Genomic DNA, 111,188 nt, shown 5'->3' on the forward strand with positions numbered 1-111,188 from the left:
TCCCTTACGGGATGATCTCCACAAGCGGAGCCTTCTTCGCGACGGCCTCCGCGATGACCGCGCGGAGTGCGCGATCGATGTCGCCGCCCCGGTTGTAGATGTCGTGAAGGTCGAGCGTCAGCTTCATTCACTCATCCTGCATCGTGGCATCCCGGCAAACGCGACGAGAACCGGCAAGCAGGGTCAAATGGCCCGTCCGCGACCTTCCGACCTCAGCTCTCCGGGAGTTCCGTGGCAGTCGTCGGCGTCTCGTCGTGGCGCCAAGGCTCGACTGTCCTGGAGCCATACTCCTCAGGAGCGACGTCGGCGATCGACTCGGTGAATGTCCAGCGATAGCCGGCGAGGTCCGCGGCACTGTACTGTCGCTCGCCGTACATATGGTCGGTCGGCTCCTCGACGATGGCAGCGCCCGCCGCACGTGCACGCGCGCAGTGTGCCAGGGCATCCTCAACACGAACCATGATCCCTACCGGCCCTGGCTCGCCATGGCGTGGCGGATGCCGTGTACCGCTTGCCTCTGCGACGACGAACGCTCCGCCCCCGATACTCATCTGCGCGCGATGGCCGTTCCCGATGCGCACACGCTCGACCGCGCCGAACGCCGACGTCAGCCACGCCGCGGCTGCAGCCACATCGGGATAGGTGAGCACCGGGATGACTGTGACCGGCGGGATGGAACGATTGGCTTTCACGGTTGGCTTCTTTTGTCGGCTCTGGGCACTGCTCGTGCCGAGCGTAGTCCCGGGTCCGCTGGTAGCAGCCGTCTCTAGGAACGAAGGCTCTTCAGCCCTGTGCGGATTTCGTTGATCAGGATGTCGGGTTGCTCGAGCGCCGCGAAGTGCCCGCCTCTGTCGGCCTCGCCGTAGTGGATCAGGTCGTTGTAGGTCGATTCGATCCAGCTTCGCGGCAAGCGTGGAATGTCTCGGGGGAACACGGTCACTGCGACCGGAAGCGTGAGCTTCGGCCCCGCCATGGTGGCTGTCCGGTTCTCCCAGTAGATGCGGGCGGATGACGCGGCACTGTTGGTGAACCAGTAGAGCGATATCGCGTTCAGCATGTCATCGATCGCGAGCGCCTCTTCAGCGAGACCTCGATTGTCTGTCTTGGATTGGAACTTCTCGTAGATCCAGGCCGCTTGGCCGGCCGGGGAGTCGGCCAGTGCGAATCCGACCGTCTCCGGCTTCGTGCCCTGAATGTGATTCGATCCTCCGAGTTCGCCGGTGTAGCGGGCGAGCCCATCGACAGCGTATTGCTCTTCGGGAGACAACGTCTCGGGTATGCGTGGCGGAAAAGCGTAGGGAGTGTTCACGTGAATCCCGAGGAGGCCGTCTGGACGCATGGCCCCGAGCTCGGTGGTCACCACCGAACCCCAATCACCGCCCTGAGCGACCCATTTCCCGTAGCCAAGGCGCTTCATCAGCTCCGCCCATGCGGCGGCAATTCGGGAAACCGTCCAGCCCGTCTCGGTCGGCTTTCCCGAGAATCCGAATCCCGGAAGCGATGGGATGACCACGTCGAAGGAATCGTCGACGTCGCCTCCGAACGCGCCCGGGTCGGTGAGCGGACCGATCAGGCCCAGAAAGTCCGCGATCGTGCTCGGCCATCCGTGCGTCAAGATCAGCGGCAGCGCGCCCGGATTCTTGGACTTGACGTGAATGAAGTGGACATCGAGCCCATCGATCGTGGTCAAGAACTGAGGGAAGCGATTGAGCTCCGACTCGAATCGGCGCCAGTCGTACTGTCGCTCCCAGTACGTGACGAGCGACTTGGCGTTCTCCACACGGACCCCTTGTGACCAGTCCGCGACGGTTTCCGGAGCGGGCCAGCGAGTCCGGGCCAGCCGCTGTTTGAGTTCCGCGATCTCGGAGTCCGAAATAGCGACCCGGAATGGACGGACAAGGTCGGATGCTGCGGCGGTTGGTTCGGCCATGGCTTGGTTCTCCTGAACGGTTGCTATCGATGCCACGGATTGCACACTCGTGTGCAATGCACACGGATGTGCAGCGTACGCCCTTGCACATGTGTGTGCAACCATGGGGTTGTGCACAATGGCTCCGCGCGGAATCGCGCGATGAAGGACACGCGGGACCGCATTCTCGACGCCGCCCTCGAGGTACTCGGTTCCAGCCCCGACGCCGGCATGGCCGACATCGCCGCCGCAGGCGGGGTGGTTCGCCGTACCGTCTACGGCTACTTCCCGTCCCGCGCCGACCTCGTGCACGCACTTACGCAACGGGCGGTCGGCGAGATCGCGGCGGTGCTGACCGACGTCGACGTCTCCGATAGCGCTGCCGACGTGGTGTGGGCGGATTTCGTCGCGCACCTGTGGCCGGTGGCGCATCGTTACCGAGTGCTATTGGCGCTCCGACGCGGCGAGTACGGGGACGAGATCCACTCCCTGCTGGGGCCGGTTGACACGGCACTTGCCGACCTCGTGCAACGAGGTCAAGACAGCGAAACGTTCGGACGGCACCTGCCCGCCGACATTCTGAGCCAGCTCGCCCTCGCCGCCGTTTTCGCGGTAGCGGACAACGACATGTCGCGTGGGGCTCCCGGCGTGCGCGGGGCGTCGATGACGAGCCTGCTCATGCTGGGAGTGCCCGAATCACGCGCCAGAAGACTCGCGGATGCCACGACCGGTTGAGGAGGCCGGTCGCACGGCCGGTAGCGCCGACCTCATCGCGTCGCTTCTCCTTCTCGGCGTCACCTTCCTACTCGGGCTCGTGGGTGCCACCGCGATCTGGTTCGAAGCCGGCTCCTTCACTGAAAGCAGTGGACCATCGGTCCCAGCGATGTGCGCATTCGAGCAGGTAGTCGTGGTGGCCGTGCCGGTCGTTTCACTGGTCATCTTCGTCTGTGGCACGGTGTCCGTGGCCGACCGTCGACTGAGGCACCTCAGCGCCTCGCCTTCCGCGGCTATCGCAGTCGCAAGCGTTGCCCTCACGTGCGTTCTCGCGGGCTGGATCGTATACGCAGGTGCCGCAACCATGTGCCTTTCGTAACTCACTGGCGGGGATCAGGTTCGCCGGTAGACGGTCAGTATCTGCTCGGGCTGGTCGGTCACGTGGAACGACGTGTGCGTCATGAGCTGTTCGCCGCCAGACGGCGTGCGCACACGCTTGACTCCTGTCCGGCTCGATGCGATGTCGTAGCGTGGCCACCACGTGTCTGCTTCGACACTCGCGGTGCGGAGCTCGTGCTCGAGACGTTCGAAGCGCGGCGATCCTGGATGCTTGCCCGCGTTGGCTCGAAGCCGCGCGAGGAGCCCCTGCGCGACTATCGTCCAGTCCGGGAGGATTTCGCGTGCGATCGGCTCGAGGAAGACCCACCGAGCGAGGTTCGGATGAGGGCCGTCAAAGGCGCCGGCAAACAACACGGCTGCCGACTCGTTGAACGCGAGCAGGTCGTAGCTACTGCCGGTGATGTACGCAGGGTGGGGTTCGAGCATCCTGGGTACCTCTGCTACCTCCGGGGCGATGTACTCGACATCCGTGACGGGAACGGTGCCACCGGCAGCGATGGCCAGAAGATGCGCCCGCTCTGCCTCATCGAGCCGCAGCGCATTCGCGATTGCCGTCAGCACCTGATCGGAGGGGCGGACCTGCCTGCCCTGCTCGAGAAAGGTGTACCAGGTCGTGCTGATGCCGGCGAGCGTGGCCAGCTCCTCGCGGCGCAGCCCGGGAGTGCGTCGTCTGCCAGACCCGGGGAGGCCGACATCCGCAGGTGAGGTGCGTTCCCGTCGCGCTCGGAGGAACAAGCCGAGTTCGCGTCGCCGTTCACCAATCATCTCGGTCATCGTGCACCTCCTGGCAGCGCTGATACCAGCATAGGACCGCTATGGATACCACTCTGGAGGCCGCTCAGGCTAGGGGGATGAAGGCATGGACCCTTGACTCACTCGGAAGCCCACTCGAACTCGAAGAGGTGCCGGACCCGCAGCTCCGCAGCGGCGGAGCAGTCTTACGGATGCTCGCCGTGCAGGTACCGGCGTACACCCGGGCGCTGACCATGGGCGGCCGCGGCGGCATCGCGACACCAACGGTGCTGGGAATCGGCGGAATCGGACGAGTCGAGGCCGTCGCCGAGGACGTCCACACCGTGCGACCGGGCGAGCTCGCTCTGAGTACCGGTTTCCTCGCGACTGGACGCGTCGCCGAACCGGAGGAGGTGCTTCTTGGGTGGACCGGAATCGGCGGACGTGGGCATCCCTCGCCTGCCACCGACGGCATGCGGCGAGTATGGCGCACGGGCACGTTCGCGGAACGAGCGCTCATGCCGGCATCAACACTCGTCGCTCTCCCCGGCGCGGAGCGGTACCGTGACCTGGCCAGGCTCGCGTTCCTGCCCTGGCTGAGTATCGCGGCCGGGGCAGTGGAACGGAGCGGATTGAGACCCGGCGACCGCTTGGTCGTGGCAGGGGCCAGCGGGCAACTCGGCGGAGCGGCTGTGCTGCTCGCACTCGCCCGTGGAGCGGGCACCATCGCCGCGGTAGGGCGGAACGCAGGGAGCCTCGCCCGTCTGGCGGCCCTCGACGCCCGCGTCCGGCCGGTCCAGTCGGTGGGCGACCGCACGGAAGACGCCGCTGCTATTACGAAGGCACTCAATGGCGACGCCGACGTGACCATCGACGCACTCGGCCCCACGCCGAGCGCCGACCTCACGATGGCAGGATTCGACGTGCTTCGTCCCGACGGCACCATGGTGCTCCTCGGCGGGGTGCGCCAGACTCTTCCGATCCCGTACGGCGACCTGATGCGTCGCCGGATCACACTGCGCGGGTCCTGGATGACATCCAACGAATCAATATTCTCGGTCTGGCGCCAGATCGAGGCCGGCGTCTTAGACCTCGACCCGCTCGACGTGAGCACGGTCGGCCTCGATGACCCTGCCACTGCACTCGCACGCGCCGAGGCGACCAACGGGCTCAGCTTCTTAGCTTTGACGCCCTGACACACCCTCCGGCCTTCGTGCCAGGGTGCACTTCATCGGCAGACGCGAAAGCTGTGGCCATCCACGCTGACGATGTCACGGAGCTGAAGCTGCAATCGGACACCGTGGGCGCCCCTAGCGACGACGGTCAGCGGACGCTGCCGAAGAAGCTCCGCACATCGTTGACGAGCAATTGAGGGCGCTCCATCGCGGCGAAGTGACCGCCATCGTCGAAGTCGCTCCAGTGCGTGATGTTGAGACCTTGCTCGCCGTATCGTCGGATCGCGATGTCCTCGGCGAATGCCGCAACGCCCACCGGCACACTGGACCGTGACCTGCCCCAGTCGGGTTGGGCGTGCATGTTCTCGTAATACATCCGAGCGGACGAGGTCGCCGTGCGGGTAAGCCAGTAGAACATCACGTTTGTGAGGATCCGGTCAGGGCTCAACGCTTCGTCGATCGCGCCGTGCACCCAAGCGGCCATCCTGTCGACGATCCAGGTCAGCTGGCCAACAGGTGAGTCCGTCAGCGCGTAGCCGATCATCTGGGGACGACTGGCCTGGATGTTGAAGTACGCGTTTCCGCTCGCCATGAACTCTTTCAGCATGTCGAGCCGTCCCTTCTCCACGTCGGTGTAGGTGGCCAGCTCTGACTCGGGAACCTCGCCCCATGGGATGAAGCCGACGGTGGCCGCGTTGAGGTGAACTCCAGCCAGGTGGTCGGGATCGGCGTGAGCCAGTTCAGGTCCGATCAACGCGCCCATGTCACCGCCCTGCACGCCGTATCGCTCGTAGCCCAGGCGCTCCATGAGCACGGCGAACGCACGCGCCGTGCGCGCGGCATCCCATCCCTTGTCGTGAGTGGGTCCGGAGAAACCGAACCCGGGCAGCGAGGGGATCACCAGGTGGAACGCATCGCTCGCGTCGCCACCGTGCGCCGTCGGGTCGCAGAGCGGGCCGATCACGTCGAGGAATTCGGAGATCGAGCCGGGCCAGCCATGCAGAAGCAGCAGCGGCAACGCGCCCTTGTGCGGAGATCGGATGTGCAGGAAGTGGATTCGCTGACCGTCGATCGTGGTGAGGAACTGAGGGTAGTCGTTGAAGACCTTCTCCTGGTCACGCCAGTCGTAGCCGCTTTGCCAGTAGTCGACGAGACCACGGACGTACGCGAGCGGCACGCCGTAGTCCCACCCGCTGTCGGGCAGTTCATCGGGCCAGCGGGTCTGCTCGAGCCGACGGCGCAGGTCTTGCAGGTCGGATTCCGGGACATGCATCGTGAACGGCTCGATCACCGTCGTGTCTTCCGGCGCGGTTGCTCGGATATCGGACTGCGTGTCCGCGGTTGCAGCTTGTGGACTAAGGCTCTGGTCAGACATGGGACCTCCTCGGCATTTTTGACATCATGGTGTCACTGCTAGTCTGATCGCTATGACATCATGGTGTCAATACGAAATGGAGTTCGAATGCCGCGTACCGAGGCCGGCGAGGTCTTCACATCGTTCGTGGTCGAGGTGGCCATGCTTGGCCACTTCGTGACCGCTGCCGGTGAGAGGATCGCCGGGTCCGGCGGACAGACACTCGCGCGCTGGTTGGTGCTGGACGCGGTGGCCGAGCATCCGCAGACAGTCGCCCAAGTCGGCCGGCTACGCGGGATGGCCCGCCAACCGGTGCAGCGCGTTGCCGATCTGCTTGTCGACGAGGGACTTGCCGCCTTCAGCCACAACCCGCGGCATCGGCGTGCGAAGCTGCTCTCGCTGACGACCGGAGGGCGTCAGGTTCTGGACACGATTAATGCACGACAAGCAGCGTGGGCGAACGAACACGGTGACCGCCTCGGCATAGACCGGATCGAAAGCGCTCGCGCGCTCATCGCTGAACTGCGGCCGCTCGTCGAGATGCCATCGCCGTAATGGCGCTCCCAAGCATCCTTTGCTGGTGCTCATCCGACGGAGGACCGCCGGATCGGCTTTTCACGGGCACTCCGGGAATTCCCTCACCCGGGTGACAAGTACGACGCTTCAGAGGGCGCGGATGGTGTTGTTGCGAGGTGTGTGGGTGAGCTCGGCCCGACCGAGTTTCTCGAGCAGGGGTGGCAGGTACATTCCGAAACGGCCGCGGTATCCCTTGCGGAGCCCGTACCAGCCTCCGACCGGGTTGGACTCTGAGCGGCCCCAGGCTTCGACCGTGCCATCGGCGGCCGGCTTTAGTTCATCGGCAGCGCCGGGGGGTACCCAATCGCCTTGTTCGGTCAGCCACGCGTGCAGATCATCAATCGCGCGTGCCTGGTACTTCAGCTGGGTCGACCCGACCTGGCAGACGAGTTCATCGCCGTCGATATACATGACGTAGTTCGATGACCCAGGGGCTGTGGTGAGTTGCCACGGGTCGTCTTTGGTTCCTTCAGTCATTTCTCGTGCCCTTCTCTTCAGGGTGCGATGGGAGAAGAAGCGGCCCCGGCCACCCGACTCATGTCCTCCGGGCAGTGCCTACTTGCCCATGCGACTGACAGGCATCGCGCTCATGCGCCAAGCATCCCACCTAGCTACCGATTGGTGCAGAGGTCGCGAGAAATCACGCCCGGTACCCGCTCGGTTGGGAGTTCGTCAGCGCGATGTGGCAACCGGATTGCGCGCACGCCCCGCTGCAAGCCGGTGGGCTACCGACGCCCTTTCAGCCCTGTCGAGTGGGGGAGCTCGCCGGTAGCGTTGCACGATGGCGGCGTATCGGTCGAGAGTGCTCGCGTCTCAGCAGGATGATTTCCCGCGGTGGTACCAGGACGTCCTGGAGAAGGCGGAGTTGGCTGACAATGGCCCGGTCCGCGGCACGATGGTGATTCGACCGTATGCGTACGCGTTGTGGGAGCGGATGCAGGCCGAGCTTGACGCTCGCATCAAAGCAACCGGAGCCGAGAACGTATACCTGCCATTGTTCATCCCGCAGTCGTATCTGGCACGGGAGGCTGAACATATCGAGGGCTTCAGCCCGGAACTCGCCGTCGTCACCCACGCTGGCGGCAAGAAGCTGACGGAGCCTGTCGTCGTCCGCCCGACGAGCGAAACCATGTTCGGTGAGCTGATGTCCAAGTGGATCCAGTCGCATCGCGATCTCCCTCGGTTAGCGGATCCCTCATCGCGCTGGAGGTTCGAACGATGATCGCCGATACTGTCCTCCGGCGAGAATTCGCAAGGAGGACAGATGGCAATCAGCGCCGGAGCCTTAGTGGCGGTCTTCACAGCACTGTTCGTTGTCCTGGTCGTAGTGTTCCTGATCGCTCGGCGCAGGCGGTAGATCCCTCACACCAGGAACAGCGTCGCGCACAGCAGCGCGATCGCGACACCGAGGAGAGTCGCCCGCAGCGGGATGATCGACTCCCACCTGGCCTGCAGGGCGCGCGCGTCCGTGGGGATGTCGCCCGTGGACGCCGCGGCCGTGAGGACGTTGTTGATGGGCTTCGCGATCGTGGCGAAGAGCACCAGCCACACCAGCAGCAGCGCGAGACCCGTCGCCGCGAGGGCGCCGGCCAGAGGCGAGACGGCGAGGAAGGCGAGGACCACGGTCGCCGCGGTGGCGATCGTCCCACCGATCCCGATGACCGGGAACCGGCGATCGCCGTAGTAGTGTCCGCGGCCGACGACCCGGACCATCGTGCGGTCGTCGAGCTCGGCGTAGACCGCGCGTTGCACGACGGCGACGCTCATGTCGGTGCCGAAGATGACGGCGAGGCTAAGGATGGCGAGGACGGCGGTGACGCCGATGGCGATGGGCATTGCTTCTCCGATCGATGCATGCGAGACGTAGTGGTGATCTCGTGGTGACGTTGGTGCGCGTTAGCATCGCTAACTGTTAGCGCTGCTAATGTAGCCGCATGCCACGTTCAGCGCAAGACTCCGAGCGATTCGTCGAACGCGAGGCCCGCATCATCCGCACCACGCGAGAGATCGCGGAACGCGAGGGATGGCCGGCCGTGACCGTCCGTCGTCTCGCCGACGAGATCGGCGTCAGCCAGCCGATCCTGTACCGGCACTTCCGCGGCGGACGCGACGACATCGTCGCGCGCGTCGTCATGGAGGGATACGAGGATCTCGCGACGGCCATGGCGTCCGACGGCGACGGGCCGGACGCGCTCCCCGCGCTCATCGCGTCCTATCTCGAATTCGCCCGCGAGCAGCCGTCGACGTACGAGGCGATGGCCTCCGCGCGCAGCAGCATCGTTTTCGCCTCCGACGAGACCCCAGAAGTCCTCCGCCGCGGCTTCGAGATGCTCGCCCGCGCGGTCGGCGGAGTGGACGACAAAGACCGCGCGGTGCGCGCGGAACTCCTCTGGAGCACACTGCACGGCATCAGCCAGCTCGCCGCGCACGGCCGGTTGGACGCCGACCTGGACGACGTGCGGGAGGCCGCGGTCGCGGCGCTCTTCGGGCGTGACGCATCCACTTAATTCACCTATCGGCACATCCCGTCCTGACCCCGTCGCAGGGTGGAGGCAGGGTTCTGTACGGCCCAGCGCACAAGCCGGTTCTCGGCCCCACGGGCAACGACTCGATGCGGAGATACGTCACGGATCCGCCCCGCGCGCCCGGCATGTGCCGCGGAATCCGCCACCGCTCGGAACGTATAACCCGTATCGCTACATCGGCGCCATGTCGGCGAACCTGGAGAAATGGCCCTGGAAGGCGACGGTCACCGTGCGGGTGGGGCCGTTGCGGTGCTTGGCGACGATGAGGTCGGCCTCGCCAGCGCGGGGGTTGTCCTTCTCGTATGCGCTCTCACGGTGGAGCAGGATCACCACGTCGGCATCCTGCTCGATCGATCCCGACTCACGCAGGTCGGCCAGGGCGGGCAGCTTGTCGGCACGCTGCTCGGGGCCACGGTTCAGCTGGGAGAGCGCGACGACGGGAACCTGGAGCTCCTTGGCCAGCAGCTTCAGGGCTCGGGAGAACTCGCTGACCTCCTGCTGGCGGCTCTCGACGCGCTTGCCACTCGTCATCAGCTGCAGGTAGTCGATGACGACCATCTTGAGCCCCACGCGCTGCTTGAGGCGCCGGCACTTCGCACGGATCTCCACGAGCGTCATGTTGGGGCTGTCGTCGATATAGAGCGGAGCGTCGTTGATGCGCCCACGAGTCGCGGCGATCGTCGTCCAGTCGCGCTGGTCGACGGTGCCCTTGCGCATGTTCTGCAGCGGAACGCCTGCCTCTGCCGACAGCAAACGCATGGCGATCTCACTGCGGCCCATCTCCAGCGAGAAGAAGATGGTCGCCATGTCGTTCTTGATCGCGGCGGCTCTGGCGAAGTCCAGGGCGAGCGTGGACTTACCGAGGGCAGGGCGGGCCGCGACGATGATCATCTGACCCGGGTGCAAGCCGTTGGTCAGATCGTCGAGGTCGGCGAACCCGGTGGGCACGCCGGTCATCGTGCCGTCCTTGTGCTTTGCCGCCTCGATCTCGTCGATGGCCGCGGTGACGGCATCCGTCAGCGGGATGTAGTCCTCACTGTCGGTCGACCCGGTTACGGAGTAGATCTCAGCCTGGGCCTCGTTGACGAGGTCGAGCACTTCGCCCTCACCCGAGTACCCCATCTGCGTGATGCGCGTGCCGGCCTCGACCAGGCGGCGCAAGAGTGCGCGCTCCGCGACGATCTCGCCGTAGTAGCCCGCGTTCGCCGCGGTCGGCACCAGGCTCGTCAGGGTGTGCAGGTATTCAGGGCCGCCCGCGCGACTGAGCTCGCCCGTCTTGGTGAGCTCGTCGGTGACGGCGATGACGTCGGTCGGCTCTCCGCGCGAATAGAGCGAGAGGATCGCGTCGAAGATCACCTCGTGCTTCGGGATGTAGAAGTCGCCGCCGCGTACGGTCTCGACGACGTCTGCCACGGCATCCTTGCTCAGCAGCATGCCTCCGAGGGCGCTCTGCTCCGCAAGCAGGTCGTGCGGAGGGGTGCGTTCGGTCGATCGTCCTTCGGGCGCTGTGCGGCCGTCTGCCAGGCCCAGGTGAGCGATCGACACGAGACCTCCTCTTCCCTCGGGTCGGCTGACGCCGACCATGTTCTCCGCGCGGTTGCACCCCCGATCGCTCGCGCTTGCCGGGCACGCTTCTGCGGTGGTGCCCGTGCACCACTACGGTCTCAGCCACCCCCGACAAAGACCACGATTCGGGTGAACGCCGCACGTTCATACGGCGCTGACCCACCCTAGGGACGGCGGATGCTGCGCCACAACTCAGCCTGTGGATAACGATGTGGAGAGTCTGCGCGAAACGCCGAGGGCCGTGTGCAGAAGGTGTGGGAAGTTCTGGGGATAACTTACTAGTTTGTGAACCTATTAGTGGCCTGACCAGGATAAAAGTTATCCCGGGGCTGTGTGGGAAAAGTTGTCGGATGCCTGTGGTCACCCTCGAGCGCGACACTCCGGTGGGTGTGGACAAACGTTGCGGATTAGTCGCAGTGGTGATAGGCGGATCAACCTCGGCAGGGCACCGTCGTGCCCGTCCGGGCTACGCGAACGGGCCGCACCCCCAAGTGGGGTACGGCCCGTTCCTGGCGCCTTGACGCTACTTCGCAGCGACCACCTGGAGGGTGATCGTGGCGTTGATGTCGTCGCGCAGTTTGATGGTCGCCTCGTGCGTGCCGACCGACTTGATCGGAGAGCCGATCTCGATCTTGCGCTTGTCGACGGCACCGATGCCCGCGGCCTCGACCGCGTCGGCGATGTCGCCCGTCTTCACCGAGCCGAACAGGCGGCCCTCTGCGCCGGCCTTGACGGTGAGCTTCACCGTCGCCGCCTCGAGCTTCGACTTGAGGTCCTGTGCCTCTTCGATCGTCGCGTGCTCGCGAGCGGCACGCGCGGACTTGATCTGCTCGACCTGCTTCTCACCGCCGCGGGTCCACGCGATCGCGAAGCCCTGCGGAATGAGGTAGTTGCGGGCATAGCCGTTCTTGACATCGACGATGTCCCCGGCCGAGCCGAGGCCGGAGACCTCGTGCGTCAGAATCAGTTTCGACATGGGTGACTCCTAACGGCCGGAGCCTGCGTAGGGCAGAAGAGCCATCTCGCGGGCATTCTTGACTGCCTTGGCGATGAGGCGCTGCTCCTGCACGGAGACACCGGTGATGCGGCGGGCGCGGATCTTGCCGCGCTCGGAGATGAACTTGCGCAGGGTGGCGACGTCCTTATAGTCGATGACGCCAACACGGACGGTCTTCGCCGGAGCGGCGTTCTTGCCGTCCTTACCCTTGCGGATCGGCTTGCGGCGGTCGCCGCTCGACTTTCCAGCCATGGTTATTCCTTTGATGAAGCGGATGCCTGGCTTCAGGCATCCGTGAAGAGTTGTTTAGAAAGGGGTCTCGTCGCTGTAGTTGCCCGGCGCGTTCCACACGTCGGAGCTCGAGTCTGACCCGGTGGACGGCGCCCACTGCTCGTCGTTGGATGCCGCACCGCCGACGCGGCCGCCCCCCGACGACTGAGCACGCGTGACGGACGCGGTGGCGTAGCGCAGCGACGGCCCGATCTCATCGATCTCGAGCTCGATCGAGGTGCGGCGCTCACCTTCCTTCGTCTCGTAGGAGCGCTGCTTGAGCCGCCCGGTAGCGATGACCCGTGAGCCCTTGGTGAGCGATCCCGCCACGTGCTCGGCGAAATCACGCCACACGCTTGCGCGCAGGAACAGAGCCTCGCCATCTTTCCAGTCGTTCGCCGCACGGTCGAAGGTGCGCGGAGTGGACGCGATGGTGAAGTTGGCAACTGCCAGCCCATTCTGCGTGTAGCGCAGCTCCGGGTCGGCCGTGAGGTTGCCCACCACGGTGATGATGGTCTCGCCTGCCATGGGACTAGGCGCTCGCCTTGTCGGCGGACTCGACGGGCTCAGGCCTGCGCTTGCGGGCCTGCTTCTCGTCCGCTCGCTTCTGGGCGGCGGCGACCTGGGCGATCGCTTCTTCGGCACGCAGCACCTTGGTGCGGATGACTGCCTCGGACAGCTTCAGCTGGCGGTCGAGCTCCTGCGTGGCATCCGAGTTCGCCGTGAAGTCGACGACGGCGTAGATGCCCTCTGACTTCTTGTCGATCTCGTACGCCAGGCGGCGCTTGCCCCAGATGTCTACCTTGTCGATCGAACCACCATCGTTGCGAATGACGTTGAGGAACTTGTCAAGGCTGGGAGCAACGGTGCGCTCATCGATCTCCGGATCGAGGATGACCATCAACTCGTACTGATGCATGACTAACCCACCTCCTCTGGACTAGAACGGCTGCAGGCTTTCTGCAGCAGGAGGGTATGTGCATCGTCGTCCGCGCACGCAAGCGGATGCCAGGCGGGCAGACAACCCACCAAGCCTACCGGATGCCCGTCTGATCGGCCAATCCGCCCCCGGCCCACCGCTGGTTGAGTAGCCGCGTTGGCAACCCGCGGTCCCCACCGGGAACGGTCCCTAGGCTTGACGCATGACCGAGCGTCCCCTGAGCATCGCGGTGGTGGCGCTCCACACGTCGCCGTTCGCGGCGCCGGGTTCGGGCGACGTCGGCGGTATGAACGTGCTCGTGCGGGCAACCGCGGAGCGAATGGCATCCGCGGGGCATCACGTCGAGGTGGTCACGCGGCGGTTCACCCGTGACCTTCCAGCGGTGAGCACACGGCCGTCGGGTGTCGTGCTGCGGCTCGTCGATGCGGGGCCGGCGGCACTTCGGCCGAAAGGGGAGCAGGAGGCGTTCGTCGACGCTTTCCGCGCCGGTCTGGATGCCGTGGGCGGCATCGACATCGTGCACTCGCATCACTGGCTGGCAGGCATGGCCGGCCTCCCGTTCGCGCATGATCGTCACGTGCCGCACGTGCAGAGCTTCCACAGCATCGCGGCGCATCCCTCCACTGCGCTCAGCGAGGGGGAGCGGCCCGAGTCGGGCGGCCGCCTGGCCGGAGAGGCGTGGCTCGCCACCTCGTCCGATGCGATCATCGCGGTCAGTCACGCCGAGGAACGCACCATCATCCAAAGGCTCAACGCCGACCCCCACCGGGTGCGCGTTGTGCTTCCCGGTGTGGATGCGGCGCTGTTCCGCCGCGGCGACCGCCGGCTCGACCCGAGGCCCTACGTCGTCACCGCTGCGCGCCTCGAGCCACTGAAGGGCATCGACCTCGCCATCCGCACCATCGCGGCCGTGCCCGCCGGGCGGCGGCCGGAGCTCGTGATCGCCGGGGGCCCCACCGACGGGTACGAAAGACACGTCGACGACTTGCGGCACCTCGCGGCCGAGCTCGGCGTGACCGAACTGGTGCACTTCGCCGGACCCCTATCCCGCGAAGACCTCGCCGAGCTCTTCGCACACGCTTCGGCGGCGCTGGTGCCGTCGCACTCGGAAACGTACGGACTCGTCGCCCTCGAGGCGGAGGCGAGCGGCGTGCCCGTGCTTGCCGCGGCATCCGGTGGTCTCGTCGAAGCCGTGAGCCCCCGAGCGGCCGCGTTGCTCCGTTCGCGGGATCCAGAGGAGTGGGCGGCTCGGCTGACCGACATACTCGACGACGAGGCGCGGTGGCGCGCTCTGTCTGCGGCGGGCATCCGCTTCGCGCACGAGCGCTCGTGGGACCGCACCGCACGAGAGACGGTGCAGGTGTACCGGGATCTCCTCGGTCGCGCCGCGCACGACGCGTGGCGGACCTGCGCGTGAACCCATTCGGGCACGTCGACCGCGTGCTGTTCGTCCACGCGCATCCAGACGACGAGACCCTTTCCTCAGGAGGGCTCATCCTGTGGCTGGCCGGTCGTGGCATCCGGGTGGCGCTGCTCACCGCGACCCGCGGCGAGCGCGGCGAGGTCGTGCCCGCGCTGCGAGGCGAGGTGGGCGACGACGCCGACGTGCTCACGGGCATCCGTCTCGACGAGTTGCGTGGCGCCGTTCGCGTGCTCGGAATCAGCGAGGCATACCTGCTCGGCACGCCGCCCGCGCGCGCGACCGGCCTACCCGCCAGGCGGTACAGCGACTCCGGAATGCGTTGGGTCACCCCTACGCTTGCCGGACCGGTGGACGACGCCCCGCCCGATGCGCTCACGCGGGCAGCGCAGGAAGAGGTGGAGGCCGACATGCTCGCCGTCATCCGCCACGTGAAACCCGGTCTCGTGGTCGGCTACGACGACCAGGGCGGCTACGGGCACCCCGACCATGTCTGCATCCGCTCCGCCGCGCTGCGCGCGGGCGCGAGCGCGGGCGTTCCGTTCGCGGAACTCGTGTCAGCGGACACCGCCGGCGCTTTCGTCGTCGACGCGCCGGACCGAATCGAAAAGATCAAGGATGCCCTCCGCTGCCATGCGACGCAGCTCACGGTGGACGGCGACGAGGTCGTGCACTCCGGCGGGCAGCGCGAGCGGATCCGCACCGCCTACGGCGTGCGCATCGCGGCGCCGGCACACCCCACCGCCGGTTGAGTAGCACGCCGCAGGCCCGCCCCCCCACTCAACCACGGTCTATCGCTACCGCGCGGCCCACCACTCGCGCAGCAGGCGCTCTGCTTCCTCCGGGCCCACCGGACCCTCGTCGAGCCGCACGTCGAGCAGGAACTTCATGGCGCGGCCGACATCCGGTCCCGGCTTCAGGCCGAGGATGCGCATCACGTCGGTTCCGTCGAGATCCGGACGCACGGCATCCAGTTCCTCCTGCGCCTGAAGCTCCCGGATGCGCTCCTCGAGATCGTCGTAGGCGAATCCGAGCCGGTCTGCCTTACGTCGGTTGCGCGTCGTGACGTCCGCGCGCGTGAGCTCGTGCAGTCGTTCCAGCTGGTCGCCCGCATCACGCACGTAGCGCCGCACAGCGGAGTCGCTCCAGGTGCCGTCGGCGTACCCGAAGAAGCGCAGGTGGAGCTCGATCAGGCGTGCGACGGCATCCACCGTCTCGTTGTCGAAGCGCAATTCACGCAGCCGCTTGCGGGCGAGCTTGGCGCCGACGACGTCGTGGTGGTGGAAGCTCACGGCGCCGCCAGGCTCGAGGCGTCTCGTGGCCGGCTTGCCGATGTCGTGCAGCAGCGCCGCGAGGCGAAGCACGAGGTCGGGTTTCTCGCCCGGATGCCGCTCCTTCTCGTAGCCGATCGCCTGATCGACCACGGTAAGGGTGTGCCGGTACACGTCTTTGTGGTGGTGGTGCTCGTCGATCTCCAGCCTAAGGGCAGGCAGCTCGGGAAGGATGCGCTCGGCCAGCCCGGTCTCCACCAGCAGCTCGAGCCCGGCGCGCGGGTCGTCACTGCTCATGAGCTTGATCAACTCGTCTCGGATGCGCTCGGCACTGACGATCTCGATGCGATCGGCCATCTCACGCATGGCAGCCACGGTGTCGTCGCTCACCGCGAAGCCCAACTGAGACGCGAACCGTGCTGCGCGCAGCATGCGCAGCGGATCGTCACCGAACGACACCTCCGGCGAGATCGGCGTGCGCAACACCCTGCCAAGAAGGTCGTCCACACCATTGGACGGGTCGACGAGCACGACGTCCGGCACGCGAAGGGCGAGCGCGTTCACCGTGAAGTCACGACGAACCAGGTCGCCCTCCAGCGTCTCGCCGAACACCACCTCAGGCTTACGGGTCGCGCCGTCGTAGCTGTCCGCGCGATACGTGGTGATCTCCACCGTGTCGTCGCCAAACCGCGCGCCCACAGTGCCGAACTGGCGTCCGATGTCCCACCAGGCATCCGCCAGTGGTTTCACGATTGCGACAGTGCTCGCGGGCGTGGCATCCGTCGTGAAGTCGAGGTCGTTCACGGTGCGGCCCAGCAGCGCATCGCGTACGGGACCGCCGACCAGCGCAAGCTCGTGACCGGCATCCGTGAAGGCCCGGGCGAGGCGTGACACGACGGGCGACTCGGCTGTTTCGCGCAGGCGCACGAGGGACTCGGCGACGCTCTGCATAGTGCTCGACAGTCTACCGGCGGCCGCTGCTGCGCCCGGTCGGATAACGGATGCTTGTGAACCCCCGCCGAGAACCCCCTCGGCTTGCGCCGAGTCCGGGGTTCCGCGATCGTCGTCCCCGTACAATTGCCGTCATGCTCCCCGTCTACCCCTGCGCTGCCGCATGCGGCTGATGAGGGGACGGGGTCGTTGGGGTGCACTGCTTGCCGCGTGTGCCGCCCTGGCGATCGCGGTGTCAGCCCCCTCGGCTTCGGGGGCGGCGGTCACCGTCTCTGACAGCCGGCCGCAGGGATCCCACACGGACTCCGACGGCGACGGGGATTCGCCCACCGTCGCCTTGTACGCCGGGAACGCGGGAACGCAATCGGCCGGCCAGTCGGTGACCGTCACGATCACCATTGCGAACACCACCTCCAAGGTCGTCAGCCCGGGAACAGCGACCATCGCGATCACTCAGAAGCCCCTCGACTCGCGGGACGACCTGGATGCCTGGCTCAAGCCGGGCGGTGACGACCCGGCAACGCGCGTGCTCGCCTCCGTGCCCACGCAGGGCGTCACAGCTGGCACCAACCAGCGAGTCGCCACGTTCACCATCCCGGAGCAGACGGTCGGACTCTCGGGCGCGACTGCGGTGTACGGGCTCGAAGCCACCGTTACGGATGCCGGCGGGACCATCGGCAAGGGTTACTCGAGCCTCACGTACGAGGGCACGGGGGCGCAGCACCAGGTGGGTCTGGCGATTGCCATGCCCATAACGGTGCCACCGACCTCCAACGGGCTTATCGCCCCTGACGACCTCGCGACGTACACGGCGGCCGACGGCCTGCTGACCAGGCAGCTCGACCTCGCGCGCGATCACCCGTCGATGGCGATCGCGATCGACCCCATGATCATCGCGTCCATCCGGGTACTGGGCACGTCGGCGCCGCAGAGCGCACAGGCGTGGCTTTCGCAGCTCGACTCGCTCACGAACGACTCGTTCCCGCTTCAATACGGAGATGCAGACGTGGCCGCGCAACTGCAGTCCGGCCTGGCCTCGCTGCTGGCGCCGACGTCGTTCAACTACGCCATGGATCCGCGCAACTTCCCCAGCCAGCTCTCGGTGGGGGAGACGCCTGAGCCCACGCCGACGGCGACCACCAATCCGTTCGTCACACCGACCCCGACGCCCACGACACAGCAGCCGAACGTTCCGACGACCGCCCAGCTGTTGTCCTGGCCGTACACGTTCAGTGGCATCGCCTGGCCCGCGGACGGCAGCCTCCGCGCCAGCGACATCGATGCCCTTGCGGCCAATGGCTACCCCTCTGCCATCGTCTCCGGATCCAACACCAACCAGTCATCCCTCTCGGTCACCCCGAACGCTCCGATGCCGGTCAAAGGAGGCGTCGCCGTGGTCACAGACCAAGGCGTCAGCGACGCTCTGCGTTCGGTCGTGACCGCGATCGGGACCGACGAGGAGAACGCGGCACTGGCATCCGTCACAGCGCAGCTCGCCGAGATCAGCACGCAGAGCTCGGGAGGAAGCATCATCCTCGCCGGACTTGATCGCGACTGGCCGGCGAACTCGACCGAGGCCAGCCACGCGCTCGACACGGTGTTCGCACTTCCGTGGGTCACGGCATCCTCACTGCGCGACGCCCTCACGGCGCCCATTTCCAGCGGTCTGGAGCTGCAGGATGCCTCACCCGACGGAGCACGCATCGCCGCCGCGCAGGCACTCAGGAACGACGCGGGCAACCTGGATGCCTTCGCCACCCTGCTCGCGGATCCCACGGCGCTCACGGGGCAGACCCGCAACGAGCTGCTGTCGCTGCTCGGCGTCGCCTGGCGTCAGTCGGACAACAACTGGCCCGCGGCGGTCGCAGCGTTCCACGCGAAGGCGGCCCAAACCCTCGGCTCGGTGAAGATCGACCCGACGGGCAAGATCACCGTCGCAAGCGCGCAGAGCCTCATCCCGGTGACCGTGACGAACGCATTCGACCTACCGGTCAACATCGTGCTGCGTGCAACTCCGTCGAACAACAGGCTCGAGGTGGACTCGGACACGGCCAAGACCATCCCGGCGAAGGCGAGCGCCAAGGTGCTCGTGCCGGTGAAAGCCAAGCTCGGCAACGGAAGCGTACGGCTCGGGCTGCAGCTGTACAGCCCGACGGGCCTGCCGATCGGCACAGCACAGACGGCCGCCATCGACGTGCACGCCGACTGGGAGGGCCTGGGTGCCCTCATCCTGGGCATCGCCTTCGTGCTCTTCTTCGGCTTCGGACTCACCCGCAGCATCGTGAGGCGCGTCAGGGCGCGGGGCTCGGCCGCCGACGATGGTGAGAAGGCAGCCGAGTCGGATGCTGAGTCTGACTCTGACGACGCCGGCACGGATGCTCAGAGTGACCCAGGTGCGGAAGACGTCACGTCTGCGCAGAGTGACGCCGGTTCGGAGCCCGGAACGGATGCCCCGAGTGGCACCGACGCACAAGTCCACGCGGATGCCCGTGATGGCTCGGTCGGCGACGAAGGGAGTCCCCGTGGCTAGCGTCGGTCGGGCGAGCGCGATGCTCGCCTCCGGCACGATGGTCTCCCGGGTGCTGGGCTTCGTGCGTTCGTGGGTGCTGATCCAGGCGATCGGGGTGATCGCGGTCGGAGCCAACGCCTATGGCACCGCGACGCAGGTGCCGAACAGCATCTACGCGATCATCGCGCAGGGAATCCTGAGCGCCGTACTCGTTCCGCAGATCGTGCGGGCATCCGTTCATGCAGACGGCGGCAAGGGCTACATCAACAAGCTCGTCACGCTGGGCATCCTGATCTTCGCGGCCGTCGCTCTCGTCGCCACGCTCCTGGCGCCATTCCTCGCCCAGCTGTTCGGTGCCCGAGGTGCGTACGCGGGCCTCGTCACCGCGTTCGCATACTGGTCGCTTCCCCAGATCTTCTTCCTCGGTCTGTACACGCTGCTCGGCGAGGTGCTCAACGCGCGGAAGTCCTTCGGACCGTTCACGTGGGCACCCGTATTCAACAACGTCGTCAGCATCGCCACGCTCGTCGTGTTCATCCTCGCGTTCGGTGCCGACCCGAATAGTCACCGCCACATCGGGGCCTGGACGCCCGGCATGATCGCGTTGCTCGGAGGCGGAGCCACGCTCGGCATTGCCGTGCAGGCGATCGTGCTGTTCTTCTTCTGGCGCAGAGTGGGGCTGAAGTTTCGCTTCGACTTCCGCTGGCGCGGCGTCGACCTCGGAACAGCGGGCAAGGCCGCCGGCTGGACGTTCGCGATGCTGATCCTCACACAGGTCGCCGGCCTCATCGAGGTGAACGTCGCCAACACCGTCGGGAATTTGAACGTGGCGTCCGTCGCCGCAATGACGCAGTCCTGGCTCATCTTCATGCTGCCGCACTCGATCATCGCCGTCTCGATCGTCACGGCCTATTACACGCGCATGTCCGAGCACGCGAACCGCGGCGACCTGAGCTCTTTCCGCGTTGACTTCTCCACTGCAACGCGGATGATTGCGTCCCTGATCAGCTTTTTCTCCGTCGCAATCATCGTCGCGGCTTATCCAATTGCCACGGTGTTCACGCCCTCTGCCTATAGCCAGATGGGCAATGTGCTGATCGGCTACGCCGTGGGTCTGGTGCCATTCTGCGTTCTCTTCGTCATCCAACGCGCGTTCTACTCGCTGGGTGACACTCGAACCCCGTTCCTCTTCACGCTGGCCCAGGTCGTCGTCGTCATCGCTGGTGTGCTGCTCTGCCTCATGGTCGCTCCCGAGTACCGAGCCATGGCCATCGCGTTCGCCGTGTCGACGGCCGGGACTGTTCAAGCGATCATCGCGGCCGTGCTCCTGCGCCGCCGCATGCACGGGGTGGACGGCCGACGCATTCTGAGCGGTCTTTGGCGCTATCTGGTTTCGGCCCTCCTGGCGGGCGTCGCGGGCTTCGGCGTACTCGTCCTCCTGGGTGGAACGTCCAACGGCTTCGCGGTCGCCAGCCGACTGACCGCCGTGGTGGCGATCGCGGTGATCGGCGTCGTCATGCTGGTGATCTACGCCGTGATGCTGCGGCTTTTGCGCACAGAGGAGTTCTTGCTCGCGTGGTCGGTTCTGCGTGCCCGGATCCCCGTCCGGTCCCGGAGTCGAGGTCGCTGACGACGTCACTCGCCGACGCGTGCAGGTGCCGTGGAATAGCATCCGCCTACACTGTGTTTCACACCACAGCGAGCGCTTAAGACGTGAAAACCGTGCGCTCGCCCGGCGCCGATAGTCCGAAGACGAGGGCGCTGGTGAGACGAGGAGAGCACGTGCGGCAGATCATCATCATCGGTTCCGGCCCGGCGGGTTACACGGCGGCCATCTATGCTGCGCGCGCCAACCTCGAGCCCCTCGTGATCGCCAGTTCGGTCGAGGCCGGCGGCGAGTTGATGAACACCACAGAGGTGGAGAACTTCCCGGGCTTCCCGGACGGCATCATGGGTCCCGACCTGATGGCGAAGCTGCAGGTTCAGGCCGAGAAGTTCGGCGCCGAGGTGTTGTACGACGACGTCGTTTCGCTCGACCTCTCCGGCGACGTCAAGAAGGTGAACGTTGGGGGCGGAGACACGCTGGAGGCGAAGTCGGTCATCTTCGCAACCGGTTCCGCCTACCGCAAGCTGGGCTTGCCGGAGGAGGAGCACCTCTCGGGACACGGCCTTTCCTGGTGTGCCACCTGTGACGGCTTCTTCTTCCGCCAGAAGACCATCGCTGTTGTCGGCGGCGGCGACTCCGCTATCGAGGAGGCGACGTTCCTGACGCGGTTCGCGTCGAAGGTTTACGTGATCCACCGTCGCGACCAGCTGCGGGCATCCAAAATCATGCAGGATCGCGCGTTCGAGAACGACAAGATCGAGTTCGTCTGGAACAGCGAGGTCGCAGCGATCAATGGCGAGACAGCAGTCACCGGTGTGACGCTGCGCGACACCGTGACCGGAGAGCAGAGCAACCTCGCGCTGGACGGCGTGTTCGTCGCCATCGGTAACGACCCTCGCACGCACCTCGTGCATGGACAGCTAGAACTCACGCCCGCCGGCACCATCGCAGTCGAGGGACGCAGCTCCAAGACCAACTTGCCAGGCGTCTTCGCAGCGGGCGACGTGATCGACCCGACCTACCGTCAGGCCGTCACGGCAGCTGCGAGCGGAACCGTCGCCGCACTGGACGCCGAGCACTACCTGGCCGCACTCGACCAGGCCGAACACGAAACCCTCGCCCTGGCCAACTGAGCCGGCGCGAAGAGCCGAAAGCCTTTCGCGCCGCCGAGGCGGCGCCGAACCGATAGAAGGAGAACAATGTCCACCGCCAAGTCCGTCACCGACGCCACGTTCCAGCAGGACGTGCTCGACTCCGACAAGACCATCCTCGTCGACTTCTGGGCCGAGTGGTGCGGGCCGTGTCGTGCAGTCGCGCCGATCCTCGACCAGATCGCCGCCGAGCACGGTGACAAGATCGAGATCGTCAAGCTCAACGTGGACGAGAACCCGCAGACCGCTTTCAAGTACCAGATCACCTCGATCCCAGCACTGAAGGTCTACCAAGGCGGCGAGGTCGTGAAGACCGTCATCGGTGCCAAGCCGAAGCCTGCCCTCGAAGCCGACCTGGCCGCCTACATCTCGTAGTCGGTCACAGGCTTTCACGCCCGTCCGGCACACGCCGGGCGGGCGTTTTCTATACCCGCACATACCTTCGCACCACAACCTCCGGAGCCGGCCCTCGGATCGGCATCCCCTAGCATGGAATCCACGCTCAGAACGGAATGAAACGTGATTGAAAACGGCGGCCCGCACACCGCGGGCAACAACCTCGACCCCTGGTTCTCGTTGTATGCGCAGCGCACGGCCGGCCTGGCCGCCAGTGAGGTTCGAGCTTTGTTCGCAGTCGCGTCCAGACCCGAGGTGGTCTCGCTCGCGGGCGGTATGCCGTACGTCTCCGCTCTTCCCGAGGACCTCGTGGTCGGCGCCATGGAGCGCGTCATGCGCGAACGTGGTCCCGTGGCCCTGCAATACGGCTCTGGTCAGGGGATTCCCCTCCTACGTGAACAGATCACCGAGGTGATGGCTCTCGAGGGCATCAGCGCCAGTGCCGACGATGTGATCGTCACCACGGGGTCGCAGCACGCGCTCGAGCTCTTCTCGAAGCTCTTCATCGATCCGGGCGATCTGGTGCTCGCCGAAGGCCCCAGCTACGTGACGGCGCTTGTGATCTTCAAGTCGTACCAAGCCGAGGTCGACCACGTGCCTATGGATGAGCACGGCTTGATTCCGGATGCCCTGCGCGAGCACATCGCGAACGCGCGGGCCGTGGGCAGGCGCATCAAGTTCCTCTACACGATCCCCACGTTCCACAACCCCGCCGGCGTCACGCTGACGTGGGAGCGGCGGCTCGAGATCCTCGAAATCTGCCGGGAGAACGGCATCCTCGTGCTCGAGGACAACCCCTACGGCCTGCTGTACTTCGAGCAGAAGCCTCCTGCGGCGATGCGGTCGATCGACGACGATGGTGTGGTCTACCTCGGCACCTTCTCCAAGACCCTCGCCCCTGGGTTCCGCGTCGGATGGGCGCTGGCACCGCACGCCATCCGGGAGAAGCTCATCCTCGCCAATGAGGCCGCCGTGTTGTCGCCCAGTTCGTTCACGCAGCTCGTCGTGTCGCAATACCTCAGCGACGCCGACTGGCGCGGTCAGATCGACACGTTCCGGGGCGTCTATCGCGAGCGCAAAGAGGCGATGATCTCAGCGCTGGAGGAGCACCTGCCCGAGCTCAGCTGGACCAACCCGAACGGCGGGTTCTACGTGTGGCTCAACCTGCCGGAGGTGCTCGACTCGAAGGCGATGCTTCCGAGAGCGGTGACCGAACTCGTCGCATACACCCCGGGCACGGCGTTCCATGCGAACGGGGACGGCACTCAGAACATGCGCCTGTCCTTCTGCTATCCGACACCGGATGCCATCCGCGTCGGCGTCCGCAGACTGGCCAACGTGATCAACGGCGAGCTCGATCTGCTCGATACTTTCGCCGGCACCGGCCGGCTGCGCGCCGAACGTGCCTTCACCGACACGTTCCCGCCATCCGACCTCCGCTAGCTCCGACCGGGGAAGGGTCGACAATGACCGACTTCGAACGATTGAACGTGCTGGTCCTCGCGGGCGGGCTGTCCCATGAAAGGGATGTCTCGCTCCGCTCGGGCAGGCGCGTCGCCGACGGTTTGGCCGCGCACGGACACCGGGTGACCGTGCGCGAGCCGGACTCGTCGCTTCTTGCGGCCATTCGCGACCTCGATCCGGATGTCGTGTGGCCCGCCCTCCACGGAGCCAGCGGAGAGAACGGGGCGCTCCGCGCACTGCTGACGACAGCGGGTATCCCCTTCGTGGGCGCCGACGCCGAGGCGGCACGCCTCGCCTGGCTCAAGCCCGTGGCGAAGACGGTGGTTGCCCGCGCAGGGGTGCAGACACCGGCATCCGTCACGCTACCGACCGAGACGTTCCGCGAACTCGGCGCCGTCAGTGTGCTCGAGGCACTCGGCGATGCCCTCACCGCGCCACTCGTCGTCAAGCCGGCCGAAGGTGGATCGGCGCAGGGCGTCACGTTCGTCGATGACATCGCAGACCTGCCGCGCGCCCTCGTGAACGCCTACACCTACAATGAGGTTGCGTTGATCGAACGCCGCGTGACGGGTATCGAGGTCGCTGTGACCGTTCTCGATACCGGCGCGGGTCCCGTGGCCCTTCCGGCGGTGGAGATCGTTCCGCGAAACGGCGTCTACGGATTCGAGGCGCGGTACAACGCGGGGGAGACGAGCTTCTTCACACCTGCCCGCCTGACGGTTGCCGCGACCGACCGCGTCGCGGAAGCCGCCATCGCCGCTCACGAGGCGCTCGGTCTTCGGCATTTGTCCAGGGTCGACCTCATCGTCGATCCCGATGGTCAGCCGTGGTTCCTGGAGGCCAACGTACTGCCCGGGCTCACCGAGACGTCCCTGGTACCGCTCGCTATCGAGGCTGCCGGCTTCGATCTCGGCGCCGTCTACGCCGGGCTCGCCGAGCAGGCCATCCGCGACGGGTTGGCTCTAGCCGGGCAGTGACTCGCCGGGCAGTGACTCGCCGGGCAATGACTCGCCGGGCAATGACTCGCCGGGCGATGTCTGGTCGGGAAGTAGCTCTAGCTGGGCGGCAGCTCTGGCCGGGTAGCAGTCCTAGCTGGGCCGTCTCTCGTGCCGTGTCACTCGTGCCGGACTGAATGACGCCGGACAGTGGTTCGGGCCGGGGGCAGTAGCTCGGGCCGGGCACTAGCTCCGGCGGTGGACACCCTGGCTGGACACTCGCTCCGGCCGCAGCGAGTGGTACCGGCCAGCGGTTCTGGCCAGGCAGCGGTTCTGGCAAGGCAGTCACCCGGCCAGGCAGTCACCCGGCCAGGCAGTCGCCCCGGCCAGGCAGCCGCTCTCGCCAGCTCCTGCCCTGGTTAGCCGAGACCTGGAGCACGAGCCGCGCAGACCTCGCGCGATTGGCCGGCCACCTCTTGAATTCGCCGCCCTGACCTACCCATGGTCAGCGAGGTTGGCCGGGCCGGCTTCCGGGTGGCACTCTTTGCGAGGTCTCTGCTCCGGTCACAGTCTTGCTGCATGCATGGGGACAGGGCCCAATCGCCCGCACTCGTCGGTCAGAAGAGTCGGGACGAGTCGGTCGCAATGTTTCACGTGAAACCGTTGCGGGCGTGGGCGCTCGTTGGTCGCCCCGGCCTGCACGCCCGCCTCCATTCTTAGAGCAGAACTGCCGTCGTCGCGGCAAGCGTGGTTTCACGTGAAACATGCGCGGTGCCAATTCAGCCCCTAGTGATCCTGACGGAACCAGCCCCTTCGGGAACCAGGCCTTCCAAGTCGGAACGTCGGAGCTTGGTGCTAGTGGCTTGGCGTGGGGAGCCCGGTCTTCGGAGCCTGGTGGTCGGGAGCTTAGCGGCGGGAGCTCGGTCTTCGGAGGCCCGTGTTGCGAGCCCGGTGTTGCGAGCCCGGTGTTGCGAGCCCGGTGTTGCGAGCCCGGTGTTGCGAGCCCGGTGTTGCGAGCCCGGGGTTCGGAGCCCGTTGTTGGGAACCTGGTGTTCAGAGCCCGGTCATCGGAGCTTCGCGTTCGGAGATCGGGGTTCGAGGTCGGGGCTCCGAGATCGGTGGTCCTAGATGGGGGCTCCGAGATCACGTGCCAGCTGGCAGTTCGGACCTCCAGGTGTCCCAATGGCCTGCGCACGTCGTCTCATACAGAAATGGTCACTCCGATGCGACCACGCAAGGACCAGCGCCACCACGTTCGCTCAGTCGACCCAAGCTCACCGGCGGAATTGACTCAAACCCCCGATGTTTCACGTGAAACAACACGGCTCCCGAACTCGCCTTTACGGCCAGAGCCGTCTGCGTGTCCAGCGAGTCGCCTCGCGGATGTACTGCAGCCTCAGGTGGTCGCGACTCGGCGCACCTTGCCAGAACTCGACACGAGTAGGCGTAACCTGCCAGAGGGTCCAGTCCGGTGCGACGACCTCGGGTTCGCGTTCCATCCGGGCACGCTGTTCCGCGATCAGTTGTTCGTGGCTCGCCGGGTCTGCCATAGGGGTGCTCTGTTTCTCGAGCAGGGCGACGGCTCGGGCATCAGGGTGCCTGGCGAGGAAGTCGGTGGCCGCATCGTCTCTCGGCGCACGGGTTGCGACGCCCCGTACGCGCACCGCTCGAGCAACCGCCGGCCAGTAGAAGGTCATCGCGCATCGCGCATCGTGTGCGAGTTGTGCACTCTTCGCCGACTCGCCACCCGTCGCGATTTCGAGGCGGAAGTCCGCGGTCACGTCCTTCAGCATCAGCACGCGGGCGTCGGGCGCCCCGGACTCGTCGACAGTCGACAGTGTCGCCGCAAGCGGTTCCGTGACTCGGGCATCCAGCGCGTGCAGCAGCCATTCGACGAAGAGCTCGCTCGGGTCGTCGGGAGCCGAATCGGGGTCCCATTCCGGAGCAAGGCCGGTAACGGAAGGTGTTGAACGCAGTCGATCGCGGAGGCTCTGCATGGCATCCGATCATCGCAGTTGTGCCGCGCAGCCACCAATCAGCGATGTAGTGCGTGGCGAGACGTGCACTACATGGCCACGCAGATCCACATGAACCGGTGTCGAACGGCGATGCCATCGACCAATCGAGCCTCGCGCCAGCCGACGCGCAAGGCGGCACTGCCTGCTCGGGGCGTTCAGCCCGCGTAAGGGGTCTCGCCGATCTCGCCGAGGATGCGATTGAGGTCTTGTACCGAGGCGAACTCGATGGTGATCTGACCCTTTCGTGCGCCAAGCGCGACCTTGACCCTGGTGTTCAGGCGGTCACCGAGCCGCTCGGCGATCTCATCGAGGTGCGACTGTCGCTTTCCGGCAGCGGGTCGAGGCTTCACCTGCTTGGGCGTTGCACTGACCAGAGCCTCCGCCGCACGCACGGAGAGGTCCTCATTGACGATCTTGTCCGCGACGCGCTGCATGGCGTCGACATCACCCGCGGCGAGGATGGCCCTCGCGTGGCCCGCGCTCAGTACGCCCGCGGCAACGCGCTGCTGCACAGGCGCCGGCAGCTTGAGCAGTCGGATCGTGTTGGTGATCTGCGGACGCGATCGCCCAATCCGCGTGGCGAGTTCGTCCTGCGTGATACCGAAATCGGCCAGAAGCTGCTGGTAGGCGGATGCCTCCTCGAGCGGATTGAGCTGCGATCTGTGCAGATTCTCGAGCAGGGCGTCCCGGAGCATGTTCTCGTCGGCGGTGTCCTTGACGACGGCCGGGATCCGATCCAGCCCAACGGTCTTCGTCGCGCGCAGCCGGCGCTCGCCCATGATCAACTCGTATTTGCCGGGCAGAGCCGAAATCGGCCTCACGACAACCGGCTGCAGCACGCCAACCTCGCGGATGCTCGCCACAAGCTCGTCCATCGCCTCTTGGTCGAACTCCGTGCGGGGCTGCTGGGCGTTAGGGACGATGTCGTCGGGGGAGAGGCTGGCCAGCCGGGCTCCCGGGACAGCGACCAGGCCGTCGTCGGTGACGGGCCTCCCCTCGGAGGCCCCCCTGTCGTGGAAGAAGACATCCACGGGACGCTTGGCGTCCGAGTCGGTGGTGGTGGGGATCAGCGCGCCGATTCCGCGACCCAAACCCGTGCGCTTCGCTGCCATCGTGTCTTTCGTTCCCTGTTCTGCCGCGTCGCGGCCTCGGACTGTGCTTGAAGAGAATTCGGAATCAGCGCGGGGCTCCGCGTTTGGCTATCTCGGCTGCTGCCTCCCGGTACGAGATCGCACCAGGCGACGCGGCGTCGTAGCTGATCACGCTCTGTCCGTAGCTCGGCGCCTCAGATATGCGCACCGACCTCGGGATGATCGTCTCGAGAACCTGCTTCGGGAAGTGCTGTCGCACCTCTTCGGCCACCTGATGGGCAAGGTTGGTGCGCGAGTCGAACATGGTCAGCAGGATCGTGGACACCTGGAGCTTCGGATTGAGGTGCTTTTCGATGAGCGCGATGTTCTTGAGGAGCTGGCTGAGACCCTCGAGCGCGTAGTACTCGCACTGAATGGGGATGAGCACCTCGGTCGCCGCAACGAACGCATTGATGGTGAGCAGCCCGAGTGAGGGCGGGCAGTCGATCAGCACGTAGTCGATGCCCTCAGGAATCTCCTCGAGGAACGTGCCGAGCGCCCTTGCCAGGCGCTGTTCACGCGCCACCATCGAGACCAACTCGATCTCGGCGCCCGCCAGATCGATGGTCGCGGGAACGCAGAAGAGATCGCGCTGATCGGGGGAGGCCTGAACAACATCGGCCATGTCCGTGTCGTTGACGATGACGTCGTAGACGCTCGGAGTGCCTTCGCGGTGCTCGACCCCGAGGGCGGTGGATGCGTTGCCCTGGGGATCGAGATCGATTACGAGCACACGCGCACCCGAGCGGGCGAGTGCCGCCGACAGATTGACGACCGTCGTCGTCTTGCCGACGCCGCCCTTCTGATTCGAGATGGTGAAGATCCTGGTGCGTGAAGGCAGCGGCAACGTCATCTCATCGATCGCCTGCCGCCGACGACTGAGGTCGGCGACCTCGCTGGCGAGGGGAGTCGACATATCCACCGGCGAACGTACCTTTCGCGTGTTGCTTCTCGGGATGTTTCACGTGAAACGCGGCCCGTATGGTGCCGTCGAGCATCGCGAATCTGGCGACGACCGACGGGGCTCGGAGTTATCTCACTGTAGCCCGGATAACCCTGGTGACTTCGTCGACGACGCCCGTTCCGAGAATCTCCACGCGCGCATCGCGGATGTGGAAACGTCGCAACTCCTTGCCCGCTGCCGCGATCTCGGCATCCGCATTCGCGCCCTTCATGAGCACCAGCTCACCGCCGTCCCTGACAAGCGGCGCGGTGATCGGAATCAGCTTTCGGAAGGCACTCACGGCACGAGCCGTCACCTGCTCGAGGGGAGCGTCGAGCCGAGCATCCTCGGCCCGCGCCCTCAGCACTTCCACGTTCTCCAGACCGAGCGCTTCGCGTTGCTCCCGCAGCCAGGCGACGCGGCGTTCCATGGGTTCGATCAGAACGAACCGCACGTCCGGCCGGGCGATCGCCAGCACAAGTCCCGGAAGCCCGGCGCCGCTGCCGACATCGCCTACGGTTCCCCCGGCAACCAACAGGGGAGCGACGACAGCGCAGTTGAGCACATGCCGCGTCCACAAGCGCGGCGGCTCTAGAGGTCCGATCAGTCCGCGTTCTTCTCCTTCTCGGGCGAGAGCGGAGCTGAACGCGCGTGCCAGATCGAGCCGCTCGCCGAAGAGAACGGCAGCGGACGCAGGCTCGGCCTCGACGTCAGTCGTCATGTTTCACGTGAAACGGCGCCTTAAGCGCGGGTGATCACGGTGTGGCGCTCGGATGCCTCGCCTACTGAATGCGATGAGAACCCGCGCTCAGCGACCACATCGTGGATGATCTTGCGCTCATACGACGACATCGGGGGCAACGCTGCCTGCGCAGCACCCTGCTCGATGCGGTCGATCGCCCGGTCGACCAGAACCGCGAGCTCCTGCTTACGGGCATCCCGCGATCCGCCGATGTCCAGGATCAGCCGCGAGAACGAGGCCGTCTTCGCCTGCACGGCAAGACGAGCCAGCTCCTGCAGAGCATTCACCGTCTCAGCGCGGCTCAGCAGACGAAGTGCCTCTGGATCTTCCGCAGTAACAGAGACGTACGGACGCCCGTTCTGCACATCGATGTCAAGGTCGCCGTCAAGGTCGCAGATGTCGAGCAACGCCTCGATGTAGTCGGCAGCAGCGTCGCCCTGTTCGTCCAGCCCCGCCTCGTCGGGTACCCGACCGACACGCTGGACCTCGACCACGTCGCCGTTGGTCTGTGCATCCTCGGACTCACCGGCGCCATCGATCGGCGATCCCTCTGCCCCGTGAACGGCAGTCTCGTCTGTCATGCTCACTATTTCTTTCCGCCGGACTTCTTGGCTCGGTTCTTACTGACCGGCTGCTGCCGCTGCGTCGTGACGGGCTTCGCCGGCACTTCGTCGACGATCAACACCGGGGCACCCTCTGGCGAAATGAGCTTGCCTTTTCGTGCCAGGCGAGCCTCGCGCGCCTTCTCGGCCTCACTGCCGGGTGTCGGCATGTTGCGGATGACGAGCCACTGCTGACCCATGGTCCAGAGGTTGGACGTCAGCCAGTAGAACATCACGCCAAGCGGGAACGCCACACCCGAGAAGAGGAACACGAAGGGCAGCAGGTAAAGCAGAATTCGCTGCTGACGGAACTGGGGGCTCGCCTTCGTCTCCGCCGACATGTTCTTGGAGACGATCTGCAACTGCGTCGTGAACTGCGACGCGGTCATCAGGAGCACCATGATGGCCGCGATCAGCATGACTTCCCAGCTGAACGGCTTGCCTGCGACCATGAGCGACCACTGCGAACCGAACGAAGCATTCAGCGGGGCGCCAATGAACTTGGCCGTCTGGAACGAGTGCAGAAGGTTTGCACCAGCGAGCAGTCCGACGCTGTCCTTGCCCTGCTGCGCATCGTTGAGCACGTGGAACAGGCTGAAGAACACCGGCATCTGCAGGAGCAGCGGAAGGCAGGAGCTCAGCGGATTGGTGCCGGTGCGCTTGTAGAGCTCCATCGTCTCGCGCGACATGGCCTCGCGAGAGAACTGGTCTTTCTTGCCCTTGTACTTGTCCTGGATCTTCTTCAGCTGCGGCGCTACCTCGAGCATCCTTCGCTGATTCTTGATCTGACGCACGAAGATCGGAATGAGCGCTGCACGGATGACCGCGGTGAGTCCCACAATCGAGAGAACCCAGGTGAGACCGGCGTTCGGGTCAAGACCGATGGTCGACCAGAGCCAGTGCCAGCCGATCAGCAGCAGCTGTACGAGCCACTCGATCGGCCAGAGAATCGTATAGATGAAGTCCATCTCTTAGTCGGTCATCCTTTTGCGTGGCCGCGTGCCACCACGAACCCGAACGGCGTGACGGAATAGCGGGGGGTCTTCTTGCGGGGAACATCATCGACTCCGCCTGCGGCCCACGGGTGGCAACGGGCGATGCGGGCGATGCCGAGAGCAGTGCCGACGAGAACGCCGTGCTCCTGGATCGCGCCGAGTGCGTAGGCAGAGCACGAAGGGTAGTAGCGGCAGACATCGCCGTAGAGCGGTGAGATCACCGCCCGATAGGCGCGCAGAAGCAGCACAGCGACGTTTCTCGGAAAGAGGAGGACGGTCGTCATCACGGCATGCATCGGGCGCCTACTTTGTCGACGGCTCGGCGGATCTCACCTTGCAGAGTAGTCCACGACGCCTGCACGGACCCTGGCAGCGCTCGCACGACGATGTCGTAGCCGGGCGCGAGCTCCGGAAGCTCGTCGCGGCATACCGCCTTGAGGCGACGTCGGACCGTGTTGCGCGCGACAGCACCGCCGACCGCCTTGCTCACAATGAAGCCGAAGCGCGCGGGCATCCCGTCGGATGCCTTCCGCACGTAGGTGATCGTGTTCGGTGCGTGCACCCGCGCTCCCTTGCGAACGGTCAGACGGTAGTCGGCTCCGCTCCGGATCCGGTTCGCCTTGGCGAGCACCGCACTCTACGGAACTACGCGGAGAGCTCGGTGCGACCCTTACGGCGACGGTTGGCGAGGATCGCACGACCGGCGCGGGTGCGCATGCGCAGGCGGAAGCCGTGAACCTTGGCGCGACGACGGTTGTTCGGCTGGAACGTTCTCTTGCTCATCAGACAGGTCTCTCGATCGATGTTTCGGTTCTCTTCGTGAGGCATGCCTCATGGGACACATTTCGCCCAAGGCGCCCGGAGAAGGAAGATATGCCGCTCGCATGACGTGCGGTCAACCCATTAACGGTAGATGGTGGCACCCGGCAGGTCAAACCGGCCGGAGAACAAACGTTGATTATCCCCAGCGACAGGACTATGCCTGGAGAGGCACGCCGACGGAGTGACGATCTGGCTCGCACGATGATTTGAGCGTGCGGGCCCGATTCGTTAGCGTGACATGCAAAGTTATCCCCAGGTTGTGAACCGACCTGTGTCGAACCCGCGGCTGGACACGCAGAATGCCCTTACGGCTCTGGGGATAACGGTGTGGATAACGATGTGGCCGGGCCTGCTGCTTCGGCTGAACTGGTCCACAACGGGGTGGATCGGACTCGCCGGTGCCGGTGGTCCGTGGGATTTGATCTAGGGGAACTATGGCTGACGGCGATCCGTCATTGACGAACACATGGCGATCGGTGTTGTCGACGCTGGAGGCCGATGAGCGCGTCACGCCGCAGCTTTACGGGTTCCTCAGCCTCGTAGAGCCGAAGGGCATCATGGCGGGAACCTTCTATCTGGAGGTACCCAACGAGTTCACCCGCGGCATGATCGAGCAGCGCTGCAGGGTTCCGCTCCTCAATTCCATCGGCCGACTCGACCAGTCCCTCGCCGTTTCGAACTTCGCCATCGTGGTGAACCCCGACATCACCCACGACTCGCCCCAGTTGGAGCCCGAGCGCATGGAGTCGAGCTACATCGACACGCCGACCACGGTGAGCCAGCCGACGGCGCCGGTGACCGAGATCAGCGCCGCACCGCGCAGTCCTGACTCTCGACTCAACCCGAAGTACAGCTTCGACAACTTCGTCATCGGACAGTCCAACCGATTCGCCCACGCGGCGGCGGTGGCCGTGGCCGAGGCACCTGCCAAGGCGTACAACCCCCTCTTCATCTACGGCGACTCCGGTCTGGGCAAGACCCACCTGCTCCACGCCATCGGCCACTACGCGATGAGTCTGTATCCGGGCATCCGGGTGCGTTACGTGAGCTCCGAGGAATTCACAAACGACTTCATCAACTCGATCGCCAATAACAGGGGCTCGTCGTTCCAGGCGAGATACCGCAACATCGACATCCTGCTGATCGACGACATCCAGTTCCTGCAGCGGGCGGTGGAGACGCAGGAGGCGTTCTTCCACACCTTCAACACGCTGCACGACCACAACAAGCAGGTCGTGATCACGAGCGACCTGCCGCCCAAGCACCTCACCGGTTTCGAGGATCGGATGCTCACCCGCTTCGAGTGGGGCCTGATCACCGATGTGCAGGCACCAGACCTCGAGACGCGCATCGCGATCCTGCGTAAGAAGGCGCAGAGTGAACGCATCCTCGTGCCCGACGACATCCTCGAGTTCATGGCGACCAAGGTGTCGAGCAACATTCGCGAGCTCGAGGGCACACTCATCCGCGTCACGGCGTTCGCAAGCCTGAACAAGACCCCGGTCGACATGACACTCGTGCAGACCGTGCTGAAAGACCTCATCACCCTCGACGACGACAACGTCGTTGCGCCGGCCGACATCATCACGGCGACGGCGGACTACTTCAAGCTCAGCGTCGACGACCTCTACGGGTCGTCGCGTTCGCAGGCCATCGCCACGGCGCGGCAGATCGCGATGTACCTCTGCCGCGAGCTGACCAACCTCTCGCTACCCAAGATCGGGCAATTGTTCGGTAACCGCGACCACACGACAGTGATGTACGCGAACAAGAAGATCAGCGAGCTCATGAAGGAACGGCGCTCGATCTACAACCAGGTGACCGAGCTGACCGCAAGGATCAAGCAGACCCATCGCTGAGCGCCCCTCCGACGGGGGACGACTGCCCCAGTGTGACAACATCGCGAACGCTGACGAGTGCTCATCCGCGCATATTCACACTGTGGATAACCCTGGGGATAGTTAACGAATAACAGCCCGGCGGATGTGAGCGACGAGCGCCCGGCTGTGAAATCGTGTCATTCGCCGCGGTTCCCGTACGCATCGTCCCGGCCCGCCATCAACATCGGCTCGACAACTCACACGGCTGTAGTTCCCGCTTCCTGACTGCGATCCACCGAGTTATCCACAGTTTCCACAACGGTTAAGCCGATTAAGAGAACAAGATCTGTTAAGCGGGTCGATCGACAACTTCAAGCCGACAGCCTCGGGAAACACCGGCGGAGATCACCGACCAGGTGCGCAGTAGCATGGAGCGGGCACCCGCATCCAATGACAGGGGAGAACTTCGTGAGGTTTCAGGCCAACCGCGATGTACTGAGCGAAGCCGTATCGTTCACCGTCAAGCTTCTTCCCCAACGCACGACGCTCCCGATCCTGAGCGGAATCCTGATCACGACAACGGATGCCGGCATCTCGCTTTCGGCCTTCGACTACGAGGTCTCGGCACAGACCGAGATCTCTGCAAACGTCGAAGAACCCGGCACGATCCTCGTCTCAGGTCGTCTGCTCGCCGAAATCGCGTCGAAGCTTCCCAACGCGCCCGTCACCTTCGCCACGGAAGACAACCGCATCGTCGTCAGCTGCGGAACAGCCAACTTCACGCTGCTGTCCATGCCCGTCGAGGAATATCCGACACTTCCGCAGATCTCCGGTGAATCGGGCGTCGTGCCGGCCGACGAGTTCTCCGAGGCTGTTGCCCAGGTGGCTGTTGCGGCATCCCGGGACGACGTCACCCCGGTGATCACGGGTGTTCAGCTCGAGATCTCCGAGAACAGGTTGAGCCTGGTTGCGACCGATCGTTATCGAGTCGCCGTGCGTGAGATCGACTGGGACGGCTCGATCGGACAGTCCGAACCTTCGACGGCGCTGGTTCCGGCACGCACACTGCAAGAGATCGGCAAGACCTTCGGGCACAACGGCAACATCACGGTCACGCTCGTCGCAAAGGACGACCGTGAGCTCATCGCCTTCACGGCCGAGAAGAAGACGGTCACGTCGTTGCTGATCAAGGGCAATTTCCCGCCCGTGAAGCGGCTCTTCCCGGAGAGCGTGGACAACTACGCGGTCATCAACACGGCCGATCTCATCGAGGCGACGAGGCGCGTGTCTCTCGTGCTCGAGCGCGAGGCGGCGCTTCGGTTCACGTTCACCTCCGACGGGCTGACGCTCGAGGCAATCGGGTCGGAGCAGGCACAGGCATCCGAGAGCATCGACGCTCTCCTCACCGGGGACGACACGATCGTGTCCCTCAAGCCCCAGTTCCTGTTGGACGGCCTCAGCGCTGTGCACTCGGAATTCGTGCGCATCTCGTTCACGAAGACCGACAACCCCAACAAGCCTGGTCCTGTGCTCATCACGAGCCAGACCAGCAAGGAGCAGGCGGGCAGCGACAGCTACCGCTATCTGCTGCAGCCCAACCTGTTGCTGCGCTGACCGGGCGCCACCCGCGCACGGCCGGCGGCTCACGCTCACACCACGAAGGACTACTCATGCACATCGGTCTCATCGGTCTCGGCAAAATGGGCAACAACATGCGTGCCCGCCTCGAGCGCAAGGGCATCGAGGTCACGGGGTACGACACGAACCCCGACATTTCGGATGTCGCATCTCTCGCCGATCTCGTCGCGGCGCTTCCCGCACCCCGCACGGTCTGGGTCATGGTTCCGGCCGGCAGGATCACGGACTCGGTCGTGAGCGATCTCGCTGGACTTCTGGAGGCGGGTGACCTCGTGATCGACGGCGGCAACTCCAAGTTCACCGAGGACTTCAAGCACTCGGAACTGCTCGCGAAGACGGGCGTCGACTTCATGGACGCCGGTGTCTCTGGCGGTGTTTGGGGACTCGACAACGGGTATGGCCTCATGGTCGGTGGCAGCGCATCCCAGGTGGAACGCGTGATGCCCGTGTTCGACGCGCTGCGTCCCGACGGACCGCGCGAGGAGGGGTTCGTCCACGTCGGCGAGGTGGGCGCCGGGCACTACGCGAAGATGGTGCACAACGGCATCGAATACGCGCTCATGCAGGCATATGCAGAGGGCTACGAGCTGCTCGACACCCGCAAGGACATCATCAAAGACGTCACAGGCACGTTCAAGGCGTGGCAGCGAGGGACAGTCGTGCGGTCCTGGCTGCTCGACCTTCTGGTGCGTGCGCTGGAGCAGGATCCGGAATTCGAGCACATCGAGGGCTATGTCCAGGATTCCGGTGAAGGTCGCTGGACCGTCGAAGAAGGCCTGAACAACGCTGTCCCGATGCCGACGATCAGCGCATCGATCTTCGCCAGGTTCGTCTCTCGCCAGGAGGACTCGCCCGCCATGAAGGCTGTTGCGGCGCTCCGTAATCAGTTCGGCGGTCACGCCGTGAAGGCTGTCGACTGACCGACGGTTCGAGAAAGGCCCGCGCTCGCCGGCGGCCGGGCCGGCGGTGTTCGGAGGGCGGTCAGCTGTGCGTGTGACACACCTGTCGCTCACCGATTTCCGCAACTACGAGCGTGCGGAGGTGCAGCTCGAGGCGGGCCCGAACCTGTTCGTGGGCAGCAACGGGCAGGGAAAGACGAACCTCGTCGAGTCGCTCGTGTTCGTCTCGACCGGAGGGTCGCACCGCACGCCCGTCGACACGGCCATGATCAGGCAGGATGCCGTGGCCGCGATCATCCGCGCACGTCTGGAACACGACGGTCGTGCGGTACTGCTCGAACTGCAGCTGAACCGCGGATCGGCGAACAAAGCACTCGTGAATCGGTCTCCGTCCAGGCCCCGTGAGCTGGTGCGCTACCTTTCCACGGTGCTTTTCGCACCCGAGGATCTGGCGCTCGTTCGCGGCGAACCGTCGGTGCGGCGGCGCATGCTGGACACTGTGCTCGTGCAGCGAACGCCACGGTTGGCGGCTGTTCTCGCCGACTACGACCGCGTGCTGAAGCAGCGAAACACGCTGCTCAAGTCGGCTCGAGCTTCTGGGGTGCGAGGTTCTGCGCTTTCGACGCTGGATGTCTGGGACGAGCGGCTGGTCGCGCTCGGTTCGGAGATCATCGACGAGCGCTCGGCGCTGGTGGACGATCTGCGCGATCCGGTGCGGAATGCCTATCGCTCGGTCGCCGGCGATGATCACGATCCGCGACTGGTCATGTTGCTCTCAGTGGACGGTGCTGCTCCTGACGATGACGACGACACGGTTTCGCGCACGTCGACAGCCGATGCGGCGGCGTCACCCCGATCCACACGGGACCGTTTCGCCGGAGCCATCGCGCGTCTGCGGTCACGGGAACTCGAACGTGGTGTCACGCTCGTGGGTCCGCACCGCGACGATGTTCAGTTCCAGCTCAACGGACTACCCGCCAAGGGGTACGCGAGCCACGGCGAGTCGTGGTCATTCGCACTCTCGTTGCGGTTGGCATCCGCTCAACTGCTGAGGGAACACTCGACGACGGGTGATCCTGTGCTGATCCTCGACGACGTGTTCGCGGAACTCGACCAGGCCCGGCGCGCCCGACTGGCGGCATCCGTGCACGACTTCGAACAGGTGCTCGTGACCTCGGCGGTGCTCGACGACGTGCCAGACGGGCTACGCGCGCACACCGTGCATATAGAGGCAGGCAGGGTGATCGACCCTGAAGCAGAGGCGTCGGCCGACGAGGCTCGCCATGAGTGAGGCCGCGGACTTCTACCGCCACTTGAAGGAGCTGTTCGGAGCCGACCCGGGACGCGGGCAGCGCAGGGCCGCACGCGCGGGCCGCGCCGGTGACCGCGCCGGAAGCCAGCCGTTCGAGCCGGGACGTGAGCCCCGCGGTCTCGGCGGCGTCATCGATTCGCTCACCGAAGAACTGGGATGGAGCTCCCCGCTGGCGAAGTCCGAGCTCATTGCAGCGTGGGCGGATGTCGTGGGTGAAGAGACCGCGAAGCACTCGGAACCGGTGGGTATAGAAGGCGGCGTTCTCACCGTCAGATGCGACTCGACGAGCTGGGCGACCCAGCTGCGGCTCATGCGCGGCGAACTGCTCTTGCACATCGAGAAGCGGTACCCGGAAGCGGCTGTGGAAAGCATCCGGTTTCAAGGGCCGGACGTCCCCACCTGGAAACGCGGTCCCAGGTCGGTTCCAGGGCGTGGTCCGCGCGACACATACGGATAAGCGGGCAAATCTGGTCAACCTCGCCATTTCATCGCGTCAGACGGCCGTTTTACGCCCGATCCTCAGGCCGCTCTTGATAGAATGAGAAGTCACGAAACGCGTGCGGTCAGGAGCTCACAACCGTAATGACGACAGAACCGAAGACGGCTGGAACCGACAGCGATTACGGCGCAAGCCAGATTCAGGTTCTCGAAGGGCTTGAAGCAGTCCGCAAGCGACCGGGCATGTACATCGGATCGACGGGCCCGCGCGGATTGCACCACCTCGTCACCGAGATCGTCGACAACGCAGTCGACGAGTACCTAGCCGGGCAGGGCGATCACATCGACATCACCCTCACGAAAGACGGCGGTGTGCGCGTCGTCGACAATGCGCGCGGTATACCGGTGGACATTCACGAGCCAGAGGGCATCTCGACAGTCGAGCTCGTGCTCACGGTGCTGCACGCCGGCGGAAAGTTTGGCGGTGGAGCGTATGCCGTCTCGGGCGGCTTGCATGGTGTCGGCTCGTCCGTGGTGAACGCTCTTTCCAGCAAGCTCGAGGTCGAGGTCAAGAACCAGGGTCACGTCTGGACCCAGACCTACCATGACGGCGTACCCGATGCCCCGCTCGCCAAGGGACCCGAGACCACGGAGACTGGAACGACCATCACGTTCTGGCCGAGTCCTGTCATCTTCGAGTCGATCGAGTTCGACTACGAGACGCTGCGCACCAGGTTCCAGCAGTACGCGTTCCTCAACAAGGGACTGACGATCTCGCTGTGGGACAAGCGCGAGCGCGAGGCGCTCGACGAAGAAGGCGAGGTCGTGCCAGAGCGTCACGACACGTTCCTCTATCAGCGGGGTCTCGAGGACTACGTCGAATACCTCAACTCGGCCAAGCGCGCCGAGGTGGTGAACGACGAGATCATCTCGTTCGAGTCCGAAGACCTCGAGCGCAAGATCGCGCTCGAGGTGGCGATGCAGTGGACAACCGCATACACGGAGAGCGTGCACACGTACGCGAACACCATCAACACGCACGAGGGTGGAACCCACGAAGAGGGTTTCCGTGCGGCGCTGACGACGCTCGTCAATAAGTACGCCCGTGAGAAGGGCATCCTCAAGGACCGCGACGACAACCTGTCGGGCGAAGACGTGCGAGAGGGCCTCACGGCCGTCATCTCGGTGAAGCTCGGCGAGCCGCAGTTCGAGGGACAGACCAAGACCAAGCTCGGCAACACGGAGGCCAAGGCCTTCGTGCAGAAGGTCGTCGGCGACCAGCTCGGTGACTGGTTCGACCGCAACCCGCTGCAGGCCAAGGAGATCATCCGCAAGGCCATCCAGGCAGCAACGGCCCGATTCGCCGCGCGGAAGGCCCGCGACACGGCACGCCGCAAGGGGCTGCTCGAGGGCGGCGGGATGCCTGGAAAGCTCGCGGACTGCTCGAGCCGCAACCCCGCAGAGAGCGAGATCTTCCTCGTCGAGGGTGACTCGGCAGGCGGGTCGGCGAAGCAGGGGCGCAACCCGGCGACGCAGGCCATCCTTCCGCTGCGCGGAAAGATCCTGAACGTCGAGAAAGCGCGTCTCGATCGGGCGCTCGCCAACGCGGAGATCCAGGCCATGATCACGGCCTTCGGCACCGGAATCGGCGAGGACTTCGATGGAGCCAAGGCCAGGTACCACAAGATCGTGCTGATGGCCGACGCAGACGTCGATGGCCAGCACATCACGACTCTGCTGCTGACCCTGTTGTTCCGGTACATGCGGCCGCTCATCGAGATGGGCTACGTGTACCTCGCACAACCTCCGCTGTACCGGTTGAAGTGGTCCAACTCGCCTCACGAGTTCGTGTATTCGGACCGCGAGCGTGATGCTCTGCTTGCCGACGGGCTCGCGGCGGGCAAGCGCATCCCGAAGGACAACGGCATCCAGCGTTACAAGGGACTCGGCGAGATGAGCTACCAGGAGCTGTGGGAGACCACCATGGACCCCGAGACGCGCACGCTGCTCCAGGTGACCATGGAAGACGCCGCCGCGGCGGACGAGATCTTCGCCACGCTCATGGGCGAAGACGTGGAGTCGCGCCGCCACTTCATTCAGAAGAATGCCAAGGACGTGCGCTTCCTCGACATTTAGCTTGCGTGCGTCGACTGCTGGTCGAGAAGGTCCGCGGACCATATCGAAGCCGGCAGCGACACAGGGTTCGATACGCCGCCTTCAGCGGGTATGCAAGCAGCGGTAGTGCAAAGAGAACAAGAGATAGAGAAGAAGTAGATGGCAGACGAGACCGACAGCACTGACGACCTCGGCGCCGGCGACGTAGACGCCGCCGAGATCGCTACCTATTCGGCCGGCGAAGACGGCATCATGCACGGCAAGATCGAGCCCGTCGATCTGCAGCTGGAGATGCAGCGCAGCTACCTCGACTACGCGATGAGCGTGATCGTGGGCCGGGCGCTTCCCGAGGTGCGCGACGGCCTGAAGCCGGTGCACCGCCGCGTGATCTACGCCATGTACGACGGTGGCTACCGACCCGACCGCGCCTTCTCGAAGTGCTCGCGTGTGGTCGGCGACGTGATGGGGCAGTTCCACCCGCACGGTGACACGGCAATCTATGACACCCTCGTGCGCCTCGTGCAGCCCTGGAGCCTCCGGTACCCGCTGGCTCTCGGACAGGGAAACTTCGGCTCTCCGGGTAACGATGGCGCGGCTGCGCCCCGATACACCGAGACCAAGATGGCCCCGCTCGCGCTCGAGATGGTGCGCGACATCGACGAGGAGACCGTCGACTTCCAAGACAACTACGACGGCCGCACGCAGGAGCCGTCGATTCTGCCGAGCCGGTTCCCGAACCTTCTGGTCAACGGTTCGGTCGGTATCGCGGTCGGCATGGCCACGAACATCCCGCCGCACAACATGCGCGAGGTGGCAGAGGGCGCCCTGTGGGCGCTCGAGCACCCGGATGCTTCGCGCGAGGAACTCCTCGACGCACTGATCGAGCGCATCAAGGGACCTGACTTCCCGACCGGAGCCCAGATCCTCGGTGTGAAGGGCATCCACGATGCCTACCGCACCGGTCGCGGCTCGATCACCATGCGTTCCGTGGTGAACGTGGAGGAGATCCACGGCCGCACGTGCCTCGTGGTGACCGAGTTGCCGTATCAGGTCAACCCGGACAACCTGGCCATCAAGATCGCAGAGTTCGTCAAAGACGGCCGCATCGGCGGCATCGCAGACATTCGCGACGAGTCGAGCGGTCGAACCGGGCAGCGCCTCGTTATCGTGCTCAAGCGCGACGCGGTGGCGAAGGTCGTGCTGAACAACCTGTACAAGCACACGCAGCTGCAGGAGAACTTCGGCGCCAACATGCTCGCCATCGTCGATGGCGTGCCGCGAACGCTGCCGCTCGACGGCTTCATCAGCGCGTGGGTCGACCACCAGATCGACGTCATCGTGCGTCGCACCCAGTACCGCCTGCGGAAGGCGGAAGAGGATGCCCACATCCAGCGCGGTCTGGTGAAGGCGCTCGACGCCCTCGACGAGGTCATTGCGCTCATCCGTCGCTCGCCCAGCTCCGAAGAAGCTCGCATCGGCCTGATAGAGCTGCTCGACGTCGACCAGGTGCAGGCGGATGCCATCCTTTCCATGCAGCTGCGCAGACTCGCTGCCCTGGAGCGGCAGAAGATCGTCGACGCCCTCGCCAGGCTCGAAGAGGAGATCGCCGACTACAAGGCGATCCTCGCCGACGAGGTACGCCAGCGTTCGATCGTGTCCGACGAGCTCCGCGAGATCGCGGACAAGTACGGGGACGACCGGCGAACGAACATCCTCTACGGGTTCGACGGCGACATGAGCGTCGAAGACCTCATCCCCGAAGAGGAGATGGTGGTCACGGTCACACGAGGCGGCTACATCAAGCGCACTCGGAGTGACAACTACCGCTCGCAGCACCGCGGTGGGAAGGGTGTAAAGGGCGCGCAGCTGCGCGGCGAGGATGTGGTCGACCACTTCTTCGTGACGACGACGCATCACTGGCTGCTCTTCTTCACCACGAAGGGCAGGGTCTACCGCGCCAAGACCTACGAGGTGCCGGAGGCTGGTCGCGACGCCAAGGGTCAGCACGTGGCGAACCTGTTGGCGATGCAACCGGACGAGGAGATTGCTGAGATTCTGGACATCCGCGACTACTCGGTCGCGAAGTACCTTGTGCTCGCCACCCGCGACGGACTCCTGAAGAAGACCGAGCTGGCCGAGTACGACACGAACCGCACAGGCGGCATCATCGCCATCAAGGTGCGTGAAGACGATGAGCTGATCTCCGCTCTGCTTGTAGAAGAGGACTCGGACATCCTGCTCGTTTCACGCAAGGGGATGTCGCTGCGCTTCACGGCAACGGACGAGGCGCTGCGGCCCATGGGCCGGTCGACGTCTGGCGTGATCGGCATGCACTTCCGCGACGACGATGCCCTTCTGGATGCTGCGGTCATCGCGAAGTCGGGGCTGGATGCAAGTGACACCGCGGCTTCCGCCGACGAGGGTTACGTGTTCGTCGTCACCGAGGGCGGCTACGCGAAGCGCACTGCCGTCGACCAGTACCGCAGGCAGGGTCGTGGCGGTCTGGGCATCAAGGTGGCCAAGCTCAGCGACGACCGAGGCGACCTGGCGGGGGCCCTGATCGTTGAGGAGGACGACGAGGTTCTCGTGGTTCTTGCCAGCGGCAAGGTGGTACGCTCTGCCGTGGCCGAGGTGCCGGCAAAGGGCCGTGACACCATGGGGGTCGTGTTCGCACGCTTCGCCGATGACGACAAGATCATCGCCATTGCCCGTAACAGCGAGCGGAATCTAGACGCTCACGACACCGAACCGGACGAGCAACCGACCGGTGAGGAGGCCGAGCAGCCTGGAGAGGACAACGCGATAGATGAGTAGTGTGGCTGAGCGATTGGCGAAGAAATCCTCGTCGCGAAAGGGACCGGCCAAGCAGGTCAGGCTCCGTCTCGTCTACATCGACTTCTGGTCGGCGGTCAAGCTGTCGTTCCTGGTCGGGTTGTGCCTGGCGATCATCTCGATCGTCGGCGCGTTCCTGATCTGGATCGTGCTCGATCAGACCGGAATCTTCGACAACCTGAACAGCTTGTTCAAGGACATCTCCGGAACAAGCGGCAGTGACCTGAAGTCCATCCTCAGCCTCGGCACGGTGATGGGATTCTCGATCGTCGTGGCCATCCTGAACCTGGTCGTCACCACGGCACTCGGAGCAGTCTGCTCGCTGCTGTACAACCTCAGCGTCAAGATCACCGGCGGCCTGCTGATCGGCTTCACGAACAACTAGGCGGCCGGCGCCACGACGGGCCCTGCGCACCATCGAAAGCGGCCCTCGATTCGCGTGATCGAAGGCGCTCGGGTAGTCTGTCATTCGGCCATTTCGGTGGTCGATCTCGGGGATATAGCTCAGGCGGTTAGAGCGCTTCGCTGATAACGAAGAGGTCCGAGGTTCAAGTCCTCGTATCCCCACGGTTGATTCCCTGTGCAAGGGATCGCCCACCGCACCTGCACGAGGTGACGTGCGCGCAGTCCGTACCGTGGGTATGAACACGGGGCCTTAGCTCAATTGGTAGAGCGCCTGCTTTGCAAGCAGGAGGTCAGGGGTTCGATTCCCCTAGGCTCCACCAGTTTCGAGTGGTCGCTGTGCTTGCGGTCGCGACCTTTTCGGTTCCGCACCATAGCGGGTTCGGCGGCACTACCGTCCTGTCACGATGCGTGCTCCCCGCCGTCCTGCGGCAAGAGGACGAGCTTGCCGTGAGCTGCGCCGCTCCGGCTGATCTCGAGCGCCCGCCGCCAACCATGCAGAGGATAGGTAGCGGCGAGTGGCACGTGGAAACGACCCTCTGCCGCCAGCCGGGCGAACTCGGGAAGCACATCGACGAGCTGGGCAGGGGTCTCGCTGAACGAGGAGCGCACACCCAGTTCTCCGGCTGCCGCGAAGTCGGAGATGGTGAGCACCCGCTGCGGGTCACCGCCGGCGATCGTAATGAGGTCGGGAAGAACGCCTCCGACCGGTGCCGTATCGAGGACGAGGTCTACGGGTCCGCCGTGAAGGTCGGCGACCCTCTCGACCATGCCGTCACCGTATGGCGTGACTTGGGCGCCGAGGTCCTGCAAGACCTGAGCGTAGGTGTCGCCGGCCGTAGCGATGACCCGCATCCCGTTCAAGAGCGCCATCTGCACCGCTGCGAATCCGATTGTCGTGCCCGCGCCGTGGATGAGGATCGACCTTCCGGGCTCGAGGCCGAGCCAGTTCAGGTGGCGGTATGCCGTGTCGACGGTCATCGGCAAGGCCGCGGCCAGCGCGGGGTCGAGACCAACGGGGAGCGGGAACCACCGGTTCATCACGGCACTCTCGGATGCACCGGCCGTCGAGCAGTTCGCCCAGTCCGCGGTGCCGAACACGAGGTCGCCGACTGCCACGTTCGTTACGCCGTCGCCCACCGCGTCGACCCTGCCGGAAACATCGCAGCCTATGCCGCGCGGAAGAGTACCTGCGAAGAGTCCGCGGCACAGCGCCCAATCCGCCGGTGCCAGGCCGACAGCACTCACGACTACCCGGATTCGCCCCGACTGCGGTTCCGGGACCGGCGCCCGTTCCAGGCGTAGCACCTCCTCGGGTTCGCCATACTCGTGAAAGCGCACGGTGCGCATGCTGTCGGTCATCTGCTCTCCGTTCATCGAGGTTCTGTCAGTCACTGACCGAACAGGTCCGACGGCGACACTACGCTTCTGTCAGTCACTGACGCAACCTGCTAACCTGCACCCATGCCAAGGGACGGACGGATCGTTCGCGACCGTCTACACCGCGCCGCGCTCGAACTCTTTGCCGAACGGGGATTCGACGGCACCACCAGCGAACAGATCGCAGCGCGAGCAGGGGTGACGGAACGCACCTTCTTCCGGCACTTTCCGGACAAGCGGGAGGTGCTCTTCGCCTGGGAGGAGGAACTCCGCAAGCTGACGGCGGACGCGATCGCCGCCGTGCCGTCGGATGTACCGCCACTGCGTGCACTACAGGTGGCGTTCCACGATGCCGTTCCGCTTCTCGTACGAAACCGGCCGCTCGCCGAGATGCAGGCGCCCATCATTGCGGCCGCGCCCGCGCTCATCGAGAGGGAGCACTCGAAGGCTGCCGCTCTTGTAACGCTGGTCGCAGCCGCGCTTCGTGATCGAGGTTGCGACGAACGGACCGCGCTACTGTGCGCGCGCGTCGGAATGGATGCGTTCAGCACCGCGATCCGGGAATGGTCCGGTCGGTCGGCGGCGGAGCTGCACGACGAAGTGGATGCGACGTTCGTGGAGCTCGCCGCCCTGACTTGCGCACTTCACGAGTGAGCCTCGGCGGCACCACAGGTCAGATCGCGCAGGTCTCAGCTGCCGATGCTCGAGCCACCGACGTGTGGGAACCATGCCGCGATAACCCAGAACGGCACCAGGAGGCTCCTACCGAAGAGCGCCACCCAGAGCGTGATGGCGGTGACCGCACACAGCGCCAGGAGTGCCGCGAAGCCGGCACTCACGCCCACGAGGCCAAGCATGGATGCCGTGCGCTGCGGCTCGGGCGCCTCGGCATCCGCTTCTTCGAGGCGTCGTTCCAGCAGGTCCAGTCCGCTTTCGCTCACCCGGGCGAGTCTACGGTCACGGCCCGGAGCGCACCCCGGCTCGACGTAGGGTGTCTGCATGGATATCCGCGTCGCCGCGTACGCCGTCATCGCTGACGGCACCCGCGTACTGCTCGCCCACTGGAACGAGCACGGCCGCAACGGCTGGACGCTTCCGGGCGGCGGCCTGGAGCCAGGTGAGGACCCGGTGGATGCCGCGGTGCGCGAGGTACGCGAAGAGACCGGCTACGACGCGGAGCTCGATGGTCTGATCGGTGTGCACTCGCATCTGATCCCCGAGGATCAGCGCAGCCCAGGGCTCGGGCCGTTGCAGGCGTTGCGGATCGTCTACCGGGCGCACACCGTCGGCGGTTCGCTCATGAACGAGGCTGAAGGATCCACGGACGAGGCACGGTGGTTCGACCTCGGCGAGATCGCCACGCTGCGCAAGGTGTCGCTCGTCGATGTCGGCTTGCGGTTCGCCGGTCTCATCGAGTGACGCTCGCCGCGTTCTATCTGGCGAGGAGGACGCACGCGCAGACACGAAAGAAGAGCGGATGCCGAAGCATCCGCTCTTCCCGTTGGCTCGCTACTGAGCCGCGGGCGGCTCTGTCGTGTCGTCTTCGGCGACCCACAACTCGTCGTCGGCGCGGAACGTCTGCCACACGGCGTATGCCACGCCGATGAGTGCGGCGGCGCCGACAGCGATCGCGAGATAGGTTCCGAAGCCCGGCCCGGACTTCTTCGGCTTGGTGAGCTCGCCCTTGGCGGACTTGAGTCGCTTCACGGCGGCCTGCACGCGGGCGTCGCGAGCGACGTCTGCCACGCTGAGCGCCGTTCCGAGAACTGTGCCGACCGCCGGAACGACGGTGTGGCTGATGACGTCACCTGTGGCACGCGTCACAGGGCGTACGTACTGGTCGTAACCCTCGCGGAGCCGAGGCGCCACTTCTTCCCGCGTGTAGTGCGCGGCCTGGTGGCCGGCCTTCTGCGCTACGGCATTCGCTCGGCCCAGCACTTGCTGCTGTGCGTCCCAGAGTTCGAGAGCTTCAGCGCGAAGCCGGTTGAGTTCCTTCTGGCGCTTTCGTGACAGACTCACGGTTCCTCCACCCGGTCGTACTTGCGGTTCCTCCATCTTGCCACCGAAACCCTGGGTGGCCAGGGGGTGGACAGAACCGCTATGCAAGAATTGAGCCCATGTCCAAGCACACCGCGGTGGCTACTCTGCACACCAACTACGGCGACATCGCCGTCAACCTGTACGGCAACCACGCACCCAAGACGGTGCGCAACTTCGTCGGGCTCGCCACCGGAGAGCAGGAGTGGACGGATCCCACCACGGGCGACAAGCGCTCGGACAACCTCTACGACGGCGTCGTCTTCCACCGCATCATCCCGGGCTTCATGATCCAGGGCGGTGACCCGCTCGGCACGGGCACCGGCGGCCCCGGATACCGTTTCGACGACGAGATCAGCCCGGACCTCGACTTCACTCAGCCCTACATGCTCGCGATGGCGAATGCCGGCATCCAGGGCGGACGAGGCACCAACGGCTCGCAGTTCTTTATCACCGTCGGCCCCACCACCTGGCTTCAGGGCAAGCACACCATCTTCGGCGAGGTGGCAGACGACGAGTCGCGTCGCGTCGTCGACAAGCTCGCCGCCGTGCCCACGGATGCCCGCGACCGCCCACTCGACGACGTCGTCATCGAGTCCGTCAGCGTCGAGCAGGCGTAGCGCCGCCGGCGCTTCTCCAGCCTGCGGTCATCCGATCACAGCGTGTCGCAACCCACGTCGCCAGGCGAGCCCTCTGCGCTCGTCTGCTACCGGCATCCTGACCGGCCGACCTATGTGCGCTGCCAGCGCTGCGGCAGGGCGATCTGCGGCGAGTGCCAGACACCTGCGCCCGTCGGTTTCATCTGCCCCGAGTGCATGAGGCAGCAGCGCGCGACCGCACCCCGCACCAGGTCGGCCTTCCTGACCAGGATGACCGGACCCGGCCGGCCCGCGGTGACGTACGCGATCATCGCGATCTGCGTCGTCGTCTTCATCGCCCAGTGGGTCACCGGGTTGTCGGGCGGACCGGTGACGAGAGGGCTCTGGTACGCGGGAGCGTACGGATACCCGGGGCAGTACGAACCGTGGCGCATGCTCACCGCGGCGTTCGTGCACGCGAACCTGCTGCACATCGCGCTCAACATGTACACGCTGTGGATCTTCGGCATGGTGCTGGAGCCGATGCTCGGACGAGCGCGATACGCCGTGCTGTTCCTGCTCAGTGCAATAGCCGGCTCGGTCGGTGTCTACCTGCTCGCGTCGCCCGTGCAGCCGGTGGTCGGGGCATCCGGCGCCATCTTCGGCATGATGGCCGCGTTGCTCGTCATCCAGCGGCACCTCGGCGGGCAGGTCAGGCAACTGCTCGTGCTGGTCGGCATCAACCTGGTGATCAGTTTCGTGCCCGGGTTCGCCATCGCCTGGCAGGCGCACGTCGGTGGGCTCGTCGGCGGCGCCCTCGTTGGACTCATCTATGCGCGCACCCGGTCGCGCTCGCGGCGACCGCTCCAGGTAGTGCTCCTCGTCGCGCTTGGAGTGCTCCTGGTGCTCGCCGGAAGCTGGCACGTCTTCACGGGTTGAGGATGCCCCGCGCGAGCGCGGAAGTTATCCACAGGCTTACCAACAGGGGGATAATTACACCCGTGTAATTGTGCCGATCGTCTAGGTATTGCCCCTAGCCGTTGGACGCGGACCGCCAGAAAAGAATCGCGCCGGGCGTGAACCCGGCGCGATGGTCAAGTGGAGCGTGTGGATCAGCGCCACCTGGTCGTCATGAGGAAGCCGACGAAGGCGATCGCGAAGCCGATCAGGATGTTCCAGGCACCGACGCCGGGAATCGGATACTGGCTGCCGCTCACGTAGAAGACCACGATCCACAGCAGGCCGATGATCATGAACCCGAGCATGACGGGGAGGAACCATACCGGGTTCGGTGCGTCGTCATTCGTCCGGACGTCGTCGGCCGGACGTGATGCGCGCTTGGTGCGGGTCTTGGAAGCCATAGTCCTGACATTCTAGAGGCGATTGAGAACCGGCGCTGGGAGCTGCCTACGAGCCCGATGCGGATTCCGCCTCGTATCGCTGTGGCGCGATCGAGGATGCGGCCGAGAAGAGCCGTGAGGTGTTAGTTCTCGGCGCGATCAGAGGGTGGGTCATTAGACTCCCCATTCGTGACCGATCCCCACGACGATGCCGCGGAAGAGCTCCGCTTGGCGGATCTGTTGCCGTCGCAGGAAGACGGCGGTGACGATGTGCGGCAGAGCGGGGCCGGCCAGCGGCGCCACGCGAGTGGCAGGCATCCTGCCGGTGCTTCGAAGCCGCGGCGCAAGGTCTCGGTCGTCGGCGTCATCGGCGAACTTCTCGTCACCGCGGGCGTGCTCGTGCTGCTCTTTCTTGGGTGGCAGACCTGGTGGCAATCAGGCGTGCTGGCGTCGCAGCAGAACAGTGCGGCGGCCGATCAGAGCAAGAAGTTCCTCGACCAGGCGAAGCACGCCCCCACTCCCACTCCGACACCGGTCACGACCCCGAGCGGCACGAGCACGGCGAGCCCCAGCAGCGCACCGGTGGACTACGGGCCACCGCCGGTCATGAAGGCGCCGGCCGCCGCTCAGCCGTTCGCGGTCATCTACGTGCCGAGGTTCGGCGCCGACTGGAAGCGGACGGTCCGCGAGACCGTCGACGTGGAATCCGTGCTGAACAGCTACAACGCCGGCGTCGGGCACTACCCCAACACGGCGATGCCCGGCGATGTCGGCAACTTCGCCATAGCCGCGCACGACACCGGGTATGGGAACACGTTCATCGACGTGTCGAAACTTCAGGTGGGTGACGCCATCTACATCCAGACCAAGGACGGCTACTACACCTACCGCTTCCGGAATATGGAGTACATCAGGCCCAGCACCATCCAGGTGCTCTACTCCGTTCCGCAGGTGAAGGATGCACAGCCCGGCGACCGCTACATCACCATGACCACCTGTAACCCGCCCTACCACGCCCAGGAGCGCATCGCAGCATTCGGCGTGCTCGAGTCGTGGCAGCCGCTCTCGGCGGGTCCGCCGAAGGAGATCGCGGCCGAAGTGGGAGGCAACTGATGTACGGTGCGCTGTGGCGTGTGCTTCCCGGACCGGTGTGGGTGAGGATCCTGATTCTGCTCGTGCTGGTCGCCCTGGTGCTCTACTGCCTGGTGACCTGGGTGTTCCCCTGGGTCGATAGCATTCTGCAGAGCAACGAGGAAGGAACCGTCGCCGTATGACCCGCGTTCTCGTCATCGACAACTACGACAGCTTCGTGTACACGCTGAACGGATACCTGCGCGAACTCGGCGCGGAGACCGACGTGGTACGCAACGACGCGATCGCGACGGATGACATCCCTCAGGTGCTCGCGGACTACGACGCGGTGCTGCTGTCGCCTGGACCGGGCACACCGGCCGACGCGGGTGTGTCGATCGAGACGGTGAAGGCATCCCTGGCGTCGCAGACGCCCTTGCTCGGCGTGTGCCTCGGCCACCAGGCGATCGCCGAGGCGTTCGGTGCCACCGTCACGAACGCCGAAGAGTTGATGCACGGCAAGACGTCGATCGTCGAGCACGACGGCTCGTCGTTCTACGACGGCGTGCGGCAGGGATTCACGGCCACGCGTTATCACTCGCTGGCAGTCGTGGACGGAACCGTGCCCGACGTGCTCGAGGTCACGGCTCGCACGCCTGGTGGCGTGATCATGGGCCTCCGGCACCGCGACGCGCCCATCTTCGGCGTGCAGTTCCACCCAGAGTCGGTGCTCACGCAGGACGGCTACCGGATGCTCGGCAACTGGCTGGCCGTCGCGGGCCTCCCCTCCGCGAAGGAGCGCGCCCGCACGTTGGACCCCCTGCTCGCCGCCGGCTGAGGCCGCGGAGCCGGCAGTCGTCCCCCAAGCCGGCGGGTTTCTGCCGAGCCCGCGGTGTCCGCCGCGTAAACAGCAAGAGCAGTCGAGAACAGCAGGAATGCTGCTGTTCTCGGTGCGAGAGCGCGATCCCTGCTGTTTTCGGCTTCGGTGGGTGACGTAAGGTGCCGAGCGGCCGACGTGAGCGAGCGGCTGGCGTGAGTGGCCGATGTCGAGCGGGCGGCCGACGTGAGCCAGGGGATCAGCGCAGGCGGCTAAGCAGACCGGCAGACTAACCGGTGCAGTACGTGAACCGGACGGTCGAGCCCTGCGGCACCGCGCCGGGCGCCTGGTCCTGATGGTTCACCGGGGCACCGGTCTGCGTCTTGCACGACGGGTCGCCCTCCGCGTCGGGGATGAGCCCGAGCTTGGGATCCTGCAGCGTTGCGGTGGCCTCCTGAACCGTCTGGCCCGTCAGATCGGGCAGCGTGACCTGCCCGTTCGAGACGACGAAGTTGATGGTGTCGCCCTCGTGGGCGGTGGCGCCGGTGGCCGGGCTGGTCGACATGACGATATTCGCAGGCACGTTCGGCGAGTTCTGCTGGGTGATCTGCCCCATCTTGAAGCCGAGGCCTTGCAGCTCGTTCTGGGCGTCCTGGATCGATTTGCCCACGACATCCGTTGGAATCTGCACGGGTTGGGCACCGCTGGAGACGTACACAGTGACGCTGTCGCCCTTGTTCGCGATGACACCGGCACCCGGGTTGCTGCGGATGACCTTGCCCTTTGGCACTGATGTGCTGGACTCGTCGGTGAAGGTGGCGCTCAGCTTGACGCCGTGGATCGCCTTGGTCGCCTGGTCTACCGTCATGCCGGCCACGGCAGGCACCTTAGCGGCGTTCTCCGCGAGGTGCTGAGTCGGGCTCTGGTTGAAGACCCAGAGCAGCAGCGCAGCGATGATGACGGCGACGCTGAGCACGCCGGCCCAGATCCACAGCACCGGTGGCCGGTTCTGGGTACGAACCACCTGGTCGTCATCGGTCAGCTGGCGCAGCGCCGCCTCGGTGGGTGTGGGGCTCGTGGCCGAGTCGCCGAAGAGGGCCGCGTCGAAGGCATCCCTCTTCTTGTGGACTGGCACCTTACCGGATGCCGCGAGCTCGAGGTCTTCGCGGAACTCGGCTGCGGTCTGGTACCGCTGGAACTTGTCTTTGGCCAGCGCGCGCATCACGACGACGTCGAAAGCCGGCGAGACCTGCGGGTTGATGCTGCTCGGCTTCGCCGGCTGCTCGCTCACGTGCTGGTAGGCGACAGCGACCGCTGTGTCGCCGCGGAACGGCGGTCGACCGGCCAGCATCTCGAAGATCACGACGCCGGTCGAGTACAGGTCGGTGCGGGCATCCACCGTCTCGCCCTTCGCCTGCTCCGGCGAGAAGTAGCTGGCCGTACCGAGGATGGCGGTCGTCTGCGCAACGGTCGCAGACGAGTCGCTGATGGCTCTGGCGATGCCGAAGTCCATGACCTTGACCTGGCCGGCGCGGGTGACCATGACGTTGCCCGGCTTGATATCGCGGTGCACGACGCCCGCGCGATGCGAGTACTCGAGTGCGGTGAGCAGACCAGATGCGATGCGCGTGGCCTCTGCGGCGTCGAGGGGGCCGTTGCGCAGGATGTCGCGCAGCAGTACGCCGTCGACGTACTCCATGACGATGAAGGGCGCCTGCACCTCGTTGCCCATGGCGTCTCGCACCGTCTCTTCACCTGCATCGAAGACGCGGACGATGGTGGGATGCGCCATGCGTGCCGCCGCCTGCGCCTCCTGGCGGAAACGGGTGCGGAACGCGGGGTCGGTGGCCAGCGACGGCTTCAGAAGTTTGATGGCGACCGTGCGACCCAAGCGGGTGTCGACACCCTTGTGCACGTCGGCCATGCCGCCGCGCCCGATGAGTTCGCCCACCCGGTATCGCCCCGCGATCATGCGGGGTTCATCAACCGTGGGGTATTCGACGTCTGGCAACACTGCGAACAGTGTAATGGGGCGAAGTTGAGTGTTCGGTACGACCGGTCGGGGTAGCGCCCATCCGATACCGATCGTTAACTTGCGCTTCCCGAGAACCCGCGGAGTGCGACCCGGTTGTGGTCCACGCTCGGCTGCCTACGGCTTCGGCGTGCTTGTCGACGCGGTCACGCTGATGGGCGGTGACTGCCCTGACTCGACGGACTGCCCGCAGAAGATCGTGTAGGTCACGTTGTGCGGGTCGGTGTCACCGAACGTGTACTGCGCTTGCGTGCTCGTTGTGGGCCCGGTCGGCTTGCCGTCAACGTACAGCTGGCGTCCGGTGAGGTTCTGTCCGGCCGGGCACTGTGCTGTGCCGAAGTTGAAGGTCGCGGGCTGTCCGACGGTCGCCTTGTTGCCGACGAGCGTGACCGTGTCGGTGGGCGCGGAAGGCGGTGTCACCGGGCCGTAAATGTTGAGGGTGATCGTCTGGCTGAACGGGACGTTCCCAGTCGGGTTGATGCCGTTGACGACGTTCACCTTGTCGGACGACGGTGCCGGACCCGTCTGATTCTTCTGGATGTTCGTGTAACCCAGGTTGTTCAGCGCAGCCGCCGCTTGGTCGTACGTCTTGCCGACGTAGTCGCTTGCCACGATCTGCGCGCTGGTGGGCGTGGTCTTGGTCTGGGTCGGCTTGGGTGTTGACGAGGATGGCCGAGGGGCGGTGCTCGTCTGGGTGTTCGTCGCGGGTGGCGGGCTGTCGTGATTCTGCGTCAGCAGCGCGATGAGCGTTGCGATGAGGATGATTGCCAGCAACGCGATCAGGGCGATGAGCGGCCAGGTCCACGGGCTGCGTTTCTTCTTCTCCGTCGTGGGGTCCTCGACGGCCTCTTCCGTCTCGTTCGCGGAGAGCAGGGTGGTCGCCTGGGTGTCGCCGACCGCGGCTGCCGCCCCGGCGCCGGGAAGAAGGAGTGTGGTGAAGCGGCTCGTGTCGCCCTCGTCGCCCAGTACGGCGGGCACTGCCGCGGCCGCTGCCTGGATGTCGCCGCGCCGCAGTGCCGTCGCGGCACGGGCCAGGTGTGCAGCAGATGACGGCCGCTCTGCGGGGTTCTTCGCGATGCACGCGTAGACGAGGTTGCGCACGGGTTCGCTGACCGTGACGGGAAGCGGCGGCGGCTGCTCGTTGATCTGCGCCATGGCGATCGCCACCTGCGACTCGCCGGTGAACGGGCGGCGACCGGCAAGGCACTCATACGCGACGATGCCGAGCGAGTAGATGTCGGTCGTCGGTGATGCCGGATGCCCGGATGCCTGCTCGGGCGACAGGTATTGCACCGTGCCCATCACCTGTCCGGTGGCGGTGAGCGGCACCTGATCGGCGATGCGGGCGATGCCGAAGTCGGTGATCTTGACACGGCCGTCAGGCGTGATCAGCAGGTTGCCCGGCTTGATGTCGCGGTGCACGAGTCCGGCGGCGTGCGCGGCGTGCAGTGCTGCGGCGGTCTGCGCCACGATGTCGAGCACCTTGTCGGTGGAGAGCGTGCGCTCGCGTTCGAGGATGCTCGAGAGCGCTTCGCCCGGCACGAGCTCCATCACGAGGAACGCGCTGCCGTCTTCCTCGCCATAGTCGAAGACGTTGGCGATGCCCTCGTGGTTGACGAGGGCTGCGTGCCTGGCCTCCGAGCGGAATCGCTCGAGGAAGGTCGGGTCACCGAGGTATTCGTCTTTGAGGATCTTGATGGCGACCTGGCGACCGATGACGAGGTCTGTCGCCTGCCACACCTCGCCCATGCCGCCCACTGCGATCCGCGACTGGAGTTCGTAACGTCCGCCGAACGTGAGCCCTGCCGTGGGTCTCATTTGCCAAGCACCGCCTCAAGTACCTTCTTCGCGATCGGAGCTGCGACGGAGTTTCCGTTTCCGCTCTGACCTAGTCCGCCGCCATTGTCGACCACGACCGCAACGGCGAACTGAGGATCGTTCGCAGGAGCGAAGCCGGTGAACCACAGGGTGTACGGGTCTCTACTGCCGTTCTGCGCGGTCCCGGTCTTACCGCCGACCTTGACCCCGTCTATTCTTGCATTGCTCGCGACGCCCTCCGAGACGTCCTTCACCATGGTCTGAGCGATGAGGTCGGCGGTCTGTTCACTCGTCGCCCGCCCGAGCTGGGTCGCCTTGAACGACTCTCTGGCCTGCAGATCTGGGGTGAGCACCGATTCGACGAGGCTCGGCTTCATCACCATTCCACCGTTGCTGATCGCCGCGGCGTTCATCGCCATCTGCAGGGCGGTCGCCTTGTCTTCCGTCTGCCCGAAGCCGCTCATCGCGACCTTGTCGAGGGATCCGTAGCCCGGATACTGGCTGGCCGAGGTGTGCATCGGCACGGTGATGCTCTGATTGAAGCCGTACTTCTCCGCCTGGGCCTTGATCGCATTCGACCCGAGTTTCATCGCCAGCTCCGCGTAGGGAATGTTGCAAGACAGGACGAGGGCCGTCTCCAACGACACCGTGTCGCCGGGCCCGCAGGTCGACAGCGAGTCGTTGAAGATCTTGGTGCTGGTTCCCGGCAGCGTGAGGCTCGACGGGTTGGGCATCTGGGAGTCCAGCGTGTAGTCCCCGCTCTCGAGGGCGGCAGACAGCACGACGGGCTTGAACGTGGATCCTGGCGGGTTCAGCTCGTTGATCGTCTTGTTGAGCAACGGGTTGCCGTCGGCGGCGAGCAACTGCTGGTAGGTGGCATCCACCTGCTTCACGTCGTGCACGGCCAGGGTGTTCGGGTCGAAGTCGGGCTTCGACACCATGGCCAGGATGCGCCCCGTCTTCGGCTGCAGCAGCACGACCGAGCCGCGCTGCGACCCAAGCGCGTCGTACGCCGCCTTCTGCGCAACGGGATCGATCGTGAGCTCGACCGAGTTGCCCTGCGGATGCTTGCCCGTCACGAGGTTCTGCAGCTGGTCGAAGAAGTCGTCGTTCGAGGTGCCGCTGAGCTCGCTGTTCATCGCACCCTCGATGCCCGTCGGGGCCCCGCTGATCGGGAAGAAGCCGGTGACCGATGAGTACAGCGGCCCCTGCGGGTACTGCCGCTGGTAGTTGTACTGGTCGCTGCTCGGCACGGACTGCGCCACCGGTTGGCCGCCCACGAGGATCGAGCCGCGCTGCACCTGGTAACTGTCGTAGAGGGTCCGCGAGTTGCGGGCATCCGCATTCAGCGTGTCGGCCATGCCGACCTGGATGATCGACGTCGACACGAAGAGCGCGAGGAACATGCACAGCACGATGATGCTGACACGCTTGATCTCCTTGTTCATCTCACGCCTCCCTACACCACGAGCCTCGGCTGGTTGCGAACCGTGTCCGAGAGGCGGAGCAGGAGCGCGGCGATGATCCAGTTGGCGACGAGCGAGGATCCGCCCGCTGCAAGGAACGGCGTCGTGAGGCCCGTGAGCGGGATGACCCTCGTGATGCCGCCGATGACGATGAACACCTGCAAGGCGACCGTGAAGGCGAGGCCGACGCTGAGCAGCTTGCCGAAGTCATCCTGGCTCGCGAAGCCCACGCGGAAGCCGCGGGAGACGAAAAGCAGGTAGAGGCAGAGGATGGCGAAGATGCCGATCAGGCCGAGCTCCTCGCCGAGGCTCGCGATGATGTAGTCGCTTTCGGCAAGCGGCGTGACGGTGGGATGCCCCTGCCCGAGGCCCGTGCCGAGCAGCCCCCCGTGAGCCAGGCCGAAGAGCCCCTGCACGAGCTGATAACTGCCGCCGTCTGCGTTGTAGACGTGATCGCTGAACGGGTCGAGCCAGTTCTGGAACCGTCCCTGAACGTAGCTCAGGATGCGGCTGGCGATGACGGCGCCGCCGATGAACAGCACGAGGCCGATCACGACCCAGCCGACTCTGGCGGTGGCGACGTAGATCATCACGAGGAACAGCCCGAAGTAGAGCAGGCCGGTGCCCAGGTCGCGCTGGAAGACGATGACGGCCATCGAGATGAACCAAAGCACCAAGATGGGGCCGAGGTCTCGCAATCGCGGGAACCGGATGCCGAGCACCTTCGTCCCCACCATCGAGAGCGAATCGCGTGCCTGAACCAGGTACCCGGCGAAGAAGACTGCAAGCGCGATCTTCGCGATCTCGCCGGGCTGGAAGCTGAACGGGCCTATGCCGATCCACACCTTTGCGCCGTTCACCTGGCGCCCGATCACGGGCAGCATCGGCAGGATGAGCAGGACCAGAGCCCCGAAGCCGAAGACATAGGTGTAGCGCTGCAAGACACGGTGATTGCGAATGAGCACGATCACGGCGATGGCGCAGATGACCGCGATGGCGGTCCACACGATCTGGCGTACGGCCGCGGACTCCCAGCCGGTGTCGTGCCTGGCGATATCGATGCGGTAGATCTCGGCGATGCCGATGCCGTTCAGGAGGGTGGCGATCGGGAGTATGAAAGGGTCGGCATCCGTCGCGAGGTAGCGCATCACAACGTGCATGGCCACCACGAGCGCCGAGAGTCCCGCGCCGAGGTAGATGAGTGTGAAGTCGAGGTGGCCGAGCGCGCCGAGTTCGACGAGCACGACGGCGATGGAGTTGATCGCGCACGCGAAGACGAGCAGGCCGAGTTCGAGGTTGCGCAGCTTTTTGGGCAGATGGATGCGCCGCACCGGCGACGTGGTCGGGCCGGAGCGGGCGATGGGGCCTGTCAGGTCAGCCTGAGCTGTCATCGGAAAGCTGTCTCACGATGCGTTGGGCGTCGTCGAGTGATGACGCGTTGATGGTGTCTTCGACCTGTTGCTGCTCGTAGGCGCTCAAGCTGTCGACGTAGACGTCGGACTGCTTGTACACGTGCGAGAGCTGGACCGGTCCGAGATTCTGCTGAACGCCCTGGAAGATCGCGACCTTTCCCTGCGATTCGCCGATGAAGTACCGCGACTGCGTCCATTCGTAGCCGAGGATGACCGCGAGCACGATGGCGATGAGTAAGAGGATGCCGCTGAGCAGCCAGGTGAACTTGCGCCTGCGCACCCGGCGCTGATCCTCTTCGATGAGCTCGTCGAGGTAGTCGTCGGTCTGGGGCTCGAAGTGGGTGGGCCCGGTGGCGGGTCGCTGCGGATGCAATCGCAGTGCGGGCAGCCGCAGCGCTCGAGTGTGCGTAGCCGGCTCGCGCTGGAACAGCACGGGAGCGGATGCCGATCCAACGGTGACGGGGGAGCGCGTGTCGTCGGACTCTCCGTCGATGTCGACGATGACGACCGTGACGTTGTCGGGGGCGCCGGCGTCGAGGCTGGCGCGAACGAGACGCTCTGCAGCGGCCTTCGGAGACTCGATGTGCGCCAGCACGTTCTCGATCAGCTCCGGCTTGACGACGCCCGTGAGGCCGTCCGAGCAGATGAGCCATCGGTCGCCCGGCAGCGTCTCGGCGGTCCAGGTGTCGATCTCGGGCGAGGAGTCGACGTCGCCGAGCACTCGCATGAGCACCGACCTGCGCGGGTGGGTGAGCGCCTCCTCCTCGGTGATGCGGCCCGAGTCGACGAGCCGTTGCACGAAGGTGTGGTCGGTGGTGACCTGCTCGAGCCGCCCGTCGCGCAGCAGGTAGATGCGGGAATCGCCGATGTGGGCCAGGGCGATCCTGCCGTCGACTCTGATCAGGGCGCTGACCGTTGTACCCATCCCCGTGAGTTCCGGATGCTCGAAAACGGTCTCTGCGAGCAGCCCGTTGGCGGCGAGCAGCGCCGACTGCAGCGCGATCTGGGCGTCTTCGGCGGTCGGGTAGGCGTGGTCGATCTCTTTGATGCGGTTGGTGGCGATCGCGGACGCGACGTCGCCGCCAGCGTGGCCGCCCATGCCGTCGGCGACCAGGAACAGCGAGGATCCGGCGTATCCGGAGTCCTGGTTGTTCGAACGCACCTTGCCGACATGCGACACCGCAGCGGCCCTGATCGAGGTCACCATGGACTACCGCCGAAGCTCGAAGGTCGTCGTGCCGATCTTGATGGGTGCGTTGAGTGGGATCTGAGTGGGGACGGTGACGCGCTTGCCGTCGAGGTACGTGCCGTTGGTGGAGTCGAGGTCTTGGATCATCCACTCGTTGTTCCACAGCATGAGCCGCGCGTGGTGGGTCGATGTGTAGTCGTCGCGGATGACGAGGCCGGACTCGGAGGAGCGGCCGATGGTGATGGGTTCGGTGCCGAGCGCCACCTCGGTTCCCCTGCGCGGGCCAGACGTGATGACGAGTTTGTTGGCCGTGAGCACCGTTGCCATCGGGCGATTGGGAAAGCCGCCGCGGAACGAACCGGTGGGCTCGTCGCTCACCGAGCGGCCGGCATCCGTGACCGGCTGCTGCACGGGTCCTGTCATGGGGCGGGCCAGGCCCGCGAGCGGATGGTCGGAGGTGTCCAGATCGCCGAGGCCGATGCCTGTCGTGGGGGCCGTCGGCACGCCCGCGGAGGGCGTGTGCGGGGGGGCGGCGCCCGCCGCGGCAGGGGTGACGTGCGCGAACGGCCCGGCTTGGGCATCCGATTGCAGTTTGCGCACGCGCTGCCCGAAGAGGTCGCTGCGCAGGGCGTAGACGATGGCGAACACGAACAGCCACAGCAGCAGGAGGAACCCGATGCGCAGCACCAAGAGGGTGAGGGTGCTGACGGTCATCGCTGCCAGAATCCGTCGATGTCGTGCCTTCGGGTGACGTCGTCGGGCTCTGCCTGGCGCGGCTTGCGAGCGGATGTCTGCGGCAGCACCCTGAATACGATGCGCGTGCGTCCTATCGTGATGACCGACTCGGGCTCGAGCACCGCCTTCTTGAACGGCTGGCCATTCAACTGGGATCCGTTGGTGGAGCCGAGGTCGCGGGCCTGGGCGTGTGAGCCGTCCCACGCGATCTCGATGTGCTTGCGGGAGGTGCCCGTGTCATCCACGGTGATGTCGGCCTCTCGGCCCCGCCCCACGACCGTGCGGCCCTTCGTCAGCGGGTAGCGCTTGCCTGCGATGTCGAGCACCGGCACCCAGGCGACGTCGCCCTTCACGTTCTGCGACTCGACGTGGAGGATGCCGGTGGAGAGCGAGTCGTCGGGCTGCATCGTTATCGAGATGCCGCCGGCGAACTGGTAGTGCTGCTTGCGCGCGTGCTGCTGCACGAAGTCGGTCAGTTCGTCGGTGAGCGCGGGACCCATAGCGCGCATGCGCTTGTAGTCGTTCGGTGCGAGCAGCAGCGTGAAGTCGTTTGGGGCGAGGATGCGGTCGCGCGTGACGACCGCGGCCTTCGTGTCGAGTTCGCGGCGGAGCGCGCTGGTGAGCTCGACAGGCTGCAGCCCGGACCGGAAGGTCTTCGCGAATGCACCGTTGACGGCGCGTTCGAGACCCTTCTCGAAATTGTCCAGAATCCCCACAGGTCTCCCGATCTGCCTGACGACTATGTGCATGTTAGCCGCACACAGTGTGAAGGACCCCTGCGGGCACGGGGCGTGCGTCGGGCTCGTCGGATCTGCCGAGATGCGCGTTCTGGGCCCGGGCGGTGCAGAGCAGCGATGGATCTGTTGTGGGTGGCGGCCACAGGGTGGGCGGGATGTCGGCACGCGGTACCCACATCGGGCGCAGTTGCACGCGGGGTGAGGTCCGCCTGTGCAATGGCGACAGATCCGCGGGAAGGACCGGGTCTGGGCGAAATGGCATCGGCTGAGCGTGCATGCTAATCTCGCTGGGTTGGCACGCGAGTGTCGACGTGTCAGCGCGAGTGGCGGAATAGGCAGACGCGCACGGTTCAGGTCCGTGTGCCCGAAAGGGCGTGGGGGTTCAACTCCCCCCTCGCGCACAAATGAGGAAAGCCCCCGGAACCGGGGGCTTTCCTCATTTGTATGCTCGGGGCGGACGCGAAGCACCGCTTCGTTCGCGACCCCGGGCCATTCCTCGCTCGCGTGTGCTCGGGCTCGGCCTCGGAGATGCGACGAACGCTATTCCGTGTAGTACCCGGCCTCCAGGTCCTCGATCAGCGTCGGCCCGGTCGGTTCCCAGTCGAGCAACTCGCGGGTAAGCGCTGCGGACGCCGGCTGGTCGCCGCCGAGCAGCTCCCCGAACATGCCGAGCCGGTCGGGATCAACGGGTCCGGCGGGGAGAGACGTCTTAGCGGCGATGACTTCGGCGACCTGACGCATCCGAACCCCTTCCTCTCCGACGGCGTGCAGCACCGACCCTGCCGGAGCCTTTTCGAGTGCGAGGGCGAACAGCCGGCCGGCGTCGCTGATGTGAACGGCGGGCCAGCGATTCTGCCCGTCGCCGACGTAGGCCGCAGCGCCGAGCTGGCGGTCGAGCGTCACGAGCGCGCTGATGAGGCCGTTCCGGTCGCCTCTGCCGTGCACGGATCGAGGCATTCGTACGAGTCCGGAGCGGATCCCGCGCTCCGACAGCGCGAGAACAGCATCCGCTGTTCTGCGGCGCGGGCCGGCCGGGCCATGGGGGTCGAGAAAGTCGTGTTCGGTCGCCACCCGCCCAGGAAGGATCGGTGTGCCCGAGGCGGCGAAGACGGCCTTGCCGCTTCCGGCAAGCGCTTCGCCGAGCCTCTGGAAGAGGGCGACTTCGTTGTCGACAGCCGACTCGAATTCCGAGAAGTCGAGTGTGAAGGCGAGATGGGCGGTCGCGTCGGCCTTCGATGCCTCGGAGACGATCAGCTCGTGGTCCAGCACATCGCCCATTACCGTTGCGGCCCCGAGATCCCGCACCTTCTCGGCGGAGGCCTCGGAGCGGGCGAGGCCGACCACCTCGTGGTCCGCCGCGACAAGTTCCGGGATGAGAGCTCGTCCGATCCAGCCGGAGGCTCCAGTGACGAAGACGCGCATGTCGGTTCTCCTTTCGCGGCGGCGGGCGGTGGGCCCGGTTCCGCTGTGATGTGACTAAGTAACATCACTCTACATGCATGACGTTACTGAGTCACATCACTTAAGCTGGCCTCATGGGTCGCTGGGAGCCGGATGCCTCGGGCAGGCTGTTGAACGCCGCCATCACACTCTTCACCGAGCGTGGGTACGAGGCGACGACGACGGCGCAGATCGCGGAACGAGCCGGGGTGACGAAGACGACCCTGTTCCGTCTCTTCAAGGACAAGCCCGAGATCGTCTTCCAAGCACAGGACGCGCTTGTCGGCCTCGTGCGTACGGGTGTCGAGGAGGCACCTCCCGACTCTGGGGCTGTGGAGCTGATGATCGCAGGCATCCGCAATCTGTCACGGGCTCACACCGAGGAGAATCGGCATATCGGCCAGGCTCTCGGCCCGGTCCTGGAGAACAGCGAGGAATTGCGCGAACGTGCCGCGTTCAAGCGCGCGGCGATCACCGCAGCCCTGTACGAAGCGGTGGCGTCGAGGATCGGCGACACACGCGCCGCCGGGATGCTCGCGGATCTAGGAGTGCGCGCCTACTACGCCGGCTACGAGGAGTGGGTGAGGTCAGGCGACGCGCGGCCGCTCATCGAGTACGTGCTCGACGAGGTTGCGGCACACCGAGACTCGCTCCGCGCCCTGGCATAGGTCGAGAGTTCCCGCACCGAACCCATGGCACTCGAAGGGCTGTCCGTGTCGCACGCACGGGGTTCCGGATCGCGAATCGCGGTGTTACGTTCCCGCGCGACGGATCGACGCTAGGAATCGGGGTGCCATGAACACGTTCGCAGCGGATGCGCTGGCGGGTAAGAAGGCGGTCGCGCAATACTTTTCCGCCCGCCACGCCCGACGACCTGGACGAGACCGGCTCGGCGGTGGAGGAGTGCGGAAGGCGGTGGCTCGGCGAGATCGCGGATCAGCGTGATCTCGGGCGGCTGCGGGAGGTTCGGGACCGCGTGGTGCAGGAATTCGGAGGCATCGACATCCTCTTCGCGAACGCGGGAATCCAGGCGTTCGCCTCGCTGCTGGAGATGGAGGATGCCGACTGGCACGACATCATCGACGTGAACCTCACCGGAACAGCGAACGCGATCAGAGCGTTCGCGCCGGCGATGGTCGAGCGAGGTGGCGGCCGCATCATCCTGACCTCGTCCACCCAAGGACAGCACGGCACGCTCGATGGCGCCGCCTACTCCGCGTCGAAGTGGGGGATCATCGGCCTGATGAAGTCGGCGGCGCTCGAACTCGGGCCGCATGGCATCACCGTGAACGCACTCGTGCCTGGGCTGATCGACACCGCGCTCACCAGGCACGAGGACCGGTACGCGCAGGCCATCCGCGTCGGTGGCGGCACGCCTTCCGGCGACGAGCAGGCCGACGAGCAGAAGGCGGCCGAGGGGCTGGCCGCGAAGCTTCCGCTGCGGGTTCCTTGGCTCGAACCGGATGCCGTCGCGCCCGCGGTCGTGTTCCTCGCCTCGGCTGCCGGTGCGATGGTCTCGGGAACGAGCCTCGCCGTCACCGGCGGGGACAGCGCCAACGTGACCGCGTAGGCGGGTCGACCTACCCCGCAGGCGTGCCCAAGCCCTGATCCTGCAGCGCGCTCCGAAGGGCAGCCACCGCGGCTGCAACGGCATCCAGCTGCTCCGGGTCGAGGACGGGCGTGATGAGCGCAGCGAGCTGCTTGCGGAAGGTGCGCTCGGCATCCGCAACCAACCCCGCGCCGTCGTCGGTGAGGCGAATCAGAGACGACCGGCCATCGGCAGGATTCGGCGTGCGCATGAGCCAGCCGCGCGCTTCAAGGCGGTCGCATCCTTTGCTGATCGCACCGACACCTGCCGCGAAGTACATCGCGATCTCAGCCACCCGACAGTCCGAGTGGTCGCGCACGAAGCGCAGCATCTCGAACTGCGACGTCACGATGCCGTGCTCGGCCCGAAGCGCCTCGCCGACGGCGTTATAGAGACGCGTCTCGCTTCTCACAAGGTCGTCGAAGAATCGGTCGACCCGGGCGTTTGCAGATGTAGATGCCACGGCATACAGTCTATGAAGAACATGCCGAGGCATATAGATGTCATCACCGATCGGGAGGATCTCGTGAGCAGAGAACAACGACGGGCGCTGAGCGAGGCGCTTGGGAAGCCGGAGAAGGCATCCGGAACGCCTTCGGTGCAGGTCATGCGGGAGAACTTCGCCGAACTGATGGCGTCGTTCCCTGTGCCGACAGGGGTGAGTCAGTCGCCCACGGAGCTTGCCGGTCGGCCGGCGGTGCTCGTCGAACCTGAGACCGATGCCCGGCCGGGCACGATCCTCTACTTCCACGGCGGGTCGTTCTCGCTCGGATCTCCGAAGACGGCCATCGCCATCACGGCGCACCTCGTCACGCGCACGGGCATGCGTGCGTTCTCGTTCGACTACCGGCTTGCGCCGGAGCATCCGTTCCCCGCGGCCATCGAAGACTGCGTGGCCGCGTACGAAGAGCTGCTCTCACGGGGTGTGGATGCGGCATCCATCGTGTTCGCGGGCGACTCGGCAGGCGGCGGGTTGACCGTCACCACCTGCCTGGCCGCGCGTGATGCCGGAATGCCGATGCCGGGCGGAATCGTCGCGTTCTCGCCCGGCCTCGATCACACGCGCAGCGGTGCCTCGATGGTGACGAAGGACGGCATCGATCCCTTCTTCACGCCTGAGGACATGCGGCGAGCGGGAGAGCTGTATCTCGCCGGACAGGACCCCGAGCAGCCACTGCTCGCCCCCGCGGTTCACGCCGACCTGACCGGCCTTCCGCCGATCCTTCTGCAGGTCGGCACCAACGAGCTGCTGCTCGACGACTCGGTGCGCCTGGCTGACCGTGCGATTCAGGCCGGAGCCGACGTGATCCTCGACGTCACGGCAGACGTGCCGCACGTGTTCCAGACGTACGCAGGAACGCTCGACGAAGCGGATCAGGCGCTCGACCGGGCAGCGCTGTTCATGCGGCAGCACGTCGGTGCCGAGGTCATGGTCACGGCCGGGCGATGACGATGCCGGCGCTCGCCGGTTGCGGGGCATCCATGCCCACGAGAGCATCGATGGCACCCTCGAGGTCGGTGACCGACCCGATGAGCGCGGCAGGGTTGAGACGGCCCTCGACGATCAGCTCGAGCATGGCCGGGTAGTCCCGGGCGCTCATCCCGTGCGAACCGACGACACTGAGCTCCCAGGCGATCACGCGATCCCAGGGGAGCGGTGCCCGCGCGGCCGCCCCGAGCATCAGGCCGACCTGCACGTGAGTTCCGCGGCGGCGCAGGCTGCGCACGGCGGATGCCGCGGTGTCAGCGGACCCCATGGCGTCGATCGTGATGTGGGCGCCTCCGCTCGTCGCCTCGCGCACGGCCCGTTCGAGGTCGGCAGCGTCCGCTCCGGAACGGATGCCGTGGGTCGCGCCGAGGTCGCGCGCCCGCTCGAGTGCGGCATCCGAGATGTCCACGGCGGTCACCTGCGCACCGAGGGCCGTCGCGATGACCACTGCGGACAGACCGACGCCGCCGCATCCGAAGACCGCTACCTCGTCACCCGGGCCCACCCGCCCGTGCACGGTGAGTGCCCGGAACGCGGTCGCGAAGCGGCAGCCGAGGGCCGCGGCGGCATCGGTACCCACGGCATCCGGAAGCGCGACGAGGTTCGTGTCAGCGGCTGTCACGATCACATACTCGGCGAACGAACCGTCGCGCGTGAAACCCGGTTGGGTCTGGTCTGGGCACACTTGCGCGTCGCCCCGACGGCACCACTCGCAGTGACCGCAGCCGTTCACGAACGGCGCTGTGACACGGTCGCCTGGGGCGAACCGCGAGACCTCGGCGCCCACTGCGGCAACCGTGCCGGCGAACTCGTGTCCGGGGATGATCGGCAGCGGAACGGGGTCGTGACCGCGCCACGCATGCCAGTCGGAGCGACAGACCCCCGTCGCCTCGACTTTGATCAGCGCACCGTCGACCGGGGCCGCGGGAATCGGAACCTCGGAGATCCTGGGGTTCTCGCCCACCGCGGCGTACACGACCGCACGCATCGTCTCCGTCACCCGTCCATTCTCGCGGGTGTGATGCGCGTCTCGTGGTGGGGATGAATGCACCGTCGATAACCGGCCGAGGCCGCACGTTCTAGAGTCGACGCTGACGTGGCCCACGCTACGGGACGGGAGCGAGGGTGCGAGCGTTCGTCATCACGGGAGCCGGACGGGCCGAGGTCGCCGAGGTACCCGAACCCGTCCCTGCACCCGGTGAGGTGGTCGTCGATGTGCAGCGGGCCGGCATCTGCGGTACCGACGTTGAGTTCTATACCGGGCACATGGCCTACTTGCACGACGGAAACGCGTCGTATCCGATGCGGATCGGCCACGAATGGATGGGCGTCGTCACCGAGCTCGGGCGGAGCGTGGATGCCGCCTGGCTGGGACGCCGCGTCATCGGCGACACCATGCTCGGCTGCGGCCACTGCCGGTTGTGCCGCACCGGGCGACAGCACGTGTGCGTCGACCGGGAGGAAGTCGGCATCAGGCGAGGCCGGGCTGGGGCTCTTGCCGAGCGCATCGCGGTGCCGGCCACGTCGCTGCACGCGCTCCCCGACACCGTCGACGACGTGTCGGGCGCGCTCGTCGAACCCGCCGGCAACGCCCTCCGCGCGGCCCGGGCAGCTCTGGTGGCCGCGACAGCCGGGAACGTGGAGCGCGTACTCGTGGTCGGACCGGGCACGATCGGTCTGCTCGCGGCGATGTTCGTGCGTGCTGCCGGATGCCAGGTTCGTCTGGTCGGGGTCTCGCAGGCATCCGTCGACTTCGCCGCCTCGCTCGGCTTCGCGGCCTCGCTAGGCTGGGCTGGGCTGCCCGACGAGCCGTACGACTCGGTGATCGACGCGGCGACGGACGCCTCCACCGCGGCAAGGGCCGCCGAGCTCGTGCAGCCGGGCGGTCGCCTGGTCTTCATCGGAATCGCGGACGAGCCGAACCTGGTCGACACGCGCACGCTGCTGCTGAAGGATGTCGCGGCGACGGGCATCCTGAGCGCTTCCCCTGGACTGGAAGCCGCGATCGAGGGGTTCGCGTCGGGCGCGGTCGACGCGCGACCACTCGTAGCGGCGACGGTGGGCCTCGGCCTGGTGGAGTCCGTGCTGGCCGGCGAGCGACCCGCCGGGGCCGGACCGGGCCCGAAGGCGCACGTGGACCCGCGGCGCTGAACCGGCGCTCCTCACATTCTCACATCGAGGGCATCGGCGTCGGGACAGTCGTCGAGCCGTGCGTTCCCGACATGTGGTGCTGCTTCGCGTTCCGCTGGCGTCCGGCGGCGCCTTGGGCGGCCTTGCCGCCCTGGACTGCCTTGCCGCCCTGGGGCGTCGCATCCGCACCTTTCACGGGCCCGCACCTGGTTTGGGTGTCGATGCACGCTGCCGTGTCTGCCTGCATCCGCGCCTCGTTCCATCCGTTCATGAAGTCGGCGTGACCCGTCGTGGCGGGGCCCTGGTTGTTCGGGCCGATCGACAGCGTGATGCCGCTGCCGCTGTGCGTCGGATAGCTCACGTGGAACACGATCTGCGGAATCTGCACGGGATGAGATGACGGGCACGTGCCGCTCTTGTCTGCGTAGAGCACGTTCTGCTGGCCCTTGCCACCGAGGGTGTGGCCGTCCCAGCAGTTCGGAAACGTGACGATCAGGCGCAGGTCGCGGCCGTCGGCACAGTCGTGCGGGGCATCCGATCGTGCGGACGTCTTCTGGTCCTTGCCCTGGGTGCAGGTCCAGTCGATGATCTTGTCGTTCTGCGGCGCCGTCGCGGTCTCGTCACCCGCGATCATCGTGATGCCCTGCGGCATGGCCTGCACGTGCTTGGCGGATGCCGCGGGAGCGCGCCAGTAGATCAGCGCGGCCGACGGCGTGAGCGCTTTGCCGTTCTGGTAGAGCACGGGGAGCCAGTACGCCGAGGAGTCCGCCGTAGTTGTGCACGATGTGGCTTTGCCGACGAGATCGGACGTCGTGGTCGACGCCGTGGGCTCGGTGTAGCCGAAGAAGTTGTGCTGCATCGATGCGCCGTCCATGCCCGGCATCATGATGGGGTCGTCCGGCTCCGTCTTCGTGACCGCGCAGCGGTCCGTGAAGATCCCGGGGTTCTTGCCGCCGTGCGGGAAGCCCGAGGTGTTCACGGATGACGCCGACTGCGTCGTCACAGGCTGCGGAGCGGATGCCGCGCTGAAGGCTAGCGTGGTCGCCGACGAAGCTCCTGCGATGGCGAGCCCGCTCACCACGGCGACCGCGACGATCAGCGGGATGCGCCAATTCCGGTGCGGCGGCCGGGACGGAGGGGCAGCCTGCGGTGCCTGCGGCGTGTCGGTCGATGGAACGTCACCTGGTGTATTCGTCACGCTGCCAGGCAACACCGGCAATGTTCACCGCACCTTCCGCGAATGTCAGGATTCGGTAATGGCTTGCTGGATCGGTATACCGCTGCCTCCCGTTCCAGCCCGCTGCCTTGCGTTCCAGCCCGCTGATTGCGCCACTTTACGGTGAGAGCGCCACTCTTTCGGGCGCAATTGCCGCTAAGTGGCGCAAGCACTGGGATCGCGCGAAGTGACGAAGACTACGCGTGCGGTTACATGGCCCCCAGCCGCGGCGAGCGGTCAGCGCTCCTTCAGGTGCTCCGTGAGGTAGGCATCCAGCCCCTCGATCGGGATGCGCTCCTGACCCATGCTGTCGCGGTCGCGCACCGTTACGGCGTTGTCGTCGAGGGAGTCGAAGTCGACCGTGACGCAGTACGGTGTGCCGATCTCGTCCTGCCTGCGGTAGCGACGCCCGATGGCACCTGAGTCGTCGAACTCGACGTTGCGGTGCTTGCGCAGATCGGATGCCAGTTTGCGGGCGAGCGGAGACAGCCTCTCGTTGCGAGAGAGCGGCAGAACCGCCGCCTTCACGGGCGATAGGCGCGGGTCGAGCTTCAGCACGGTGCGGATGTCGGTGCCACCCTTCGCGTTGGGCGCCTCTTCCTGGTGATAGGCGTCGACGAGGAACGCCATGAGCGATCGCGTGAGGCCGAACGCCGGTTCGATCACGTAGGGAACGAAGCGTTCGTTACGACCCTGATCGAAGAAGGAGAGGTCTTTGCCGGAGTGCTCGGCGTGCGTCGACAGGTCGAAATCGGTGCGGTTGGCCACACCCATCAGCTCGCCCCAGTCGCCGCCCGTGAAGCCGAACCGGTACTCGATGTCGATCGTGCGCTTCGAGTAGTGCGACAACTTCTCTTTGGGATGCTCGTATCGGCGCAGATTCATCGGGTCGACGCCGAGGTCGATGTACCAGTTCCAGGCCGTGTCGATCCAGTAGTCGAACCACTTCTCGTCGTCGCCTGCCTCGACGAAGAACTCGAGTTCCATCTGCTCGAACTCGCGCGTGCGGAAGATGAAGTTTCCCGGCGTGATCTCATTGCGGAAGCTCTTGCCGATCTGGCCGACACCGAACGGCGGCTTCATGCGGGATGCCTGCACCACGTTGGCGAAGTTCACGAAGATGCCCTGCGCGGTCTCGGGGCGCAGATACTGCAGCCCGGATTCATCCTTCACCGGGCCCAGGTAGGTCTCCAGCATCATGTTGAAGTCCCGCGGCGGCGTCCACTGGCCGCGCGTGCCGCAGTTCGGGCACACGATGTCGCCCATTCCGTTCTCCGGCGCGCGGCCCTTCTTGGCCTCGTACGCCTCGATGAGGTGGTCCTCGCGGAACCGCTTGTGGCAGTGCAGGCATTCCACGAGCGGGTCGTTGAAGACGCCGACGTGACCGGATGCCACCCACACCTGCTTGGGCAGGATCACGCTCGAGTCCAGGCCGACCACGTCGTCGCGGCCGGTGACCATGGTCTGCCACCACTGCCGCTTGATGTTCTCCTTCAGCTCGACGCCGAGTGGACCGTAGTCCCACGCGGAACGCGACCCGCCGTAGATCTCGCCCGACTGGAAGACGAACCCGCGGTGGCGGGCCAGGGCGATGACGGCATCGAGCGCGTTCTGATCGGGCATGGGTGCGTCCCCTTTCGAGGATCGGGCGTTTGGGAGCACGTGAAGATCCATTTTAGAGGCGACTGAGAAAGGAGCCGACGGAGCCTGTCCTAGGGGCGGCCTGAGGCAGTTCATGACGCTGCACTGTCGCCGTGCAGGTGGCTGCCGACTGATTGACGGATGCTTGTTGCAGCGCTCGCACCATCTGCCGGGGCCGGTGCGGGAAGGACTCATGACAGAGACGACGAACGGCACCGGTGTTCCGCCGCGCCGCATAGTCATCGCGGGCGCCTCAGGAATGATCGGAGGAGCGCTGGCGAAGCGGTTGCAGGCATCAGGTGACCAGGTCGTGCGTCTGGTGCGGCGTCCGGCCAAGGGGCAGGGCGAGGTGCGCTGGGAGCCGGACGCGGGCATCCTCGATCCAGCTGTGCTGAGCGGGGCGGATGCCGTCGTCAGTCTCGCGGGAGCGCCGACGGCCCGCCTGCCATGGACCCCTGCATATAAGAAGGTGATCCTCGAGTCCCGGCTCGATGTGACGCGTACCATCGCCGACGCCATCCTCGCGGCTGATCGCCCGCCGGCGGTGCTCATCAGCGGATCGGCGGTGGGGTACTACGGCGACCGTGGCGACGAGGAGCTCACCGAACACTCGGCGCGCGGAACAGGTTTTCTCTCCGCGGTCGTGAAGGCGTGGGAGGAAGAGGCGTGGCGGGCGTCCGAGGTCACACGCGTCGCGTTCGTGCGCACGGGCCTCGTGGTGGGCCCAGCCGGCGCGATGCCGCCGCTGCGCGCCCTCGCTCTGGCCGCACTCGCCGGCCCGATCGGCGGGGGACGACAATGGTGGCCCTGGATCAGCCTGCACGACGAGGTGGCGGCCATCGACCACATCGCCCGTTCCGAACTACGCGGACCGGTTAACCTCGCGGGGCCGACGCCGGCGACCGAGGCCGAGTTCATGCGCACGTTCGCCAGGGACCTGCACCGGCCGTATTGGTTCCCCGCTCCGGCGTTCGCACTACGTCTCGCGCTGCAGGATGCCGCCCAAGAACTCGTGCTGAGCAGCCAGCGGATGCTTCCCACCGCGCTGCTGAACGACGGCTTCCGTTTTCGGCACGAGACCGTCGATGCGGCGCTCGCCGCCTACCTCGAAGGCCAGACGGCGTAACAAGCTGGGGGCCGCGTGCGGACACTATGGTGAGGAGATGCCCCGCGACGATGCCGAGCGCGTGCACCCCGAGACGGTCGCCGAGTGGCGCGAATGGCTGTCGTCGCGCCACGAGGACTCGGACGGCGTCTGGCTCGTGTTCTGGCGATCGGGAACGGGGCGGCCGACGATCTCATACGAGGACGCGGTCGTCGAGGCGGTCGCCTTCGGCTGGATCGATAGCCAGGCGAAGACGATCGACGAACTGCGCTCCGCCATGTGGTTCTCACCGCGGCGTCCCGGATCGCCGTGGTCGGGGAGCAACAAGCTACGCGTCGCCCGACTCGAGACCGAGGGGCGCATGACGGATGCCGGACGCCGCCAGGTGGAGACCGCCAAGGCGAACGGCATGTGGGCGGTTCTGGACGGCCCCGAGGCGCTCGTCGTGCCGGACGACCTCGAATCCGCTCTCCAGGCGGCCGGTGTGCGAGCGGCCTGGGATGCCTGGAGCCCGAGCGTGCGTCGCGCAGCCCTCACCAAGCTGGCCCTGGTGAAGCGAATGGAGACCCGGGCGCGTTACGTGCAGCAGATCGTCGACGAGCTCGACGGTGGAGGGCGCTAGCCCAACCCCACGGTCGGGGCGAGCGTCGACGTCCAAGCCGGCTGCGCGCGGCATCCGTCGAGGATGCGCGCGAGCGCGTCGTGCTCCGCGGGAACGACCCACAGTCGGTACGCCGCCTTCACCGACACCTGTCTGGCGGCGTACGCGCACCTGAAGGAGCGGTTCGCGGGCAGCCACGTGGCGGCATCCCCGTCGCCCTTGCTCTCATTGGTCGGTCCGTCGACGGCGAGCAGCTCGAGCGGATCGTTCGCGAGCGCCTCGCGCTGCTGCTGCGTGAGCTGCCGCGCCCCGGTCTGCCAGGCGTTCGACAGCGGCACCACATGATCGATCTGCACGAGCGCGGAGGTGCGCTCGCCGCGCACGAAGTCGATCGTCTTGCCCGAGTACGGGTCGCGGAGCACTCCGGAGAGCACCTTGCACTGCCCGTTCCTGACCACGTCGGTGAGATCGCGCGCGAGCACGTCGTCTCTGGTGTCACAGCCGTTGCCGTCGACGTCTTTCCATGCCGCGCCGAAGTCGCCGACCCTGTCGTAGCCCGTATGCGGCGCCTTGCCCTTGACCGGGATGGTCGCGAGCACCGCGAGAGCAGTACCGGCGGTCGGGGCCGTCCCCGGCACCGATTCCTGGGAACTCGCATCCTGCGAGCTCTGCCCTGCGGAGGCGCCCGGCGATCCTTGCGTATTCGCCAGATACGTGACGAGAAGGATGCCCGCGGCCGCGACCAGTAGCGCGGCTATGGTCGTGCGAACGGCAGCGCGTGACCGTGCGGGAATCTTGGCAGGCATGGGTGTCTCTCTCGGGGGCATCCCGACAGTAGCTGCACCAACCGACGATCGCGGGCGCGGCGCTGCGGCAGGTCCCAGACAGAGCACGGCGCCGGCGGGGCTGGACGCGCCTTCCGCCGGACGCCGGCGTCCTCGTCGGGTCGCGACATCGTCGGCGCGACCGTGAACGTGGCTCACACGTTACGCCCATGAGGATCCCTCGTAAAGCGGGGCCAACCCGTGACGGCGCCCGCCCGAGTCCCTTAGCCTTTCGAAATGCCGACGCACATCCTCGCCATCGACCAGGGAACGACGAGCACGAGGGCGATCGTGTTCGACCATGCCGCGCAGGTGGTCGCGGTGGGGCAGCTGGAGCACCGCCAGCTCTTCCCGCGGGCGGGCTGGGTCGAGCACGATCCGATGGAGATCTGGCGCAACACCCGTGAGGTCGTTGGCATCGCTCTGAGCAAGGCGAACATCACACGTCACGACCTCGCCGCGGTTGGCATCACGAACCAGCGCGAGACGGCAGTGGTGTGGGACAAGCACACCGGAAAGCCGGTCTACAACGCGATCGTCTGGCAGGACACGCGCACGCAGCCCATCGTCGATCGCCTGGCCGCCGACGGCGGAACACGCCGGTTCTCGGACGCGGTCGGCCTGCCCCTCGCCACCTACTTCGCCGGCACCAAGATCGCGTGGATCCTCGAGAACGTCGACGGCGCACGGGAACGCGCCGAACGCGGCGATCTGCTGTTCGGCACCACGGACACCTGGCTGCTGTGGAACCTCACCGGGGGCGCGGCGGGCGGAGTCCATGCGACGGATGTGACGAACGCGTCTCGCACCTTGTTCATGGACCTGAAGACACTGGACTGGCGCGAGGACATCCTCGAGGTCTTCGGGGTGCCGCGGTCGATGCTGCCGCAGATCCGCTCGTCGAGCGAGGTGTACGGCGAAGCCGAGTCGCACAGTCTGCTGCGGGAGACGCCGATCGCGGGCATCCTCGGCGACCAGCAGGCGGCGACGTTCGGGCAGGCGGCGTTCGATGCCGGCGAGTCGAAGAACACCTACGGAACGGGCAACTTCGTCATCGTCAACACGGGCGAGGAGATCGTGCACAGCGAGAACGGTTTGATCACCACGGTCGCGTACCGCCTCGGCGAGAAGGCGCCGCGCTACGCGCTGGAGGGCTCGATCGCGGTCACCGGCTCGCTCGTGCAATGGCTGCGCGACAACCTCGGCTTCTTCAGAGAGGCGAAAGAGGTGGAGCGGCTCGCGGCATCCGTCGACGACAACGGCGGCGCCTACATCGTTCCCGCTTTCTCCGGCCTGTTCGCCCCATACTGGCGGCCGGACGCCCGCGGCGCGATCGTGGGCCTGACCCGCTTCGTCACCAAGGCGCACCTCGCGCGCGCGGCGCTCGAATCGACGGCGTATCAGACCCGCGACGTGCTGGAGGCGGTCGAGCAGGACACCGGAACACCGCTGAGCGAGCTCAAGGTCGACGGCGGCATGACGGCAAACGGCCTGCTCATGCAGTTCCAGGCGGATGTCTTGGGTATCCCGGTCGTGCGCCCGACGGTGGCAGAGACCACGGCTCTCGGCGCCGCGTATGCCGCCGGGCTGGCCGTCGGATTCTGGACCGACTGCGATGAGTTGCGCTCGAACTGGCAGGAGGGCGCGCGCTGGGAGCCGACGGAGGACCGCGACGGCGTCGAGCGGATGTACCGCACGTGGAAGAAGGCCGTCACGAAGACGTTCGACTGGGTCGAAGACGAGCGCCCGGAGTAGCGACGACTTGCGGCGGCGCGGGCCGCGGCATCCTCAGCCGAGCGTCGAGTGCGGGCCCGCGGATTGTGCACCCGTCTCGGCAGCGCGCGCCTCGGCCTCGATGCGACGCGTGTAGTCCGACCAGAACCCGGGGTCGTCTTGAACCGGGTGCCGGTTGTCGTTCCACGTTGCGCCGTCGATCGTCTCCCTGAGGATGTCCGCATGGCCGGCATGACGAGCGAACTCCTGCACCACGTGCGCAAGGATGCCGTGCAGCGTCACGTTCCGCCGCTCCTCTGGCCACCAGGGCACGATGCCCGGTGCGTCGAGCGGCAACTCGTCGATCGTGGCGTCGCTGTGTCGTGCGGAGCGGTCGAAGAAGTCGAGGATCTCCGCGCGCGTCTCCGACGCGGGAACCCACATGTCGCGGTCATCGTCGGCGTCGTCCTCGAGCCACGGAACCACCCAGTCCTCACGGCGGTCGAACACTTCCCCGAAGTAGCCCAACTGCACGCTGCCCGTGTGCTTGATGAGTCCGAGCAGGTTGGTGCCCGTGGGCGTCATGGGTCTACGGGCGTCATATTCCCCCAGCCCGTCCACCTTCACCAGCAGCGTTGCGCGCAGCCGCCGCAACGCGGTGTGCAGGGTGGCCTTGGCGTCATCTGGCATGCTCATGGGCCAACGCTACGCGCGGCATCCGACGAGGCGCAGCGACGCCGAGCACGACGACATGCCGGGGTCGCCGTCCCCCGTAGCATCCCCGTGGGTTCACCTGGCGCTAACGCTGCCCGGGTATCATCGCGTCACCGGTCCGCAGCGAAGAAGAAGTGATCGCCCTGATACGAGTACTCAGCTACAACCTCCGGAAGAATCGCGCAACCGGCGAGTTGCTTGACCTGGCGGCATCCACGTCCGTCGACGTCATGTGCCTGCAGGAGGCAGACACCGCAGCCCTGCCGAACGAGGTCGGAACGCTTACCCTCGCCGACTCCACCAAGCGCAACCGCTTGGGTCTGGCGGTCTACTACCGAATGGACCGCTTCGAGCTGCGCGAGACCGACACCTACGAGCTGAAGAAGTCGCTGCACGACCGCGTGCTCGCGCCCGCCCACGAGCGCCTGGTCGGCACGCTCCTGAAGGATGCCGCCACCGGGCACGAGGTCGTGGTCGCCTCGTTCCACGCCGCGCCCCTGACAGCTCTGAACTCCTTGCGGCGCACCCAGATCCGCGCCGCTCACGCCGAGCTGCTCCGCCTCGGACACGGAGTGCCGACGCTCATGGTCGGGGACTACAACTACCCGTTCTTCACCCAGTCCCTCGGTGAGCGCGTCAGGGCATCCGGTTACGACATGTCGCTCAGCGACCGCAAGACCTACACGCGCTACAAGTTCTTCAAGGGCCACTTCGACTTCGTGACCTCCGCCGGCCTCGACGTGCAGGCCGTGGAGACCCTTCCGCGCGGCGACTCGGACCACATGCCGATCGTCGTCTCGGCCGAGTACGGGGATGCCGCGGCGTAGCTCTCACGCATGGAGCCGGGCGCATGCCTGGCTCGTTACGATTCAAGGGTGACAGCCCTCGCCGAATTGTCCACAGCCGAACTGCGCGAACTGCATTCGCAGCTGACCGCAGACTACGACGCGCTCGTCGCGCGCGGGCTCTCGCTTGACATCACGAGGGGCAAGCCGTCTCCGGCTCAGCTCGATCTGGCGAACCCGATGCTCTCGCTTCCCGGCGAAGACGACTATCGCGACAGGGCCGGAGCCGACACCCGCAACTACGGAAACCCGCAGGGTCTGCCCGAGCTACGCGAGATCTTCTCCGGCGTGCTCGGCGTTCCGGTTCCGCAGCTGCTCGCCCTCGGCAACTCCAGCCTGACCACCATGCACGACGTCATCGTCAACGCGATGCTGCATGGCTTTCCCGAAAGCGAGCGGCCGTGGGGGCGCGAGGAGACGATCTCGTTCCTGTGCCCAGTGCCGGGTTACGACCGTCATTTCGCGATCACGGAGCACCTGGGCATCCGAATGATCCCGGTGGCCATGACGGATGCCGGCCCCGACATCGCGCAGATCGAACGACTGCTCGCCGAGGACGCGACCATTCGCGGCATCTGGTGCGTGCCTGTGCACTCGAACCCCACGGGCGCGATCTACAGCGAAGAGGTCGCCAGGGCGCTCGTGTCGTTGCCGGCCGCGGCAGACTTCCGCATTTTCTGGGACAACGCGTACGCCGTTCACCACCTCACGGATGACGTGCCGGAGCCGATCGACATCCTCTCCCTCGCCGCGGAAGCCGGAAACCCTGACCGGGTTTTCGTATTCGCGTCGACGTCGAAGGTCACGTTCGCCGGGGCAGGCGTCGGGTTCCTCGGATCGTCGCCCGCCAACGTGTCGTGGTACCTGAGCCACTCCGCGGTGCAGTCGATCGGGCCGGACAAGGTGAACCAGTTGCGCCACGTGCGGTTCCTGAAGGATGCCGAGGGTCTCGAACGGCACATGCTGGCTCACCGCGAGCTCATTGCGCCGAAGTTCGCCGCCGTCTCCGAGGTGTTCGAGCGACGGCTCGCGCCGTACGAGGCCGGCACCTGGACCGCGCCGTCCGGAGGCTACTTCGTGAGCCTTGACGTGCACGACGGATGCGCCGCGCGAGCCGTCGCGCTCGCCGCCCACGCCGGCATCGCCGTCACCCCTGCCGGGTCGACGTATCCGTACAAGAAGGACCCGCGCGATGCGAACATCCGCATCGCGCCGACCATGCCTCCGCTTGCCGAGCTGGTCGAGGCGCTCGACGGACTGTGCACCGCGATCCTGCTGGCCGAGGTCGAGCGCCTGCTCGGCTGAGGCGGCGGCACCGCCACTACTGCGCCAGGGTTTCGTGTTTGCGCCAGGTAAGCCGGCGCAAGCAATGCGAACTGGCGCAAACACTCAGCCTGCCCGTTGCGGGGCGTCTCGCACCGAGCAGTTGGGGCAGACTTGCACGGTGCCGAGATCTGCGACCCTGAACAGACCTCTGGCGCTGCTTGCCGCTGTCGGGCTCTCGATGGAGAACCTCGACGGCACGATCATCCAGACCGCGGCGCCCGCCATGGCGCACGACTTCGGCGTGCGGGCCGTCGACCTCAACGTCGCCATGACCGCCTACCTGCTCACCGTCGCGGTGTGCGTTCCGGTGAGCGGATGGCTCGCCGATCGCTTCGGGGAGCGGCGCGTGTTCGCGACCGCCCTCGCGATCTTCACGGTGGCATCCGCTCTCTGCGCGCTCGCCGGCAATCTGCCCGAGCTGACGGCGGCCCGCGTGTTGCAGGGCGTCGGTGGAGCCATGATGGTGCCGGTCGGACGCCTCGCCGTACTGCGGGGGCTCGACCGCCGGGACCTGCTGGATGCCATGGCCTACCTCACGTGGCCGGGTCTCGTCGCTCCCGTGGTCGCTCCTGCGCTCGGCGGAATCCTGACCGACACGGTCGGCTGGCCGTGGATCTTCCTGATCAACATTCCGTTCGGCGTTGTCGCTTTCATCGCGGCATTGAAGATCGTGCCGAACACACCCCAGCCGGAAGCGCGACGCCTGGACTGGACGGGCTTCGGTTTCACGGGCGTTGCCCTCGGTGCCCTCGTTCTCGGCATGGAAGAGGTGGGATCGAGTTCGACCAACTGGGCGTGGGCCGCCGTGTACCTGGTCGTGGCCGCGGGAGCAGGCCTGGCGGGGGCGGTCTGGATGCGTCGCGCGAGGCATCCGTTGCTCGACTTCTCCGCACTGCGTATCGATACATTCCGTGTCGGGAATGTAGGCGGCGGCGTGTATCGCTTGATCATCAGCGCCGCACCGTTCCTCTTCACGTTGCTCTTCCAAGTCGGCTTCGGCTGGAGTGCGGCCCAGGCCGGCCTGCTCGTCGGGGCCGTGTTCGTTGGGAACATCGCCATCAAACCCGTCACCACCCCGCTCATCCGCCGATTCGGCTTCAAGAACGTGATCGTCGGCAGCAATCTGGCCGGCGCGGTGGTGTACGTGGCGTGCATCTTCATCGATCCGACCACGCCGATCTGGGCCATCGCCCTGCTGTTGTTCCTGAGCGGCGTGTTCCGGTCGATCGGGTTCAGCGGTTACAACTCTCTGCAATTCGCAGACGTGCCGAGCGACCAGATGACGCCGGCCAACACACTGGCATCGACCATGCAGCAGGTGGCCGTAGGCATCGGCATCGCCGTCGCCGCCCTCATCGTGCGGTTGACGACAACCGCTGCTTCCGCGATCTCGCCGACGGATGCCTGGCTCGGCTATCGCTGGGCGCTCGCCGTGGTCGCGCTTCTGCTGGTCTTCCCGATGATCGAGGCCGCTCTCTTGCCGCGCCATGCCGGCGAGACGGCCGCCCGTCGTTGATGCTCCCGTTCGGGTAGCGACGGGCCTGACCGCCGGTTGAGTGGCGGCCCGTACCGGCGGGTGGGGCGGCGGGCGGCGCCGTGGGTGGTGCAGAGCCGGAACAATGGTGTGGTGCCCAAGCCGTTGCCTTCCGATCGCATCCTCACCGTGTCCGATGTCTCGTTCGTGCGGCAGGGGCGCGACATCCTCTCCGGCATCTCGCTCGAGGTGGATCGGGGCCAGCATTGGGCACTGATCGGTGCAAACGGTGCAGGCAAGTCCACGCTGCTGAGCCTGCTCGGTGCGGTGCAGCATCCGACAAGCGGCACGGTCGAGGTTCTCGGCAATCGCCTCGGACGAGTCGACCTGCGCGAGCTGCGTTCCCTCCTCGGGCACGTCAATCCCAGGCACGAGGTGCGTGGGCCGCTGACCGTGCGAGACGTCGTGGCCACCGGAATCACCGGCACCCAGGAGCTGATGATGCGGTGGGAGCCGACTGCCCGCGAACGGATCCGCATCGACGAGCTCATCGAACTCATGGGCATGACGGCCAGGCGGGATGCGCGCTGGCCGAATCTGTCGCAGGGCGAGCGTGGTCGCACGCTCATCGCCCGCGCCCTCATGCCCGACCCGCACCTGCTGCTGCTCGACGAGCCGACGACCGGCCTTGACATCGCGGCGCGCGAGCACCTGCTCGACAGGGTGGATGAACTGCGGGCGAGGCATCCTGACCTGTCGAGCGTGCTCGTGACGCACCACCTTGAAGAGCTGCCCGCCTCGACGACACACGCCATGCTGCTTCGTGACGGGCGCGTACTTGCGCAGGGCGAAGCGGATGCCGTGCTCACCGGATCACTCGTGAGCGAGGCGCTCGACTACCCGCTCACGATCACCCGAGTCGAGGGCAGGTGGAGCGTGCGCACCGACAAGGGTGCGCGGGCTGAGTAGGCCGACCGGTGGCTATCGAGGCGGCGGCTCCAAGGGGGGTCAGTCAGCGGTGGCCCGGTTTCGATACGCGGCTTCGCCGCTAGTCAACCTGCGGTGGTGGGCGAGTTCGCCGCTAGTCAACCTGCGGTGGTGGGCGGCCGCGGCTACAGGGCCGCGAGGGCGAGGCCGGCGGCGGCCGCGAGCACGGTGAGAACGAGCATCCCGAGGCTGTTGACAACGGATGCGACTCCCTTGCGCTCCATGACGAGCCGCGCGGTCTCGAAACTCGCCGTGGAGAACGTGGTGTAGCCGCCGAGAAAGCCGGTGCCCAGCACGATTCGCAAGTTGTCCGGAGCCGCGTGGAACGCGGCGAGTCCGGTGATCAGGCCCAGTAGCAGCGAGCCGCTCACGTTGACGATGAGCGTTCCGGCCGGCACCAGCCAACGCAGTCGGCTACGCAGTACGCCGTCGAGTACGAACCGTGCCACGGCCCCCACGCCGCCGCTCAGAGCGACGAACGTGGCCAGAAGCGCGGGGGTCACGACGTGCCTCGCGCCGACCCGGCGGATGCCCGCGGTCGTGACAGCGTCGACCCGAGCGCGATCCCGGCGAGCGAAGCGGCCAGCCCGACGACGAGTGTCAGCACGGAGTATCCGACCGAGAACCACGGATTCTGCGGGCTGCCCACGCCGATCGTCTCGACCGCGAGCGAACTGTAGGTGGTGAACCCGCCCATGAACCCCGTGCCGATGAGGAGTCTCAGAGTGCGCCCACGCCGGGACTCCGCGCCTCGCCGGGCGATGGCGCTGAGCAGCAAGCCGAGGAGGAACGCCCCGACGACGTTCACGATGAACGTCGCGACCGGGATGCCGCCAAGGAGGAACCAGTTGAACGGGGGCAACGCGATCGGTTTGATCGCGAGTGCCAAGAGGTAGCGCGAGAGGGTGCCGAGGCACCCGCCGACGAAGACCAGGAGCATGGCGACCGGCTGCAGGTGGAGCGGCAAAGGCCGGCGCGGCAGAGCCCGGCGACCTTCTTCGGCGTGCTCGGGAGGAGACGTCACGAAGCGTCGGACGACGGAACGCGCCTTGCGGGGTCGTGGCCCTCGACGGTGTGCGCCACCGGGATGACGATGACCGGCCGCGCCTGGTTGTGGGCGAGGGCGACCGCGATGGAGCCCGCGAGAAACTCCTCGAGGCTCGCTCGGAAGCCGGGCTTGCGGGTGCCGACGGCGATCGCCCGTGCGTCGCGCTCGTCCGCGAGACGGGCGAGCTCGATGGCCGGGTCTCCTGCTCGCGCGACGAACTCGGGACGCGCCTGCGGTGCGAGGGCACGGATGCGCGCGACCAGGTCGGGGTCGAACGTCTCCTCCTGCGTATCGGCGACGTCGGGATCCAACGGCATCGACAGCACCGAGCCGTCGGGCAACGTGCTGATCGAATATCGCAGTGGCTCGACCGTGGCGAACACGACCGGGGCGCCCAGCTGTCCGGCAAGAGCCACGGCCTCGGTGATCACGACATCCGGAACGTCGGCGACGACGCCGACGATGAGCGGCCGGGGCGATCCGTCGTCGGCGGCCTGCGAACCTGCTGCGTCGGTCATGGTGGCACTATACCGACGCGACGGCCGCCCGGGCCGCTGCCGCGGGGCGTCTCGCCGCCTTGGCGACGCGGCTCAAGAGCGCACGGTCGCCGCGCAGTTCGAACCGGATGTCGGCGGGCACCCAGGCGAGCGCCGAGACGAGGTGCGCAAGGGATTCTCCGGAGAGCGGCCAGATGCAACGGCCCTGGCCCTCGTCAATGAGACCCGAGCCCCATCCGCCGAGCCGTGCACGCATCTCGTCGATGTCCGCATGCAGCACGACGTCCACCCGAAGCGGCGCCCTGGCCGAACGGATGCTCGTGCGCACGTATCCCTCTGCGTCGCCGCCAGGGATCGTGCGCGGCTCGAACCGCACCCGTGTGCCGAAGACGTCGGCGATGCGGTCGAGGCGGAACGTGCGCCAGTCGTCGCGGTCGCGGTCCCACGCCACGAGAAACCAGTTGCGTCCGAACGAGACGAGTGCGTGCGGCTCGACGCTGCGTTGCGACTCCGTTCCGTCTGCCGAGCTGTATCTGAAGCGGGTGCGCTCTGCATCACGGCACGCCATGGCGAGCGTGCCGAGCAGCTCGGCTGAGACGGGTGCACCCCCGGATGGCGACATGTGCAGGCTGCCGGCGAGGGCATCCGTTCTCGCCCGCAGGGCGGGAGGCAGCACCTGCTCGAACTTGGCCAGCGCGCTCAACGTGGTGTGCTCCCCGTCGACGAGTCCCTGGGCCGCCGCCGAACGTAGTCCGACGGCGACGGTGACGGCTTCCTCCTCCGTCAGGAGCAGCGGCGGCAGGTGGGCGCCCGCCTCGAGTCGGTAGCCGCCGGCGGCCCCCCGGGTGGCGTCGACGCGGTATCCGAGCTCGCGCAGCCGGTCGATGTCCCGCCTCAATGTGCGCTCGGTGACCCCGAGCCGGTCGGCGAGCTCCGGTCCTGGCCACTGCCGGTGAGTCTGCAGCAGCGAGAGCAGTTCGAGCACTCGGGACGCGGTGGGAGCCATGCATCCATTCTCTTCGCTATCAGGACCGAAACTGTCCTGAAACCGACATAATGTGGCATCCATCAAAGAACGAGGGCCGTCAGGCCCGAACGGATCGGCTGGTCGCGCGCGGCCCGCCGCAGGGAAGGGAAGCACCATGGACTGGAAGATCGAACTCGTCTTCGTACCCGTCTCCGACGTCGATCGAGCCAAGCACTTCTACGCTGATCAGCTCGGTTTCCCCGTCGACTACGACCAGACGGTCAGTGACGAGGTGCGATTCGTGCAGATCACGCCCCCGGGGTCGGCATGCTCGATCGCGTTCGGCAAGGGACTCACGGACATGCTGGTCGGCAGCCAGCGCGGCGTGCAGATCGTCGTGGACGATGCGGATGCCGCGCGCCAGCACCTCCTGTCCAACGGCGTGGAGGCGAGCGAGGTGGACGACCAGCCGTGGGGGCGGTTCGTCACCTTCAGCGACCCGGACGGTAATCGCTGGACGTTGCAGCAGCTCGTGAACCGCGGCTGAGCCGGCGCAAGCCCCTGACCGAGGCGGGAGCCCGGTGATAGCTTGCCCCTTGTGTCCCGTATCGCGGCGGCCGCGCCGGCCGTCCCAGCTCACCGCTACTCGCAGGCGGAGATCACGAGGGTGCTCGAGCCGCTGCTCACTCACGATCCGTCGCGGGCCGCATTGCTGCGGCGCATCCACGCATCCGCCGGGGTTCAGACGCGCAACCTCGTAATGGAGCTTGACGAGTACGCCCGGCTGCAGTCCTTCCACGAGTCCAACGGCCTGTTCATCACGGCGGGAACGGACCTGGCCGAGCAGGCGACGCGAGACGCGCTCGCTGCTGCGGGCATCCGCGCAGACGAGGTGGATTTCGTGCTGTTCACGTCGGTGACCGGCGTTGCCGCTCCGTCGATCGATGCGCAGCTCGTGAGCAGGGTCGGCATGCGAAGCGACGTGAAGCGGCTGCCGTCGTTCGGGCTCGGATGCGTGGCGGGCGCGGCAGGACTGGCGCGCGTGCACGACTATCTGGTGGGGCATCCGAACGACGTCGCCGTACTCGTCTCCGTCGAGCTGTGCTCGCTTACGGTGCAGCGTGGCGACGACTCGATGGCCAACATCGTTGCAAGTGGTCTGTTCGGCGACGGAGCCGCCGCCGTGGTCGTGGTGGGGGATGCCTACGCGCGCGAGAAGGGGATCACCGGCCCCGACGTGGTCGACACGAGGAGCAGCCTGTACCCCCAGACCGAGGATGTGATCGGCTGGGACATCGGCGGAACCGGCTTTCGCATCGTCCTGAGCGCGGGGGTACCCGACGTGATCGGGCGGCACTTCGCCAACGACGTACACGCGCTGCTGGGGGCCAACGAATTGACCGTCAGCGACGTGAACACCTGGCTGGCGCATCCGGGCGGACCGAAGGTGCTCGAGGCGTTCGCCACGGCCCTCGGCCTGACGGATGCCTCGCTCGAGCCGAGCTGGCGGGCGCTCGCCTCGGCAGGCAACCAGTCCTCGGCGGCCGTGCTCGGCATCCTCGCGGAGAGACTGCGCACGCCGTCGCCGGGCGAGACCGGACTGCTGTTCGCGCTCGGGCCCGGCGTGACCGCTGAACTCGTCCTCCTGCACTGGTCAGATGCCGAGCCCGGGCTGGCGGCATGATCTGGTACAGCGCACTGATCCTGGCGGTCGGCGCTGAGCGCATCGCCGAACTCGTGCTCTCCACGCGCCACGCCCGCTGGTCGTTCGCACGCGGCGGCCGTGAGTACGGCAAGGGTCATTTCGGCCCCATGGTCCTTCTGCACATCGGGCTCCTGGCCGGATGCCTCGCCGAAGGGTGGATCGCGCGGCCTCCGTTCATCCCGTGGCTGGGCTGGCCCATGTTCGCGCTCGTCGTGCTCGCGATGAGCCTGCGCTGGTGGTGCATCGCGGTGCTCGGCCGGCAGTGGAACACCCGGGTCATCGTCGTGCCGGGCATGTCCGCGGTGCGGCGGGGGCCGTACCGCGTGCTGCACCACCCCAACTATGTAGCGGTCGTCGTCGAGGGCTTCGCCCTGCCGCTCGTGCACACGGCGTGGATCACGGCGCTAGCCTTCACCGTGCTGAATGCCGTGCTGCTGGCGGCATTCCGTATCCCCACCGAGAACGGCGCCCTCACGGACCTCGCCGGCGGCGCAGGTGCCGTCTCGATCGACAGCGCAGAGGGTGACGCGCAGGGGGCCGTGACGGAGCCCGTAGCGGGGCGCGCAGAGGATCACGCGGGGTGACGCTCGACGCACAGGTCGCGATCGTGGGCGGCGGTCCGATCGGACTCGCCTGCGCGCTGTTCGCGGCAGAGGCCGGCCTCGACACCGTCGTGGTCGAGCCGCGAGATGCGCCCATCGAGAAAGCGTGCGGCGAGGGGCTCATGCCTGGCGCGTGGCGGCTCGTCAGTGAGCTGGGAGTGGATCCGCCCGGAGCCGACATCGCGGGGGTCGCGTACGTGCAGGGTGCCGCGCGGGCGGAGCACCGCTTCGCCGAAGGGAAGGGCCGAGGCGTCGCACGCACGGCGCTGCACGAAGCGATCGCGCGCAGGGCGGCGGCCCGGGGCATCCGCGTGATCGCCGGCCGAGCGGATACGCTCGCGCAGCACTCGAACCACGTCACGATCTCGGGCCCGTCGCTCGAACCCCTCGATGCCGGTTACGTCATCGGTGCCGACGGCCTTCACTCGCGCGTGCGAGAGCTAGCGGGGCTCACAGGGAGGCCGCAGCGGGCGTCCGCTCGCCGGTTCGGTCTGCGCAGGCACTATGCGATCGCGCCGTGGTCGGACCTCATCGAGGTGCACTGGACGCGCCATGCCGAGCTGTATGTGACGCCCCTCGGCCCCCGGCTGATCGGCGTCGCACTCCTCGGTCGGCGCGGCACGGACCTGGCGTCGGCGCTCGCCGACGACCCAGAGCTGGCCGCGTTGTTGCGCACGGATGCCGGTGGGCACTCGCGCGCGCAGCTCGGCCAGGTGCGCGGAGCAGGTCCGTTGCTGCAGCGCACGAGGTCGCGCACGGCCGGGCGTGTTCTGCTCGTCGGTGACGCATCCGGATATGTGGACGCGCTCACGGGTGAAGGACTTCGCGTGGGCATCGCGCAGGCGAAGGCGGCCGTCGCTGCGGCGGCGGCGGGGGACCCCGGTCGCTACGAGCGCGAGTGGGTCAGCATCACGCGGGATTTCCGAGTGATCACGGGCGCCCTGGTCGGGGCCGCTCGTTCGCCGGTGCGCCGTGCGATAGTTCCCGCGGCCGTGAGGCTTCCCGCTCTATACGGGGGCATCGTCGAACGCCTGTCCAGGTGACCGGCTGAAGCAGCGCTCAGCCCAGTACTGGTGGCTAGTGCAGAAGGAGCTGACGCAGCTGATCCGCCGAGTGCACGACGGCCATCGCGCCGACGGCCTCGACGGGCGAGCCGTAGCCCCACTCGACGATGACCGAAGGGATGTCGTTCGCCTCTGCGCCGAGCACGTCGTGGCCGCGGTCGCCCACCATCACCAGGTGGTCGGTGTCGAAGCCCTTCGCCTCGAGCTGCTCACGAACGGAGCGGATGACGTCTGCCTTGGTGCTGTTGTTCTCGAAGTCGGGGGATCCGCCCACGACGTCGAAGTACTGCAGCAGACCGAAGTGCTCAAGAATGCGGGTTGCACGTCCGACGGGCTTGCTCGTCGCGAGCGCGACAGGAATGCCCGCCTCGCGCAGCGAGTGCAGCAGGCCGAGCATGCCGGGGAAGACGGCGTTGCCGTGGAGGTCGGTGAAGTCCGCGCGGGCGCGGTAGGCCTCGGTGGCGGCGTGGGCCTCGCGCTCGTCAAGACCGAGCGCCTGCAAGGTCTCGTGCAGAGGAGGTCCCACGTGCGCGACGAGGGAGTCGGGGTCGGCAACCGGGTGGCCGATCTCCTCCAGTGCACCGGCGAGGGATCGCGTGATGCCTGGGGCGGAGTCGGTCAGGGTACCGTCGAGATCGAACAGTACGGCTGACCACGTACGAGTGGTCCCGGGGCTCTGTTCGCTCATGATCGAAGTCGGGATAGTCATGGCCCGGCCATGCTACGACGTTTTGTCGAGCAGTGCCTCCACGCGCTCGTGGCTCAGGGCGTGGCCGTGTCATCCGGGTTGAACTGCGCGGCCGCACAGTCGGCGGTGCGGATGTGTTCAATCGGGTGAGTGCAAGCACGCCGGTTATCGATCAGGCGCGGAGACATCCACGGCGCGGCATTGCACCGAACGCTGACGGAAATATGCGCCGGGCGGACGACCTTGATCCCCGAGAATGCAGCGGAGCCACTGGAATGAATTAGTCATCACGAGAAGCGGAATATCTGACGGACTCGTGTCATCCTTTCGCGGGGCTATTGCAATTGCGTATGGTTAGCGCATGGCCAAGAAAACGACCGTTGTGCTTGTCGACGATATCGACGGCGTGGAAATCGACGACGGAAAGGGCGAGACCGTCTTTTTCGCTCTCGACGGAGTCTCATATGAGATCGACCTCAGCGATGCGAATGCGCAAAGGCTCCGCGAAGCGCTGAAGCCTTTCGTCGAGTCCGGCAGGCGCGCCGCCCGCGGCACACGTTCGGCCATCGCTCCCACGCGCTCCCCACGGGGCACCAAGGAAGACCTCGGTCACGTGCGCGAATGGCTGCGCTCGCGCGGACACAAGGTCTCGGATCGCGGCCGCATTCCCGCCACGCTGCTCGAGGAATACCGCGCCAACGCCTAACGGCTGCATTCGGTAGCGATGAGCAGAGCCGGGATCAGAACAGCCGGCTGAGCGAATCGTCTATTCCACGCATCTCGTCATAGTCGAGCACCACGCAGCGGATGCCTCGATCCTCTGCGAGCGTGCGCGCCTGCGGTTTGATCTCTTGCGCGGCGAAAACGCCATACACGGGTGCGAGCAGGGGATCCCGGTTCATCAGTTCGAGGTACCGCGTCAATTGCTCGACCCCGTCGATATCGCCCCTGCGCTTCAGCTCGACGGCAATCGACCGCCCGTGCGCATCGCGCGCGAGGATGTCCACTGGCCCGATCGCCGTCATGTACTCCCGGCGCACGAGCGTGTGCCCATCGCCCAGCAGGTGGATCTGCTCGGCGAGCAGCTTCTGCAGGTGCGCCTCGACGCCGTCCTTCTGCAGGCCCGGGTCGATGCCCAGCTCGTGGGATGAGTCATGCAGCACCTCGTGCACGCTCACGATCAGACGGTCAGAGGTCTTGGCGTTGGTGACGGTCCAGACCTCCGTCGCACCGGCATCCGCCTGAACCTCGTCGGGTTCGGAGACGCTGAGCGTGCACGGCGGGCTCATCCAGTTCAGGGGTTTGTACGAACCGCCGTCGGAGTGCACGAGAACGCTGCCGTCCGCCTTGAGCACGAGCAACCGCGTGGCAAGCGGAAGGTGTGCGCTCAGGCGTCCGGCGTAGTCGACAGAGCATCGAGCAACAACCAACCGCACCCTTCGAGGTTAACGGATGGCGGCACCACGGCCGCACTCCCCGCTCGACCGATAGCCGACGAGGTTTCGCATTCGCTCGGGGAACCTAGCAGGGGCTCAGGCTGAGCGGCGCTCCGGAGAACGCCTGGCCGGGCTGGGCTCGCGGTGGCGCAGCGCCGGAGCACACACGAACGCCGCCACGAGGAGCACGAGCACGACGTAGAGCGCGTTCAGGATGCCGAACTGCTGGCCGAGGAATCCGATCACGGGCGGGCCTGCCAGGAACGCGAGGTAGCCGATCATGGCCACGGCCGAGACCCTGGCGGTGGAGTTCTGCTCGTCGTCGGCCGCCGCCGACATGCCGAGCGGGAATCCGAGCGAGGCGCCCACGCCCCACAGCACGACGCCTGCCACGTATGCCCACGGCAGCGGAACGAGTATGAAGAGCAACAGCCCCGCCACGCCGAGGCCTGCCGTGAGTCGGATGGCCCAGACGCGTCCGATGCGATCGACGACCGGGCCGCCGACCAGCCGCCCGACAGTCATGGCGGCGACGAACACGTCGAGCACGAGAGCGCCGCCCGCGTTGTTGAGGCCGTGGCCGTCGACGGATGCCAGCGCGATCCAGTCGTTGGCGGAACCCTCGGTGAACGCCATGCCGAGCATGACGACGCCGATGAGCGCGAGCCGCCAGTCCGCCCACACCATGAGCTGCGCCTTCATCGTCTCGCCGAAGGAGCGGCGGCGTGGTGCTGCGGCGACCGCCGGGTCGTCGAATGCGTCGAGGGATGCCCGCGCCGCGGCATCCTGATCCAGAACGTCCTGAGTGTTGGGTACGTAGCGCACGGCGATCAGCCCGGCGATGATCGTGACGACGGTCATGATCGTGAAATGCCAGAAGACCGAGACGCCGAGCGCCGCGAAGAGGGCACCGATGCCGGCGCCTGCGACGGTTCCGATGCTGAAGCAGGCGTGCATGAACGGCATGATCGTGCGGCCGATGCGCTTCTCGACGGCGGCCGCCGAGACGTTCATCATCACGTCGACGGCGCCGTTGCCGAGCCCGAGAAGCGCGAGGCCCACGACGACGACGGGGAATGACAGTGCGACCGTCGCCCCGAATCCCACGATCGCGAGACCGAGGGCCGCTGCGACCACGACGATGGCGATGCCCGCCTTCGTTCCGACGCGCGCCTGCAGTGGCGGTGCAACCACGAGACCGACGATCGCGCCGATCGAGACGCCGAGCAGGATGAGGCCGACGACGTCGGTCTTCAGGTGCAGCGAGTCCCGAACGCCGGGCACCCGTGACACCCAGCTGGAGAGGAAGAGGCCGCTGACGATGAAGATGACGAAGAGGGCGTTGCGCCACGCGCGCAGTTCAGGTGCGGTGCGGGTTCGGGGTGCTGTTTCGGTGCGTGCCATGGGAATCGATCTGCGTGGGGCCGGTCGGCGGTGTTACGGTCGAATCGATTCGACCAGGTCATTCGCCTAAGCTAGCGAATCGGATGAGCACCGTCAAGAACGGCCCGTCCGCTGCAGAAGGGAGTCGGATGCCCGATCACGATTCCACGCGACCCACCCTCGCCGACGTCGCTGCGAAGGCCGGCGTTTCCGCGTCGACCGCCTCGCTCGCGTTCAGCGGATCCGGTCCCGTGGCGGAGGCGACGAGGGAACGCGTGCTGGCAGCCGCCAGGGAGCTGCACTACGCCGGCCCGGATCCGCGTGCCCGTTCGCTGCGCCGCGGACGCTCAGGCATCATCGGCGTGGTTCTCGAGGAGCGCGTGCGGGAGGCATTCCGCGACCCGATCCAGATCGCGCAGTTCGACGGCATCGCAGAGGAGATCGGTCACATCGATGCCGCGCTTCTGATCCTTGCCGCCGCCGGCCCGGCGCAGCAGTTCGCGGGGGTCAAGGCCATGCCGGCGCAGCCGATGCATCCCGTCACCGTCGAAGACGCCCCGATCGACGCGGCGGTTCTCATGGGATGCTCACCCCGTCTCGCCGCGAGCATCTCCGCGCTGCGAGACAGGGGGCTGCCTGTGGTGGCGATCGAGGGATTCCCGGCCGAGGGCATCCTTCTCATCGAGCAGGACAACCGAGACGCGACCGAGCGGGGTGCGCGTCATCTCGAGCACCTCGGACATGAGCGCGTCGCCATCATCACGCTGCCGCTGGATGCCGCGCACCACCGCGGACGCGTAACGGAAGAGTTGCTCGCCATCAGCTCGTCGGCCACACCGCTGCAACGGCTCGAGGGTGCCAGAGCAGTGTTCCCGGATGCCGTCGCGTACGCCGCCGCCGGCAGCCAGGTCGATGAGGGCCGTCGTGCGGCTCGTGAGCTGCTGTCGGTGCCGGCTGAGGAACGGCCGACCGCGATCATCGCGCAGAGCGACCTGCTCGCCGTCGGCGTCATCCGAGCGGCGGAGGAGCTGGGCATCTCCGTTCCCGACCAGCTGAGTGTCATCGGATTCGACGGCGTGCGAGTCGACGGCCTGTGGCCGTACGAGCTGACGACGCTCGAGCAGCCCGCATACGAGAAGGGCCGTGCGGCCGGCCGCGCAATAGTACGGATGCTCGAGGGCAGCGAGGCCGAGCCCGTCGCGTTCACCTCGGTCCTGCGGGTCGGCAACACGACCGCCCCGCCACCCTCCGCGCCTTGAGCAGTCATCGCAGGCGCCGGACCACCGCTGGTTGAGTAGGCGACGCAGTCGTCCGGCCGCCGCAGGTTGACTAGGCGACGTAGTCGCCGTATCGAAACCAGCCCGGAACTCGGCGTATGGATTTCGTTAGGAGAATTCAGAACTTTGTGAAATGAGCGTAGCGTTCCCGCCATGACCTCAGTAATAGAGACCCGAGGACTGCAGAAGCGCTTCGGCCGGGTCGATGCTCTCGACGGCCTGGACCTCACGGTGGGCGAAGGCGAGGTGCACGGATTCCTCGGGCCGAACGGTGCAGGCAAGACGACGACGATCCGAGTGCTCCTCGGGCTCATCCGGTCCTCAGGCGGATCGGTACGCGTGTTCGGTGAAGACCCGTGGGGCAAGGCGAGCAGCCTGCACGAGCGCATCGCGTACGTGCCGGGCGATGTGGCGCTGTGGCCGAACCTCTCAGGCGGCGAGATCGTCGATCTCATCGCTCGGTTGCGCGGCACCGACACGAAGTCGGCCGACTATCTCTCGCGCCGCGACCACCTGATCGACGCATTCCAGCTCGATCCGCGCAAGAAGTCGCGTACCTACTCGAAGGGCAACCGGCAGAAGGTGGCGCTCGTCGCCGCGTTCGCGACGCCCGCGCAGCTTTACATCCTCGACGAGCCCACCAGCGGACTCGACCCCGTGATGGAGGCGGTGTTCTCCGAGCAGGTGACCCGCATCGCCCGGGATGAGGGTGCGAGCATCCTGCTCTCCAGCCACATCCTCTCCGAGGTGGAGGCACTCTGTGACGGAGTGACCATCATCCGTGCCGGCAAGGCGGTCGAGTCCGGCACGCTCGCCGAACTTCGCCATCTCACACGCACGGAGGTGTCGTTCGCCGCCGACGGCATCGACCCGTCCGCGATCGAGGTCATGCCAGCCGCACACGACGTGACCGTGGCGTCCGGTCGCATCCACTTCACGGCCGACAGCTCGGCCATCGCGTCTGTGCTTCCGCGCCTCGGGGAACTCGATGTGCAGTCATTGACCATCACGCCGCCGTCGCTCGAAGAGCTGTTCCTGCGGCACTACGGCGACGAGATCGACGCCGCCGACAGCTCGCTGGAGCGGGTGCGATGAACGCGCTCGGAGCGCTGGTGCGGTTCCGGCTCAGGCGGGACCGCGTTGTCGGCACGGCGTGGGTGGTCGTGATCGCGCTCAGCATCTTGTTCGTGGTCGCTGCGCTGGCCTCGACCTACGGCACACCCCAGCTTCGCACCGGCGTTGTCGCCGTGCTCACGGCGAACCCCACGCTGCTCGCGGTGCGAGGCGCGCCGGACGGCGCGTCCGCAGGCGCCTTCTTCATGACCGAGATCGGTGCGTTCATGATGATGCTCGTCGCCTTCATGAACACCTTCACCGCCGTACGCCACACGCGTGCCGACGAGGAGCAAGGACGCAGCGACCTCATCGTGGCGACCCGAGCCGGCCGGGCCTCCACGACGTGGGCGACGGTCATCCACGCCGTGGTGCTCAACCTCGCGATGGGGGTTCTCGCGGCGGTCGTCTCCATGGCATCCGGTTACGACGCGCCAGGATCGCTCGCGTTCGGCTGGGCGCTGGTCAGCACGGGTCTCGCGTTCTTCGGCGTCGGCCTTCTCACCGCGCAGATCTTCTCCACCTCGCGGGCCGCAAACGGGTGGGCCATCGCCGTCATCGCGGTGTTCTGGGTGCTGAATGCCGCAGCGGATGCCGGCGGCACGGCATCCGCAGATCGGCTGCACATCACGCCGTCGCCTGCCGTGTGGTTCACGCCCGTCGGCTGGGGACTGCGCATCCGCCCGTTCACCCAGAACGACTGGTGGATCGGGCTCCTCAGCATCGCGCTCGCCGCGGTGCTCGTGGCCGTCGCGTTCTGGCTCCAGTCGGTGCGCGACACGTCGTCCGGGCTGGTGTCTCCACGGCGCGGACGGGCGTCGGCACCCGCAATCCTGCGCGGGCCGGTGGGGCTGGCGTGGCGGTTGCAGCGTGCATCGATCATCGGCTGGGGAATCGCCGCGGTCGTCGGCGGACTTCTCATCGCGGGCCTTGGAAAAACGCTCAACGACGCCGTGGCATCCAATCCCGAGATCGAGACGTCGCTCAAGAAGGTCGGAAGCGGATCGGGGTCCGTGCTCGAGGTGTTCCTCGGCGTGATGGCCGCATTGATCGGTTTGCTCGTCGCCGGCGCCGCGGTGCAGACGGTGATCAGGCTGCGTCAGGAGGAGGCGGCGACCAACGCGGAGACCGTGCTCGCGACGCCCGTGAGTCGGCTGCGCTGGTATCTCTCGTTCGTGATCGTCGCGGTCGTGGCATCCGCCGTCATCCTCGCTCTGTCCGGGGCGGTCATGGGCGGTGCGTTGTCGGCGATCGACGGGAGGCTGGCGGGTCAGGCCGTCGCACTCGCCACCGCGCAGCTGCCTGCTGTCGCCGTGTACCTGGCGGTCACGGCGTTCGTGTTCGGCGTCTTCCCTCGCGCGACGGCGGCCGTGGGCTGGACGGCGTTCGGCATCGGAGTCGTCATCGGCGAGTTCGGGGCCCTCTTCGGGCTTCCTGACTGGGTGCGAGGCATAGCGCCGACGGACCACACGCCCACCGTTCCGCTCAGCACAGCCGACTGGAGCGGCACGTGGATCATGGCGGTACTCGCGGTGGTGCTCGTCGCGGCCGGGGCGTTGGCGTTCTCGCGGCGGGGGATCGTTGCGAACTGAGGGTCCGGTAACCGGCAGAATCGGCAGGGGAGGTGTTCGTGGAGCGGGATGAGGCGAGACTGCGCGACTATGCCGAGCGGGCTGCAGCCATCCTGACGACCGCCGGTTTTCCTCGCATGCCGAGCCGCGTGCTCTTCACCTTGACCGTTGCAGAGACGGGTCTCACCGCGGCAGAGCTCGCAGAGCGGCTGGATGCCAGCGCCGCAGCCATCTCCGGAGCCGTGCGCTATCTGCAGGGCATGGCGATGGTGCGCAGGGTGTCGCAGCCGGGCAGCAGGCGCGATGTCTACGAGCTCCCCGACAACGCGTGGTACTCGGCGGGCATGTCAGAGCAGCGGTTCTATGCATCCATGCTCAGCCTCACCGAGGGCATCCCGGATGCCGCAGGCGGGCCGGACACGGCGGTGGGAGCGCGCATCGTGGAGATGGCCGGCTTCTTCGACTTCCTCAGGCAGCGGCTGCCCGAGCTGCTGGCGGAATGGGAGAGCGTCAGACGCCCGCCTTCACCCTCGGATCGATGAATCCGTAGAGGAGGTCGACCACGAAGTTCGCGACCACGATCAGGAACGCCGCGAACAGAGTGAAACCGACCACGAGCTGCAGGTCGAGCTGGTGCACGGCGTCGATGAGCAGGGCCCCCAGGCCTTGCATGGAGAACACCTTCTCGGCGATGAGCGCGCCGCCGAGCAGCGCCCCGAGGTCGAGGCCGAAGATCGTCACGACGGGGATGAGCGCGTTGCGCAGCCCGTGCGCCAGCACGACGCGCGGCTCCCGAAGGCCCTTGGCCCTCGCGGTGCGCACGTAGTCCTCGCCCATCGCCTCGATCATCTGCCCTCTGGTGAGCCTGGCGTAGACCGCGGCCGTGATGAAGGCGAGCGTGAACCACGGCAGCAGCAGGTGCAGGAACCATTGCACGGGGTCTTCCGTGAACGGGATGTACCCGCCGGTCGGCAGCCACTGCAGGATGAAGCCGAACACGAGGATGGCGAGGAGCCCGACAAGATAACTCGGCGCCGACGCTCCGGCGATGGCCAACGTCATCACCGTTCTGTCGATCGCCGTCCCGCGCTTCAGTGCCGAGATGACGCCGCCCACGACGCCGATGAGAAGCCAGAGGATGGCCGCGCCCACGGCGATCGAGGCCGTCACCGGGAACCGGGAGAGGATCAGGTCGGTCACGCTGGCGTTCTGCTGGAACGAGTATCCGAAGCACGGCGCAGCGCAGACCACCGCGGCGTCGCCCGATCCGAAGGTGCGGCCGGCCACTATTCCGGCGAGGAAGTCCCAGAGCTGCTGCCACCACGGCAGGTTCGTGCCCATGAACTCCTTGGCCCGCTCGAGGTTGTCGGGCGTGCACGGCTTGCCGCAGCTGAGCTGTGCGGGGTTCGTCGGCAGCAGGTAGAACACCGCGTAGGTCACCGCGGCGATGACGAGCAGCACCACGAGCATGCCGAACAGGCGCAGGAGTATGAAACGGAGCATCCTCATCGGCGGCCCGCCCTCGGGTCGAGCGCGTCGCGCAGGCCGTCGCCCACGACGTTGAACGCGAGAGTGATCAGGAACAGCACTGCGCCGGGGAACACGAGGTACATCGGGTCGGTCTGCACCCACCCGACGGCGTCGCCGATCGTGCGCCCGAGCGATGGAGTCGGCGGCGGAACGCCGACGCCGAGGAATGACAGCGCCGCCTCGAAACCGATCATGCTGGGCACGAGGATGGTCGTGTACACGATGATCGTGGCGCTCACGTTGGGCAGCACCTGGGTCAGCGCCACGCGCCAGCTGCCGGCGCCCATCGCCGTCGAGGCCACGACGAAGGTGCGTTCGCGCAGCGACAGCACCTGGCCCCGGATGACGCGGGAGATGGGCGGCCACCCGAAGAACCCGATCACGAGCACCATGAAGAGCGGGCGCGGGAACGAGCTCGGAACGATAGCGGTCAGCGCGATGATGAACACGAGCACGGGAAAGCCGAAGATGACGTCGACGACCCTGCTCATGATGCGGTCGTACCAGCCGCCGAAGAATCCCGTGCTGAGCCCGACGAGCACGCCGATCAGCACGGAGACGATGGTGGCGCTCACGCCCACCACCAGTGAGGTGCGAGCGCCGTACACGACGATCGAGAACATGTCCCGCCCGGTGAGCGGCTCCACACCGAACCAGTGCGACCAGCTGATTCCACCGCCGAAGCCCTTCGGCGCCCCTGAGTCGTCGAGCAGGCCAAGGTGGTAGCTGTACGGGTTCTGGCCGTTGATGCCGGTGATCAGCGGCGCGAGAACGCCGACGAGCACGAACACGGCGATCACGATGACCCCGGCGCTCGCCCATCGATCGCGCCGGAAGCTGCGCACGACGTGACGGATGCCCGTCTTGCGCGAGACGACCGCCTCGCCTTCCACGGTGTTCACCGCCGTCATGCCGCACCGCCGTTCAGATCGGTGCCGGCACCGACGCCGGCCGGAACGGATGCCTGTTCATCCTCCGACTCGACCGCGAGCCACGCCTCGCGTCTGCGCCGTTGCTCCTGCGGATCGGGCACAGGAGCCGCGGCGAGCAGCCGCAACGTGTACGGCTGGGTCGGCGCCGTGAGCACCTGCGTCGTGGGACCTGACTCCACGAGGCGTCCCGCCCGCATGACCGCCACCTCGTCCGCGAGCTCCTGCACGACCGCGAGGTCGTGACTGATGAACAGGCACGCGAAGCCCAGCCGTCCACGCAGCTCGGCCAACAGATCGAGGATGTGCGCCTGCACCGAGACGTCGAGTGCGCTCGTCGGTTCGTCGGCGATGAGCAACGACGGCTCGAGAGCGACGGCGCGGGCGATCGCCACGCGCTGCCGCTGACCGCCCGAGAGCTCATGCGGATACCTGGACGCGAAGTCGCGGGGAAGGTCGACCGCGTCGAGGAGGTCCGCGACGCGCGTGCGCCGCGCCGCGGCATCCTGCTTGGTGTGCAGCCTGAGGGGTTCGGCGATCGCCTGGCCCACCGTGAAGCGCGGGTTGAGGGATGATGCCGGGTCTTGGAACACGAAGCCGACGTCGCGCCTCACGGCGCGCAGCTCGCGCGCCGACGCTGTGCCGAGCTCGAGCCCGGTGACGGCGATCGAGCCGGAGCTGAGCGGCACGAGCCCGGCGAGCGCGCGGCCGAGCGTGGACTTTCCGGAGCCGGACTCGCCCACCAGGCCGAGGGTCGTTCCCGCCGCTATTCCGAGGCTGACGCCGTCGACGGCCGCCAAGCCCGGGTGGCCCCAGCCGCCGCCGTAGGTCACGACGGCGTTCCGCACGTCGACGACAAGCCCTTCGGCGGCTGGCGCGGGCGAGGGGTCGCGCGCGACGTCCGTCGCATCATCCACGCGCCGTTCGGTGGCAGGCCCGCTGGGGGCGGGCTCGTCGCGGCTGCGCACGTCGATGCGCAGGCGGTCGAGCCTGGGGACGGCGTCGAGCAGTTGCCGCGTGTATTCGGCCTGCGGATGCGCGAACAGCGTCGCGGCATCCGCTCGTTCCACGACCCGGCCTGCCTGCATCACCACGACGTCGTCCGCCAGGTCCGCCACCACGCCCATGTCGTGCGTGATGAGCAGAACGGCCGTACCCGCGGTGTCGCGCAGCGAACGGATCAGCTCGAGGATGCCTGCCTGCACCGTGACGTCGAGCGCCGTCGTCGGCTCGTCGGCCATGAGCGCCACGGGCTCGCACGAGATGGCCATGGCGATCATGGCCCGTTGCAGCTGGCCGCCCGAGAGCTGGTGCGGATACGACCTGGCGATCCGTCGCGAGTCCGGCAGGCCGACGGCAGCGAGGAGTTCTCGAACGCGCGCGTGAAGCCGGCCGCGCGGGACCCTGCCGTTGTGCGCGCGGATGGCCTCGCCGATCTGCCATCCGATGCGGTACATCGGGTCGAATGCGGTCGCGGGCTCCTGGAAGATCGTTCCGATCCTGCCCCCGCGCACGCGTCGCAGCGTGCCGGCATCCGCTCCGACGAGTTCCTCGCCCTGCAGCCGGATGCTCCCGGTGGCCTTCGCCGTCGGCGGGAGCAGCCCGAGCACCGACATGGCGCTCACCGACTTGCCCGATCCGGACTCGCCGACGAGCGCGAGCACCCTGCCCTGACGCAGTGTGAAGCTCACGTCGTCGACAACGGTGCGCGCGGATGCGCCGGCGTTCTGGTCGGCGAACGAGACGGAGAGTCCGTTCACCGCCAGGACGTCGGCGTGGTGCTGCTGGGTCACTTGCTCAGTGTGACCTTCAGATAGTTCGGGTATGCCGGGAACGAGGCGACGAAGAAGTTCTGCACGTTGCCCCCGCGCAGGAACGACTGCTTCGCGTAGGTAAGCGGCACGACGGGCGCGTCCTGCATGATGCGCTTGTCGGCCTGAGCCCAGAGCGACTCGGCCTTCTTCTGGTCTACCTCGCCGGTCGCCTGCGCGATGAGCGAGTCCACCTCGGGGTTCGAGTAGCGCGAGAAGTTGTAACCGCCGCCACCGATCTGGCTGGAGTCGAACAGCGGCTGGATGTTGCCGTTCGCGCTCGGGAAGTCGGGCTGCCACCCGCCGAGGAAGAGGTCGTAGTCCGGGTTGGCATCCGTGGACGCCTCGGTGAACATGGTCGTCTGGTCCATCGGCTTGATCGTCACGGTGATTCCCGCGCGCTGCAAGCCCTGCTGCAGGGCCTGAGCCTGAGCCTGGTTGGAGGTGTCGTTCGACGCCCAGAGGGTGAGGTTCAGATCGGAGGCGTGGCCTGCCTCCTTGAGCAGCTGCTTCGCCTTCTCGACGTTTCCGTCTTCACCCGAGGGGTACAGGTCGTAGCTCTGACGTCCGGGGATGCCTGGCGTGATGAGCGTGGTCGCACGCAGCGCCGCCTGGGCGCCGCCCTGAGCGATGATGAACGCCTTCGGGTCGACGGCGTACTCGATCGCCTGCCGCACCTTGAGGTCGGCCAGCGCACCGCGCTGGACGTTCATAGCCAGGTACGTGATCGGACCGGCCTGCGAGGTCGCGAGCCGCTTCTTGGCATCCGGGTTCTTGTTCACGAGCGAGAGCTGCGCGGCGCCGAGGTAGTCGGCCATGAAGGATGTCTTGGCGCTGCCGACATCGGAGATCAGGCTCTGAGCGCTCGTGGCGACGTCCTGACTCTCCTTGTACACGATCTCGTCGGGTCCGCCGGAGCGCACCGAGTCGGTCTTGGCGCTCCAGTACTTGTTGCGCACGAGCGTGAGCTGGGTGCCGTTCTTGTTCGACTGCACCTGGTAGGGGCCGGATGCCACCGGCTTCTCCCCGTAGGTCTTCGGGTCGTCCTTCGCCTTGGGCACGGGCGCGAAGGCAGGCATCGAGGCAAGCCAAGGCCAGTCGCCGTACGACGAGTTCAGGTGGAAGACGATCGTCTTCGAGTCGGGCGTCTGGATGGATGCCAGGTCGCCGCCGGTGTACGGGCCCTTGTAGTCGGCGCCGCCCACGAGCAGCGACTTGTGGTAGCTCAGGCCGCCGGAGAGCTCGGGCGCGAAGGAACGCTCTACGCCGTACTTGATGTCCTGCGAGGTGATGGGCGTGCCATCTGAGAACTTGAGGCCGCTCTTGAGCGTGTACGTCCAGGTCTTGCCATCGTCGCTCGAGACACCGGTGTTCGTCGCGAGGTCGGGGACCACCTTCGCCGGCTTGCCCGGCTCGATGTCCCAGGTCGTCAGGCGGCGCTCGATGAGCCCGAGGGTGGTGATCGCCAGGTTCTGGCTCTTCGCCGGGTCGAGGTTGATCTGCGTCTGCTGCGTGAGGACCGTGAGGGTTCCTCCCGAACTCGATCCACTGCTCTTGGCCCCGGATGCCGTGCATCCGGTGAGCAGGAGCGCCGCGGCAGCCGCGACAGCGACCGCACCCTTCAGATGTCTCATTGTTGCGAGTGCCTCTTTCGTCATTGCTGGATGCCCGCACGTCACGACTGCCGCGCGCAGGCGTGATCGTTCACGGATCGTGTGCGGGAAGCGAGTGGGGACGGTTAATACTCTTGTGCCCCGATGGCGGGGTGTCGAATCATGTGAACGCATATCACCGGTCGTAATTCCCGAGAGGCTGCGTCCGAGGGCTCCATAGGAGGCGCAGAGCATCCGGTCCTAGGCTGGTGCGCATGACTGACGCGGCGCAGAAGCCAGTAGACAACTCGGCGTCCGGCGAGGCATCCGAACTCGCCTCCGGCATCCTCCTCGACGAGCTCGATCCGGGCATCCGGCCCCAGGACGACCTCTTCCGGCACGTGAACGGCAAGTGGATCGCTCGCACCGAGATCCCGGCGGACAAGGCGCGCTGGGGGTCGTTCATGATCCTGGCCGAGCAGTCGGAGAAGGCGGTCCGCGACATCATCGACGAGGCGCAGGAGGCCAAGGAGGGCACGGAGGCGCGCAAGTTCGGCGACCTGTTCGCGAGCTTCATGAACACCGAGCTCATCGAGAAGCTCGGCGTGGAACCCGTGACCTCGAGGCTGGCCCTCGCCGGCAACGTCGACTCGATCGACGGCCTGCTGCAGACCATCGGACGCCTGGAGAAGAGCGGCCTGAGCGGCTTCTACCAGCTGTTCGTCGACAACGATCCCGGCGACCCCGAGCGCTACCTGGTCTTCGTGGAGCAGGGCGGCATCTCGCTGCCCGACGAGAGCTACTACCGCGAGGAGCGTTTCACGTCGGTGCGTTCGGCCTACGTGGCGCACGTACAGCGGATGTTCGAGCTCGCCGGAATGCAAGACGCCCCGCGCCGTGCGCAGAACGTGTTCGACCTCGAGACCGAGATCGCCAGGCAGCACTGGGACAACGTGGCGAGTCGCGACAGCGAGAAGACGTACAACCTCTACTCCTGGGCGGATGCCGCTTCACTCGCTTCCGGAGTCGACCTCGGCGCGTGGCGCAAGGCCCTCGGCGCACCGGATGCCGCCTTCGACGAACTCGTGCTGCGCCAACCGAGCTTCACGGCGGGACTGGCGTCGCTCCTCACCGAGGACCGCCTGACGCAGTGGCGGGACTGGCTGAGCTGGAAGGTTCTGCATGACGCGGCGCCGTACCTCAGCGGCGAGTTCGTCAACGAGAACTTCGACTTCTACGGCCGGACGCTCACGGGTACTCCGCAGATCCGCGAGCGGTGGAAGCGCGGCGTCTCGCTCGTGGAGGGCGCCATGGGCGAGGCAGTCGGACGCGTCTATGTCGACCGGCACTTTCCGCCCGAGTCGAAGCGGCGCATGGACATCCTCGTCGGCAATCTGATCGCGGCGTACGAGCGCTCGATCCGCACCCTCGACTGGATGGGCGAGGAGACTCGCAACCGCGCGCTCGACAAGCTCGCGAAGTTCACGCCGAAGATCGGCTACCCGGTGAAGTGGCGCGACTACTCGGCGCTCGTCATCGACCCCACCGACCTGATCGGCAACGTGCGCAGGTCGGCGGAGTTCGAATTCCATCGCGAGCTGGGCAAGGTCGGCAAGCCGATCGACCGTGACGAATGGTTCATGACGCCGCAGACCATCAACGCGTACTACAACCCGGGCTTCAACGAGATCGTGTTCCCCGCGGCGATCCTGCAGTTCCCGTTCTTCGACCCAGACAGGGATGACGCGGCGAACTACGGCGCGATCGGCGCGGTCATCGGGCACGAGATCGGGCACGGGTTCGACGACCAGGGCTCCAAGTTCGACGGCGACGGCAAGCTGGCCGACTGGTGGACCGGCGCCGACCGAAAGGCGTTCGAGAAGCGCACAGAGGCGCTCATCGCCCAGTACGACGCGCTCGCCCCGGCCCAGGTGCCCGACCACCACGTGAACGGGGCGCTCACCGTCGGCGAGAACATCGGCGACCTCGGCGGACTCGGCATCGCATGGAAGGCATACCTCCTCTCGCTGGAGGGCGCGGAACCTGCGGCCATCGACGGCCTCACAGGAGCGGAGCGGTTCTTTCTCTCCTGGGCGCAGGCCTGGCAGCAGAAGGGCCGCGACGAGGAGGTCGTGCGCCTCCTCGCGATCGATCCGCACGCGCCGAACGAGTTCAGGTGCAACCAGATCGTGCGCAACCTCGACGCCTTCTACGACGCCTTCGACGTGCAGAAGACGGATGCCGCGTGGCTGGATCCGGAGCAGCGCGTTCGTATCTGGTGACCACGCGCCTGTCCCGGTCGTCCTGTCCTGCCTGCGCTGTTCGGCAGGCGGCGCCCGGCGATGGCCGGGCTCCCGTTCTCATGGCTGTGGAATAGCAACCGCCAAGCTCCTGTTCTCGCCAAGGTGACGATCACCGCGACGAGCTCTCCGGCGACGCTCGACGAACTGCTGTCGACGCTCGAATGGCAGGTCGAGGTATCCCATCGCATGACGCTCGCCGTCGGTGTGACCCTTGCCTCCCGCGGAGCCACGTTCGGCTACGTCGCCGCGGGCTCGGCGCGGGTGAGTTCGAGCGGGCCTCAAGCCGTGTCGCTCACGATCGGAGCGGGCGATGTCGTGTTCACGCCTGGCCGGCACACGGTCGAGCTGCGTGGACTGGAGCCGGGCGAGATCATCGTGACGCGCCTTCGAGCTGCGGGTCCAACGCGCGGTCTCGAGTTGCTGCCGGAACTCATCGGCGTGAACCGGCTGGCAGAGCTCGATCCGGCGATAGACCTCCTGGCGTCGCGCATGGGCCGCCTCTCACCGACCGATCGGCACCGCGCAGGCGACAGCGTGATCTGTGGCCGCATGGCCACCACGATCATCGCGGTCGCCATCAGGGCCTGGGCCGAAGGGGACTGCGCGCCAGCCGGCTGGCTCGAGCCCGTGGAGGACCCGTTCGTGGCCCGCGTGCTCGACGCCATCCACGAGGACCCGGGGCACCAGTGGACGGTCGGGCGCCTGGCTGCCGTGGCCGCTATGTCCCGCACCATCTTCGCCGAGCGGTTCCGCACGCAGGTTGGTCAGTCGCCCGCGAGCTACCTCACCCAGGTCCGCATGGACGCCGCCATGTCCTACCTGTCCAAGGACGGCCTCACCGTGAGCGAGACCGCCAGGATGCTCGGCTACGACTCCGACGCGGGATTCAGCCGCGCCTTCCGCAGGCACACCGGGTGGGCGCCGTCCGCCTGGCGCCAGAAGGCCGCGCATAACGCGCCCTTCGCGATCTCAGCCCAGCGCTGAGCGCCGCCGGCCCGCGCTTCCGAACAGAACGGCACCGGCAGCAACGACCACGACCGCTACGACGTAGGTCGCACGCACGTCGATGCTGTCGACGAGGATGCCGCCGACTCCCGCGCCGAGCGTGATGGCCAGCTGGAACCCGGCCACCACCAGCCCGCCGGCCGCCTCGAGCCGGTCCGGAACGTACCTCGCGGCCCAGGTGTTGATGACCGCCGGCCACGCGCCGAACCCGAAGCCCCACACCACGACTGCGGCAGCGATGGCGATGACGGATCCCCGTCCGACGACGGTCAGCGCGATGGCGGCCGCGATGAGCGCGGGTTGCAGGTAGCGCAGCAGAGCAAGGTGGCGGTCGGCGATAGCGCCGACGACGAGGTTGCCGACAACACCGCCGATGCCGAACACCACGAGCAGCGCCGCCGCGAACGACGTGTCGAGGCCGGGCACCTGATCGAGGGCGAGCCGGATGAACGTGTACGCCATGAAGTGCCCGAGCACGACGAGCACGTGGCCGGCAAGCCCCTGCCGAACGCCCCGGCGCAGCAGGGTATCCGCGAGGATCCGCAGGCTCGACGCTTGAGCGGGCGCGATGCGGGGCAGCGTCAGCCGCAGCGCCACCGCGACGAGCGCGGTCAGCGCAGCGGCCGCGAGGAACACGCCGCGCCAGTCGATGATCTGGGTCAGATACACGCCGACGGGCACTCCGGCCACGACCGCGAGCGTCATTCCGGCGCTCACGACGGTCATCGCGCGCCCGAGATGGTCAGGACTGGCCAGTTGCGCGGCCACCGTCAGCGACATCGACCAAAACCCGCTGATCGCGACACCGATGAGCAATCGCGCCACGAGCAGGAGCCACAGCGACGGTGCAACGGCCACGGCGAGGTTGGAAACCGCCGCCACGATCGCGACGAGCACGAGAAGGGTGCGCCTGTCCATCCGTGGAATGAGGATGCCGAGCGTCGGCGCGGCGAGGAATCCGATGAACGCGGTGACCGTGACGGTCTGCCCGGCCTGTCCGGGCGTCACGCCCAGCTCGGCTGCCATCGCGGTCAGCACGCCGGACGGGAGGAACTCCGCCGTGACGAGCACGAAGCTCGTCAGCAGCATGACGAACAGCGCCGCCCATCGGGTGCGCTGCTGCGATCGGGATGCGGGGGAGATTGCCTGCACGGAAGCGGTATCGGTCGTCACGTTTCCACTCTGGCCGGCCGCCAGGTGGTCCACCTGACTCAGCGTCCGCGGTAGGCGCCCATCCGTCCGGAACGTGCGAGAACCGCCGGTTCCCGCCCCGCGACGCGCCCCACGATCCCGGCCCCCACAACCCCTGATGGAGACAGCTCGGACCACGGCAACACACAGCATCGCGTGGTTGGATGTTGTACATCACCGGATGACGCGGCGGGGGGCGCGGCATCCATTCAACGGCATCCATCCAGCAGAGTGACCTTCGAGGACCGATCAGACCGTGAGCGCGCCCGTCCAAGGCTCGGAACGCCGATCCAAGAATGCGGGCGGTCGTCGCGGCAAACACCGCGGGCACGAGCCGGGCGACGGCTTCAGCAAGGGCTTCGCGGCACTCGGTGAGCTGGCGCTCTCGGGCGCGCAGGTGTCCGCCAGGGCCATCGATCTGACCAGCGGAACCGTGCTGTTCTCGGTCGACGACCACGTGGTCATGCCGACGGCATCCATCGGCAAGGTGCTGCTGCTCATCGAGGTGGCGGCTCGCCTCGAGTCGCGCGACACCAGCGCGCTGAACCTCATCGACAGGCTGCAGACGGATGCCGTCGGCGACTCCGGAATCTGGCAGCACCTCGCGGTTCCCGCCCTTCCGCTCGCCGACCTCGCCGCACTCGTCGGCGCAGCGAGCGACAACCTCGCCACCAACGTGCTGCTTCGTCGCATCGGCCTCGATTCGGTCAGCGCGCGCACCGAGCAGCTGGGCCTGCGGCAGACGGCGATGCTCGATCTCGTGCGCGACCACCGGGGGCCCGATGACGCCCCGCAGCTGTCGGTCGGCAGCGCGAAGGAGCTGGCGTGGCTCTTCGCCGCGCTCGCCAGGGGCGAGATCGTGGATGCTCGTACGAGCAAACGCGTCGTCGGCTGGCTCTCGCTCAACCACGACCTCTCGATGGTGGCGAGCGCCTTCGGGCTCGACCCGCTCGCGCACCGCGGCCCGGACCACGGTCTCCTGCTCATGAACAAGACGGGCACCGACGTGGGTGTGCGCAGCGAGGTCGGGGTGCTCAGAGGTCCGCGCGCCGGAGCGGCATACGCCGTGTCCGCCGCGTTCGACGACGCCGAATTGCCCGTTCGCCTCGGCGTCATGGACGGGATGCGCGTGGTCGGCCGCGACCTGCTCGAGTACGTGCACTGAAGCGCTGACACGAGCGGCCGGTAACACACCCAGATTGTCCGTAAGTCGGTGAAGTTTGGCCGCCTCAGCGTGTAAGCACTTTGTAAAGATTTGGCACAATGCCGCGGCTGCACATTGCGGCGCCTCTCACGACTCGTCTACGGTTCAGGACATTGCAACCGTGCAACGCGGGGTCCGACCTGCCCGCGGCACAGGACCTGAAAGGCAATCTCCATGGCAACCAAGAGGATCATAGGAGCGCTGGCCGCGGCAGCAGCGATCGCGCTCCTGACCGCCGGCTGTGTGAACCAGTCGTCGACCGGAGGATCCACCTCCGGAGCGAGCAAGATCAACCTGCCCGCGCAGACATCGATCGACGTTCCGAAAGACGCAGTTCTGCCCGCCGGCGACGGCAAGGCGAAGTGCGCGAGTGGGCTGACGCTCGCCTACATCGGCGCAGAGACCGGCCCGAACGCGCAGCTGGGCATCAACATCTACAACGGCGTGCAGCTGGCCGTCGACCAGCACAACAAGGCCAACCCGGACTGCCAGGTGCAGTTCAAGAAATTCGACACCGAGGGCGACCCGGGCAAGGCGCCCGGCGTCGTGACGCAGGCCGTGAACGAGCCTGACATCATCGGCGTCGTCGGCCTGCCGTTCTCCGGCGAGTCGAAGGCCACGGGCGGCATCTTCGAGCAGTCGAACCTGGTGCACATCACCGCGTCGGCCACCAACCCCGGCCTCACGCAGAACGGATGGACCACCTTCTTCCGGGCGCTCGGCAACGACAACGTGCAGGGCCCGGCGGCCGCGAAGTTCGCCACCGGCAAGCTGCAGGCCAAGAAGGTCTACGTGGTGCAGGACGACTCCGACTACGGCATCGGCCTGTCGACGGCTGTGCAGAAGGCGCTCGGATCCAACCTGGCGGGCACCGACAAGGTGACCACCGGCCAGAAGGACTTCTCGGCGACGGTCAGCAAGATCATCAACGCCAAGCCTGACGCGGTCTACTACTCGGGCTACTACGCGGAGGGCGCACCCTTCGACCAGCAGCTCGTGAACAAGGGCTTCAAGGGCATCTTCATCGGGCCCGACGGTGTGAAGGACGACCAGTTCATCAAGCTGGCCGGCAGCGCGTCGAACAACGCGTACTTCACCTGCCCCTGCCTCCCGGGTGAGCTGATCAAGACGTTCGCGGATCAGTACCAGTCGGCGTTCAACGCAGCCCCAGGAACCTACTCCATCGAGGGTTACGACTCGGCCACCATCCTGCTCACGGGCATCGACAAGGGCAACACCGACCGCGCGAAGCTCAAGGACTTCGTCAAGAGCTACGACGCGGACGGCCTGAGCAAGCACTACAAGTGGGACTCCACTGGCGAGCTCGCGCAGTCCACGGTGTACGGCTACAAGGTCGACAGCGGCAAGATCGTGTCCGTCGGAAAGATCGGCTAGTCCAAGCGGTACCTCCCGCCGCGCCGTGGGGCATCTCCACTTCGCCCCACGGCGCGGCCATGCTTGACCCGAAACAGCCGAAACCCGCCGAAGGCGTCGGGCTTCGACACGGCACCGGAAGAACCACATGCTCGCCACCCTCCTCTCGCTGCCGGCGGCTCTGCCGGCAGCCGTCCACGCCGACAACAGCTGGATCAACTTCGACGTCAACTCACTGCTTCAGAACTTCTGGCCCGCGACGTTCGACGGCCTCACCTTCGGCGCCATCTACGCTCTGGTGGCACTCGGTTACACGCTCGTCTACGGCGTTCTGAACCTCATCAACTTCGCGCACTCCGAGGTCTTCATCATGGGGTGCTACGGCGTGGTCTTCACGCTGACGAGCCTCGGCTTCGGCCCGAACCCGCCGAACCTCTCGATCTGGGCCATCATCGCGAACCTGCTGCTGGCGATGGTCGTCGGCATGGTGTTCTCGGTGGTCACGGCGTTCGTGATCGAACGGGTCGCATATCGGCCGCTGCGGCGCCGCGGCGCGTCCAGGCTCGCCTTCCTCATCACGGCGATCGGCGCATCCTTCGCCATCCAGTACACGATCTTCCTCATCCGGGGCGGCAACGCAGAGCCCTCGGTGACCATGTTCATCCCGACGCCCGTCTTCCAGGTCTTCGGGGCGATCATCGACAGCCAGCAGCTCACGATCGTGATCGCGGCGGTCGTGCTGATGGTGCTGACCGACCAGTACATCCGTCGCTCGCGCGTCGGCCGTGGCATCCGCGCCGTCGCACAGGATCCGGACACGGCCACGCTCATGGGCGTGAACAAGGACCGCATCATCGTGACCACGTTCGTGATCGGCGGCCTGCTGGCCGGCGCGGCGGCGTTGTTCTACGTGATGAAGGTGCCGAGCGGCGTCATCTACAACGGCGGGTTCGTGCTCGGCATCAAGGCGTTCGCCGCCGCCGTGCTCGGCGGCATCGGAAACGTTAGAGGGGCACTGCTCGGCGGTCTGCTCATCGGCGTGATCGGCAACTACGGCCAGCTGCTGCTTGGCGACTCGCAGTGGACCGACGTGGTCGCGTTCATCGTGCTGGTGCTCGTTCTGCTCGTGCGGCCGTCCGGCTTGCTCGGTCAGACTCTCGGAAGGAGCCGCGCATGACCGCCATCGGAGGGGGAACACCCACCCCCACTGCCCGCGCGGCACAGCTGCTGGAGCAGGACGAATCCTTCGGCGGGCGCAAGCAGTTCCTCGGCGGCTGGCGTCGGCGATGGAACCGCATGGCCCGCTGGCAGCAGTGGCTGTTCATCCTCATCGTGCTGGCGGCTGTCTACTACCTGCCCATCGCCAATCCGTGGCTGATCTCGACTGAGCCGGGCAACGACTTCCCCATCGCGTGCTTCCAGATGGCGGTCTACGCGCTGGTCGCGGTCGGCCTGAACGTGGTGGTCGGTTTCGCCGGCCTGCTCGACCTCGGATACATCGCGTTCTTCGCCATCGGGTCGTACACGGCTGCGTTCTTCACGTCGCCGGATTCGACGCTCATCCACATTCCCTATCTGTGGACCCTTCCGCTGGCACTCGGCATCGCCATGGTGTTCGGGGTCGCGCTCGGTCTGCCGACACTGCGCTTGCGCGGTGACTATCTCGCGATCGTCACTCTCGGCTTCGGTGAGATCATCCGAATCCTCGCGACCATCATCCCCGCGGCCCGTGGCCAGGTCGGGTTCCAGGAGGTCGGGCATCCGCCGGGGACGACGTCGGACGGGCATCCGATCTTCTCCGTCTCGAACGGAACGCCCTGGTACTGGCTGGCTGTGACGATCGTCGTCGTTGTACTCGTGCTGGTCGGAAACCTGGAGCGCAGTCGAGTGGGCAGGGCCTGGATCGCCATCCGCGAAGACGAAGACGCCGCGGAGATCATGGGCGTACCGACATTCAAGTTCAAACTGTGGGCCTTCGCGATCGGCGCCGGCATCGGCGGACTCTCGGGAGCGCTGTTCGCGGGTCAGGTGGGCTTCGTCAACAACCAGAAGTTCGACGTCGCCACCTCGATGCTGTTCGTCGCGGCCGTCGTGCTCGGCGGCTCGGGCAACAAGGTCGGTGCCATCCTGGGCGGCGCCATCGTGGCGTACATCCCGTTGCGGTTCACGGCGATCGCCGACTGGAAGTACTGGATCTTCGGCATCCTGCTCATCATCATGATGATCTTCCGGCCACAGGGGCTCGTCGCGGCCAAGTCGCACCTGCTGACGTACTCGCGGGTGATCGGCGATCGGGTGAGAGCCCTGAGAGCGGTGCGGGCGAAGCCCGATGTACCCGTCGAGGTGCACGAAACCGCCGAACCCGACCCTGTGACGGGAGGCGTCGAATGAGCGACCATCGCGAGGAGTCAAGGCCCCCTCGATCGGAGCACGTGCCTGCCGAGAACGATCCGAACCTCGGGGCCATCCCCGAGTCGGTGCCCGACGAGGGGCCGAAGGATGCCGACCTCACCGATGTCGGACCCGACCCTTCCCCCGAGGCCGACGCCGATGTCCCTGACCCCGAGGAGCTCGCTGCGACGCTGGCCGAGGCGGGTGTCGACGCGGAGCTTGCCGAGGCCGCGGCATCCGAGCGCGATATCGCGGTGGGTGTCGGCGAGCCGATCGTCGAGGTGAACGCCGTCACGGTCAAGTTCGGTGGTCTCGTCGCTCTCGACGACGTGACCTTCCACATCAACCGCGGTGAGATCCTCGGGCTGATCGGGCCGAACGGCGCAGGCAAGACCACGGCGTTCAACGCCATGACGGGCGTCTACAAGCCGACCAGCGGCGACGTGCTCATGGAGGGCGTCTCGATCAAGGGCAGAAAGCAGCACAAGATCACGCGAGCCGGGCTCGCGCGCACGTTCCAGAACATCCGCCTGTTCGGCGAGATGACGGCGCTCGAGAACGTCGTCGTCGGCCTGGATGCCCGCCACCGCACGAGCGTGCCCGGCGCGCTGGTACGCAGCCCGCGGCACTACCGGGAGGAGAGGTCGTCCATCGATCGGGGGCTCGCCCTGCTGGAGTTCGTGGGCATCGCGGACTACGCGAACACGCTCTCCCGCCACCTGCCGTACGGCAGCCAGCGCCGACTGGAGATCGCTCGAGCCCTGGCGACCGACCCGAAGGTGCTCTGCCTGGACGAACCGGCTGCCGGCTTCAACCCGGCGGAGAAGGAACAGCTGATGGAGCTCATCCGCACCATCCGCGCCGACGGCTACACCGTGCTGCTCATCGAGCACGACATGAAGCTGGTCATGGGCGTCTGCGACCGCATCGTGGTGCTCGAGTTCGGAAAGAAGATCGCGGACGGATCGCCTGCAGAGGTGCGCAACGACCCTCGCGTGATCTCCGCCTACCTGGGAGAGCCAGATGACGACGCTGCTTGAACTCGAGAACGTCGTGGTCGGCTACGGCCGCATCGAGGCGCTGCACGGACTGTCGTTCACGGTCGAGCAGGGCGAGATCGTCTCGCTCATCGGCGCCAACGGTGCGGGCAAGACCACGACGATGAAGGCCATCTCCGGACTGCTGAACCTCAGCAAGGGGTCGATCAAGTTCGACGGCCAGGACATCACGAAGATGAGGGCGCACATCCGGGTCGCGAGGGGCATCTCGCAGGCGCCGGAGGGGCGAGGGATCTTCCCTGGGATGACGGTGCTCGAGAACCTCGACATGGGCACGTACGGCCGCAAGGACCGCACGGGCGTCAAGGAGGACCTCGATCGCGTCTTCTCGTTGTTCCCACGGCTGGCCGAGCGCAAGTCCCAGGTGGGCGGCACGATGTCGGGTGGCGAGCAGCAGATGCTCGCGATCGGACGCGCCCTGATGGGCCGGCCTCGCCTGCTGCTGCTCGACGAACCGTCGATGGGACTGGCGCCGCAGTTCATCAAGCAGATCTTCCGCATCGTCACGGAGATCAACGAGCAGGGGACCACGATCCTGCTCGTGGAGCAGAACGCCAACCAGGCGCTCGCACGCGCCCACCGCGCCTTCGTGCTCGAGACCGGCACGATCACGCACAGCGGAACGGGCAAGGAGCTGCTGACGAACTCCGCCATCAAGGAGGCGTACCTGGGCGTCGCGTGACGCCCGTGCCGCTGCGAGTACCGCCGGTTGAGTAGCGACGCCGTAGGCGACGCGTATCGAAACCCGCTCGCCGGATCGACCGGGTTTCGATACGCGCCTTCGGCGCTAATGAACCTGCGGTGGGTGGATGCCGTCGGTGCGTTACCTGACCTTGGCGGCGGCGAGGTATGCGTCTTCCGAGGCGTAGTCGAACCAGGCATCCGCTCCGTAACGGTGCACGAGGTGCGGGAACAACGCGCGCCATGTCACCTGCCTGCGCTGGGCGCCGTCGGCGACATCGACGATCCACTCGATGTCCGCTCGCACGGCTTCCCGGTAGGGCGCCGGCGGCTCGAAGCCGAGCTCGTCCTTCGCCCGCTGAGTGCTCAGCACGATCGGGTGAGGCGTCGACCACGGTGTTCTCCCCACACCGCCTGTGGGAGCGCCGGAGACCGGTACGAGCTCGACACCGCGGTCCATTGCGCTGAAGACCGCTTCGGCGATGTCGGTGACGGTCACGTCGTCGTCCGCGACGTTGAGCACGCGTTTGCCGGGGCGCTCGGCGCACAGCCTGGTCAGCTCGGCGATGGCCGCCGTCGAGGTAGGGCTGAAGCGGCTCGCCCCGTCGTACGCGAGCACCACGCGCTCGCGGCGATCTCGCACCCGCTTCACGAAGTACCACTCCCGGAGCGCCTCGCTGAAGGGGCCATGCACGGCGCCCGGCCGCAGGATGCTCACGGGCAGGTCGTCGGCATCCAGAAGTGTGCGCTCGAGTTGCGCCTTCAGCACGCCGTACGTCGGTGCACCATCGGCGATCGTGGGTTGCGACTCGTCGATGGGGTCCGGGAAGTGCGGGAAGTCATCCTCGGTCGTTGCGGTGTCGAGGTTGCGGCCCTCTGCGTCCTGGTAGACGCCGCCCGTGGAGATGACGACGACCGAGCCGACGGCTCCCGTGAGTCTCGTGAGCTGCTCGGCGTGCGTGCTGTCGTACGCCACGGTGTCGAGGACCAGGTCGTGGCCTTCGGCGAGCGGTAGCAGGGCCTCGGTATCGTCGCGGTCGACCCGCACCGAGGTCACGTCGAGTTCGTTCAGTGCGGAGTCGACGTGATGGGCGCCGCGGTGCCCGAGCAGTACAGACCACCCTCGCTCCGCCAGATGCCTGGCCGCTGCAGTGCCGATCTGACCGGTTCCGCCGATGATGAACGCCGCCTTGCCCCTGCCAGCCATGCACCAACGCTATGCCGCGCGGGGTTCCGGGGGGAGGGGTCTTCGCGACGCAGATCCGGTCAGATCACTGCGGGGCGACGGGGGCGATGACGGTGAGCAGGTGCACCTGGGCGTTCTGGCATGCGGTCAGGTTCTGGGTCTGCACGAACACCGACTGGGTGGAGTGTGGCGGGTACACGCGGAAGCCGTCTGCCGCGAGCGGCTGGCACTCGCCCGGGTCATAGTTGCCGGCCTGGGCGATCCGCACGTTCGCCGCCACCGTGGAACCCGGCTGCAGAGTGTTCTGCA

The 111,188-nt window shown here is 66.6% G+C and carries 112 protein-coding genes and 3 tRNA genes (2 of these 115 only partly in view); 60 read left to right on the forward strand and 55 right to left on the reverse strand.

Translation table 11 applies throughout. The features are described from left to right. The 4 genes from ACO2Q7_RS10420 to ACO2Q7_RS10435 form a co-directional block, all read right to left on the reverse strand. Positions 1–24, reverse strand: partial view of a Smr/MutS family protein gene (locus ACO2Q7_RS10420; RefSeq protein WP_423355538.1) — the start only. Its footprint begins 126 nt before the window's first position; 24 of the gene's 150 nt are visible here — the first part of the coding sequence; the start codon lies at positions 22–24; its stop codon lies beyond the left edge, outside the window. After that, positions 5–127 carry a hypothetical protein gene (locus ACO2Q7_RS10425; RefSeq protein ID WP_423355539.1) on the reverse strand — a complete coding sequence of 41 codons (123 nt, stop codon included), beginning with the start codon at positions 125–127 and terminating at the stop codon, positions 5–7. The genes ACO2Q7_RS10420 and ACO2Q7_RS10425 overlap by 20 nt, the downstream gene beginning before the upstream one ends. 85 nt (positions 128–212) lie before the next feature. Continuing rightward, the gene (locus tag ACO2Q7_RS10430) at positions 213–692 is read right to left on the reverse strand and encodes a VOC family protein (RefSeq protein ID WP_423355540.1); all 480 of its coding nucleotides are present in this window, start codon (positions 690–692) and stop codon (positions 213–215) included. Between the two features lie 74 nt (positions 693–766). After that, the gene (locus tag ACO2Q7_RS10435) at positions 767–1,930 is read right to left on the reverse strand and encodes an epoxide hydrolase family protein (RefSeq protein WP_423355541.1); all 1,164 of its coding nucleotides are present in this window, start codon (positions 1,928–1,930) and stop codon (positions 767–769) included. Between the two features lie 141 nt (positions 1,931–2,071). On the opposite strand from ACO2Q7_RS10435, the gene ACO2Q7_RS10440 reads away from it, so the two are divergent. Next, positions 2,072–2,644 carry a TetR/AcrR family transcriptional regulator gene (locus ACO2Q7_RS10440; protein WP_423355542.1) on the forward strand — a complete coding sequence of 191 codons (573 nt, stop codon included), beginning with the start codon at positions 2,072–2,074 and terminating at the stop codon, positions 2,642–2,644. Next, entirely contained in the window at positions 2,628–3,002 is a 375-nt protein-coding gene (locus tag ACO2Q7_RS10445) for a hypothetical protein (protein ID WP_423355543.1), read from the forward strand. Before ACO2Q7_RS10440 ends, ACO2Q7_RS10445 begins: the two co-directional genes overlap by 17 nt. Before the next feature lie 14 nt (positions 3,003–3,016). Here the strand turns inward: ACO2Q7_RS10445 and ACO2Q7_RS10450 are convergent, their stop codons facing one another. Further along, entirely contained in the window at positions 3,017–3,796 is a 780-nt protein-coding gene (locus ACO2Q7_RS10450) for a helix-turn-helix transcriptional regulator (protein ID WP_423355544.1), read from the reverse strand. 77 nt (positions 3,797–3,873) lie between these two features. On the opposite strand from ACO2Q7_RS10450, the gene ACO2Q7_RS10455 reads away from it, so the two are divergent. Further along, positions 3,874–4,950 (forward strand): zinc-binding dehydrogenase, encoded by a 1,077-nt coding sequence (locus ACO2Q7_RS10455; RefSeq protein ID WP_423355545.1) that lies wholly within the window; start codon positions 3,874–3,876, stop codon positions 4,948–4,950. 127 nt (positions 4,951–5,077) lie between these two features. Here the strand turns inward: ACO2Q7_RS10455 and ACO2Q7_RS10460 are convergent, their stop codons facing one another. Beyond that, positions 5,078–6,304: an alpha/beta fold hydrolase gene (locus tag ACO2Q7_RS10460; protein ID WP_423355546.1), complete on the reverse strand. Its 1,227-nt coding sequence runs from the start codon at positions 6,302–6,304 to the stop codon at positions 5,078–5,080. Positions 6,305–6,391: 87 nt separating this feature from the next. On the opposite strand from ACO2Q7_RS10460, the gene ACO2Q7_RS10465 reads away from it, so the two are divergent. Then, complete coding sequence (locus ACO2Q7_RS10465; protein ID WP_423355547.1) at positions 6,392–6,838, forward strand: MarR family winged helix-turn-helix transcriptional regulator; 447 nt, start codon at positions 6,392–6,394, stop codon at positions 6,836–6,838. A gap of 108 nt (positions 6,839–6,946) precedes the next feature. Here ACO2Q7_RS10465 and ACO2Q7_RS10470 read toward each other — a convergent pair whose 3' ends face one another. After that, complete coding sequence (locus tag ACO2Q7_RS10470; RefSeq protein WP_423355548.1) at positions 6,947–7,336, reverse strand: DUF6855 family protein; 390 nt, start codon at positions 7,334–7,336, stop codon at positions 6,947–6,949. 304 nt (positions 7,337–7,640) lie between these two features. Between ACO2Q7_RS10470 and ACO2Q7_RS10475 the strand changes: the two genes are divergently transcribed. Continuing rightward, positions 7,641–8,081 (forward strand): hypothetical protein, encoded by a 441-nt coding sequence (locus ACO2Q7_RS10475; RefSeq protein WP_423355549.1) that lies wholly within the window; start codon positions 7,641–7,643, stop codon positions 8,079–8,081. 140 nt (positions 8,082–8,221) lie between these two features. On the opposite strand, the gene ACO2Q7_RS10480 is transcribed toward ACO2Q7_RS10475, so the two are convergent. Then, positions 8,222–8,695: a DUF1772 domain-containing protein gene (locus ACO2Q7_RS10480; protein ID WP_423355550.1), complete on the reverse strand. Its 474-nt coding sequence runs from the start codon at positions 8,693–8,695 to the stop codon at positions 8,222–8,224. A gap of 98 nt (positions 8,696–8,793) precedes the next feature. Here ACO2Q7_RS10480 and ACO2Q7_RS10485 point away from each other — a divergent pair, with 98 nt between their 5' ends. Then, positions 8,794–9,366, forward strand: a complete 573-nt coding sequence (locus ACO2Q7_RS10485) for a TetR/AcrR family transcriptional regulator (protein WP_423355551.1) — start codon at positions 8,794–8,796, stop codon at positions 9,364–9,366. A 189-nt stretch (positions 9,367–9,555) separates the two neighbouring features. On the opposite strand, the gene dnaB is transcribed toward ACO2Q7_RS10485, so the two are convergent. The 5 genes from dnaB to rpsF form a co-directional block, all read right to left on the reverse strand. After that, the gene (gene dnaB / locus ACO2Q7_RS10490; protein ID WP_423355552.1) at positions 9,556–10,929 is read right to left on the reverse strand and encodes a replicative DNA helicase; all 1,374 of its coding nucleotides are present in this window, start codon (positions 10,927–10,929) and stop codon (positions 9,556–9,558) included. Positions 10,930–11,473: 544 nt separating this feature from the next. Continuing rightward, positions 11,474–11,926 (reverse strand): 50S ribosomal protein L9, encoded by a 453-nt coding sequence (rplI, locus tag ACO2Q7_RS10495; RefSeq protein WP_423355553.1) that lies wholly within the window; start codon positions 11,924–11,926, stop codon positions 11,474–11,476. A gap of 9 nt (positions 11,927–11,935) precedes the next feature. Continuing rightward, positions 11,936–12,199, reverse strand: coding sequence for a 30S ribosomal protein S18 (rpsR, locus tag ACO2Q7_RS10500; protein ID WP_170025587.1), 264 nt, complete (start codon positions 12,197–12,199; stop codon positions 11,936–11,938). Positions 12,200–12,253: 54 nt separating this feature from the next. Beyond that, complete coding sequence (locus ACO2Q7_RS10505; RefSeq protein ID WP_423355554.1) at positions 12,254–12,745, reverse strand: single-stranded DNA-binding protein; 492 nt, start codon at positions 12,743–12,745, stop codon at positions 12,254–12,256. A gap of 4 nt (positions 12,746–12,749) precedes the next feature. Then, positions 12,750–13,136, reverse strand: coding sequence for a 30S ribosomal protein S6 (gene rpsF, locus ACO2Q7_RS10510; RefSeq protein WP_423355555.1), 387 nt, complete (start codon positions 13,134–13,136; stop codon positions 12,750–12,752). A gap of 223 nt (positions 13,137–13,359) precedes the next feature. Between rpsF and ACO2Q7_RS10515 the strand changes: the two genes are divergently transcribed. Continuing rightward, positions 13,360–14,574, forward strand: coding sequence for a glycosyltransferase (locus tag ACO2Q7_RS10515; protein WP_423355556.1), 1,215 nt, complete (start codon positions 13,360–13,362; stop codon positions 14,572–14,574). Further along, positions 14,556–15,329 carry a PIG-L family deacetylase gene (locus ACO2Q7_RS10520; RefSeq protein ID WP_423355557.1) on the forward strand — a complete coding sequence of 258 codons (774 nt, stop codon included), beginning with the start codon at positions 14,556–14,558 and terminating at the stop codon, positions 15,327–15,329. The genes ACO2Q7_RS10515 and ACO2Q7_RS10520 overlap by 19 nt, the downstream gene beginning before the upstream one ends. A gap of 45 nt (positions 15,330–15,374) precedes the next feature. Here the strand turns inward: ACO2Q7_RS10520 and ACO2Q7_RS10525 are convergent, their stop codons facing one another. Then, positions 15,375–16,799 carry a CCA tRNA nucleotidyltransferase gene (locus ACO2Q7_RS10525; protein ID WP_423355558.1) on the reverse strand — a complete coding sequence of 475 codons (1,425 nt, stop codon included), beginning with the start codon at positions 16,797–16,799 and terminating at the stop codon, positions 15,375–15,377. Positions 16,800–16,971: 172 nt separating this feature from the next. On the opposite strand from ACO2Q7_RS10525, the gene ACO2Q7_RS10530 reads away from it, so the two are divergent. From ACO2Q7_RS10530 to ACO2Q7_RS10555, 6 genes are all read left to right on the forward strand, one after another. Continuing rightward, the gene (locus ACO2Q7_RS10530; protein WP_423355559.1) at positions 16,972–19,329 is read left to right on the forward strand and encodes a DUF6049 family protein; all 2,358 of its coding nucleotides are present in this window, start codon (positions 16,972–16,974) and stop codon (positions 19,327–19,329) included. Then, positions 19,322–20,938, forward strand: coding sequence for a murein biosynthesis integral membrane protein MurJ (murJ, locus tag ACO2Q7_RS10535; protein WP_423355560.1), 1,617 nt, complete (start codon positions 19,322–19,324; stop codon positions 20,936–20,938). The genes ACO2Q7_RS10530 and murJ overlap by 8 nt, the downstream gene beginning before the upstream one ends. 152 nt (positions 20,939–21,090) lie before the next feature. Next, positions 21,091–22,047, forward strand: coding sequence for a thioredoxin-disulfide reductase (trxB, locus tag ACO2Q7_RS10540; protein ID WP_423355561.1), 957 nt, complete (start codon positions 21,091–21,093; stop codon positions 22,045–22,047). 66 nt (positions 22,048–22,113) lie between these two features. Next, positions 22,114–22,440 (forward strand): thioredoxin, encoded by a 327-nt coding sequence (gene trxA / locus ACO2Q7_RS10545; protein ID WP_423355562.1) that lies wholly within the window; start codon positions 22,114–22,116, stop codon positions 22,438–22,440. Between the two features lie 144 nt (positions 22,441–22,584). Next, entirely contained in the window at positions 22,585–23,904 is a 1,320-nt protein-coding gene (locus tag ACO2Q7_RS10550; RefSeq protein WP_423355563.1) for a PLP-dependent aminotransferase family protein, read from the forward strand. Positions 23,905–23,927: 23 nt separating this feature from the next. Then, a complete protein-coding gene (locus ACO2Q7_RS10555) occupies positions 23,928–24,902 on the forward strand; it encodes a D-alanine--D-alanine ligase family protein (RefSeq protein ID WP_423355564.1) in 975 nt (324 codons plus the stop codon). A 1,298-nt stretch (positions 24,903–26,200) separates the two neighbouring features. On the opposite strand, the gene ACO2Q7_RS10560 is transcribed toward ACO2Q7_RS10555, so the two are convergent. The 9 genes from ACO2Q7_RS10560 to rpmH all read right to left on the reverse strand — a co-directional run bounded on the left by ACO2Q7_RS10560 (position 26,201) and on the right by rpmH (position 32,073). After that, positions 26,201–26,857, reverse strand: coding sequence for a pyridoxine/pyridoxamine 5'-phosphate oxidase (locus tag ACO2Q7_RS10560; protein ID WP_423355565.1), 657 nt, complete (start codon positions 26,855–26,857; stop codon positions 26,201–26,203). 176 nt (positions 26,858–27,033) lie between these two features. Beyond that, the gene (locus ACO2Q7_RS10565; RefSeq protein WP_423355566.1) at positions 27,034–27,990 is read right to left on the reverse strand and encodes a ParB/RepB/Spo0J family partition protein; all 957 of its coding nucleotides are present in this window, start codon (positions 27,988–27,990) and stop codon (positions 27,034–27,036) included. Between the two features lie 64 nt (positions 27,991–28,054). Further along, entirely contained in the window at positions 28,055–28,924 is an 870-nt protein-coding gene (locus tag ACO2Q7_RS10570; RefSeq protein ID WP_423355567.1) for a ParA family protein, read from the reverse strand. A 115-nt stretch (positions 28,925–29,039) separates the two neighbouring features. Next, a complete protein-coding gene (gene rsmG, locus ACO2Q7_RS10575) occupies positions 29,040–29,672 on the reverse strand; it encodes a 16S rRNA (guanine(527)-N(7))-methyltransferase RsmG (RefSeq protein WP_423355568.1) in 633 nt (210 codons plus the stop codon). A 20-nt stretch (positions 29,673–29,692) separates the two neighbouring features. Next, a complete protein-coding gene (locus tag ACO2Q7_RS10580) occupies positions 29,693–30,274 on the reverse strand; it encodes a protein jag (RefSeq protein ID WP_423355569.1) in 582 nt (193 codons plus the stop codon). A 5-nt stretch (positions 30,275–30,279) separates the two neighbouring features. Beyond that, positions 30,280–31,263 (reverse strand): membrane protein insertase YidC, encoded by a 984-nt coding sequence (gene yidC, locus ACO2Q7_RS10585; RefSeq protein ID WP_423355570.1) that lies wholly within the window; start codon positions 31,261–31,263, stop codon positions 30,280–30,282. Between the two features lie 11 nt (positions 31,264–31,274). Next, on the reverse strand, positions 31,275–31,574 hold the full coding sequence (gene yidD, locus ACO2Q7_RS10590) for a membrane protein insertion efficiency factor YidD (RefSeq protein WP_423355571.1): 300 nt from the start codon (positions 31,572–31,574) through the stop codon (positions 31,275–31,277). Beyond that, complete coding sequence (rnpA, locus tag ACO2Q7_RS10595; RefSeq protein WP_423355572.1) at positions 31,574–31,921, reverse strand: ribonuclease P protein component; 348 nt, start codon at positions 31,919–31,921, stop codon at positions 31,574–31,576. The genes yidD and rnpA overlap by 1 nt, the downstream gene beginning before the upstream one ends. Positions 31,922–31,935: 14 nt before the next feature. After that, positions 31,936–32,073: a 50S ribosomal protein L34 gene (rpmH, locus tag ACO2Q7_RS10600; protein WP_026940492.1), complete on the reverse strand. Its 138-nt coding sequence runs from the start codon at positions 32,071–32,073 to the stop codon at positions 31,936–31,938. A gap of 473 nt (positions 32,074–32,546) precedes the next feature. Here rpmH and dnaA point away from each other — a divergent pair, with 473 nt between their 5' ends. The 10 genes from dnaA to ACO2Q7_RS10650 all read left to right on the forward strand — a co-directional run bounded on the left by dnaA (position 32,547) and on the right by ACO2Q7_RS10650 (position 43,891). Then, positions 32,547–33,971 carry a chromosomal replication initiator protein DnaA gene (dnaA, locus tag ACO2Q7_RS10605; protein ID WP_423355573.1) on the forward strand — a complete coding sequence of 475 codons (1,425 nt, stop codon included), beginning with the start codon at positions 32,547–32,549 and terminating at the stop codon, positions 33,969–33,971. 429 nt (positions 33,972–34,400) lie between these two features. Then, positions 34,401–35,546, forward strand: coding sequence for a DNA polymerase III subunit beta (dnaN, locus tag ACO2Q7_RS10610; RefSeq protein ID WP_423356006.1), 1,146 nt, complete (start codon positions 34,401–34,403; stop codon positions 35,544–35,546). Between the two features lie 56 nt (positions 35,547–35,602). Then, positions 35,603–36,490 (forward strand): phosphogluconate dehydrogenase (NAD(+)-dependent, decarboxylating), encoded by an 888-nt coding sequence (gene gnd, locus ACO2Q7_RS10615; protein ID WP_423355574.1) that lies wholly within the window; start codon positions 35,603–35,605, stop codon positions 36,488–36,490. 67 nt (positions 36,491–36,557) lie between these two features. Next, on the forward strand, positions 36,558–37,760 hold the full coding sequence (gene recF / locus ACO2Q7_RS10620; RefSeq protein ID WP_423355575.1) for a DNA replication/repair protein RecF: 1,203 nt from the start codon (positions 36,558–36,560) through the stop codon (positions 37,758–37,760). Further along, complete coding sequence (locus ACO2Q7_RS10625; RefSeq protein WP_423355576.1) at positions 37,753–38,238, forward strand: DUF721 domain-containing protein; 486 nt, start codon at positions 37,753–37,755, stop codon at positions 38,236–38,238. The genes recF and ACO2Q7_RS10625 overlap by 8 nt, the downstream gene beginning before the upstream one ends. A 125-nt stretch (positions 38,239–38,363) precedes the next feature. Beyond that, positions 38,364–40,355 carry a DNA topoisomerase (ATP-hydrolyzing) subunit B gene (gene gyrB / locus ACO2Q7_RS10630; RefSeq protein ID WP_423355577.1) on the forward strand — a complete coding sequence of 664 codons (1,992 nt, stop codon included), beginning with the start codon at positions 38,364–38,366 and terminating at the stop codon, positions 40,353–40,355. Between the two features lie 231 nt (positions 40,356–40,586). After that, positions 40,587–43,148 carry a DNA gyrase subunit A gene (gene gyrA, locus ACO2Q7_RS10635; protein WP_423356007.1) on the forward strand — a complete coding sequence of 854 codons (2,562 nt, stop codon included), beginning with the start codon at positions 40,587–40,589 and terminating at the stop codon, positions 43,146–43,148. Continuing rightward, positions 43,141–43,551 carry a DUF3566 domain-containing protein gene (locus ACO2Q7_RS10640; RefSeq protein ID WP_423355578.1) on the forward strand — a complete coding sequence of 137 codons (411 nt, stop codon included), beginning with the start codon at positions 43,141–43,143 and terminating at the stop codon, positions 43,549–43,551. The genes gyrA and ACO2Q7_RS10640 overlap by 8 nt, the downstream gene beginning before the upstream one ends. Before the next feature lie 108 nt (positions 43,552–43,659). Beyond that, positions 43,660–43,733, forward strand: a tRNA-Ile gene (locus tag ACO2Q7_RS10645). Between the two features lie 82 nt (positions 43,734–43,815). Beyond that, positions 43,816–43,891, forward strand: a tRNA-Ala gene (locus tag ACO2Q7_RS10650). A 79-nt stretch (positions 43,892–43,970) separates the two neighbouring features. Here ACO2Q7_RS10650 and ACO2Q7_RS10655 read toward each other — a convergent pair. Beyond that, complete coding sequence (locus tag ACO2Q7_RS10655; protein ID WP_423355579.1) at positions 43,971–44,930, reverse strand: NADP-dependent oxidoreductase; 960 nt, start codon at positions 44,928–44,930, stop codon at positions 43,971–43,973. 102 nt (positions 44,931–45,032) lie between these two features. Between ACO2Q7_RS10655 and ACO2Q7_RS10660 the strand changes: the two genes are divergently transcribed. Next, positions 45,033–45,602, forward strand: a complete 570-nt coding sequence (locus ACO2Q7_RS10660; protein WP_423355580.1) for a TetR/AcrR family transcriptional regulator — start codon at positions 45,033–45,035, stop codon at positions 45,600–45,602. A 35-nt stretch (positions 45,603–45,637) separates the two neighbouring features. Here the strand turns inward: ACO2Q7_RS10660 and ACO2Q7_RS10665 are convergent, their stop codons facing one another. Further along, positions 45,638–45,889, reverse strand: a complete 252-nt coding sequence (locus ACO2Q7_RS10665) for a hypothetical protein (RefSeq protein ID WP_423355581.1) — start codon at positions 45,887–45,889, stop codon at positions 45,638–45,640. A 58-nt stretch (positions 45,890–45,947) separates the two neighbouring features. On the opposite strand from ACO2Q7_RS10665, the gene ACO2Q7_RS10670 reads away from it, so the two are divergent. Further along, the gene (locus tag ACO2Q7_RS10670; protein ID WP_423355582.1) at positions 45,948–46,367 is read left to right on the forward strand and encodes an NUDIX hydrolase; all 420 of its coding nucleotides are present in this window, start codon (positions 45,948–45,950) and stop codon (positions 46,365–46,367) included. A gap of 90 nt (positions 46,368–46,457) precedes the next feature. Here ACO2Q7_RS10670 and ACO2Q7_RS10675 read toward each other — a convergent pair whose 3' ends face one another. Further along, on the reverse strand, positions 46,458–46,967 hold the full coding sequence (locus tag ACO2Q7_RS10675; RefSeq protein WP_423355583.1) for a hypothetical protein: 510 nt from the start codon (positions 46,965–46,967) through the stop codon (positions 46,458–46,460). 98 nt (positions 46,968–47,065) lie between these two features. Between ACO2Q7_RS10675 and ACO2Q7_RS10680 the strand changes: the two genes are divergently transcribed. Next, the gene (locus ACO2Q7_RS10680) at positions 47,066–47,605 is read left to right on the forward strand and encodes a peptidylprolyl isomerase (protein WP_423355584.1); all 540 of its coding nucleotides are present in this window, start codon (positions 47,066–47,068) and stop codon (positions 47,603–47,605) included. A gap of 42 nt (positions 47,606–47,647) precedes the next feature. After that, a complete protein-coding gene (locus ACO2Q7_RS10685) occupies positions 47,648–48,502 on the forward strand; it encodes a rhomboid family intramembrane serine protease (protein ID WP_423355585.1) in 855 nt (284 codons plus the stop codon). A 173-nt stretch (positions 48,503–48,675) separates the two neighbouring features. Here the strand turns inward: ACO2Q7_RS10685 and ACO2Q7_RS10690 are convergent, their stop codons facing one another. Further along, positions 48,676–48,924 carry a cell division protein CrgA gene (locus ACO2Q7_RS10690; RefSeq protein ID WP_423355586.1) on the reverse strand — a complete coding sequence of 83 codons (249 nt, stop codon included), beginning with the start codon at positions 48,922–48,924 and terminating at the stop codon, positions 48,676–48,678. A gap of 168 nt (positions 48,925–49,092) precedes the next feature. Between ACO2Q7_RS10690 and ACO2Q7_RS10695 the strand changes: the two genes are divergently transcribed. From ACO2Q7_RS10695 to ACO2Q7_RS10705, 3 genes are read left to right on the forward strand one after another with little or no spacing between them, the layout of a single operon-like run. After that, positions 49,093–50,016, forward strand: a complete 924-nt coding sequence (locus ACO2Q7_RS10695) for a class E sortase (RefSeq protein ID WP_423355587.1) — start codon at positions 49,093–49,095, stop codon at positions 50,014–50,016. Continuing rightward, positions 50,016–50,177 (forward strand): hypothetical protein, encoded by a 162-nt coding sequence (locus ACO2Q7_RS10700; protein WP_423355588.1) that lies wholly within the window; start codon positions 50,016–50,018, stop codon positions 50,175–50,177. Before ACO2Q7_RS10695 ends, ACO2Q7_RS10700 begins: the two co-directional genes overlap by 1 nt. Further along, positions 50,174–50,812: an anthranilate synthase component II gene (locus tag ACO2Q7_RS10705; protein ID WP_423355589.1), complete on the forward strand. Its 639-nt coding sequence runs from the start codon at positions 50,174–50,176 to the stop codon at positions 50,810–50,812. The genes ACO2Q7_RS10700 and ACO2Q7_RS10705 overlap by 4 nt, the downstream gene beginning before the upstream one ends. Positions 50,813–51,080: 268 nt before the next feature. On the opposite strand, the gene pknB is transcribed toward ACO2Q7_RS10705, so the two are convergent. From pknB to ACO2Q7_RS10740, 7 genes are all read right to left on the reverse strand, one after another. Beyond that, a complete protein-coding gene (gene pknB / locus ACO2Q7_RS10710; protein ID WP_423355590.1) occupies positions 51,081–52,805 on the reverse strand; it encodes a Stk1 family PASTA domain-containing Ser/Thr kinase in 1,725 nt (574 codons plus the stop codon). 135 nt (positions 52,806–52,940) lie between these two features. Continuing rightward, positions 52,941–54,641, reverse strand: a complete 1,701-nt coding sequence (locus tag ACO2Q7_RS10715; RefSeq protein ID WP_423355591.1) for a serine/threonine-protein kinase — start codon at positions 54,639–54,641, stop codon at positions 52,941–52,943. Further along, the gene (locus tag ACO2Q7_RS10720; RefSeq protein WP_423355592.1) at positions 54,638–56,089 is read right to left on the reverse strand and encodes a peptidoglycan D,D-transpeptidase FtsI family protein; all 1,452 of its coding nucleotides are present in this window, start codon (positions 56,087–56,089) and stop codon (positions 54,638–54,640) included. Before ACO2Q7_RS10720 ends, ACO2Q7_RS10715 begins: the two co-directional genes overlap by 4 nt. A gap of 11 nt (positions 56,090–56,100) precedes the next feature. Then, entirely contained in the window at positions 56,101–57,498 is a 1,398-nt protein-coding gene (locus tag ACO2Q7_RS10725; RefSeq protein WP_423355593.1) for an FtsW/RodA/SpoVE family cell cycle protein, read from the reverse strand. Beyond that, positions 57,482–58,726 carry a protein phosphatase 2C domain-containing protein gene (locus tag ACO2Q7_RS10730; protein ID WP_423355594.1) on the reverse strand — a complete coding sequence of 415 codons (1,245 nt, stop codon included), beginning with the start codon at positions 58,724–58,726 and terminating at the stop codon, positions 57,482–57,484. Before ACO2Q7_RS10730 ends, ACO2Q7_RS10725 begins: the two co-directional genes overlap by 17 nt. A 3-nt stretch (positions 58,727–58,729) precedes the next feature. Further along, on the reverse strand, positions 58,730–59,422 hold the full coding sequence (locus ACO2Q7_RS10735) for an FHA domain-containing protein FhaB/FipA (protein ID WP_423355595.1): 693 nt from the start codon (positions 59,420–59,422) through the stop codon (positions 58,730–58,732). Next, a complete protein-coding gene (locus ACO2Q7_RS10740) occupies positions 59,419–60,159 on the reverse strand; it encodes an FhaA domain-containing protein (RefSeq protein ID WP_423355596.1) in 741 nt (246 codons plus the stop codon). Before ACO2Q7_RS10740 ends, ACO2Q7_RS10735 begins: the two co-directional genes overlap by 4 nt. A gap of 338 nt (positions 60,160–60,497) precedes the next feature. Here ACO2Q7_RS10740 and ACO2Q7_RS10745 point away from each other — a divergent pair. Beyond that, positions 60,498–60,581: transfer RNA gene (locus ACO2Q7_RS10745), tRNA-Leu, on the forward strand. A gap of 139 nt (positions 60,582–60,720) precedes the next feature. Here ACO2Q7_RS10745 and ACO2Q7_RS10750 read toward each other — a convergent pair. Next, positions 60,721–61,602 (reverse strand): SDR family oxidoreductase, encoded by an 882-nt coding sequence (locus ACO2Q7_RS10750; RefSeq protein ID WP_423355597.1) that lies wholly within the window; start codon positions 61,600–61,602, stop codon positions 60,721–60,723. A gap of 113 nt (positions 61,603–61,715) precedes the next feature. Between ACO2Q7_RS10750 and ACO2Q7_RS10755 the strand changes: the two genes are divergently transcribed. Both ACO2Q7_RS10755 and ACO2Q7_RS10760 read left to right on the forward strand, forming a co-directional pair. Next, positions 61,716–62,288, forward strand: coding sequence for a TetR/AcrR family transcriptional regulator (locus tag ACO2Q7_RS10755; protein ID WP_423355598.1), 573 nt, complete (start codon positions 61,716–61,718; stop codon positions 62,286–62,288). A 146-nt stretch (positions 62,289–62,434) separates the two neighbouring features. Beyond that, positions 62,435–63,190 carry an SDR family NAD(P)-dependent oxidoreductase gene (locus ACO2Q7_RS10760; protein ID WP_423355599.1) on the forward strand — a complete coding sequence of 252 codons (756 nt, stop codon included), beginning with the start codon at positions 62,435–62,437 and terminating at the stop codon, positions 63,188–63,190. Positions 63,191–63,200: 10 nt separating this feature from the next. On the opposite strand, the gene ACO2Q7_RS10765 is transcribed toward ACO2Q7_RS10760, so the two are convergent. Continuing rightward, positions 63,201–63,671 carry a MarR family winged helix-turn-helix transcriptional regulator gene (locus tag ACO2Q7_RS10765; protein ID WP_423355600.1) on the reverse strand — a complete coding sequence of 157 codons (471 nt, stop codon included), beginning with the start codon at positions 63,669–63,671 and terminating at the stop codon, positions 63,201–63,203. Positions 63,672–63,683: 12 nt separating this feature from the next. Between ACO2Q7_RS10765 and ACO2Q7_RS10770 the strand changes: the two genes are divergently transcribed. Next, positions 63,684–64,658 carry an alpha/beta hydrolase gene (locus ACO2Q7_RS10770; protein WP_423355601.1) on the forward strand — a complete coding sequence of 325 codons (975 nt, stop codon included), beginning with the start codon at positions 63,684–63,686 and terminating at the stop codon, positions 64,656–64,658. Here ACO2Q7_RS10770 and ACO2Q7_RS10775 read toward each other — a convergent pair. Continuing rightward, positions 64,642–65,685: a zinc-dependent alcohol dehydrogenase family protein gene (locus tag ACO2Q7_RS10775; protein WP_423356008.1), complete on the reverse strand. Its 1,044-nt coding sequence runs from the start codon at positions 65,683–65,685 to the stop codon at positions 64,642–64,644. The two genes, ACO2Q7_RS10770 and ACO2Q7_RS10775, sit on opposite strands and share 17 nt — an antisense overlap. Positions 65,686–65,822: 137 nt before the next feature. Here ACO2Q7_RS10775 and ACO2Q7_RS10780 point away from each other — a divergent pair, with 137 nt between their 5' ends. Beyond that, entirely contained in the window at positions 65,823–66,848 is a 1,026-nt protein-coding gene (locus tag ACO2Q7_RS10780) for a zinc-dependent alcohol dehydrogenase (protein WP_423355602.1), read from the forward strand. 19 nt (positions 66,849–66,867) lie between these two features. On the opposite strand, the gene ACO2Q7_RS10785 is transcribed toward ACO2Q7_RS10780, so the two are convergent. Continuing rightward, complete coding sequence (locus ACO2Q7_RS10785) at positions 66,868–68,025, reverse strand: DUF1996 domain-containing protein (protein ID WP_423355603.1); 1,158 nt, start codon at positions 68,023–68,025, stop codon at positions 66,868–66,870. Between the two features lie 255 nt (positions 68,026–68,280). Further along, positions 68,281–69,666 carry a glycine--tRNA ligase gene (locus tag ACO2Q7_RS10790; RefSeq protein WP_423355604.1) on the reverse strand — a complete coding sequence of 462 codons (1,386 nt, stop codon included), beginning with the start codon at positions 69,664–69,666 and terminating at the stop codon, positions 68,281–68,283. A 211-nt stretch (positions 69,667–69,877) separates the two neighbouring features. Here ACO2Q7_RS10790 and ACO2Q7_RS10795 point away from each other — a divergent pair, with 211 nt between their 5' ends. Both ACO2Q7_RS10795 and ACO2Q7_RS10800 read left to right on the forward strand, forming a co-directional pair. After that, a complete protein-coding gene (locus ACO2Q7_RS10795; RefSeq protein WP_423355605.1) occupies positions 69,878–70,810 on the forward strand; it encodes a TIGR01777 family oxidoreductase in 933 nt (310 codons plus the stop codon). 37 nt (positions 70,811–70,847) lie between these two features. Beyond that, complete coding sequence (locus ACO2Q7_RS10800; protein ID WP_423355606.1) at positions 70,848–71,411, forward strand: YdeI/OmpD-associated family protein; 564 nt, start codon at positions 70,848–70,850, stop codon at positions 71,409–71,411. On the opposite strand, the gene ACO2Q7_RS10805 is transcribed toward ACO2Q7_RS10800, so the two are convergent. Then, positions 71,408–72,196, reverse strand: coding sequence for an HNH endonuclease family protein (locus tag ACO2Q7_RS10805; protein WP_423355607.1), 789 nt, complete (start codon positions 72,194–72,196; stop codon positions 71,408–71,410). The two genes, ACO2Q7_RS10800 and ACO2Q7_RS10805, sit on opposite strands and share 4 nt — an antisense overlap. A 255-nt stretch (positions 72,197–72,451) precedes the next feature. On the opposite strand from ACO2Q7_RS10805, the gene glpK reads away from it, so the two are divergent. After that, positions 72,452–73,969 (forward strand): glycerol kinase GlpK, encoded by a 1,518-nt coding sequence (glpK, locus tag ACO2Q7_RS10810; RefSeq protein WP_423355608.1) that lies wholly within the window; start codon positions 72,452–72,454, stop codon positions 73,967–73,969. A gap of 33 nt (positions 73,970–74,002) precedes the next feature. Here the strand turns inward: glpK and ACO2Q7_RS10815 are convergent, their stop codons facing one another. Continuing rightward, positions 74,003–74,623: a DinB family protein gene (locus ACO2Q7_RS10815; RefSeq protein ID WP_423355609.1), complete on the reverse strand. Its 621-nt coding sequence runs from the start codon at positions 74,621–74,623 to the stop codon at positions 74,003–74,005. A 164-nt stretch (positions 74,624–74,787) separates the two neighbouring features. Between ACO2Q7_RS10815 and ACO2Q7_RS10820 the strand changes: the two genes are divergently transcribed. The 4 genes from ACO2Q7_RS10820 to ACO2Q7_RS10835 all read left to right on the forward strand — a co-directional run bounded on the left by ACO2Q7_RS10820 (position 74,788) and on the right by ACO2Q7_RS10835 (position 79,255). Next, positions 74,788–75,468 (forward strand): endonuclease/exonuclease/phosphatase family protein, encoded by a 681-nt coding sequence (locus ACO2Q7_RS10820; RefSeq protein ID WP_423356009.1) that lies wholly within the window; start codon positions 74,788–74,790, stop codon positions 75,466–75,468. A 48-nt stretch (positions 75,469–75,516) separates the two neighbouring features. Next, positions 75,517–76,791, forward strand: coding sequence for an aminotransferase class I/II-fold pyridoxal phosphate-dependent enzyme (locus ACO2Q7_RS10825; RefSeq protein ID WP_423355610.1), 1,275 nt, complete (start codon positions 75,517–75,519; stop codon positions 76,789–76,791). Between the two features lie 139 nt (positions 76,792–76,930). Next, a complete protein-coding gene (locus ACO2Q7_RS10830) occupies positions 76,931–78,328 on the forward strand; it encodes an MFS transporter (RefSeq protein ID WP_423356010.1) in 1,398 nt (465 codons plus the stop codon). 111 nt (positions 78,329–78,439) lie between these two features. Then, a complete protein-coding gene (locus ACO2Q7_RS10835; protein ID WP_423355611.1) occupies positions 78,440–79,255 on the forward strand; it encodes an ABC transporter ATP-binding protein in 816 nt (271 codons plus the stop codon). A gap of 143 nt (positions 79,256–79,398) precedes the next feature. Here the strand turns inward: ACO2Q7_RS10835 and crcB are convergent, their stop codons facing one another. The 4 genes from crcB to ACO2Q7_RS10855 are packed head-to-tail and all read right to left on the reverse strand — an operon-like array spanning position 79,399 to position 81,824. After that, entirely contained in the window at positions 79,399–79,776 is a 378-nt protein-coding gene (crcB, locus tag ACO2Q7_RS10840; protein ID WP_423355612.1) for a fluoride efflux transporter CrcB, read from the reverse strand. Next, positions 79,773–80,297, reverse strand: coding sequence for a fluoride efflux transporter FluC (locus tag ACO2Q7_RS10845; protein WP_423355613.1), 525 nt, complete (start codon positions 80,295–80,297; stop codon positions 79,773–79,775). Before ACO2Q7_RS10845 ends, crcB begins: the two co-directional genes overlap by 4 nt. Then, positions 80,294–80,839 (reverse strand): universal stress protein, encoded by a 546-nt coding sequence (locus tag ACO2Q7_RS10850; protein ID WP_423355614.1) that lies wholly within the window; start codon positions 80,837–80,839, stop codon positions 80,294–80,296. The genes ACO2Q7_RS10845 and ACO2Q7_RS10850 overlap by 4 nt, the downstream gene beginning before the upstream one ends. Positions 80,840–80,846: 7 nt before the next feature. Further along, positions 80,847–81,824: a helix-turn-helix transcriptional regulator gene (locus ACO2Q7_RS10855; protein ID WP_423355615.1), complete on the reverse strand. Its 978-nt coding sequence runs from the start codon at positions 81,822–81,824 to the stop codon at positions 80,847–80,849. A gap of 136 nt (positions 81,825–81,960) precedes the next feature. Here ACO2Q7_RS10855 and ACO2Q7_RS10860 point away from each other — a divergent pair, with 136 nt between their 5' ends. Genes ACO2Q7_RS10860 through ACO2Q7_RS10875 form a run of 4 tightly spaced genes read left to right on the forward strand, consistent with a single transcriptional unit; the run spans position 81,961 to position 85,135 of the window. After that, entirely contained in the window at positions 81,961–82,332 is a 372-nt protein-coding gene (locus tag ACO2Q7_RS10860) for a glyoxalase superfamily protein (protein ID WP_423355616.1), read from the forward strand. Positions 82,333–82,383: 51 nt separating this feature from the next. Further along, positions 82,384–83,469, forward strand: coding sequence for a type III polyketide synthase (locus ACO2Q7_RS10865; RefSeq protein ID WP_423355617.1), 1,086 nt, complete (start codon positions 82,384–82,386; stop codon positions 83,467–83,469). Beyond that, a complete protein-coding gene (locus ACO2Q7_RS10870; protein ID WP_423355618.1) occupies positions 83,466–84,074 on the forward strand; it encodes an isoprenylcysteine carboxyl methyltransferase family protein in 609 nt (202 codons plus the stop codon). The genes ACO2Q7_RS10865 and ACO2Q7_RS10870 overlap by 4 nt, the downstream gene beginning before the upstream one ends. Continuing rightward, complete coding sequence (locus tag ACO2Q7_RS10875; RefSeq protein ID WP_423355619.1) at positions 84,071–85,135, forward strand: NAD(P)/FAD-dependent oxidoreductase; 1,065 nt, start codon at positions 84,071–84,073, stop codon at positions 85,133–85,135. The genes ACO2Q7_RS10870 and ACO2Q7_RS10875 overlap by 4 nt, the downstream gene beginning before the upstream one ends. Before the next feature lie 34 nt (positions 85,136–85,169). Here ACO2Q7_RS10875 and ACO2Q7_RS10880 read toward each other — a convergent pair whose 3' ends face one another. Beyond that, on the reverse strand, positions 85,170–85,844 hold the full coding sequence (locus ACO2Q7_RS10880; protein WP_423355620.1) for an HAD hydrolase-like protein: 675 nt from the start codon (positions 85,842–85,844) through the stop codon (positions 85,170–85,172). A 361-nt stretch (positions 85,845–86,205) separates the two neighbouring features. Between ACO2Q7_RS10880 and ACO2Q7_RS10885 the strand changes: the two genes are divergently transcribed. Beyond that, a complete protein-coding gene (locus ACO2Q7_RS10885) occupies positions 86,206–86,550 on the forward strand; it encodes a histone-like nucleoid-structuring protein Lsr2 (protein ID WP_423355621.1) in 345 nt (114 codons plus the stop codon). 34 nt (positions 86,551–86,584) lie between these two features. On the opposite strand, the gene nucS is transcribed toward ACO2Q7_RS10885, so the two are convergent. Next, on the reverse strand, positions 86,585–87,280 hold the full coding sequence (gene nucS / locus ACO2Q7_RS10890) for an endonuclease NucS (RefSeq protein ID WP_423355622.1): 696 nt from the start codon (positions 87,278–87,280) through the stop codon (positions 86,585–86,587). Positions 87,281–87,376: 96 nt separating this feature from the next. Beyond that, a complete protein-coding gene (locus ACO2Q7_RS10895) occupies positions 87,377–88,684 on the reverse strand; it encodes an MFS transporter (protein WP_423355623.1) in 1,308 nt (435 codons plus the stop codon). Positions 88,685–88,767: 83 nt separating this feature from the next. Here ACO2Q7_RS10895 and ACO2Q7_RS10900 point away from each other — a divergent pair, with 83 nt between their 5' ends. From ACO2Q7_RS10900 to ACO2Q7_RS10915, 4 genes are all read left to right on the forward strand, one after another. Then, on the forward strand, positions 88,768–89,922 hold the full coding sequence (locus ACO2Q7_RS10900; protein ID WP_423355624.1) for a LacI family DNA-binding transcriptional regulator: 1,155 nt from the start codon (positions 88,768–88,770) through the stop codon (positions 89,920–89,922). A gap of 171 nt (positions 89,923–90,093) precedes the next feature. Beyond that, positions 90,094–91,035 carry an ATP-binding cassette domain-containing protein gene (locus ACO2Q7_RS10905; protein WP_423355625.1) on the forward strand — a complete coding sequence of 314 codons (942 nt, stop codon included), beginning with the start codon at positions 90,094–90,096 and terminating at the stop codon, positions 91,033–91,035. Then, complete coding sequence (locus ACO2Q7_RS10910; RefSeq protein WP_423355626.1) at positions 91,032–92,645, forward strand: ABC transporter permease; 1,614 nt, start codon at positions 91,032–91,034, stop codon at positions 92,643–92,645. Before ACO2Q7_RS10905 ends, ACO2Q7_RS10910 begins: the two co-directional genes overlap by 4 nt. Before the next feature lie 38 nt (positions 92,646–92,683). Continuing rightward, a complete protein-coding gene (locus ACO2Q7_RS10915; RefSeq protein ID WP_423355627.1) occupies positions 92,684–93,166 on the forward strand; it encodes a GbsR/MarR family transcriptional regulator in 483 nt (160 codons plus the stop codon). On the opposite strand, the gene ACO2Q7_RS10920 is transcribed toward ACO2Q7_RS10915, so the two are convergent. The 4 genes from ACO2Q7_RS10920 to ACO2Q7_RS10935 are packed head-to-tail and all read right to left on the reverse strand — an operon-like array spanning position 93,135 to position 98,528. After that, positions 93,135–94,133 carry an ABC transporter permease gene (locus tag ACO2Q7_RS10920; RefSeq protein ID WP_423355628.1) on the reverse strand — a complete coding sequence of 333 codons (999 nt, stop codon included), beginning with the start codon at positions 94,131–94,133 and terminating at the stop codon, positions 93,135–93,137. The genes ACO2Q7_RS10915 and ACO2Q7_RS10920 overlap by 32 nt on opposite strands. Next, positions 94,130–95,065, reverse strand: a complete 936-nt coding sequence (locus ACO2Q7_RS10925) for an ABC transporter permease (RefSeq protein ID WP_423355629.1) — start codon at positions 95,063–95,065, stop codon at positions 94,130–94,132. The genes ACO2Q7_RS10920 and ACO2Q7_RS10925 overlap by 4 nt, the downstream gene beginning before the upstream one ends. After that, positions 95,062–96,876, reverse strand: coding sequence for a dipeptide ABC transporter ATP-binding protein (locus ACO2Q7_RS10930; protein WP_423355630.1), 1,815 nt, complete (start codon positions 96,874–96,876; stop codon positions 95,062–95,064). Before ACO2Q7_RS10930 ends, ACO2Q7_RS10925 begins: the two co-directional genes overlap by 4 nt. Then, the gene (locus ACO2Q7_RS10935) at positions 96,873–98,528 is read right to left on the reverse strand and encodes an ABC transporter substrate-binding protein (protein ID WP_423355631.1); all 1,656 of its coding nucleotides are present in this window, start codon (positions 98,526–98,528) and stop codon (positions 96,873–96,875) included. The genes ACO2Q7_RS10930 and ACO2Q7_RS10935 overlap by 4 nt, the downstream gene beginning before the upstream one ends. Before the next feature lie 233 nt (positions 98,529–98,761). Here ACO2Q7_RS10935 and ACO2Q7_RS10940 point away from each other — a divergent pair, with 233 nt between their 5' ends. Both ACO2Q7_RS10940 and ACO2Q7_RS10945 read left to right on the forward strand, forming a co-directional pair. Further along, positions 98,762–100,768 (forward strand): M13 family metallopeptidase, encoded by a 2,007-nt coding sequence (locus ACO2Q7_RS10940; protein ID WP_423355632.1) that lies wholly within the window; start codon positions 98,762–98,764, stop codon positions 100,766–100,768. A gap of 123 nt (positions 100,769–100,891) precedes the next feature. Beyond that, complete coding sequence (locus ACO2Q7_RS10945; RefSeq protein ID WP_423355633.1) at positions 100,892–101,773, forward strand: AraC family transcriptional regulator; 882 nt, start codon at positions 100,892–100,894, stop codon at positions 101,771–101,773. Here the strand turns inward: ACO2Q7_RS10945 and ACO2Q7_RS10950 are convergent. Further along, positions 101,759–102,967: an MFS transporter gene (locus ACO2Q7_RS10950; protein ID WP_423355634.1), complete on the reverse strand. Its 1,209-nt coding sequence runs from the start codon at positions 102,965–102,967 to the stop codon at positions 101,759–101,761. The two genes, ACO2Q7_RS10945 and ACO2Q7_RS10950, sit on opposite strands and share 15 nt — an antisense overlap. 274 nt (positions 102,968–103,241) lie before the next feature. On the opposite strand from ACO2Q7_RS10950, the gene ACO2Q7_RS10955 reads away from it, so the two are divergent. The 6 genes from ACO2Q7_RS10955 (at position 103,242) to ACO2Q7_RS10980 (ending at position 109,694) form a co-directional block, all read left to right on the forward strand. Beyond that, positions 103,242–104,150 (forward strand): serine hydrolase, encoded by a 909-nt coding sequence (locus tag ACO2Q7_RS10955; protein ID WP_423355635.1) that lies wholly within the window; start codon positions 103,242–103,244, stop codon positions 104,148–104,150. Positions 104,151–104,363: 213 nt separating this feature from the next. Then, positions 104,364–105,584: a branched-chain amino acid ABC transporter substrate-binding protein gene (locus ACO2Q7_RS10960; protein WP_423355636.1), complete on the forward strand. Its 1,221-nt coding sequence runs from the start codon at positions 104,364–104,366 to the stop codon at positions 105,582–105,584. Positions 105,585–105,711: 127 nt separating this feature from the next. Then, positions 105,712–106,740, forward strand: a complete 1,029-nt coding sequence (locus tag ACO2Q7_RS10965; RefSeq protein WP_423355637.1) for a branched-chain amino acid ABC transporter permease — start codon at positions 105,712–105,714, stop codon at positions 106,738–106,740. Continuing rightward, positions 106,737–107,954 carry a branched-chain amino acid ABC transporter permease gene (locus ACO2Q7_RS10970; RefSeq protein ID WP_423355638.1) on the forward strand — a complete coding sequence of 406 codons (1,218 nt, stop codon included), beginning with the start codon at positions 106,737–106,739 and terminating at the stop codon, positions 107,952–107,954. Before ACO2Q7_RS10965 ends, ACO2Q7_RS10970 begins: the two co-directional genes overlap by 4 nt. Then, on the forward strand, positions 107,951–108,994 hold the full coding sequence (locus ACO2Q7_RS10975) for an ABC transporter ATP-binding protein (RefSeq protein ID WP_423355639.1): 1,044 nt from the start codon (positions 107,951–107,953) through the stop codon (positions 108,992–108,994). The genes ACO2Q7_RS10970 and ACO2Q7_RS10975 overlap by 4 nt, the downstream gene beginning before the upstream one ends. Further along, positions 108,987–109,694 carry an ABC transporter ATP-binding protein gene (locus ACO2Q7_RS10980; RefSeq protein WP_423356011.1) on the forward strand — a complete coding sequence of 236 codons (708 nt, stop codon included), beginning with the start codon at positions 108,987–108,989 and terminating at the stop codon, positions 109,692–109,694. The genes ACO2Q7_RS10975 and ACO2Q7_RS10980 overlap by 8 nt, the downstream gene beginning before the upstream one ends. A 141-nt stretch (positions 109,695–109,835) precedes the next feature. Here the strand turns inward: ACO2Q7_RS10980 and ACO2Q7_RS10985 are convergent, their stop codons facing one another. After that, positions 109,836–110,900 (reverse strand): NAD-dependent epimerase/dehydratase family protein, encoded by a 1,065-nt coding sequence (locus ACO2Q7_RS10985; RefSeq protein ID WP_423355640.1) that lies wholly within the window; start codon positions 110,898–110,900, stop codon positions 109,836–109,838. A gap of 64 nt (positions 110,901–110,964) precedes the next feature. Further along, positions 110,965–111,188: the 3' portion of a DUF4232 domain-containing protein gene (locus ACO2Q7_RS10990; RefSeq protein WP_423355641.1), read on the reverse strand. 481 nt of this gene lie beyond the right edge of the window; only the last 224 of its 705 coding nucleotides appear in the window; its start codon lies off the right edge, out of view — the gene reads right to left on this strand; the stop codon is at positions 110,965–110,967.

The organism is Rathayibacter sp. KR2-224, from assembly GCF_049446075.1.
GTDB lineage: Bacteria > Actinomycetota > Actinomycetes > Actinomycetales > Microbacteriaceae > Humibacter.

What these genes read in the sequence shown, in the direction of transcription:
- ACO2Q7_RS10425 (WP_423355539.1), bottom strand. Translation starts at nt 127, where the DNA reads ATGAAGCTGACGCTCGACCTTCACGACATCTACAACCGGGGCGGCGAC.
- ACO2Q7_RS10435 (WP_423355541.1), bottom strand. Translation starts at nt 1,930, where the DNA reads ATGGCCGAACCAACCGCCGCAGCATCCGACCTTGTCCGTCCATTCCGG.
- ACO2Q7_RS10440 (WP_423355542.1), top strand. Translation starts at nt 2,072, where the DNA reads ATGAAGGACACGCGGGACCGCATTCTCGACGCCGCCCTCGAGGTACTC.
- ACO2Q7_RS10445 (WP_423355543.1), top strand. Translation starts at nt 2,628, where the DNA reads ATGCCACGACCGGTTGAGGAGGCCGGTCGCACGGCCGGTAGCGCCGAC.
- ACO2Q7_RS10450 (WP_423355544.1), bottom strand. Translation starts at nt 3,796, where the DNA reads ATGACCGAGATGATTGGTGAACGGCGACGCGAACTCGGCTTGTTCCTC.
- ACO2Q7_RS10455 (WP_423355545.1), top strand. Translation starts at nt 3,874, where the DNA reads ATGAAGGCATGGACCCTTGACTCACTCGGAAGCCCACTCGAACTCGAA.
- ACO2Q7_RS10460 (WP_423355546.1), bottom strand. Translation starts at nt 6,304, where the DNA reads ATGTCTGACCAGAGCCTTAGTCCACAAGCTGCAACCGCGGACACGCAG.
- ACO2Q7_RS10465 (WP_423355547.1), top strand. Translation starts at nt 6,392, where the DNA reads ATGCCGCGTACCGAGGCCGGCGAGGTCTTCACATCGTTCGTGGTCGAG.
- ACO2Q7_RS10470 (WP_423355548.1), bottom strand. Translation starts at nt 7,336, where the DNA reads ATGACTGAAGGAACCAAAGACGACCCGTGGCAACTCACCACAGCCCCT.
- ACO2Q7_RS10475 (WP_423355549.1), top strand. Translation starts at nt 7,641, where the DNA reads ATGGCGGCGTATCGGTCGAGAGTGCTCGCGTCTCAGCAGGATGATTTC.
- ACO2Q7_RS10480 (WP_423355550.1), bottom strand. Translation starts at nt 8,695, where the DNA reads ATGCCCATCGCCATCGGCGTCACCGCCGTCCTCGCCATCCTTAGCCTC.
- ACO2Q7_RS10485 (WP_423355551.1), top strand. Translation starts at nt 8,794, where the DNA reads ATGCCACGTTCAGCGCAAGACTCCGAGCGATTCGTCGAACGCGAGGCC.
- rplI (WP_423355553.1), bottom strand. Translation starts at nt 11,926, where the DNA reads ATGTCGAAACTGATTCTGACGCACGAGGTCTCCGGCCTCGGCTCGGCC.
- rpsR (WP_170025587.1), bottom strand. Translation starts at nt 12,199, where the DNA reads ATGGCTGGAAAGTCGAGCGGCGACCGCCGCAAGCCGATCCGCAAGGGT.
- ACO2Q7_RS10505 (WP_423355554.1), bottom strand. Translation starts at nt 12,745, where the DNA reads ATGGCAGGCGAGACCATCATCACCGTGGTGGGCAACCTCACGGCCGAC.
- rpsF (WP_423355555.1), bottom strand. Translation starts at nt 13,136, where the DNA reads ATGCATCAGTACGAGTTGATGGTCATCCTCGATCCGGAGATCGATGAG.
- ACO2Q7_RS10515 (WP_423355556.1), top strand. Translation starts at nt 13,360, where the DNA reads ATGACCGAGCGTCCCCTGAGCATCGCGGTGGTGGCGCTCCACACGTCG.
- ACO2Q7_RS10525 (WP_423355558.1), bottom strand. Translation starts at nt 16,799, where the DNA reads ATGCAGAGCGTCGCCGAGTCCCTCGTGCGCCTGCGCGAAACAGCCGAG.
- ACO2Q7_RS10530 (WP_423355559.1), top strand. Translation starts at nt 16,972, where the DNA reads ATGAGGGGACGGGGTCGTTGGGGTGCACTGCTTGCCGCGTGTGCCGCC.
- trxA (WP_423355562.1), top strand. Translation starts at nt 22,114, where the DNA reads ATGTCCACCGCCAAGTCCGTCACCGACGCCACGTTCCAGCAGGACGTG.
- ACO2Q7_RS10555 (WP_423355564.1), top strand. Translation starts at nt 23,928, where the DNA reads ATGACCGACTTCGAACGATTGAACGTGCTGGTCCTCGCGGGCGGGCTG.
- ACO2Q7_RS10560 (WP_423355565.1), bottom strand. Translation starts at nt 26,857, where the DNA reads ATGCAGAGCCTCCGCGATCGACTGCGTTCAACACCTTCCGTTACCGGC.
- ACO2Q7_RS10565 (WP_423355566.1), bottom strand. Translation starts at nt 27,990, where the DNA reads ATGGCAGCGAAGCGCACGGGTTTGGGTCGCGGAATCGGCGCGCTGATC.
- ACO2Q7_RS10570 (WP_423355567.1), bottom strand. Translation starts at nt 28,924, where the DNA reads ATGTCGACTCCCCTCGCCAGCGAGGTCGCCGACCTCAGTCGTCGGCGG.
- rsmG (WP_423355568.1), bottom strand. Translation starts at nt 29,672, where the DNA reads ATGACGACTGACGTCGAGGCCGAGCCTGCGTCCGCTGCCGTTCTCTTC.
- ACO2Q7_RS10580 (WP_423355569.1), bottom strand. Translation starts at nt 30,274, where the DNA reads ATGACAGACGAGACTGCCGTTCACGGGGCAGAGGGATCGCCGATCGAT.
- yidC (WP_423355570.1), bottom strand. Translation starts at nt 31,263, where the DNA reads ATGGACTTCATCTATACGATTCTCTGGCCGATCGAGTGGCTCGTACAG.
- yidD (WP_423355571.1), bottom strand. Translation starts at nt 31,574, where the DNA reads ATGACGACCGTCCTCCTCTTTCCGAGAAACGTCGCTGTGCTGCTTCTG.
- rpmH (WP_026940492.1), bottom strand. Translation starts at nt 32,073, where the DNA reads ATGAGCAAGAGAACGTTCCAGCCGAACAACCGTCGTCGCGCCAAGGTT.
- dnaA (WP_423355573.1), top strand. Translation starts at nt 32,547, where the DNA reads ATGGCTGACGGCGATCCGTCATTGACGAACACATGGCGATCGGTGTTG.
- gnd (WP_423355574.1), top strand. Translation starts at nt 35,603, where the DNA reads ATGCACATCGGTCTCATCGGTCTCGGCAAAATGGGCAACAACATGCGT.
- ACO2Q7_RS10625 (WP_423355576.1), top strand. Translation starts at nt 37,753, where the DNA reads ATGAGTGAGGCCGCGGACTTCTACCGCCACTTGAAGGAGCTGTTCGGA.
- gyrB (WP_423355577.1), top strand. Translation starts at nt 38,364, where the DNA reads ATGACGACAGAACCGAAGACGGCTGGAACCGACAGCGATTACGGCGCA.
- gyrA (WP_423356007.1), top strand. Translation starts at nt 40,587, where the DNA reads ATGCACGGCAAGATCGAGCCCGTCGATCTGCAGCTGGAGATGCAGCGC.
- ACO2Q7_RS10640 (WP_423355578.1), top strand. Translation starts at nt 43,141, where the DNA reads ATGAGTAGTGTGGCTGAGCGATTGGCGAAGAAATCCTCGTCGCGAAAG.
- ACO2Q7_RS10655 (WP_423355579.1), bottom strand. Translation starts at nt 44,930, where the DNA reads ATGACCGACAGCATGCGCACCGTGCGCTTTCACGAGTATGGCGAACCC.
- ACO2Q7_RS10660 (WP_423355580.1), top strand. Translation starts at nt 45,033, where the DNA reads ATGCCAAGGGACGGACGGATCGTTCGCGACCGTCTACACCGCGCCGCG.
- ACO2Q7_RS10670 (WP_423355582.1), top strand. Translation starts at nt 45,948, where the DNA reads ATGGATATCCGCGTCGCCGCGTACGCCGTCATCGCTGACGGCACCCGC.
- ACO2Q7_RS10680 (WP_423355584.1), top strand. Translation starts at nt 47,066, where the DNA reads ATGTCCAAGCACACCGCGGTGGCTACTCTGCACACCAACTACGGCGAC.
- ACO2Q7_RS10690 (WP_423355586.1), bottom strand. Translation starts at nt 48,924, where the DNA reads ATGGCTTCCAAGACCCGCACCAAGCGCGCATCACGTCCGGCCGACGAC.
- ACO2Q7_RS10700 (WP_423355588.1), top strand. Translation starts at nt 50,016, where the DNA reads ATGTACGGTGCGCTGTGGCGTGTGCTTCCCGGACCGGTGTGGGTGAGG.
- ACO2Q7_RS10705 (WP_423355589.1), top strand. Translation starts at nt 50,174, where the DNA reads ATGACCCGCGTTCTCGTCATCGACAACTACGACAGCTTCGTGTACACG.
- ACO2Q7_RS10715 (WP_423355591.1), bottom strand. Translation starts at nt 54,641, where the DNA reads ATGAGACCCACGGCAGGGCTCACGTTCGGCGGACGTTACGAACTCCAG.
- ACO2Q7_RS10720 (WP_423355592.1), bottom strand. Translation starts at nt 56,089, where the DNA reads ATGAACAAGGAGATCAAGCGTGTCAGCATCATCGTGCTGTGCATGTTC.
- ACO2Q7_RS10725 (WP_423355593.1), bottom strand. Translation starts at nt 57,498, where the DNA reads ATGACAGCTCAGGCTGACCTGACAGGCCCCATCGCCCGCTCCGGCCCG.
- ACO2Q7_RS10730 (WP_423355594.1), bottom strand. Translation starts at nt 58,726, where the DNA reads ATGGTGACCTCGATCAGGGCCGCTGCGGTGTCGCATGTCGGCAAGGTG.
- ACO2Q7_RS10735 (WP_423355595.1), bottom strand. Translation starts at nt 59,422, where the DNA reads ATGACCGTCAGCACCCTCACCCTCTTGGTGCTGCGCATCGGGTTCCTC.
- ACO2Q7_RS10750 (WP_423355597.1), bottom strand. Translation starts at nt 61,602, where the DNA reads ATGCGCGTCTTCGTCACTGGAGCCTCCGGCTGGATCGGACGAGCTCTC.
- ACO2Q7_RS10755 (WP_423355598.1), top strand. Translation starts at nt 61,716, where the DNA reads ATGGGTCGCTGGGAGCCGGATGCCTCGGGCAGGCTGTTGAACGCCGCC.
- ACO2Q7_RS10760 (WP_423355599.1), top strand. Translation starts at nt 62,435, where the DNA reads ATGCGCTGGCGGGTAAGAAGGCGGTCGCGCAATACTTTTCCGCCCGCC.
- ACO2Q7_RS10770 (WP_423355601.1), top strand. Translation starts at nt 63,684, where the DNA reads ATGAAGAACATGCCGAGGCATATAGATGTCATCACCGATCGGGAGGAT.
- ACO2Q7_RS10775 (WP_423356008.1), bottom strand. Translation starts at nt 65,685, where the DNA reads ATGCGTGCGGTCGTGTACGCCGCGGTGGGCGAGAACCCCAGGATCTCC.
- ACO2Q7_RS10790 (WP_423355604.1), bottom strand. Translation starts at nt 69,666, where the DNA reads ATGCCCGATCAGAACGCGCTCGATGCCGTCATCGCCCTGGCCCGCCAC.
- ACO2Q7_RS10795 (WP_423355605.1), top strand. Translation starts at nt 69,878, where the DNA reads ATGACAGAGACGACGAACGGCACCGGTGTTCCGCCGCGCCGCATAGTC.
- ACO2Q7_RS10800 (WP_423355606.1), top strand. Translation starts at nt 70,848, where the DNA reads ATGCCCCGCGACGATGCCGAGCGCGTGCACCCCGAGACGGTCGCCGAG.
- ACO2Q7_RS10805 (WP_423355607.1), bottom strand. Translation starts at nt 72,196, where the DNA reads ATGCCTGCCAAGATTCCCGCACGGTCACGCGCTGCCGTTCGCACGACC.
- glpK (WP_423355608.1), top strand. Translation starts at nt 72,452, where the DNA reads ATGCCGACGCACATCCTCGCCATCGACCAGGGAACGACGAGCACGAGG.
- ACO2Q7_RS10815 (WP_423355609.1), bottom strand. Translation starts at nt 74,623, where the DNA reads ATGAGCATGCCAGATGACGCCAAGGCCACCCTGCACACCGCGTTGCGG.
- ACO2Q7_RS10850 (WP_423355614.1), bottom strand. Translation starts at nt 80,839, where the DNA reads ATGACCGACGCAGCAGGTTCGCAGGCCGCCGACGACGGATCGCCCCGG.
- ACO2Q7_RS10855 (WP_423355615.1), bottom strand. Translation starts at nt 81,824, where the DNA reads ATGGCTCCCACCGCGTCCCGAGTGCTCGAACTGCTCTCGCTGCTGCAG.
- ACO2Q7_RS10860 (WP_423355616.1), top strand. Translation starts at nt 81,961, where the DNA reads ATGGACTGGAAGATCGAACTCGTCTTCGTACCCGTCTCCGACGTCGAT.
- ACO2Q7_RS10870 (WP_423355618.1), top strand. Translation starts at nt 83,466, where the DNA reads ATGATCTGGTACAGCGCACTGATCCTGGCGGTCGGCGCTGAGCGCATC.
- ACO2Q7_RS10880 (WP_423355620.1), bottom strand. Translation starts at nt 85,844, where the DNA reads ATGAGCGAACAGAGCCCCGGGACCACTCGTACGTGGTCAGCCGTACTG.
- ACO2Q7_RS10885 (WP_423355621.1), top strand. Translation starts at nt 86,206, where the DNA reads ATGGCCAAGAAAACGACCGTTGTGCTTGTCGACGATATCGACGGCGTG.
- ACO2Q7_RS10895 (WP_423355623.1), bottom strand. Translation starts at nt 88,684, where the DNA reads ATGGCACGCACCGAAACAGCACCCCGAACCCGCACCGCACCTGAACTG.
- ACO2Q7_RS10900 (WP_423355624.1), top strand. Translation starts at nt 88,768, where the DNA reads ATGAGCACCGTCAAGAACGGCCCGTCCGCTGCAGAAGGGAGTCGGATG.
- ACO2Q7_RS10905 (WP_423355625.1), top strand. Translation starts at nt 90,094, where the DNA reads ATGACCTCAGTAATAGAGACCCGAGGACTGCAGAAGCGCTTCGGCCGG.
- ACO2Q7_RS10910 (WP_423355626.1), top strand. Translation starts at nt 91,032, where the DNA reads ATGAACGCGCTCGGAGCGCTGGTGCGGTTCCGGCTCAGGCGGGACCGC.
- ACO2Q7_RS10920 (WP_423355628.1), bottom strand. Translation starts at nt 94,133, where the DNA reads ATGAGGATGCTCCGTTTCATACTCCTGCGCCTGTTCGGCATGCTCGTG.
- ACO2Q7_RS10925 (WP_423355629.1), bottom strand. Translation starts at nt 95,065, where the DNA reads ATGACGGCGGTGAACACCGTGGAAGGCGAGGCGGTCGTCTCGCGCAAG.
- ACO2Q7_RS10935 (WP_423355631.1), bottom strand. Translation starts at nt 98,528, where the DNA reads ATGAGACATCTGAAGGGTGCGGTCGCTGTCGCGGCTGCCGCGGCGCTC.
- ACO2Q7_RS10940 (WP_423355632.1), top strand. Translation starts at nt 98,762, where the DNA reads ATGACTGACGCGGCGCAGAAGCCAGTAGACAACTCGGCGTCCGGCGAG.
- ACO2Q7_RS10960 (WP_423355636.1), top strand. Translation starts at nt 104,364, where the DNA reads ATGGCAACCAAGAGGATCATAGGAGCGCTGGCCGCGGCAGCAGCGATC.
- ACO2Q7_RS10965 (WP_423355637.1), top strand. Translation starts at nt 105,712, where the DNA reads ATGCTCGCCACCCTCCTCTCGCTGCCGGCGGCTCTGCCGGCAGCCGTC.
- ACO2Q7_RS10970 (WP_423355638.1), top strand. Translation starts at nt 106,737, where the DNA reads ATGACCGCCATCGGAGGGGGAACACCCACCCCCACTGCCCGCGCGGCA.
- ACO2Q7_RS10975 (WP_423355639.1), top strand. Translation starts at nt 107,951, where the DNA reads ATGAGCGACCATCGCGAGGAGTCAAGGCCCCCTCGATCGGAGCACGTG.
- ACO2Q7_RS10985 (WP_423355640.1), bottom strand. Translation starts at nt 110,900, where the DNA reads ATGGCTGGCAGGGGCAAGGCGGCGTTCATCATCGGCGGAACCGGTCAG.